Origin of the sequence: Psychrobacter sp. S1-30-MNA-CIBAN-0213, from assembly GCF_040309845.1 — a bacterium.
GTDB lineage: Bacteria > Pseudomonadota > Gammaproteobacteria > Pseudomonadales > Moraxellaceae > Psychrobacter.
In genome coordinates, this window is the sequence record NZ_JBEOPE010000008.1 from 1 (window position 1) to 115,343 (window position 115,343).

The 115,343-nt window shown below is 41.5% G+C and carries 100 protein-coding genes and 2 tRNA genes (1 of these 102 running past the window's edge); 65 read left to right on the forward strand and 37 right to left on the reverse strand.

Annotated elements, in window-relative coordinates; genetic code table 11:
- The first annotated feature begins 301 nt into the window (after window positions 1-301).
- The 3 genes from AAEY87_RS08950 to AAEY87_RS08960 all read left to right on the forward strand — a co-directional run bounded on the left by AAEY87_RS08950 (window position 302) and on the right by AAEY87_RS08960 (window position 2,984).
- Complete coding sequence (locus AAEY87_RS08950) at window positions 302-1,012, forward strand: hypothetical protein (protein ID WP_350656876.1); 711 nt, start codon at window positions 302-304, stop codon at window positions 1,010-1,012.
- Window positions 1,013-1,509: 497 nt separating this feature from the next.
- Window positions 1,510-2,088 carry a tetratricopeptide repeat protein gene (locus AAEY87_RS08955; RefSeq protein ID WP_350656877.1) on the forward strand — a complete coding sequence of 193 codons (579 nt, stop codon included), beginning with the start codon at window positions 1,510-1,512 and terminating at the stop codon, window positions 2,086-2,088.
- A 26-nt stretch (window positions 2,089-2,114) separates the two neighbouring features.
- On the forward strand, window positions 2,115-2,984 hold the full coding sequence (locus AAEY87_RS08960) for a hypothetical protein (RefSeq protein WP_350656879.1): 870 nt from the start codon (window positions 2,115-2,117) through the stop codon (window positions 2,982-2,984).
- Window positions 2,985-3,333: 349 nt separating this feature from the next.
- Here AAEY87_RS08960 and AAEY87_RS08965 read toward each other — a convergent pair.
- The 5 genes from AAEY87_RS08965 to AAEY87_RS08985 form a co-directional block, all read right to left on the reverse strand.
- A protein-coding gene (locus AAEY87_RS08965) for an IS3 family transposase (RefSeq protein ID WP_502945466.1) occupies window positions 3,334-4,541 on the reverse strand; the annotation gives its coding sequence in 2 pieces (ribosomal slippage) (window positions 3,334-4,202 and window positions 4,202-4,541; 1,209 coding nt in all).
- 46 nt (window positions 4,542-4,587) lie between these two features.
- Window positions 4,588-4,899, reverse strand: coding sequence for a hypothetical protein (locus AAEY87_RS08970; protein ID WP_350656882.1), 312 nt, complete (start codon window positions 4,897-4,899; stop codon window positions 4,588-4,590).
- 10 nt (window positions 4,900-4,909) lie between these two features.
- Window positions 4,910-5,203: a hypothetical protein gene (locus AAEY87_RS08975; protein WP_350656883.1), complete on the reverse strand. Its 294-nt coding sequence runs from the start codon at window positions 5,201-5,203 to the stop codon at window positions 4,910-4,912.
- Window positions 5,203-6,444, reverse strand: a complete 1,242-nt coding sequence (locus AAEY87_RS08980; RefSeq protein ID WP_350656885.1) for an Arm DNA-binding domain-containing protein — start codon at window positions 6,442-6,444, stop codon at window positions 5,203-5,205. The genes AAEY87_RS08975 and AAEY87_RS08980 overlap by 1 nt, the downstream gene beginning before the upstream one ends.
- A gap of 26 nt (window positions 6,445-6,470) precedes the next feature.
- The gene (locus AAEY87_RS08985) at window positions 6,471-6,686 is read right to left on the reverse strand and encodes a hypothetical protein (RefSeq protein ID WP_147222245.1); all 216 of its coding nucleotides are present in this window, start codon (window positions 6,684-6,686) and stop codon (window positions 6,471-6,473) included.
- Window positions 6,687-6,808: 122 nt separating this feature from the next.
- Between AAEY87_RS08985 and AAEY87_RS08990 the strand changes: the two genes are divergently transcribed.
- Window positions 6,809-7,045: a helix-turn-helix domain-containing protein gene (locus AAEY87_RS08990; RefSeq protein ID WP_350656886.1), complete on the forward strand. Its 237-nt coding sequence runs from the start codon at window positions 6,809-6,811 to the stop codon at window positions 7,043-7,045.
- Window positions 7,046-7,522: 477 nt separating this feature from the next.
- Here the strand turns inward: AAEY87_RS08990 and AAEY87_RS08995 are convergent.
- Window positions 7,523-7,597, reverse strand: a tRNA-Gly gene (locus AAEY87_RS08995).
- A gap of 265 nt (window positions 7,598-7,862) precedes the next feature.
- On the opposite strand from AAEY87_RS08995, the gene AAEY87_RS09000 reads away from it, so the two are divergent.
- Window positions 7,863-9,533: an alpha-keto acid decarboxylase family protein gene (locus tag AAEY87_RS09000; RefSeq protein WP_350656887.1), complete on the forward strand. Its 1,671-nt coding sequence runs from the start codon at window positions 7,863-7,865 to the stop codon at window positions 9,531-9,533.
- A 121-nt stretch (window positions 9,534-9,654) separates the two neighbouring features.
- Here the strand turns inward: AAEY87_RS09000 and AAEY87_RS09005 are convergent, their stop codons facing one another.
- Window positions 9,655-10,452 carry a DUF5020 family protein gene (locus AAEY87_RS09005; protein ID WP_350656889.1) on the reverse strand — a complete coding sequence of 266 codons (798 nt, stop codon included), beginning with the start codon at window positions 10,450-10,452 and terminating at the stop codon, window positions 9,655-9,657.
- Window positions 10,453-11,046: 594 nt separating this feature from the next.
- On the reverse strand, window positions 11,047-11,835 hold the full coding sequence (locus AAEY87_RS09010; RefSeq protein ID WP_350656891.1) for an IclR family transcriptional regulator domain-containing protein: 789 nt from the start codon (window positions 11,833-11,835) through the stop codon (window positions 11,047-11,049).
- Between the two features lie 34 nt (window positions 11,836-11,869).
- Here AAEY87_RS09010 and AAEY87_RS09015 point away from each other — a divergent pair, with 34 nt between their 5' ends.
- From AAEY87_RS09015 to AAEY87_RS09110, 20 genes are all read left to right on the forward strand, one after another.
- Complete coding sequence (locus tag AAEY87_RS09015; protein WP_350656892.1) at window positions 11,870-13,258, forward strand: lyase family protein; 1,389 nt, start codon at window positions 11,870-11,872, stop codon at window positions 13,256-13,258.
- 121 nt (window positions 13,259-13,379) lie between these two features.
- A complete protein-coding gene (locus AAEY87_RS09020) occupies window positions 13,380-14,462 on the forward strand; it encodes a TRAP transporter substrate-binding protein (protein WP_502945467.1) in 1,083 nt (360 codons plus the stop codon).
- Between the two features lie 133 nt (window positions 14,463-14,595).
- Window positions 14,596-15,675: a TRAP transporter substrate-binding protein gene (locus AAEY87_RS09025; protein WP_350656894.1), complete on the forward strand. Its 1,080-nt coding sequence runs from the start codon at window positions 14,596-14,598 to the stop codon at window positions 15,673-15,675.
- A gap of 96 nt (window positions 15,676-15,771) precedes the next feature.
- Window positions 15,772-16,851 (forward strand): TRAP transporter substrate-binding protein, encoded by a 1,080-nt coding sequence (locus AAEY87_RS09030; protein WP_350656896.1) that lies wholly within the window; start codon window positions 15,772-15,774, stop codon window positions 16,849-16,851.
- A gap of 312 nt (window positions 16,852-17,163) precedes the next feature.
- Window positions 17,164-18,084, forward strand: coding sequence for a TauD/TfdA dioxygenase family protein (locus tag AAEY87_RS09035; protein WP_350656898.1), 921 nt, complete (start codon window positions 17,164-17,166; stop codon window positions 18,082-18,084).
- A gap of 26 nt (window positions 18,085-18,110) precedes the next feature.
- On the forward strand, window positions 18,111-18,890 hold the full coding sequence (locus AAEY87_RS09040) for a class II aldolase/adducin family protein (protein ID WP_350656899.1): 780 nt from the start codon (window positions 18,111-18,113) through the stop codon (window positions 18,888-18,890).
- A 36-nt stretch (window positions 18,891-18,926) separates the two neighbouring features.
- Entirely contained in the window at window positions 18,927-20,099 is a 1,173-nt protein-coding gene (pcaDC, locus tag AAEY87_RS09045; protein WP_350656900.1) for a bifunctional 3-oxoadipate enol-lactonase/4-carboxymuconolactone decarboxylase PcaDC, read from the forward strand.
- A gap of 72 nt (window positions 20,100-20,171) precedes the next feature.
- Complete coding sequence (gene pcaH / locus AAEY87_RS09050) at window positions 20,172-20,900, forward strand: protocatechuate 3,4-dioxygenase subunit beta (protein ID WP_350657006.1); 729 nt, start codon at window positions 20,172-20,174, stop codon at window positions 20,898-20,900.
- 3 nt (window positions 20,901-20,903) lie between these two features.
- Window positions 20,904-21,527 (forward strand): protocatechuate 3,4-dioxygenase subunit alpha, encoded by a 624-nt coding sequence (pcaG, locus tag AAEY87_RS09055; RefSeq protein WP_350656901.1) that lies wholly within the window; start codon window positions 20,904-20,906, stop codon window positions 21,525-21,527.
- A gap of 79 nt (window positions 21,528-21,606) precedes the next feature.
- Window positions 21,607-22,830 (forward strand): 4-hydroxybenzoate 3-monooxygenase, encoded by a 1,224-nt coding sequence (gene pobA, locus AAEY87_RS09060; protein WP_350656902.1) that lies wholly within the window; start codon window positions 21,607-21,609, stop codon window positions 22,828-22,830.
- Window positions 22,831-23,056: 226 nt separating this feature from the next.
- Window positions 23,057-23,557: an acetyl-CoA carboxylase biotin carboxyl carrier protein gene (gene accB, locus AAEY87_RS09065; protein WP_350656904.1), complete on the forward strand. Its 501-nt coding sequence runs from the start codon at window positions 23,057-23,059 to the stop codon at window positions 23,555-23,557.
- Between the two features lie 56 nt (window positions 23,558-23,613).
- Window positions 23,614-24,960, forward strand: coding sequence for an acetyl-CoA carboxylase biotin carboxylase subunit (gene accC / locus AAEY87_RS09070; protein WP_350656905.1), 1,347 nt, complete (start codon window positions 23,614-23,616; stop codon window positions 24,958-24,960).
- A gap of 69 nt (window positions 24,961-25,029) precedes the next feature.
- The gene (pxpB, locus tag AAEY87_RS09075; protein ID WP_068035261.1) at window positions 25,030-25,683 is read left to right on the forward strand and encodes a 5-oxoprolinase subunit PxpB; all 654 of its coding nucleotides are present in this window, start codon (window positions 25,030-25,032) and stop codon (window positions 25,681-25,683) included.
- Between the two features lie 49 nt (window positions 25,684-25,732).
- Entirely contained in the window at window positions 25,733-26,653 is a 921-nt protein-coding gene (locus AAEY87_RS09080; RefSeq protein ID WP_350656907.1) for a 5-oxoprolinase subunit C family protein, read from the forward strand.
- Window positions 26,643-27,377: a 5-oxoprolinase subunit PxpA gene (pxpA, locus tag AAEY87_RS09085; protein ID WP_350656908.1), complete on the forward strand. Its 735-nt coding sequence runs from the start codon at window positions 26,643-26,645 to the stop codon at window positions 27,375-27,377. The genes AAEY87_RS09080 and pxpA overlap by 11 nt, the downstream gene beginning before the upstream one ends.
- 53 nt (window positions 27,378-27,430) lie before the next feature.
- The gene (locus AAEY87_RS09090) at window positions 27,431-28,618 is read left to right on the forward strand and encodes an NRAMP family divalent metal transporter (protein ID WP_350656910.1); all 1,188 of its coding nucleotides are present in this window, start codon (window positions 27,431-27,433) and stop codon (window positions 28,616-28,618) included.
- 10 nt (window positions 28,619-28,628) lie between these two features.
- Complete coding sequence (locus AAEY87_RS09095) at window positions 28,629-29,072, forward strand: acetyl-CoA carboxylase biotin carboxyl carrier protein (protein WP_350656911.1); 444 nt, start codon at window positions 28,629-28,631, stop codon at window positions 29,070-29,072.
- Window positions 29,073-29,318: 246 nt separating this feature from the next.
- Window positions 29,319-30,131 carry a class II aldolase/adducin family protein gene (locus AAEY87_RS09100; RefSeq protein WP_350656913.1) on the forward strand — a complete coding sequence of 271 codons (813 nt, stop codon included), beginning with the start codon at window positions 29,319-29,321 and terminating at the stop codon, window positions 30,129-30,131.
- A 6-nt stretch (window positions 30,132-30,137) separates the two neighbouring features.
- On the forward strand, window positions 30,138-31,025 hold the full coding sequence (locus AAEY87_RS09105; protein ID WP_350656915.1) for an alpha/beta fold hydrolase: 888 nt from the start codon (window positions 30,138-30,140) through the stop codon (window positions 31,023-31,025).
- Window positions 31,026-31,526: 501 nt separating this feature from the next.
- On the forward strand, window positions 31,527-32,465 hold the full coding sequence (locus tag AAEY87_RS09110) for an energy transducer TonB (RefSeq protein WP_350656916.1): 939 nt from the start codon (window positions 31,527-31,529) through the stop codon (window positions 32,463-32,465).
- Window positions 32,466-32,603: 138 nt separating this feature from the next.
- Here the strand turns inward: AAEY87_RS09110 and AAEY87_RS09115 are convergent, their stop codons facing one another.
- From AAEY87_RS09115 to AAEY87_RS09130, 4 genes are all read right to left on the reverse strand, one after another.
- Entirely contained in the window at window positions 32,604-33,749 is a 1,146-nt protein-coding gene (locus AAEY87_RS09115; protein WP_350656918.1) for a HupE/UreJ family protein, read from the reverse strand.
- Window positions 33,746-34,945 carry a tetratricopeptide repeat protein gene (locus tag AAEY87_RS09120; protein ID WP_350656920.1) on the reverse strand — a complete coding sequence of 400 codons (1,200 nt, stop codon included), beginning with the start codon at window positions 34,943-34,945 and terminating at the stop codon, window positions 33,746-33,748. Before AAEY87_RS09120 ends, AAEY87_RS09115 begins: the two co-directional genes overlap by 4 nt.
- A gap of 76 nt (window positions 34,946-35,021) precedes the next feature.
- Window positions 35,022-35,297, reverse strand: coding sequence for a hypothetical protein (locus AAEY87_RS09125; RefSeq protein ID WP_350656922.1), 276 nt, complete (start codon window positions 35,295-35,297; stop codon window positions 35,022-35,024).
- A gap of 27 nt (window positions 35,298-35,324) precedes the next feature.
- Window positions 35,325-36,818: a DUF4331 domain-containing protein gene (locus AAEY87_RS09130; protein WP_350656924.1), complete on the reverse strand. Its 1,494-nt coding sequence runs from the start codon at window positions 36,816-36,818 to the stop codon at window positions 35,325-35,327.
- 1,138 nt (window positions 36,819-37,956) lie between these two features.
- Here AAEY87_RS09130 and AAEY87_RS09135 point away from each other — a divergent pair.
- A complete protein-coding gene (locus AAEY87_RS09135) occupies window positions 37,957-39,639 on the forward strand; it encodes an NAD-dependent malic enzyme (RefSeq protein ID WP_350656926.1) in 1,683 nt (560 codons plus the stop codon).
- Window positions 39,640-39,796: 157 nt separating this feature from the next.
- Here AAEY87_RS09135 and AAEY87_RS09140 read toward each other — a convergent pair.
- The 7 genes from AAEY87_RS09140 to AAEY87_RS09170 all read right to left on the reverse strand — a co-directional run bounded on the left by AAEY87_RS09140 (window position 39,797) and on the right by AAEY87_RS09170 (window position 49,483).
- A tRNA-Ile gene (locus AAEY87_RS09140) sits at window positions 39,797-39,873 on the reverse strand.
- Between the two features lie 93 nt (window positions 39,874-39,966).
- A complete protein-coding gene (locus tag AAEY87_RS09145) occupies window positions 39,967-40,767 on the reverse strand; it encodes a pteridine reductase (protein WP_350656928.1) in 801 nt (266 codons plus the stop codon).
- Between the two features lie 38 nt (window positions 40,768-40,805).
- Window positions 40,806-42,050: a tRNA nucleotidyltransferase/poly(A) polymerase-related protein gene (locus AAEY87_RS09150; protein WP_350656930.1), complete on the reverse strand. Its 1,245-nt coding sequence runs from the start codon at window positions 42,048-42,050 to the stop codon at window positions 40,806-40,808.
- A 179-nt stretch (window positions 42,051-42,229) separates the two neighbouring features.
- Complete coding sequence (locus AAEY87_RS09155; RefSeq protein WP_350656932.1) at window positions 42,230-44,548, reverse strand: NADP-dependent malic enzyme; 2,319 nt, start codon at window positions 44,546-44,548, stop codon at window positions 42,230-42,232.
- 613 nt (window positions 44,549-45,161) lie between these two features.
- Complete coding sequence (locus tag AAEY87_RS09160) at window positions 45,162-46,628, reverse strand: protein adenylyltransferase SelO (protein ID WP_350656934.1); 1,467 nt, start codon at window positions 46,626-46,628, stop codon at window positions 45,162-45,164.
- Between the two features lie 367 nt (window positions 46,629-46,995).
- On the reverse strand, window positions 46,996-48,195 hold the full coding sequence (locus tag AAEY87_RS09165; protein ID WP_203226524.1) for an acyl-CoA desaturase: 1,200 nt from the start codon (window positions 48,193-48,195) through the stop codon (window positions 46,996-46,998).
- 472 nt (window positions 48,196-48,667) lie between these two features.
- A complete protein-coding gene (locus tag AAEY87_RS09170) occupies window positions 48,668-49,483 on the reverse strand; it encodes a glycerophosphodiester phosphodiesterase (protein WP_068327122.1) in 816 nt (271 codons plus the stop codon).
- A 403-nt stretch (window positions 49,484-49,886) separates the two neighbouring features.
- Here AAEY87_RS09170 and AAEY87_RS09175 point away from each other — a divergent pair, with 403 nt between their 5' ends.
- Complete coding sequence (locus AAEY87_RS09175) at window positions 49,887-50,858, forward strand: hypothetical protein (RefSeq protein ID WP_350656935.1); 972 nt, start codon at window positions 49,887-49,889, stop codon at window positions 50,856-50,858.
- Window positions 50,859-51,073: 215 nt separating this feature from the next.
- On the opposite strand, the gene AAEY87_RS09180 is transcribed toward AAEY87_RS09175, so the two are convergent.
- Window positions 51,074-51,715: a cob(I)yrinic acid a,c-diamide adenosyltransferase gene (locus tag AAEY87_RS09180; protein WP_350656937.1), complete on the reverse strand. Its 642-nt coding sequence runs from the start codon at window positions 51,713-51,715 to the stop codon at window positions 51,074-51,076.
- 220 nt (window positions 51,716-51,935) lie between these two features.
- On the opposite strand from AAEY87_RS09180, the gene cysS reads away from it, so the two are divergent.
- The 5 genes from cysS (at window position 51,936) to pdxH (ending at window position 59,680) form a co-directional block, all read left to right on the forward strand.
- Complete coding sequence (gene cysS / locus AAEY87_RS09185; protein WP_350656939.1) at window positions 51,936-53,396, forward strand: cysteine--tRNA ligase; 1,461 nt, start codon at window positions 51,936-51,938, stop codon at window positions 53,394-53,396.
- A gap of 150 nt (window positions 53,397-53,546) precedes the next feature.
- Window positions 53,547-55,550 (forward strand): mechanosensitive ion channel family protein, encoded by a 2,004-nt coding sequence (locus AAEY87_RS09190; RefSeq protein WP_350656941.1) that lies wholly within the window; start codon window positions 53,547-53,549, stop codon window positions 55,548-55,550.
- A gap of 386 nt (window positions 55,551-55,936) precedes the next feature.
- Window positions 55,937-57,409, forward strand: coding sequence for an IMP dehydrogenase (guaB, locus tag AAEY87_RS09195; protein ID WP_068327131.1), 1,473 nt, complete (start codon window positions 55,937-55,939; stop codon window positions 57,407-57,409).
- Window positions 57,410-57,599: 190 nt separating this feature from the next.
- Window positions 57,600-58,970, forward strand: a complete 1,371-nt coding sequence (gene glmM / locus AAEY87_RS09200; protein WP_068327134.1) for a phosphoglucosamine mutase — start codon at window positions 57,600-57,602, stop codon at window positions 58,968-58,970.
- Between the two features lie 47 nt (window positions 58,971-59,017).
- The gene (pdxH, locus tag AAEY87_RS09205) at window positions 59,018-59,680 is read left to right on the forward strand and encodes a pyridoxamine 5'-phosphate oxidase (protein WP_068039093.1); all 663 of its coding nucleotides are present in this window, start codon (window positions 59,018-59,020) and stop codon (window positions 59,678-59,680) included.
- A gap of 100 nt (window positions 59,681-59,780) precedes the next feature.
- Here the strand turns inward: pdxH and AAEY87_RS09210 are convergent, their stop codons facing one another.
- The 5 genes from AAEY87_RS09210 to AAEY87_RS09230 all read right to left on the reverse strand — a co-directional run bounded on the left by AAEY87_RS09210 (window position 59,781) and on the right by AAEY87_RS09230 (window position 64,825).
- A complete protein-coding gene (locus AAEY87_RS09210; RefSeq protein ID WP_350656944.1) occupies window positions 59,781-60,416 on the reverse strand; it encodes a glutathione S-transferase family protein in 636 nt (211 codons plus the stop codon).
- Window positions 60,417-60,468: 52 nt separating this feature from the next.
- A complete protein-coding gene (locus AAEY87_RS09215) occupies window positions 60,469-61,146 on the reverse strand; it encodes a type 1 glutamine amidotransferase domain-containing protein (RefSeq protein ID WP_068035309.1) in 678 nt (225 codons plus the stop codon).
- A 218-nt stretch (window positions 61,147-61,364) separates the two neighbouring features.
- Window positions 61,365-62,414, reverse strand: coding sequence for an NADPH-dependent curcumin/dihydrocurcumin reductase (curA, locus tag AAEY87_RS09220; protein WP_350656945.1), 1,050 nt, complete (start codon window positions 62,412-62,414; stop codon window positions 61,365-61,367).
- Between the two features lie 178 nt (window positions 62,415-62,592).
- Entirely contained in the window at window positions 62,593-63,810 is a 1,218-nt protein-coding gene (locus AAEY87_RS09225; protein ID WP_350656947.1) for an iron-containing alcohol dehydrogenase, read from the reverse strand.
- A 397-nt stretch (window positions 63,811-64,207) separates the two neighbouring features.
- Entirely contained in the window at window positions 64,208-64,825 is a 618-nt protein-coding gene (locus AAEY87_RS09230) for a TetR/AcrR family transcriptional regulator (protein WP_350656949.1), read from the reverse strand.
- 388 nt (window positions 64,826-65,213) lie between these two features.
- Here AAEY87_RS09230 and AAEY87_RS09235 point away from each other — a divergent pair, with 388 nt between their 5' ends.
- A complete protein-coding gene (locus AAEY87_RS09235) occupies window positions 65,214-66,704 on the forward strand; it encodes an aldehyde dehydrogenase family protein (protein ID WP_350656951.1) in 1,491 nt (496 codons plus the stop codon).
- Between the two features lie 102 nt (window positions 66,705-66,806).
- On the opposite strand, the gene AAEY87_RS09240 is transcribed toward AAEY87_RS09235, so the two are convergent.
- Window positions 66,807-67,037 (reverse strand): hypothetical protein, encoded by a 231-nt coding sequence (locus AAEY87_RS09240; RefSeq protein WP_068035319.1) that lies wholly within the window; start codon window positions 67,035-67,037, stop codon window positions 66,807-66,809.
- A 177-nt stretch (window positions 67,038-67,214) separates the two neighbouring features.
- Here AAEY87_RS09240 and AAEY87_RS09245 point away from each other — a divergent pair, with 177 nt between their 5' ends.
- Both AAEY87_RS09245 and AAEY87_RS09250 read left to right on the forward strand, forming a co-directional pair.
- A complete protein-coding gene (locus tag AAEY87_RS09245; RefSeq protein ID WP_350656953.1) occupies window positions 67,215-68,468 on the forward strand; it encodes an NnrS family protein in 1,254 nt (417 codons plus the stop codon).
- Between the two features lie 62 nt (window positions 68,469-68,530).
- Entirely contained in the window at window positions 68,531-69,040 is a 510-nt protein-coding gene (locus tag AAEY87_RS09250; protein ID WP_350656955.1) for an Rrf2 family transcriptional regulator, read from the forward strand.
- A gap of 138 nt (window positions 69,041-69,178) precedes the next feature.
- Here the strand turns inward: AAEY87_RS09250 and AAEY87_RS09255 are convergent, their stop codons facing one another.
- Together AAEY87_RS09255 and AAEY87_RS09260 are read right to left on the reverse strand one after the other, a co-directional pair.
- Window positions 69,179-70,009 (reverse strand): carbonic anhydrase, encoded by an 831-nt coding sequence (locus AAEY87_RS09255; RefSeq protein WP_350656957.1) that lies wholly within the window; start codon window positions 70,007-70,009, stop codon window positions 69,179-69,181.
- A 451-nt stretch (window positions 70,010-70,460) separates the two neighbouring features.
- Window positions 70,461-71,207, reverse strand: coding sequence for a hypothetical protein (locus tag AAEY87_RS09260; protein ID WP_350656959.1), 747 nt, complete (start codon window positions 71,205-71,207; stop codon window positions 70,461-70,463).
- Window positions 71,208-71,548: 341 nt separating this feature from the next.
- Here AAEY87_RS09260 and AAEY87_RS09265 point away from each other — a divergent pair, with 341 nt between their 5' ends.
- The 9 genes from AAEY87_RS09265 to mmsB all read left to right on the forward strand — a co-directional run bounded on the left by AAEY87_RS09265 (window position 71,549) and on the right by mmsB (window position 85,023).
- The gene (locus AAEY87_RS09265; protein ID WP_350656961.1) at window positions 71,549-72,664 is read left to right on the forward strand and encodes a right-handed parallel beta-helix repeat-containing protein; all 1,116 of its coding nucleotides are present in this window, start codon (window positions 71,549-71,551) and stop codon (window positions 72,662-72,664) included.
- A gap of 405 nt (window positions 72,665-73,069) precedes the next feature.
- Window positions 73,070-74,263, forward strand: coding sequence for an MFS transporter (locus AAEY87_RS09270; RefSeq protein WP_350657007.1), 1,194 nt, complete (start codon window positions 73,070-73,072; stop codon window positions 74,261-74,263).
- Window positions 74,264-74,614: 351 nt separating this feature from the next.
- Complete coding sequence (locus AAEY87_RS09275; RefSeq protein WP_350656963.1) at window positions 74,615-76,285, forward strand: fatty acid--CoA ligase; 1,671 nt, start codon at window positions 74,615-74,617, stop codon at window positions 76,283-76,285.
- A gap of 268 nt (window positions 76,286-76,553) precedes the next feature.
- Complete coding sequence (locus tag AAEY87_RS09280) at window positions 76,554-78,596, forward strand: propionate--CoA ligase (RefSeq protein ID WP_350656965.1); 2,043 nt, start codon at window positions 76,554-76,556, stop codon at window positions 78,594-78,596.
- Between the two features lie 308 nt (window positions 78,597-78,904).
- Window positions 78,905-80,389, forward strand: coding sequence for a CoA-acylating methylmalonate-semialdehyde dehydrogenase (locus AAEY87_RS09285; RefSeq protein ID WP_068035338.1), 1,485 nt, complete (start codon window positions 78,905-78,907; stop codon window positions 80,387-80,389).
- A 176-nt stretch (window positions 80,390-80,565) separates the two neighbouring features.
- Entirely contained in the window at window positions 80,566-81,726 is a 1,161-nt protein-coding gene (locus AAEY87_RS09290; RefSeq protein ID WP_350656968.1) for an acyl-CoA dehydrogenase family protein, read from the forward strand.
- Window positions 81,727-81,844: 118 nt separating this feature from the next.
- Window positions 81,845-82,627 carry an enoyl-CoA hydratase gene (locus AAEY87_RS09295; protein ID WP_350656970.1) on the forward strand — a complete coding sequence of 261 codons (783 nt, stop codon included), beginning with the start codon at window positions 81,845-81,847 and terminating at the stop codon, window positions 82,625-82,627.
- A 58-nt stretch (window positions 82,628-82,685) separates the two neighbouring features.
- On the forward strand, window positions 82,686-83,954 hold the full coding sequence (locus tag AAEY87_RS09300) for an enoyl-CoA hydratase/isomerase family protein (protein WP_350656972.1): 1,269 nt from the start codon (window positions 82,686-82,688) through the stop codon (window positions 83,952-83,954).
- 109 nt (window positions 83,955-84,063) lie between these two features.
- Window positions 84,064-85,023, forward strand: a complete 960-nt coding sequence (mmsB, locus tag AAEY87_RS09305; protein WP_350656974.1) for a 3-hydroxyisobutyrate dehydrogenase — start codon at window positions 84,064-84,066, stop codon at window positions 85,021-85,023.
- Window positions 85,024-85,212: 189 nt separating this feature from the next.
- Here mmsB and AAEY87_RS09310 read toward each other — a convergent pair whose 3' ends face one another.
- On the reverse strand, window positions 85,213-85,971 hold the full coding sequence (locus tag AAEY87_RS09310; protein ID WP_068035348.1) for an IclR family transcriptional regulator: 759 nt from the start codon (window positions 85,969-85,971) through the stop codon (window positions 85,213-85,215).
- Window positions 85,972-86,532: 561 nt separating this feature from the next.
- Between AAEY87_RS09310 and AAEY87_RS09315 the strand changes: the two genes are divergently transcribed.
- A complete protein-coding gene (locus AAEY87_RS09315; RefSeq protein WP_350656976.1) occupies window positions 86,533-87,432 on the forward strand; it encodes a hypothetical protein in 900 nt (299 codons plus the stop codon).
- A gap of 131 nt (window positions 87,433-87,563) precedes the next feature.
- Here the strand turns inward: AAEY87_RS09315 and AAEY87_RS09320 are convergent, their stop codons facing one another.
- The 3 genes from AAEY87_RS09320 to AAEY87_RS09330 all read right to left on the reverse strand — a co-directional run bounded on the left by AAEY87_RS09320 (window position 87,564) and on the right by AAEY87_RS09330 (window position 89,954).
- Complete coding sequence (locus AAEY87_RS09320; RefSeq protein ID WP_350656977.1) at window positions 87,564-88,307, reverse strand: 4'-phosphopantetheinyl transferase family protein; 744 nt, start codon at window positions 88,305-88,307, stop codon at window positions 87,564-87,566.
- 202 nt (window positions 88,308-88,509) lie between these two features.
- The gene (gene pal / locus AAEY87_RS09325) at window positions 88,510-89,061 is read right to left on the reverse strand and encodes a peptidoglycan-associated lipoprotein Pal (protein ID WP_068035354.1); all 552 of its coding nucleotides are present in this window, start codon (window positions 89,059-89,061) and stop codon (window positions 88,510-88,512) included.
- 200 nt (window positions 89,062-89,261) lie between these two features.
- Entirely contained in the window at window positions 89,262-89,954 is a 693-nt protein-coding gene (locus tag AAEY87_RS09330) for a DUF6231 family protein (protein ID WP_350656978.1), read from the reverse strand.
- A gap of 315 nt (window positions 89,955-90,269) precedes the next feature.
- Between AAEY87_RS09330 and pepN the strand changes: the two genes are divergently transcribed.
- Window positions 90,270-92,870, forward strand: coding sequence for an aminopeptidase N (gene pepN, locus AAEY87_RS09335; protein ID WP_350657008.1), 2,601 nt, complete (start codon window positions 90,270-90,272; stop codon window positions 92,868-92,870).
- Window positions 92,871-92,955: 85 nt separating this feature from the next.
- Here the strand turns inward: pepN and AAEY87_RS09340 are convergent, their stop codons facing one another.
- Both AAEY87_RS09340 and AAEY87_RS09345 read right to left on the reverse strand, forming a co-directional pair.
- On the reverse strand, window positions 92,956-93,279 hold the full coding sequence (locus AAEY87_RS09340; RefSeq protein ID WP_350656979.1) for a cupin domain-containing protein: 324 nt from the start codon (window positions 93,277-93,279) through the stop codon (window positions 92,956-92,958).
- Between the two features lie 168 nt (window positions 93,280-93,447).
- Entirely contained in the window at window positions 93,448-94,530 is a 1,083-nt protein-coding gene (locus tag AAEY87_RS09345) for a 3-deoxy-7-phosphoheptulonate synthase (RefSeq protein ID WP_068035360.1), read from the reverse strand.
- 466 nt (window positions 94,531-94,996) lie between these two features.
- On the opposite strand from AAEY87_RS09345, the gene lpxB reads away from it, so the two are divergent.
- The 3 genes from lpxB to AAEY87_RS09360 all read left to right on the forward strand — a co-directional run bounded on the left by lpxB (window position 94,997) and on the right by AAEY87_RS09360 (window position 98,793).
- Window positions 94,997-96,244 carry a lipid-A-disaccharide synthase gene (gene lpxB / locus AAEY87_RS09350; RefSeq protein ID WP_350657009.1) on the forward strand — a complete coding sequence of 416 codons (1,248 nt, stop codon included), beginning with the start codon at window positions 94,997-94,999 and terminating at the stop codon, window positions 96,242-96,244.
- A gap of 101 nt (window positions 96,245-96,345) precedes the next feature.
- Window positions 96,346-97,215, forward strand: a complete 870-nt coding sequence (rnhB, locus tag AAEY87_RS09355) for a ribonuclease HII (protein WP_350656980.1) — start codon at window positions 96,346-96,348, stop codon at window positions 97,213-97,215.
- A gap of 285 nt (window positions 97,216-97,500) precedes the next feature.
- Window positions 97,501-98,793 (forward strand): CAP domain-containing protein, encoded by a 1,293-nt coding sequence (locus AAEY87_RS09360; RefSeq protein ID WP_350656981.1) that lies wholly within the window; start codon window positions 97,501-97,503, stop codon window positions 98,791-98,793.
- A 51-nt stretch (window positions 98,794-98,844) separates the two neighbouring features.
- Here the strand turns inward: AAEY87_RS09360 and AAEY87_RS09365 are convergent, their stop codons facing one another.
- Window positions 98,845-99,435 carry a DUF924 family protein gene (locus tag AAEY87_RS09365; protein ID WP_350657010.1) on the reverse strand — a complete coding sequence of 197 codons (591 nt, stop codon included), beginning with the start codon at window positions 99,433-99,435 and terminating at the stop codon, window positions 98,845-98,847.
- A 165-nt stretch (window positions 99,436-99,600) separates the two neighbouring features.
- Here AAEY87_RS09365 and nspC point away from each other — a divergent pair, with 165 nt between their 5' ends.
- The 3 genes from nspC to AAEY87_RS09380 all read left to right on the forward strand — a co-directional run bounded on the left by nspC (window position 99,601) and on the right by AAEY87_RS09380 (window position 103,348).
- Window positions 99,601-100,812, forward strand: coding sequence for a carboxynorspermidine decarboxylase (gene nspC, locus AAEY87_RS09370; protein ID WP_350656982.1), 1,212 nt, complete (start codon window positions 99,601-99,603; stop codon window positions 100,810-100,812).
- A gap of 267 nt (window positions 100,813-101,079) precedes the next feature.
- Complete coding sequence (locus tag AAEY87_RS09375) at window positions 101,080-102,354, forward strand: saccharopine dehydrogenase family protein (protein ID WP_350656983.1); 1,275 nt, start codon at window positions 101,080-101,082, stop codon at window positions 102,352-102,354.
- A 490-nt stretch (window positions 102,355-102,844) separates the two neighbouring features.
- Window positions 102,845-103,348 carry a hypothetical protein gene (locus AAEY87_RS09380; protein ID WP_068035373.1) on the forward strand — a complete coding sequence of 168 codons (504 nt, stop codon included), beginning with the start codon at window positions 102,845-102,847 and terminating at the stop codon, window positions 103,346-103,348.
- Window positions 103,349-103,493: 145 nt separating this feature from the next.
- Here AAEY87_RS09380 and htpX read toward each other — a convergent pair whose 3' ends face one another.
- Window positions 103,494-104,402, reverse strand: a complete 909-nt coding sequence (htpX, locus tag AAEY87_RS09385; RefSeq protein WP_350656984.1) for a protease HtpX — start codon at window positions 104,400-104,402, stop codon at window positions 103,494-103,496.
- A 259-nt stretch (window positions 104,403-104,661) separates the two neighbouring features.
- On the opposite strand from htpX, the gene AAEY87_RS09390 reads away from it, so the two are divergent.
- The 3 genes from AAEY87_RS09390 to AAEY87_RS09400 all read left to right on the forward strand — a co-directional run bounded on the left by AAEY87_RS09390 (window position 104,662) and on the right by AAEY87_RS09400 (window position 105,994).
- The gene (locus AAEY87_RS09390) at window positions 104,662-105,123 is read left to right on the forward strand and encodes a methyltransferase family protein (RefSeq protein ID WP_350656985.1); all 462 of its coding nucleotides are present in this window, start codon (window positions 104,662-104,664) and stop codon (window positions 105,121-105,123) included.
- Window positions 105,124-105,181: 58 nt separating this feature from the next.
- Entirely contained in the window at window positions 105,182-105,511 is a 330-nt protein-coding gene (locus AAEY87_RS09395) for a DHCW motif cupin fold protein (protein ID WP_068327217.1), read from the forward strand.
- A 150-nt stretch (window positions 105,512-105,661) separates the two neighbouring features.
- The gene (locus tag AAEY87_RS09400; protein WP_350656987.1) at window positions 105,662-105,994 is read left to right on the forward strand and encodes a YnfA family protein; all 333 of its coding nucleotides are present in this window, start codon (window positions 105,662-105,664) and stop codon (window positions 105,992-105,994) included.
- 118 nt (window positions 105,995-106,112) lie between these two features.
- On the opposite strand, the gene AAEY87_RS09405 is transcribed toward AAEY87_RS09400, so the two are convergent.
- The gene (locus tag AAEY87_RS09405; RefSeq protein ID WP_264753646.1) at window positions 106,113-106,235 is read right to left on the reverse strand and encodes a hypothetical protein; all 123 of its coding nucleotides are present in this window, start codon (window positions 106,233-106,235) and stop codon (window positions 106,113-106,115) included.
- A gap of 412 nt (window positions 106,236-106,647) precedes the next feature.
- Between AAEY87_RS09405 and AAEY87_RS09410 the strand changes: the two genes are divergently transcribed.
- The 10 genes from AAEY87_RS09410 to lptB all read left to right on the forward strand — a co-directional run.
- Window positions 106,648-107,262: a 6-pyruvoyl trahydropterin synthase family protein gene (locus tag AAEY87_RS09410; protein WP_068035383.1), complete on the forward strand. Its 615-nt coding sequence runs from the start codon at window positions 106,648-106,650 to the stop codon at window positions 107,260-107,262.
- Window positions 107,262-107,780: a tRNA (adenosine(37)-N6)-threonylcarbamoyltransferase complex ATPase subunit type 1 TsaE gene (gene tsaE, locus AAEY87_RS09415; protein WP_068035385.1), complete on the forward strand. Its 519-nt coding sequence runs from the start codon at window positions 107,262-107,264 to the stop codon at window positions 107,778-107,780. The genes AAEY87_RS09410 and tsaE overlap by 1 nt, the downstream gene beginning before the upstream one ends.
- Window positions 107,781-107,821: 41 nt before the next feature.
- Entirely contained in the window at window positions 107,822-109,630 is a 1,809-nt protein-coding gene (gene mutL / locus AAEY87_RS09420) for a DNA mismatch repair endonuclease MutL (RefSeq protein WP_350656988.1), read from the forward strand.
- A gap of 84 nt (window positions 109,631-109,714) precedes the next feature.
- Window positions 109,715-110,878: a tRNA (adenosine(37)-N6)-dimethylallyltransferase MiaA gene (gene miaA / locus AAEY87_RS09425; RefSeq protein WP_350656989.1), complete on the forward strand. Its 1,164-nt coding sequence runs from the start codon at window positions 109,715-109,717 to the stop codon at window positions 110,876-110,878.
- Window positions 110,879-111,310: 432 nt separating this feature from the next.
- Window positions 111,311-111,859, forward strand: a complete 549-nt coding sequence (gene hfq / locus AAEY87_RS09430) for an RNA chaperone Hfq (RefSeq protein WP_068327226.1) — start codon at window positions 111,311-111,313, stop codon at window positions 111,857-111,859.
- A gap of 245 nt (window positions 111,860-112,104) precedes the next feature.
- Complete coding sequence (locus tag AAEY87_RS09435; RefSeq protein WP_350656990.1) at window positions 112,105-113,097, forward strand: KpsF/GutQ family sugar-phosphate isomerase; 993 nt, start codon at window positions 112,105-112,107, stop codon at window positions 113,095-113,097.
- Window positions 113,098-113,153: 56 nt separating this feature from the next.
- On the forward strand, window positions 113,154-113,720 hold the full coding sequence (locus tag AAEY87_RS09440; RefSeq protein ID WP_350656991.1) for a KdsC family phosphatase: 567 nt from the start codon (window positions 113,154-113,156) through the stop codon (window positions 113,718-113,720).
- A complete protein-coding gene (gene lptC, locus AAEY87_RS09445) occupies window positions 113,717-114,304 on the forward strand; it encodes an LPS export ABC transporter periplasmic protein LptC (protein WP_350656992.1) in 588 nt (195 codons plus the stop codon). The genes AAEY87_RS09440 and lptC overlap by 4 nt, the downstream gene beginning before the upstream one ends.
- 190 nt (window positions 114,305-114,494) lie before the next feature.
- Window positions 114,495-115,049, forward strand: a complete 555-nt coding sequence (gene lptA / locus AAEY87_RS09450) for a lipopolysaccharide transport periplasmic protein LptA (RefSeq protein ID WP_350656993.1) — start codon at window positions 114,495-114,497, stop codon at window positions 115,047-115,049.
- A 148-nt stretch (window positions 115,050-115,197) separates the two neighbouring features.
- A protein-coding gene (gene lptB, locus AAEY87_RS09455) for an LPS export ABC transporter ATP-binding protein (protein ID WP_350657011.1) crosses the window boundary here: on the forward strand, window positions 115,198-115,343 show its 5' end (the start). 565 nt of this gene lie beyond the right edge of the window; 146 of the gene's 711 nt are visible here — the first part of the coding sequence; the start codon lies at window positions 115,198-115,200; its stop codon lies beyond the right edge, outside the window.

Genomic DNA, 115,343 nt, shown 5'->3' on the forward strand with positions numbered 1-115,343 from the left:
TGAGTAAGTCATGGTCTTTATGATAACAATTAGGTTTAATAATTAGTTTATAACACTTTTAAATGGGTTTGGCTATATAACGAAATTAGCTTTGTAGTAGGGTTATAAAACGATACTAAAATATAGTGAGACGAGATTAGAGTAGATAAGATATTGAACGTTATATTTAAGGATATTATTATGAATGGATGCAGTTTTAGCAAAAAATTTAAAGCTCAATCGATAGCTATAGCACTAGCCCTTTCTTATAGCGTTACAACAACAGCACTTGCCGATATTAATATTGCCTATAGTTGATTATATGACTCCACGCTATTACGTTATGGAAGGAGAGGGGTATTTTAAACCTAAATTATTTAAGAGAGACTTAGAAAAAGCTTTTAAAAATTACAGTTTAGCCATGAAACATCAAGCTTCAGAAGAACGAATACCATTAAATTATGATGAGCCTATTAATACGCTTGTAGCTAATAATAAATTTAAAGCTATGGGTATAGGTGAAGCTACCAAGTATCGTGAGCAGGTAAAATCATGGTTCCATAAAGCATGTATGGATTATAAAGATGATGTTAGTTGTAGCCTTCTCAAAATTATGGATATGTCAGATCGGTATATTGAAACGAAGAACTTTAGACATATCGAAGACAGCAGTAACTTGGAATTAAGTAATGATTTTGTAAGAGGCTCTGAATCTGTGAAAGAGTTGCCTTATGTTATTGAGTTTACAGTTCAACCAGGAGTTGAAACGGTTAAAAGTTTATATTCAGAAGTATTTACTAGATTGGTCAATAACGGTAATGCTGGTAGCTACGACTCTAGAGCTCTATATAATCACGCTGATAATAACCTGAAAAATGCAATATTTATAGCACAAAACCCCAGTGATAGTAGTGATATAAATAAATGTCAGCAGGCAGAACAAAGATTATATTTGCTTGAGGGTGATGATTTTATGTTTGTAACGCTTAATCATGGCCATATTAGGGTGGTAGCTGAAAACAAAAAGAAATAGGGGTTCAAGGACTACTCGTTACAGTGTAATGATAATAGTTGCGTAATAACAGATGTTTTCGATAAGTATGAAGCTTCTGCTGTTGAAGATATCTTGAAAGTCTTTCGATAAAGGAGCTGATATAGTCTATCCCCTATAAAATAAATACAGTGCTACTGGGATGAATTTTATGCAGCCTCTGGAGTAACGCAGTTGCACAGCAAGCAAAGAAAGTTTATACCAGTAGCACGTTGTAAAAGCTGCACTCTTTTTATTTAGGACTCACTAAACATCAGCTAATATAAAATTGTTAAAGTAAGCTCTAATACTCCTGAGTATGTCAGTTTCATGTTACTTTTAAGAGTAGTGCGAAAACTTCTATTATTATTTTGAGCAATGAAGTATGTGAAATAAAATTTTTCACTTTAGTTTGAATGTTAAGGTATAGATTATTGATTGCATGTTTTATGTGTTCTATAGGTTTGTGGTATAAAAATATTCTATGGAGGAAGTTTGATATGGAACTGGCAAATAAGTTGTTGGGATTCAAGTTAGTATGTGCTTTATTGTTATCAGCTGTATTACCTGTATCAGCTATGGCGGCGGGACTAGATGAAAGAGAGTATTTAGATAATCAAGAGTGTAAGACTGCTGAGTATGGTCCAGAGATGGTATTTTATATAGAGGATTGCAAATTGCTCGAAGCAACTAAAAAAGCAGCTAAACAAGGAGATGCTATTGCCCAACTTGATCTTGGGGTTATGTATGAGGAAGGGGATATAGTAGATCAGAATTATGAAAAGGCAATTGAGTGGTATAAGAAATCAGCTGAGCAAGGAAACTCTCATGCTCAATTTAACTTGGGGTTCATATATTCCAGTGTCGGCGGAGCATACGAGAACATCCCAAAGGGAGTTGAGTGGTACACAAAAGCTGCTAAACAAGGTGAATTTGGTGCTTATTACAACCTTGCAGTAATATATGGCGAAGATGAAGTAAACACTTGGAATAACAAAGAACTTAAAGAGTGGTTTGAAAAAACCTGTAATAGTGGGATGCTGATAGGCTGTGAGTCTAAAGCAGAACTTGATTGGTGATTTAACCCGTATTTAATGGACTTATCATGAAGAAACTACTTATGAGCGCCGCACTGGCTTTAAGCTGTATACCGTTAGCTGTTGGTTGTAGTATAGCTAACCCTGAGGTACTCGAGAAGCCAGCGTCTACGATCAACAGCATTGAGCAGGTCACGATTGACGACTTAAGTTTTAACATGATGATCAAAGCCTTCTACAATAGCCAGATGAAGAGTATTAGCGTCAATGATGAGGATATGAAGTCTTTACCTCATGCTGGTATAGGTCCAGAAGTAGATGGTGAGAAAACAGTTGCGTTAATGCACCCTGTTATTTCCTATTCAAACCTTAATGGCGATACTCGCTATTTAGTCATGATAGAGAAGGTCAAGGTTGATGCTGAATATGGAGCACTGAGTGATTGCCATGCCTGTAATGTGACAGCAGATTTTTATAGCTTTAAACGCTTACCTGATGGACGCTATCAGCTGGTTAGCAAAACATTGCCAGAGTCTAATATCGCAAGTAGTTATGGCAGGGCCAGGTTTGACGTGGACAAGTTCCAAGCAGGATTACAACCTTTAGGTGAAGGTTTGATAGGTAGCCTGTATAAGACCAGTGGTTTTATATATGGTAGTTCATATGAGAACTGGACTGCGCTTTATTTACCTGAAGACGACTATATTAGATTTCACTATGTGGGAGACGCTGGTGGGTATAACGATTATGGAAAAGACTCACCTTTAGATTTTATGTATAAATCGACTTATGAGGTAATTTCTGATAACTCTAAATACTATCCCATCAAATTGCGCTTTAAGGGAAATAAGCCAATTAACGGTGACCCTAGACGTCTTAGACCTGTTAATCATACTGTTATTAAAAAGTTCGACCCTTTAGAGGAAGAGTTTAAGTAGAAAGTTGGAATGAATTATATAGTGAGGTATTAGGATGGAGTATCTACAGTTCACTTTTACTTATTAAAAGACTATCTTTCCCAACGTTCCTGCTTCAAAGGCATCTGATTTAATAAGTCACGTTGAGCCTTCCTTAAAAATTGTGTAACTGCTGATTATCAGCATGAACAGCTTTGATAACATCAGAGATTTTCAGCTGATGAAGTAGGGCATATAAGTTAGGTTAGAAACCAAAGTAAGTAGTGATATAATGCTCTAATAATTAATTGTCCCGTCCTAAAATAGATTAATAGTTTTTTTGCTAAGCCAGATACCCTGAGTATCTGGCTTTTTCACATTAAGCAGGACATTAATAACTGTCATGAACCTCAGCAGGTGTTCTCATATTCAAACTTAAATGCGGTCTGATATGGTTATAGACATAAACAGACTCATCGATCAGCTGTTTAAGCTCACTCATCGTATTGCACTCATACAACAAGAACTCATTCTTTAAAATACCATTAACGCGCTCAGCCAACGCATTCTGATAACAATCATAGCCATCGGTCATAGACGGTGAGATGTTATTTGCTCTAAGCACCTCTTGATACTCTGATGCACAGTACTGTAAATCTCTATCAGAGTGATGAATGGCTTTATGAGTATAACGCCGCCTTTGAGCTGCCATCTTAAGCGCTTTTACAACCTCACTTGCTGGCATACTCTCACTTAAATGATAGCCCATAATCTGTCTTGAATACGCATCCGTTACTAACGATAGATAGTGCGTTCCTTGCTTGGAGGTAACATAATTAATATCAGCGACCAAGGTTTGTTCAGGCCTGATAGGTGCAGAGGCATCTTTCGTTAAATTAGGATGCTTTTTCATCCAATGCTTGCTAAAGGTCGTCTTTGTATAGCTACGTTTGGGCTGAACCAGTAGCCCGTGTGCTCTTAGATAATCAAAGAAGCCATCACGGCCAATATTGATACCATGAGCAATCAGTTTCGGTTTAATGAGCCAATATAACTTCCGACCTCCTATGCGAGGCATCAGCATTCGATACGCTTGTACCCAGTCTTTGATGACAGCAAACCTGCTTGCTTTGTCATGTACCCGGATACGATGTTGATAAACCGCTTGCGGGCTAACACCAAGCAACCGGCATCCTTGAGCTAAACTTATTTGTTTGTCTGTTTTGAGTTGCCAGAGGATGCCGTAGAAGACTTTTTTCTAGTATTTGCTCCATAGTCATTTTCAAAGACTTCGACTACTTTACTTAAAATAAGATTGTGCGCTTTGGCATCAGCCAGCTCACGCTCTAGACGTTTGATGGTTTGGGCCGGGGTTTCTTTATGCGGCATAGTCTGATTCTTAGGTGGCTGTGTCCAGTCTAATTTACCATGCTTACGCAGCCATACCAATACGGTACTGCGTCCTTGTATGCCATAAGTTGCTTGTGCTTGTTTGTAGGTCAGGTCGCCTTTTTCTATACTGTCAACAACGGCTAATTTAAAGCCTAAAGTATAATCTTTTTGAGTGCGTTTAACCTTTGCTACTGCTAACTTGTCCATGAATAAGCTCCTTTTTCGTAAACTTATTTTAGGACGGAACACTCTTTTATTTACCTGTGCGCCACAAAGAATGCTCACATACCTCACAGCACCAACTCTCTTTTTCGCGCATATAAGGAATATCAGCAGGTACTTCAATTGGACAAGTATAGCCGCAGTAATCACATACAACATCATCCAAGTAGGCATAACACTGAGCTACTGTCCCAAACAGTACTTGAGGGCTAACCTCATACTTCTCGCAAATTACCTTCACGTGCTCAACAAAGCCGCTTTTATTATCGTATGCCCAGTAATCCTCGCATATTTTGATATCGTATGCGTTCTGCATCATATTAGGCTGAAGTTTTACGCTCATCATATTCTCCTTAGTAGCCGCCATAATCAGACTGCGGTAGTAGCTCATAAAGCTCGCTCTGAAGCCTGCTGCTCATATCTTCCAAAAAGTACCCATTCTGAGCATTTAAGCGCTTCTGTACCCACACACGCATTGCCATATCATTACCAAAGCAGCGCTTCACTCCCAAGAAGCGTGCTAGGTTATGACCAGATGAAATATACAGCTCGCGCATCAATGAATTAGCAATAAGGTTGGCATCCTCACTAATCGCACCGTCAGGTTTAAACTCACCAAACAGCTCCTCATAATTGATAATTTTCATTATGACGTCTCCTTGTCAGTTTGTGCACTTGTAATGACTTCTTTAGTCTCAGAGCTATTTGATGCGCTGGTTAGCTTCTCCTTGCTCGCTAGTAGCAAGTTATCCATTGCTGAACCATCTTGACGGGTAATATCAGGCACATAGCGGCTATACACCCGAAACAGCATCTCCGTACTGCTGTGACCCATCTGCCGTGCTATCCACTCAGGATTCTCCCCAGCAGCTAGCCAAAGCGTCGCTGCTGTGTGCCGAGTCTGATAAGCACGTCTGTGTTTAAGACCGAGTAGGGCAAGCATGGGTTTCCATACCCGTCTATTCACATTGCGGTACTCCATCGGATTGCCCTGTGAGTTGCAGAATACGAACTCTGATTTACCGTAGGTGCGTGCCTTCTGCTCTTGCAGTGCATCGTAGACTAACTGTGACATCGCAATATCGCGTTGTGAGCCTAATGTCTTCGTTGGACCCATCTCACCATTTACTAGTGCCCCTCTGATACTGATCTCACGACGATCAAAGTTAATGCAGTCCCACTTCAGCCCATCTATTTCACTGGTACGCATCCCTGTAAAGAAGCGAATAGTGTAGTAGGGCTTATAGTCAGCGCGTACATGCTTTAAAATCAGCCATACCTCGCTCAATGTAAACGGATTTACATCAGGACGAGCCTGCTTGAGATTCTTAATATTTTTATAAGGCATCTCAAACTCATGGCGATCTGATGCTTCTTCTAGTATCATACGAAGAAGTATCATGATCTGGTTGATCCGTGCTACTGACAGACTTGACTGACCATCTTTACCGTAACGAACTTTGGCGAGGGAGCTACGGAAGGTCAGCAAGTCTGGTTTTTTTATCGCATGTACCGCTTTACCACCAAACTCAGGTAATAAATACTTATTCAAAATAATCTGTGTCTTTTGTCGATAGCTCGGCCGCCATTCAATTTTCTTCTCCTCATACCAAATATCGACAAACTGCCTAAAGGTAGGATTGCGACTGATACAAGCTTCCGCTCTATCAGCCAGTGCTGTCATTTCCTGTGCCCGTTCGCTCTTTGGAAAGTAAGCGGCATAATCAAAAATGCCTAAAGTTATTTCTGCTTCCATTTTTTCGATAATCTTAGCCAGCTTCTTTTGATTGGCTGGAGTGTCTGTGAGATTAGTCGTCTCACGGCAACGCATATTCATATATCGAAAATCTACGAACAGCTTGCCACGTCTCGATCTTATTGAGGCCATTGTTTAGCTCCTTGTTTATGTAAAGTTTACTGTAAAGCCATACCGTTGATAGCACTCATAACTGGTTTACACATATCTTCTTCGATACGTTCCCATACATATAGGATCTTGCGACCACCAAACGGGCGTATGTAGTGGATATTCTCAATCAGGACAGTGTCTTTCATTTGATTGCGAATAGTGCGTGCGTCGTATTTGATACGATCGGCTAGTTCTTGAGTAGTAAGATAAGTCTGTGACATAATAGTTCCTCAGTCAGTATTAAATAGTTTTTAGTAAACACTTTGTTGTTGCCAACGAGTACTATATTAACAGAAAAGTAGTCATTGGCAAGTACTTTTTACTTACCAATAAGGAATTTATTGTGATTTCATGTAACTTACCTGTTCTTTTAGCAGAAAGAAGGTTGCGTGTAGCAGATTTAGTGAGAATGACAGATATAAGTAAATCGACGCTGCATAGAATCTATAATGATGATACAACTAGGATTGAGTTCGATACCTTGAGTAAGTTATGTAATGTATTAGAAGTTACGCCAGGGGATATTTTGAAGTATGTTCCAGATGAACTTAATGAAGATAGCTCTTCAGAAGAGGAGTAGATTAACTATCGTAATAACCTTTGATAGGGAATTTCTAGCTAAAGGTCTATTAGAGCTAAAAGGTACTTACGAGGTTTAATAATTTTCTATTATTAGGTTGTAGTCATCGCTTTTTAAGTGAAGATCAATATTAAATACTATAGGCTTGAAACGTATTTCCAAAAAACTAGGCATCTAAAAAACTCGTTTTTTGCTGAATTGAGGTTGGGTTCAAAAATCATCATAGTGCCAAATTTACTAGGTTAGGTGTCATGATGGTTTTTTAGCGAAAAATAGCTAGGTTGTGGTCAATTATGTATGTGAGGTTTTAGGGCAGGGCACAGTTTGGGCACCACATGGGCACCGCCATGAAAACGGGCTTTTTGTTTGAGTAGTTAGACTTAACTATATTCAAAAATATATTTAGATAAATCTTCTACAAACCCTGAAAATTGGACAAAAAAAAGCCTCACTGTTAAGTGAGGCTTTTTAAGTATTTGGAGCGGGAAAAGAGATTCGAACTCTCGACCCCAACCTTGGCAAGGTTATGCTCTACCACTGAGCTATTCCCGCTGAATCATCGTTTAAGTAACATCAGATGATGAAGGCGTATTATACGCAGTTTTTTTGGTCTGTCAATAACCATAATCAAAAAAATCAAAATTTAGCAAAATAGGCATGTCATCATGCTATGAATGTATGATATAACAGATTTTTATAATATGTATTCCAAAAGCTTTATGTTTTATAAATAAGCTAGATATACAACTTTATAATTATCTCCAACCATTTGAATAACCATTATGACTTACACAGATAATTCTTAAGGATAAGAGCTATGAGCCAACAATACACCATCGCTGACTATTTGTTTGATCGCATTGCTGAAGCAGGGGCGACCGAGATATTTGGCGTACCAGGTGATTTTAATTTAACCTTTTTAGACAATATTATCGATTCTGATAAATTGCGTTGGGTAGGCAATACTAACGAGCTCAATGCAGGCTACGCAGCCGACGGTTATGCACGTGAGCGTGGGTTTGCAGCGATGGTGACGACTTTCGGTGTAGGGGAGCTGTCGGCAATCAATGCCACCGCAGGCTCCTATGCTGAGTATGCGCCTGTATTGCATGTCGTCGGCGCGCCTAGTACCGCTCTGCAAGATTCCAAACGCCGCATCCACCATACGCTTGGTGATGGCGTGTTTAACCACTTTATTAAGATGGTAGAGCCAGTAACGGTAGCACGTGCGCAGCTTACCGCTGAAAATGCTGCTTCCGAGATTGATAGAGTCATTCGTGTGACCCTCAAAAAACATCGCCCAGGCTACTTGTTGTTATCGCCAGATGTCGCACGTCAGCCCATTTATCCGCCTTCTACTAAACTTGTCGATAGTGCAGAGAATATAACCAGCCAAGCAGCATTGGTCGATTTTAAGAAAGCGCTGATAGAGTTTTTACCGAATAAGACGACTACTTTAATGGCAGATTTGATGGTGCATCGTTTGGGACTACAAGACCAGCTCAAAGCCCTAATCGCTGATACTGAGATTCCTTATACGACGCTGTCATGGGGCAAAACCCTATTGGATGAGCAAAGCGAGCGCTGGGCAGGTACGTATGCTGGCGTGGCATCACGTCCAGTAGTGAAGGATGCAGTAGAAAACTGTGAATGCCTAATTAAAATTGGAGTGCAGTATACCGATACGACGACTGCAGGATTCAGCCAAGATATCGATGAAAAAGTCGTTGTTGACTTGCATTATGAGCGTGCGACTATTAGCGGTAAGAATTTTGCTCCTATCGCATTAGAAGATGCCTTGAAGGCGTTGCATGAAGTAATGACTTCGGGTATCAATATTGTACCTAAGCCTTTTTGTAAAGAGGTCAAGCCGCATGAGCAACATGGCACTGATGAAGAAGCTATCCGTCAAGATGACTTGTGGCATGTCATCGCAGATCATTTAGACCATAATAATCTGGTGTTTGCTGACCAAGGAACCGCTTACTTTGGTATCAGTGATGTGCGTCTGCCAGAGGGCGTGACCTGCTACGGTCAGCCAATGTGGGGTTCAATCGGCTATACCTTGCCAGCAAGTTTAGGTGCTGCCATTGCATCGCCTGATAAGCGTAGTGTCTTACTCATTGGTGATGGCTCAGCATTATTGACCATTCAAGAAATAGCAGTGATGATCCAAGAGCGTATCAATCCAGTTATTGTGTTGGTTAACAATGACGGCTATACCGTTGAGCGCGCAATTCATGGTGAAAATCAACGCTACAATGATATTCCTAAGTGCAACTGGCACTTAATGCCGCAGGCTTTTGGTGCTGATAAGCATAATAGCTTGGTACTCAAAGCAGAAACGATGGGAGAATTAAAATCTGCTCTCAAGACAGCCGCAGCAACGACAGATAAAATGGTGTTTTTAGAAGTGATGACTGACAAGCATGATATTCCGCCTTTGTTAGCAGATATCAGCGCGGCGCTTAAGCCAAAGGCAGATTAAGTTTAGAGTAATTAAATAGGAAATTATAAAATCCCAAGCTACAGAAAAGCCCTATTCAACCTATTAATGTTGAATAGGGCTTTTTTATAGTTAACCAGTCTCTATATGTCATAAAAATTATTTAAAAATGAACTTTTACTAGCGCGCTTGGAACGCTCTGATTCACTCCATCAACACCAAACTTGTTTTTCCAATAGCTGTATTCCATACCGACTTCGATGCGGTTATCAATACCAAGCAATTCTTGCAAGTTGTACTTAATCTGCGGGTTAATATGCAACTGATTTGCCTTATCATCGTTATTAAAAGAATAATCAACATAGCCGTCAACGACGAAGTTATTTTTCTCCCAACCATAAGTCAAAGTAATTTGTTGATCATCAGCGTCACTGAAAGTGTCATCGTTAAAAGCATGATATAAAGTAGCTGAAGCATACTTCATACCATCAATAGGTATATTTAAATCAGCACCAATACCTACTAAGAAGTTATCTTGCTCAAAACCGCTACTATTCGAGCCGAACTCATAAGTACCAGCTAAGTTTACCTGCTTAATAAAGCCATTATTGTAGTCTGAAATCTTGAACTTTGGAGACAGCTCGCCATAGATATCTTTGGCTCGACTACCTTCAGCATTACTGACGCCTTGCAAACGATCAACGAAGAAGAATATGCCACCCCAACTATGAGCGGACGCATGCTCTAAGGTAACTGTCGTCAGCTCTCCATCTTCTGCTAGTTCATAATCAGTACCGTAAAGTACAGAAACGCTCGTATCAGTAAAAAAAGTCTTAGCTTGAGCAGAGGTTAGACTGCCTAAAGCACCGATAGTAGCTGCTGCTATAAACAATGGTTTTAGATAGTAGAGCCTGTTTTTAGCTGAATGGATATGAGTTGTTGCTATTAAGTTTAAACGCACAGTATTACTCCCTTAAGTACAGTCGTTAATTTCCCTTAAAAGCGCAATTATAGGACCATGCAAAGTCCGGTTTTAACATCCTGTCCAAACGCGCTGTTATCTCTAAGGAAAGACAATTTTTAACATAGTTGACCATTTGGTCAGGATTTATATTACTATAAAGAAATTAAAATAAGTAGTATTAATTACTCAGGAATTAACGAGAGAGTTTTAAAGATGTTAAGTATTTATGAATGCCATCTTACTGTGGGAATGGTGGCTGACTCTTTTTTATTGCAGGGCTTATATATCTGACCATGATTTGTGGTATAACAATAATTTGTAATGTTCGAAACGTGAAGAACTCTGTGTCTGTTCTAAGTTATTTTGAAAACTGACTACTAAAAGTTGGATATAAAAAAAGGCTTACAATTTAATGTAAGCCTTTTATGCCTTAAAGAGTGCAATTTTACTATCGACTATATTTCATTTACACATACATAGTAGCTAGGCTTATTCTAGAATCAACTGGTTATATACCAATAATAAGCTTTAATAGTTCTTGTCGTCAGTTCTTATCGTCTTTAAATTAGATACTACAATTAAATCTCGCATCTAAATATAGTAGGTTTGGATTTTTGCAGCACAATCACGTAGTATTGGTAAAAACTGTTCGGTTAAGACGTCATGAGAGATACGAAGTGCATTGGTACTAATATTAATAGCGCCAATAAGTTCATTATTTGCTTTATAGACTGGCAGTGCTAGCGATAGAAGGCCTGTATCCAACTCTTGATTTACAACGACGTACTGCTGATCTTTAGCTTCTTTGAGCGCCTGACTAAGCTGATTACGATCAGTAATACTGTATGGCGTATGAGCGCATAGTTCAACGTTATTAATATAATCTTTAAGCTGTTCATCAGGAAGGCTGGCAAGAATCGCACGACCCATAGAGGTATAAGCTGCAGGTAGTCTCGTGCCAATCGCTAAGGTAATAGACATCAAGCGATGTTCAGCCGCAGAGCGGGCGATATATACCACTTCATCATCATCTAATACTGCAAACGAGCAAGATTCACCTGTTTTTTCAGTGACGCGTTCTAAATAAAACTGAATAATATCGTGATGGTGGACGCCACTTAAATAACTGGCGCCAAGGCTTAGCGTTTTCGGGGTCAAACTAAACTGACGCTTACTTTTATGAACGTAACCGAGGGCATGCAAGGTTAATAAATAACGTCTAGCCTTTGCTCTATCTATCTTGGCGCGCTCGGCTACTTCGCTCAACGTCATACTAGAGTGGTTTTCATCAAAAGTCAGTAATACGCTCATTCCTGCCGCAAGCGATGCAACGAAATCTGGACTATCAAAAGGTATTTTCTCATCTTGTTCTTTATACATGCTATTCAATGATTACCAAAATTAGAGATTTTAAATGAAAATTACTCAATTAATCAATCAGCCTTTTATCCATTCTGATATTGCAAAGAACTTTTCTGATCGTTTGTTTGTGCAGGCAATGTTGGATTTTGAACTGGCCATTATAGAGGTCAGAGAGCATCATAGCCTTATTCCTGCAGGCATTCTACAGCAAACTAAAGAAGCGTTAGCGATAGATTTGTTTGATATTGATAAGATTGGGACGCAAACCTACCTTGGCGGCAACGCGGCTATTCCTTTCATAGCACAAGCCAAAGCTTTATTACCTCAAGAAATAAAACCGTATTTTCATCAGACCGTCACCAGTCAGGATGTCATTGATACAGCGATGATGATGATGCTCAAGCCAGCGCTAAAACGTATCAATAATGACTTGCTGGATGTGCTTCAATCTTGCGCTATATTAATTGAGAATAATCGTGCGACACCAGTGGCAGGTAGAACATTGTTGCAACAAGCTTTACCGATTACTTTTGGAGTAAAGGCTTCGCAATGGGCTGCATCGCTAATCGCTGCTATGCAAAATTTAAAGCAATTAGAGCATTCTGGCTTTTATTTACAATGGGGTGGTCCTGTTGGGGTTAGTAATGAAGAGAATGAACGTCATGAGTTGCCTCAGCAGGTGGCGACATCACTCGGACTATCGTTGCCATTGCTGCCTTGGCATACGAATAGGCAACCTATTCATGCGCTCGCTTCTGGACTGGATGCTTGTGCCGGCGCTATGGAAAATATCGTTGAAGATATAGCCTTGATGTGTCAGTCTGAATTAGGTGAGTTGGCTGAACCTACTATTGAAGGCATGGGCGGCTCATCATCGATGCCGCATAAACGTAACCCTGTGTTGTGTGCTTTAATTAAGACCGCTACGTTAAGAATGCACGGGCATCTAAGTGTGATTAGCAACACAACCGCTCAGCCTTTTGAGCGTGCGTTGGGCCAGTGGCATGCGAGCTGGATGCCTTTAATGGAAGGCGTCGCTTTGGTCGCTGGTGCCGCAGATTATCTAAAGACTTTATTACAAGGGTTGCAAGTGTATCCCGAGCGCATGGCGGCCAATCTTGATTTAAATAGTGATGCGTATCTCGTTGAACCTTTAAAACGTCATTTTCTAGACCGTCAAGAGCGAATCTATCCTTTAATAGAACAAGCTAGCCAGCAAGCACATAGAGAGCATAAAGGCTTTGTGCAAACTTTCTTTGAGATAACAACAGAGTTTGAGTTCACAACAGAGTTATTGGTAGATGATAGCGATAATGACTCAAATGAGCTTGCAATACTTCTATCTCCTTTGACTTATTGCGGTGCAGCAGATAGACAATGTCAACTGACGCTACAAGCAATTAAAGCAACGATTTCAAATTCATTAAGCATAAACAGATAACCAGATTGACAGAAGCCTAGAAAAGGGTTACGTTAATTCACTATACGAACAAGAATTCTTATATAGAACAAATTATAAAGATTTTATTAGGATTATTTTTGACCATCAAAAAAAGGAATTTATGATGAAGAAAACCCTCCCTACTAGTATGGCGTTTAGTATGGCATTGGCAGCCTTAATTGGTTTTACTGGCTGCTCACAATCGAACGATACCGCTAATGATGCGGCTAACGGCGATGCTGCAAGTTCTAAAGAGACGACGACATTACGTTTCGCGCATTTTTGGCCAGCGACTTCAGCGACGCATACCGATGTTTTTGAGCCTTGGGCAAAAAAGGTTGAAGAAGAGTCAAATGGGCGATTGAAAGTTGAAATCTTTCCTTCTGCAACACTCACCAAGGCCGATGCTGCCTATGACGCAGCTGCTAAAGGCACTGTCGATATCGGATCTCAACTTCAAGGTTATACCAACGGCCGCTTCCCATTAACTCAAATCACAGAGCTTCCCGGTCTCTCCAATTCAGCCACTCAAATGAATTGCATGCTACAGACATTGTATGATGATGGGGTAATTTCGAGCGAATATGAAGATACGCATTTGCTATTTATGATGGGTACCGGTCCTGGAGGCATTCATACTATTGATAAGCCTATTCGTAAACCAGAGGATTTGAAAGGTTTACGTATTCGTCGTCCTTCTGCCATCGCTGGTGACATTATCGAAGCGGCAGGGGGAACGCCTGTCGGCCTACCGGCTCCTGATCTTTATACTTCGCTGCAACGCGGTGTACTGGACGGCTTAAGTCTGCCATGGGATGCGACTGGCTCATTTAAACTTATCGAGCTTGTAAACACCCATACCAATATGCCTTTTTATAGTTCCGCTATTATGGTTACTATGAATAAAGACAAGTATGAAAGCCTGCCTGATGATCTCAAAAAAATCATCGATGACAATTCTGGTAAGGCGATGGCTGCTATTGCCGGTGAAGTGTTTGACGGTGAGGACGCCAAATTTATGGCTGAGGCAAAAGCCAAAGGCGACATTATGATAGACATTCCTGATCCATTAAATGATCCTGCATGGAAAGCACCGTTAGAAGCAGGGACGCAAAAGTACTTAAAAGACACTGAAGCGCTGGGATTGGATGCTCAAACAGTCTATCAAAAAGCAAAAGAAGCCAGTGCGGCTTGTCAGTCTTAATTTGTACGCTAACATTGCCTCTTACAGATGATATGTTTTGTGATTTATAAATATTGTGATTTCAATTTTGAACTATGCTAATTATATAGTTAATGGTAATGATTTCTAATTTATCTACAAGGAAGAGATAAAGATGTTTATTAAAATTAAAAGAAGCGCCATCCCTTTATCTGTAGTAATGGCATTGAGTATGTCAGGTTGCTCCAATCAATCTGAGCAGGATGTCGATACTAATTCAGCCGCAAAAGATGTAACGACGCAGGAAGTTACGACACTAAGGTTCTCACACTTTTGGCCATCTACAGCAGCTTTGCATACCGATGTGTTTGAGCCTTGGGCAAAAAAGATTGAAGCTGACTCAGACGGCAGAATTAAAGTTGAGATTTACCCCTCAGCCACTCTAAGTAAACCTGATATCACTTATGATTCGACTGCTAAGGGTACTGTTGATATAGGGGCGCAAGTTCAGGGCTATATCAGTGGCCGTTTTCCATTGACTGAGATTACCCAGCTACCCGGTCTTTCAAGCTCAGGTGCTCAATTAAGCTGTATGCTACAAACCTTGTATAACGATGATGTGATAGCAAGTGAGTATGAGGATACCCATCCGCTATTTATGATGGCTTCAGGACCTGGCGTTTTTCATACTATCGATAAGCCTATTAGCAAGCCAGAAGATCTCAAAGGCATGCGTATTCGCCGCCCGTTAGAGATAGCGGCTAATATTATCGAAGCGGCAGGAGGTACCCCTGTTGGTATGCCAGCATCTGATCAATATACTTCCTTGCAACGCGGTGTAATAGATGGAGTGAGCACGCCTTGGGATGCGGCAGGCGCCTTTAAGTTAGCGGAATTGACTAATACGCATACGACCATGCCTTTATACAGCTCAGCATTATTAGTGACCATGAATAAAGATAAGTATGAGAGCTTGCCTGATGATCTCAAAAAAGTCATCGATGACAATTCAGGTATGGATATGGCAAAGATTGCTGGCGGTTTATTCGATAGTGAAGATGTTAGAGTTAAAGCTGAGTCCAAAGCTCGCGGCGATACGATGATAGAGATTCCTGACCCATTAAATGACCCTGCTTGGAGCGGTATACTTAAGACAGAAATTGAAAAATATCTTAATGATGTGGAAGCGCTTGGATTAGATGCACAAGGCGTTTATAAAAAAGCCCAAGAAGCTGGCGTTGCTTGTAAATCTTAGCTTATAGATAGATGTTGCACCAGAGTAAACTGTGCATATTAGATAATAAGTGCTAAGTAATCATACTTTTAATTTATCTACAAGGAAGAGATAAATATGTCTATCAGAGTTAAAGCGAGTGTTCTGCCATTATTAATAACAGTAGCAATGGGCATGTCAGCTTGTTCCCAGTCTGGACAAACTGAGCAACCTGAACAAATTACGAATACGAAATCTTCAGCAGCGGATGCTACGATTTTACGATTCTCACATTTTTGGCCGGCAACTTCTGCCATGCAGACTGAAGTGTTTGAGCCATGGGCTAAAAAGCTTGAGACAGAGTCAAATGGTCTGCTAAAAGTTGAGATTTATCCTTCAGCCACCTTAAGTAAGCCCGATGTGACTTACGATTCTGCTGCTAAAGGTACTATTGATATCGGAGCACAAGCTCACGGATATACTGCTGGACGTTTTCCATTAACTCAAATCGCAGAATTACCAGGCTTATCCAATTCAGCTGTGCAAATGAGCTGTATGCTACAAACTCTGTATGATAATGGCACTATTGCTAGCGAATACGAAGATACTCATCTATTGTTTTTGATGGGTGCAGGCCCTTCGGCTCTACATACCGTTGATAAAGTTATTCGCGTGCCAGAAGATATGAAAGGGATGCGTATACGCCGTCCTTCAGCAATTGCAGGGGATATTATTGAAGCTTCCGGCGGCTCTCCAGTAGGCTTGCCTGCTCCTGATATTTATACATCGTTGCAGCGAGGAGTGATTGATGGGCTAAGCTTCCCTTGGCAGCCTACTGGTGATTTTAGAATTACAGAATTAACCAATGCCCATACTAATATCCCATTTTACAACTCAGCATTATTAGTCACGATGAATAAAGATAGGTATGAAGCTTTGTCTGATGATTTGAAGAAAATAATCGACGACAATTCAGGTAGAGTGATGGCCGACATCGCAGGCGAGATGACTGATAGAGAAGACTCCAAGTTTATGGAAGAGGCTCGTGCAAAAGGAGATGTGATGGTCGATATACCTGATCCACTTAACGATCCTGATTGGAAAGGCCCTTTGACAGAGGGTACACAGAAGTATCTTAGTGACGTTAGAGCTTTAGGTTTAGATGCTGATAGTGTCTATGAAAAAGTTAAAGTCGCCAGTGCTGCCTGTAAAGTGTAGTTTTTATAAAGAATAGGTTTTTACAAATGCATACGTTTTACAAATGCGTAGGTCATTTAGAAAAACCTGCTCTAAAGATATATAGTCGATACTAAATAAATTGGATACGTTATTTGATAACGCGAAACTGGCATAAATTTTCCTTGCTTGCTGTGCCTACGCAGACAGAGGCTGCGCAAAATTTTTCTCATTAGCGTTGTATTTGTTTATCGCGAATCAACTATGTTAATTTTAGAATTGGTAAATTTATTAAATTAACGTTTTCAGTTGATGTAGTAAAACTCAATCTTAATAATTTTTAAGGGATTAAAAATGGTTAATAGCGTTCACCCCACAGGACTTTTTGATAATAGTGCAAAAGATTATCAGCATATTACTGCTCATCCTTTAGCATCAGCTATGGGAGCAGAAATCAGAGGCGTAGATTTAAGCAATGTCAGTGATGATGTCATGGCTGAAATCGAAGATGCTCTCTATCGACATAAAATGATTTTTTTTAGAGATCAGGAAATATCTTTTACTGATCATGAAAACTTAATCCTTCAGCTTGGTGAGTTCGGAACGGATGCTTATACGACTGGAGTTCCTGGTCATCCAAATATTCAACCACTCATTAAAGAAGCGAGTGTCGCCACCAAAAGCGTGTTTGGCAGTGGCTGGCACGTGGATTCAGCTTTTTTAGAATGCCCACCTTCTATTGCTATTAATTATGGTGTAGATATACCGCCATATGGTGGCGATACGATGTTCGCCAATGCTGTATTGGCTTATAACTCTTTAAGCCCAGCGATGCAGGAGATGATAGCGCCGCTAAAAGTATGGATGAGTGGTAAAAACGTCCTTGCCAATATGCAAGCAGAAAAGCAATCTCAAGAATCAGGAAAAGTAGGGGCTATCGGCAATATCGAGCTTGATTTGAATACCCAGCAGATGCTAGAAGGCTTTTATCATCCAATGGTCAGAACCCATCCTGTCTCAGGTGAGAAGTCACTGTATGTCGACAAGATTTATGCCTGCGGTATAGAAGGCATGACAGAAGATGAGTCGCGTCCTTTACTTGATTTTTTATCGAGCTTTGCCACTCAAGAGTCTTTTACTTGCCGATTAAGATGGGAAAACAACACGGTTATTATGTGGGATAACAGGATTTGCTTGCATCAAGCGTTTAACGACTATGATGGTTATAGACGTGAGATGTATCGTGCGATTGTCATGGGCGAGAGACCAGTATAATAGAATTATAGTAATAGGATTGTATTATGGAAGATATTTTTGCATCTACAGTAACCCCGCCAGGCTATAGTGACGTTGAGTGGCAAGCTCGAGTCGACTTGGCGCTGTGTTATAGAATGGTTGATTACTACGGCTGGACGACTCAAGTCTATAATCATATCTCCTATAGGATACCCGGCACCGAGCATTTACTCATCAATGCTTTTGGACTCTTATATAGTGAAATAAAACCTTCAAATTTAGTAAAAATAGACTTTGATGGTAATAAGGTCGACGACTCGCCTTATCCTATCAATCAAGCAGGCAATGTGATTCATACTGCTCTTCATAAGGGTAGGCCAGATGTACACTGCGTCATGCATACTCATAATACTGATATCCAAGCGGTCAGCGCTTTAAAGTGCGGATTTATTCCTTTATACCAAGAAGCGTTTATGTTCTACGATCGAATTGGATATCATAATTTTGAAGGTATTGTATTAGATGAGAGCGAACAGCAACGATTGATAGCTTCACTTGGACCGACCAATCATACTTTAATGCTGAACAATCATGGGGTTATCACGACTGGCCCTGACGTATCTTGGGCTTTTATGAGGATGTATCAAATCATCCAAGGCTGTCAAGTGCAGCTCAAGGCTATGGCGTCAGGAGGAGAGTTGATTAAAGTAAGTGATGATGCGATGAGAAAAACAAGAGAGCAATTTGAAGGTGGTGATGCTCAAGCTGGTGCTGCAGTGAGACTGCCTGAATGGCCCGCTTACTATCGCTTAATGAATAGATTGGATCCAAACTGGGATAAGTAATCGCTCTTTGAAAGTATCACTCGCAGGAGAACAAGCATGGCATTTTTTGCAACCGACGTACATCTTATTGCTTATCAAGATAGTGGTGAGGCTTATCTACCAGCATTATTCATGGCGCATCCACTAGGGATGAGTCGTGACGTTTGGGATAAGATCTGTGACCAATTACATGGGTATTATCGTTGTATCCGCTGGGACTTACCGGGGCACGGTAGTAGTGGGGTCGCAGCAGATGGTGTCTTAGCAGAAATGCTGGCTCACGATGTACTTGCCTTAGCCGATACTCTAGAAATTGAGAGCTTTAATTTTATTGGTACGTCGATTGGCGGTGTCATCGGTCAAAGCTTATGTCAGATAGCGCCTGAGCGTTTAGAGCAAGTGTGGCTTACCAATACTGGAGCTGTAATCGGTACCAAAGCAGCATGGGCAGAACGCGCTGAAAATGTCCGTCATTTAGGCTTGGCTGAGATGGCTGAAGGCATTGTGGAGCGTTGGTTTTCACCGAATTTTGTTAAACAGAACCCTGAGACATTACAAGGCTGGCAAGTACAATTGTCACGCAGCGATGATGAGAGCTATGCCAAGCTATGCGAAGCATTAGCACAAGTCGATAACCGCGACAAACTAGCAAGCTATGCTAGAAACGTTGCCTTACTTGCTGGATCGGACGATGTGTCTACACCTCCTGCTACTTTAGAAGCATTGCAGTCAGCTTTTTCTGATGCACACTTGACCGTATTTGCGGGAGTAGGTCATGTCCCATCGATTGAAACACCGAATCAGTTGGTGGACTATATTCAAACGAATGCTGCTCGTGCGACTGTCGGTCAAACAGGTATCAGCTATGAGCAAGGGCTTGTACAGCGTAAGCGGATTCTTGGTGACGCGCATGTTGAAAAAGCGTCTAAAAACGCGACAACATTAGACAGTCCGTTCCAGCAGTTTATTACTCGTAATGCTTGGGGCGAGCTATGGGGAGATCCCAGTTTGACTTTCCAGCAGCGCAGTATGATTACGACTGCTATATTGGCAGCACTGGGGCGTGATGGGGAGTTAGGATTGCATTTACGCACTGCGCAGCGTTTGGGTATTAATGAAGCTCAGCTGCGTCAAGTACTGATGCATGTGTCTATCTATGCTGGTGTGCCAGCGGCCAATCATGCGTTTTCTTTAGCCAAGGAGAACGGCTGGGGTGATGCAATTTCTTGATATTAAAGTATTGAATGTTCTAAGCCTTTTATAAAAATGGAGATACTCCTAATGAATCAGAACACCAGCAAAATGAGTCAAAATTATCCTTATTTTGTCGCTCGTGATCGTGCGTGGCAACCTGCCCAATATACACCGGGTTATAAAACCTCAGTTTCTCGTTCACCGCGTCAAGCATTAGTCAGTATTCAAAATGCTAGCCCTTCAGAGCGCAGTGGCCCTGTCTTTAATAATTTAGACATGGGTCAACATGATAATGATTTATTGATGAACTTCCGCACTGAAGGCTCGCAGGCAGGTTTACCTATTGGTGAGCGCATTGTGGTGCATGGCCGTGTGATTGATCAGTTTGGCAAACCAGTCCCCAATACACTAGTTGAGATGTGGCAAGCCAATGCTGGGGGCCGTTATCGTCATAAAAAAGATAGCTATCTTGCGCCTCTTGATCCAAACTTCGGTGGGGTCGGTCGCTGTATGACGGATGCTGATGGTCGTTATCGTTTTCGCACCGTGCGCCCAGGTCCTTATCCTTGGCCAAATGGTATTAATACGTGGCGTCCTGCGCATATTCACGTCTCAGTCATGGGCCCCTCGATCTCAACACGTTTAATCACCCAGATGTACTTTGAAGGTGATCCATTGGTTCCATTGTGTCCAATCGTACAGGTATTAAAAGATCCAGAAGCGGTTGAAACGATGATTGCACGCTTAGATATGTCTATGAGCAAACCTATGGATTATTTAGCATATCGTTTTGATGTGGTCGTTCGCGGCGCATTACAAACCTATTTTGAGGAGTAAAACATGTATAGCCAATACAAATTACAAGACGAGACAGGTATATTACGCGAAACAGCCTCACAAACGGCAGGGCCTTTTGTTCATATTGGGTTAGCACTAGAAATAGCTGGCTTTGAGTCACGATCAGATGAGATATGGCAGGATTTGGCTAAGGAAAATGCCGAAGGTGAGCACATCGAACTGGTTGGCTCTGTATATGACGGCAATGGCGATTTAGTACATGACGCCTTAATTGAGGTTTGGCAAGCCGATAGTCTCGGTAACTATATTGCTGATTTTGATAATAAAAAACCCTTTAGCGGTTTTGGTCGTAGTGCCTGCGCAATGGATGGTGACTTTTATTTTAAGACGATTAAACCTGGGCAAGTAGATTTTGATGGTAAATCAATGGCGCCTCATATCAATATTGCCATCTTTGCACGTGGTATCAATCTTCATTTGCAAACTAGAGCGTACTTTGATGATGAGCAGGACGCCAATGAAAATTGCCCAGTCTTAAATAAAGTTCCGTCACCCGTGCGCCGTAAAACATTGATAGCAGTAAAAGAAGCAGGTGCTGGAAAACCGCGATATCGGTTTGATATACGCTTACAAGGTGACGATGAAACGGTCTTTTTTGACTTTTAATTTGACTTTTAATTTGACTCTTAACATTGGGGTGGCATAGAACTCTAAACGGACTTTATTAAATATAGAGAGGGATTTCATGACTAAGACTCAGGCAACTTCAAATGCACAAGTAACGACCAAAACCCAAGTTGCCATCATTGGTGCAGGTCCATCTGGCTTATTACTCGGACAGTTATTAACCAAAGCTGGTATCGACAATATTATTTTAGAACGCCAGACAGGTGAGTATGTGTTAGGCCGGATTCGTGCTGGTGTATTAGAGCAAGGCACGGCAGACTTAATCCGTGAAGCGGGTGCTGGCACGCGTATGGATGAAGAGGGCTTAATTCATACTCACACAGACTTTAGTTTTCAAGGTGAGCATTATCAGTTAGACCTCGAAAAATACAGCGGTGGCAAACATGTGATTGTGTATGGCCAAACAGAAGTTACTCGCGATTTGATGGCTGAACGTGAAAAAGCGGGCGCTATTACAGTGTATCAAGCGGATAACGTCAAGCTACACGATATTGAATCAGACAGCCCTTATGTGACTTACCAGCATAAAGATGAAATATTTCGTATAGATTGTGATTATATTGCTGGGTGTGATGGCTTTCACGGAGTTTCACGCAAATCTATTCCTGCTAATAAATTAGAGGAATACGAAAAAACTTATCCATTTGGTTGGTTGGGTTTGATGAGTGATACGCCGCCAGTCAATGACGAATTGGTTTATTGCGCCCATGAGCGCGGCTTTGCACTGTGTTCAATGCGCTCCCCAACCAGAAGTCGTTATTATATTCAAGTACCTGATACGGATAAAATAGAGAACTGGAATGAAGAAAAATTCTGGGATGAGTTAAAGCGCCGTATTCCACCAGAAATGGCTGAGCGCTTAGTTACTGGTCCAGCATTAGAGATGAGTATTGCTCCATTGCGCTCTTATGTATGTGAAACCATGCAATATGGCAAAGTGTTTCTGTTGGGAGATGCCGCGCACATCGTACCTCCGACCGGTGCGAAAGGCTTGAACCTCGCTGCCAGTGATGTAGAAACCGCGTTCCGTCTGTTTGTAAAAATCTACGAAGAGGGGCGTACTGATCTGATTCCACGCTATCAAGAGATATGCTTGGCACGGGTCTGGAAAGCAGTGCGTTTCTCATGGTGGATGACTATGTTATTGCATCGCTTTCAAAGTGCAGGCCGTTTTGATTTCCGTGTACAGCAGGCTGAGTTTGACTACTTTATTAACTCAGAAGCTGGCAAGACGACCATTGCGGAGAATTATGTGGGCTTGCCATGTGAGGCATTGGAATAGTAGATAAATACTGAATTATAATTAAAACAAAAAGGCCTTTAATGCTATGTTTATTATAGCATTAAAGGCCTTTTTGTTATTTAAAAACCCATATGTTTTCTCAAGATCTTATAAAACATAACTGCTACGATTGAGTACAGCAGTTGTGCTACGGTTAAACGTAATCATTCAATATATTCAAATAAAGTAATGGTGTTCTTTTCACTCTAATGGACTAGATAATAATATGAATATTAATTTCCCTGACCTCGAAAAGCTGATAAAGATAGCTGAACGCTCTAACATAAATTCCTTAGAAGTAACGGATGGTGACGCGCGTATCTCTATAATATGCCGATCTGATGGCAACGAGGGTATCAGTGATAACAACAATAACAACAAGCGCGATCTTGCTAGCACCTCCGGCTCAAAACAGCGAGCGAATATAAGCGCTGTTGATGATAGCGATGCAGTTCTCAATAAAAAAGAGGCAAATGAAGACGCCCAAAATCGAGTAACAGCACCTATGCTAGGGACTTTCTATCGACGCTCAGAGCCTACTGCTGATGAGTTTGTTAAAGTAGGGGATAAGGTAGACAGAGGACAGACGCTATGTATTATTGAGGCTATGAAAATGATGCACGAGGTCAAAGCTGATTTTGCTTGTACTATCAAAGACGTACTAGTTGATGAAGGTGAGGTCGTAGAATATGGACAACCCTTGTTTGTCATTGAACCTGCCAGCTAAAATTGGTTCATCTTACTTACTGTATTTTCTATGAAGACCAGCTTAGGAAAACCGACATGTTCTCAAAAATCTTAATTGCTAACCGTGGCGAGATTGCCCTGCGCATTGTTCGAGCTTGTAAACAGTTGGGTATACAATCAGTCATAGCCCATTCGGATTCGGATAAAGATTCGATACCAGTACGTTTAGCCGATGAGAGCATATGTATTGGCCCTGCTAATGCGACACACAGCTATCTTAACCAAAGAGCGATTGTCTCCGCGGCAAAAATGACCAACGCTGACGCCATTCACCCAGGCTATGGGTTTTTGTCCGAAAATGCAGAATTTGCGGAATTGATTGAAAAGTCTGGTCTCGTTTTCATCGGGCCGACCGCAGATAATATCAGACAAATGGGAGACAAGGTCGCGGCCAAAAAGCAAATGATTGCCGCGAGTGTGCCTTGTGTACCTGGCTCTGAAGGTTCTTTGCCCGCAGATAGCGATCAGATAATCAAGATTGCAAGTGATGTTGGCTATCCTGTCATTATCAAAGCTGCGAGTGGTGGCGGTGGACGCGGTATGCGAGTCGTGGAACAAGAGGTTGATTTATTATCCGCTATTTCTATGACGCAGACAGAAGCTAAAGCCAATTTTGGTAGTGCTATCGTTTATCTTGAAAAATATCTACAAGCCCCGCGCCATATCGAAATCCAAGTGCTGTCTGATACCCACGGCAATGCTATCTATCTAGGTGAGCGCGATTGCTCTATGCAGCGCCGCCACCAAAAAGTAATAGAGGAAGCGCCAGCACCAGGTATTACTGATGAACAAAGACAGCGGATAGGTCAAGCTTGCGCGACTGCCTGCCAGCAAATGAAGTATAGAGGGGCGGGCACGTTTGAGTTTTTATATGAAAATGGTGAGTTCTTTTTTATCGAGATGAATACTCGTATTCAGGTTGAGCATCCTATTACCGAGATAGTCACTGGGGTCGACATCGTTCAAGAACAAATACGAGTAGCCGCAGGGTTAGAGCTAGCGCATAAACAAAGTGATATTGTTATCACTGGACACGCTTTTGAGTGCCGTATTAATGCTGAAAATCCGGATACCTTTTTGCCCAATGCTGGCCGTATAGATTACTGTCATATGCCAGCAGGGCTCGGTATTCGAGTTGATAGCCATATCGAATCAAACTATACCGTTCCACCCTCTTATGACAGTTTGATAGCGAAAATATGCGTGCATGATCATTCAAGGGAGACGGCGATTAAGAAGATGCAAGCGGCCTTATCAGAAGCGCAAATTATAGGCATTGATACCAATATTAGCCTTCACGAGCGACTGTTTAAAGATGAAGCATTTTGTCAGGGTCAAGTCAGTATTCATTATCTGACCGAATGGATAAAAGAGAATATCTAAGTTAAGTTTTAATATCTAAAAATAGATCTGAAGCCGACATGAAAGACAAAGATAACGGAGCGTGTGGTAATGGAATTACAATGGCAGCTATGCAGTGAGACCAATCTAACTTTGTTTTTCCCTAAACCTATAACGTTAGAGAAGCAGCAACAGTGCTGGGCGCTCGCCGATAGCATACAGCAGATGCCAGAAGTATTAGAAGTCGTCATCGGCATGAATACCCTAAGTGTATTTACCGTCTCCTTAACATGGGTCGAGCTTGAAACGCTTAAAGATAACCTATCAGCTCTGCTTGATGACATTCCTTCAAAAACCATAAACGGTAAGCATGTTGAAATCCCCGTACATTATGGCGGCAAATATGGCCCTGATTTAAAAACACTGGCCACTGAATTGGGTCTCTCTGTTGAAACGGTTGTTAATTTACACACCGAGGCGACTTATACGGTTTATTTCATTGGTTTTCAGCCCGGATTTCCTTATCTTGGCGGCTTATCTGAATCCTTATACTTTCCAAGACATGCGACCCCAAGAACGAAAGTGCCTGCAGGTTCGGTCGGCATCGGTGGTGAACAAACCGGTGTCTATCCCTTTGAATCCCCAGGTGGTTGGCAGCTGTTAGGCCAAACTGATATACCTTTATTTGATTTAACAAAAGCGTCTCCTACTTTGCTTAACGCAGGCGATACCCTGAAATTTACAGCTATTGATATTTATGAATAAAACACCTTTAAATCAGGTATCTGCTAATACCAATAAATAGGGGCTATCAATGAAGATTTTAACCACTAGTGCGCTGGCTAGCATCCAAGACTCGGGACGATTCGGCTACCGAAGCATGGGCGTGGATAGAAGCGGGGTGATGGACAGCTGGGCTTTGCAAGCGGGAAATGCGTTGCTAAAGAATGATCTTAACGAGCCTGCTATTGAAATAGCTGTCGGTAGTCTCACGATACAGTTTGAAGAGGACGTCAGTTTTTGCTTAACGGGTGCGCTCTACGAGGCATATATAGATGATAAGCGCATTCCTTGCTATTGGCGTATTAATGCGCAGGCAGGGCAAACGCTTAAACTGCTGCGCCCATTACAAGGTATGTATAGCTATCTGTGTGTACATGGCGGTTTTGATATCGAACCGGTACTGCAATCGTCCAGCACCAATCTAAAAGCCAGTTTTGGCGGCTTCAAAGGTAGATACCTTAAAGCAGATGATGTTTTGAAAGTTAGTATAGCCTCAAGCTTGCCTGTTATAGGGGTGGCTCGCCTTGAGCCGACCAATATGATTAGAGTGATAAAAAACAGTGAATATGAGTATTTTACGTCTGCCTCAAAAACAGCGTTTGAATCACAGCAATGGCAACTGCAAAGCAGTAGCAACCGTATGGGCTATCGCTTGGATGGTACCCCACTTGAATTTAATGAACCTACGCAAATGACCTCGCACGGTGTCGATATCGGCATGATTCAAGTACCGCCACAAGGACAGCCGATTGTTCTGATGGCTGATGCGCAAACGACGGGTGGCTATCCTAAGATTGCGACGGTGATTAACGCTGATATAGGGCTCATGGCGCAAATTCGGTTTGGTAAAACTTGTCAATTTGTCGTCGTAGAGGTAGAGCAAGCATTGCGTGAGCAGCAAAAAAGACAACACTATATCGAGCAAATTAAGGAGTACGCTCATGAAAATTGATTTAAATGCCGACGTTGCTGAAGGCTGCGGACAAGACGATAAACTATTGACCATAGTAAGCTCGGCTAACGTGTGCTGTGGTTTACACGCCGGTTCTTATGCCGAGATGCTAACCACCTTACAGTTGGCAAAGAAAAATAACGTCAGGGTAGGGGCTCATCCTAGTCTAGACGATAGAGAGAACTTTGGTCGTACCGATCAAGTTTTGGACGAAGAGGGCTATCGTGCCTTAATGCGGTATCAGTTGGGAGCGACCAAAGCGCTTTGTGACTTGGTTGGTGTGCCTTTAGAGTATGTGAAACCGCATGGAGCTTTATACAACCAAGCCGCTGCCAACGAAGCATTAGCTGATATTCTGGTCAGTGAAATTAAGAATTTTGATTCCAATCTAAAAGTGATGGGTTTGTCAGGTGGCTATCTGATCAAGTCAGCAAAAAATCATGGTCTAGAGGCGATATCTGAAGTATTCGCTGATAGAAACTATGAGAAAGATGGTTCTCTGGTCTCGCGTAGCAAAGACAATGCCCTAATAACGGACACGGATGAAGCGACCAATCATGTCATGCAAATGATTACTGAAGGCTCTGTTACCAGCGTATGCGGTGAAAAGGTGCCGGTAGATGCCCAAAGCGTCTGCTTACATGGCGACGGCGAACATGCCATTCTTTTTGCTCGTGAAATAAAAAAGCAGTTAGAACTGAAAGGTATTGAGATATCAGCTTAATATTAGATTAATAATAGTTTGAACGACCTACTCTGTATAAAACAAGGATGTTTATGAGTACCTTAAAAAAACACAATACAGCTATTTTAGGTGCCGCTTTTTTGATGGCAACCTCAGCAGTAGGGCCAGGGTTTTTGACACAAACCGCCACTTTTACCGAAAGCTTGATGGCAAGTTTCGGTTTTGTTATTTTAATCTCTATCGTCATGGATATTGGCGTCCAGCTTAACGTTTGGCGAGTAGTAGCCGTATCCAAAAAGCGCGCGCAGGAAATTGCTAATTTAGTGTTTCCTGGAGTGGGCTATTTGCTCGCTTTCCTGATTATTGCTGGAGGCTTAGCATTTAATATCGGTAATATTGGCGGCGCTGGTCTTGGTATGCAGTCGATGTTCAATATCTCTCCTATTACTGGCGCACTGATCAGCGGTGTTATTGCTGTAGCTATATTTTTAGGCCGCGAAACTGGGCCTATTATGGATAAATTTGCCCAGCTCATGGGCTTTATTCTCATTGTTTTAATTATTTATGTGGTATTTAAATCAGACCCACCATTAGCAGAAGCTGTCACCAAAACTATTATGCCTGATAAGATTGATGCCGTCGCTATCGTTACTTTAGTGGGCGGTACGGTTGGTGGTTATATTACTTTTTCCGGTGCTCATCGATTGTTAGAAGCAGGCGTAAGCGGGGAAGAAAACCTAGACTCGGTGACCAGAAGCTCGGTCTCTGGTATTTTGATTGCCTCTGTTATTCGCGTCTTTTTATTCCTTGCCGTCTTGGGCGTGGTCTCCAAAGGTATTGCGTTAGACCCATCAAATCCAGCAATGTCGCCTTTTCAGTATATCCTAGGCAATACTGGTAAAGTTGTTTTTGGTATGGTGATTTGGGCGGCCTCAGTGACCTCTGTTATTGGCGCTGCGTATACTTCCGTATCTTTTATGACCAATTTTCATCCATTTATCGAGACCCATAAACGCTACTTTATTATTGGTTTTATTGTCATCTCGACATTCGTCTTTGCCACTATCGGCAAGCCAGCTCAGGTACTCGTATTAGTCGGAACGTTAAATGGCTTAGTATTACCTATTGCTATGGTGATTATCCTTATAGCCGCCTATAGAAAAAATATCGTTGGCAATTACAGGCACCCTATTTGGATCGCTGTCTTTGGTTGGATAATTGCCATTGCGATGAGTATCCTAAGTGTGATGACTATCGCTCAATATCTCGGCATCAGTTAAGGGGTTTATTATGGATATAGAACAAGTGGCACGGGTGGTTAAACTCGTTGAAAGCAGCCAATTATATAAAGTAACGATTGAAAATAACGGGCAGTCAGTTACAGTAGTGAATAACGTAAACCAGCATGAGATTGCCAGCCCTGTAAAGACAAAGGCTGTTCAAGATAGTACGTATAAAAACAGTGCAGATCAAAATGCTGCAAACCTTGATAGTGCTCTATCACAGGTGCGCGCGACGCATGTTGGACGGGTTTATTTAAGTGAAGATGGGGCAACAGATCATTTAGTGAGCAAAGGTGACCACATCGAAAAAGGTCAAACGATTTGCTTTATTGAGGAATTGACTCGTTTGCTACCTGTGGTCAGTGACAAAGCAGGGGTTGTGAGCGATATATTGGTTGAGAATGGGCAAATTGTTGAATATGGGCAGCCTGTTTTTAATCTAAAAATATAAAAAAATTAAAGTGAGAGAATAGTCCTTATTAAGGCTATTTTTTATATTTGGTTTAACTCTTTTTGTTAGGCTGCTTGATAGGAAGTATTCTAAGTTATGTAGTACATTTTGAGCTAGGTGATTAAAATCTCTTAAGTTTAAATGTGTGGATTTGACAGTAAGGATCCATCACGGAGGCAGGTAGTATTATGTATAGTTGATATACATAAGTGTCATAGTTTTTACCCTGTTAGTTTTATAAGGTGGATGACGGATTTATCAATAGTATCTAAAACAGGGATGTATGACATCATGGAAAACGAAACGATATCAGATGTAAAAGGAGTGGTAACCCAACAAGAATGGGATATGCGAGTCAACCTTGCCGCTTGCTATCGACTGATTGCCTTATATGGTTGGGATGATTTGGTCTTCACACACATCTCAGCGCGAGTGCCAGATACCGAGGATGAGTTTTTAATCAACCCTTATGGTTTATTATTTGAAGAGATTACTGCCTCAAACCTTGTCAAAGTGAATCAAGCTGGCGAAAAGATATTATCATCAGCCTACGATATCAATCCAGCAGGATTCACCATTCATAGTGCGGTACATGATGCTCGCGCCGATGCTCACTGTGTCATTCATCTACATACCAGTGATGGGGTCGCCGTCTCTACTCAAGTGCAGGGCTTACTGCCTATTTCTCAGCAATCATTATTTCCGTTATCTAACTTGGCCTATCATGATTATGAAGGGATAGCACTAAACCCTGCAGAAAAAGTGCGACTAGTCGATGACCTTGGCGATGCCAACTTTATGATTTTGCGTAATCATGGCCTGCTAACTTGTGCGAGCACCGTTGCCGATGCGTTTTTATTCATGTACATCATGCAAAGAGCGTGCGAAGTACAAATCAAAGCCCAGAGCGGCGGCAGCGAGTTGACACATATACCACCGCAAATACTAGCTGGTATTCAAGCGGCATCAAAAGCAGTCACTAAAGAGGCTAATGGTGATATCGCTTGGCCTGCGTTATTAAGGAAACTACGCCGTACCGATCCATCATTTGAGGAGTAATGATTGATGATCACTCTGAATGAATGGCAGCAGCAGGGACAGCTTGAATCTATCAATGGTCAGCAAATCTTTACTCGACAGGGTGGGGATAAAAGTGCGCCGGTATTATTATTGATTCACGGCTATCCTAGTGCGAGCTGGGATTGGGAAGGGATGTGGGAGGCTCTGACTGATTGTTATTATGTTATCACCCTCGATATGTTAGGCTTTGGTTTATCGGCTAAGCCCAAAAATGCACGCTATCTTATTACTGAGCAAGCAGATATTTTTCAGAGTTATTTAAATAAGCTAAAGGTCAGTAACTATCATATTTTGGCTCATGATTATGGCGATACAGTCGCTCAAGAGCTGCTGGCAAGACAGGTCGACAGCAATGACGGTAGTGGTAGTCACGAGCCGCGTATTGCTAGTGTCTGCTTTCTAAATGGTGGCTTATTTCCTGAAACTCATAAACCCATATTAATCCAAAAATTATTACTATCACCACTAGGGTCTTTAGTAGCTAAACTCATTAATAAGCAGAAGTTCGCGGACAATTTACAGCGAATCTTTGGGCCAGCAACCCCGCCAACTCAAGAGGTGATTGATACGCTATGGCAGCTATTAAACCATAATAATGGTCTAGCAGTGATGCATAAATTGATAGATTATATCCCTCAGCGCAAGCAGCATCGTGAACGCTGGGTAGGAGCTATTATCAATAGTGATGTTCCGGTAAAATTAATCGACGGCGCTAAAGATCCCATCTCAGGTCAGCATATGATCGATCGTTATCGTGAATTAATTCCCAATGCCAATGTGACTGAAATGCCAGATCTAGGCCACTATCCACAGATTGAGGATGCTGATGCTATTACTGCTGCGTATCTACAATTTAGAGAGCATATTAGCTAAAGAGTTATATAAAAAAAGGGTGCAGAATATAATGAGATGGTATGTAAGACTAGGTTTTGAAGAGAGGTATAATGGCGTCAAATTATAAAGATAATATTGGATATTTTTTATAGTATATTTTCTAGAATTTAAGCAATAAAAACAATAATAGTCTTCAATAGATTGGCTCAGATTAGGCTTGTTATGCATGTTGATTTGGCGCAATATACAATTTGACTTGTATCATTATTCATTATTCATTATTCATTATTCATTATTCATTAAGGTATGGGCTATAGACCCCACCTCTGTTTTTAGTGTCAATCAGGGCGACAAGGCATTACTTATATTTTGTAGCTATTACTCGATTTATCACTCTAATCAAACTATAAACATAGTTACTTCTAATGGGTTATCTTATAAATTATTATGATATCGAATCCATTTACTCGCCTTATCAATGTTTGGATTGCTATTCTTGTTATAGTATTACATGGTGTCACTGTATGGGCTATGATATCTATGGATAGTCCTGAACGTCCTATGATAAATGCTCCCGAGCCTAAGACAATTCAATTAGAGTTAATAACATTATCAGCACTATCCAACGAAAAACCTGACGTAAGACCAAAACTCAAGTCCGTTTCTCAACCTCAAAAATCATTGCCACCAGTACAAGAAGTAACTGAGCAAACTGAAAACATCAAACTTACCAAATCTGCCAAGCTAGCACCAGTATTAGAATCTGAACCAAAAGCAAAACCTATAGAACCTAAACCAAAAGCAGAACTATCAAATTCAGTAGAAGACTCTGTAATAGCTACAGAAGAACCTCAGTTAAATCAAGAGACCAAGGATTCTTCATCAGAGCAAAAACTAGTAATAACAGAATCAAGAAAAACATCGAATGCCACAGATGAGGCAGAGTCAGATCTATCCGCGATGATTCTGGCCGTGACAAAACAGTTCAATCGCGAACAAGCTATGCAGCAGCAATCCGTTCAAAGTCAGTCTAATAGGAAACGTATCGAACAAGATAAATTACAGCTGCAAGCTGTTAATGATGCCGTCGCCAAAGTATTAGCAGCAGACCAAGCGAACGAAAAAAAACCTGAACAACCAGCTCTAGAGGATAAGATTGATGAGAGTAGTGAAGTAGTACCGTTTTTGGAAGAGCAAGCCAATTGGCTTGACGAATACCAACCTAATACAAGCCTTCCGCTGCTAGTATGGCGCAATACTACTGCCCGATCGGGTGATATCTTTAATGTATTATTGGAGCTATATGTCGATAAAAATGGTCACATTACTGAGGTGCAACTGCTCCAGTCATCCGGTAATGTAATCATCGATGCGGTAGCAATGATCCAAATAAGAGAAGGACAGTTCAATCCATTTCAAAAAAACGGTGTGCCAGTAAATGCTACTGTACCTATGCAATTAAGTTATGAGATGCCTTAGCAATAAAGAATATTCTGCTTTAGACATTTTTATAAATGGCTCTTTTTAGTTGAGATAATTAAGCTCTAATACTTGAGCGCTACACTGATAAGTTGGTAGCGCCAATAACTAGTAGCGCCTATAAGTTTTAGAACCCGATTAAAATGCCCGCTGAAAAAACCACCATAATGCAATTAAAATACTAGCTAGCGAACCTGCATAAAATATGACTGTTTTATAAAAACGCGTATGCCGTAGTAATAGCGCTATCGGAAATACTAAGGCGATAAATACAAGTTGGCCTAGCTCTATCCCTATATTGAAACTCAATAATGCTAGTACGCGCTCGCTAGTGGCTAGTGGCAAATCTACGAGTACATTAGCAAAACCAAAACCGTGAATCAGTCCAAAAACGAATGCCAGATAGACGGCGCGTACGCGTAGCAGGGGCACTAAATTGTTTAATGCTGCGAACGCTATGGATAGAGCGATTAAGGATTCAATAAAGCGGGCAGGTATACTGACGATCTGAAGCGCCGCTAAACTTAAGGTAATTGAATGCGCTAACGTGAATGAGGTTGCAATCCAAAAGACTTCAAGTAATGCCGCTTGCGGTTTAGTGACGGCAATCAAGGCTTTTTGCTTACGTAAGTATACTGCAGGGATCAGCAGTACAAATAAGAATAATAGATGATCCCAACCAATCAACAAGTGATGTATGCCACTTTTCAAAAAATTCGTTGCCGTGAACAGCCAGCCAGATTCAGTCCCCGAACCTAAAGGGGTTTCTCCTACAGCCAGCACTTGAAGAGGTGTTTCATCACTAGCCCCCGTTAGGATTAAGCGATGATTGGCATCGATACCTGCTAAGATCTGATAGTTAAGATTATCGATTGGGGTCGCACAGTTTATCTCAAAGTTTGTGTATAGGTAGTTAAACCCGCCGCGTGTATTAATCGCCAATGGTGCAAAGCTTGTTATATCACAGGTTTGAGTACCAGCTTCTAACTTTACTTGGGATTCGATTAGCTGCTTTATGAGTGGCGTTTGCGATTTTACCTCTAGCCAACTTACTTTATGATCTTGGTTTGAATCTATATCTACTAGCAAAGCAAGGTCGCGTAGTGACAACTCATATTTAGCATTATAATTAATATTTGCTGCGGCTTTGGAATTGCTCGTTTGAAGGTTCAAGTAAGCTGTACTAGATTCGTGCGCCTGTAGTGCCGTGCAAGTCATCGCTAGTAAAAGCAGCGTCAAGTAACGATAGCTATGACTCCAAATGCGTCTGCTAAGTGCGCTCATAAAGGCTTATCCTTGCTTGAAGTTTGCATGCCTGAGGGTGGGCAGTTCAAACAGTCACTAATTTTACCCAAACGTAGATCGCGCTCAAGTGCTGGATATTCAAACTGAGTGTCTTTTATGAATTGGCGTATAACTTCAATGTCTTTTTGGCTGCCAGCTTGGATAGCTGCTTTTGTATAAATCTCAATATCAGCCGTTTCGCGTTGCTGTTGCCAGTTGTTTCGAGCCAACTGTAGTGCCGAGTCGATTTGATTAGCAAGCATGGCGTAAGTAGCTTGTTCACGCATATGTGCATTTTCTTTGCGTATTTGCCATACCTCAATACGTTCTTCCATGAGCGCTAAGTTTTGTTTAGATTTAGGGTCACGCAGTTTGATTTGAGCCGTGATGAGTCGCAACAACAACGCATCTTTATCAGTATGAGTTTTAAGCAGTTGAATTACTTCTTGATACTCTCCGTTACTCAATAACCAGTCAGCGCGAGCCATGAGTGCAGGTACAGTTTGAGCATCCATAACGCTAAAAACTTCATCAGCAAGAGAGGTATCTTGGCTTCTTAATGCCGCGTCCGCTTGAATGAGATATATCCAGCGTGCTGTAGATGCATCAAGTTGAGGTGCAATAGAAGCTAGATTATTTAGAGTTTGTTTTGCCTGTGTGATCTGACCAGTCATGCTCTGTATTTGAGCCTCGCATGCTGCACGGTAGACACTGAGTGATGAATCATTAAGCTTTTTGCAGTAACCCATGGCTTCCTCAAACTGACCTTGAACAACTAACAGAGAGGAGAGAGTCAAAAGGGCATCTGGATTAGCAGTATCTTTACTTAGTATCTGTTTTAACAATTCTTTTGCTTCAGAGAACTTATGATCTGATTGTAAAGCCCGCGCTCGTAGCATGAGTGTCTCTATGCTTTGATCTGTTGTTTGATCAAGTTGCGCTCTTGCTTGGCCTAGTGCGCGTGGATCGCCTTGCAAGTAAGCACGTTCTAATAGCTGGCTAGTCTGTTCAGGATCATTTGTATTTTTGCTAGACGAAAAATCGTCTGAGCTGAGATAGCGTGCAGGCGGTGAATCTGAAGGTAAGGTTTCAAGAATCTGTTGGTCATCTTTAGGAATAAAAGGGGTGGCATAAAGTAATTGACTGCTTATGATTAATAAACATAGTAATCCGATAAGTTGCTTAATCCATTGCATAAATTCTGTCCGTTCAAAACATAAAGAAACACCTGAACAGTAGCCTGATCAGGTGCTCGATTTACCTCATATCAGACTACAATGAGGCGTTGGCGTCCGTCACAGCGACAGGTTCTGCCAAGTTGGCTTCGGGAAGTATAATCCGATCGATGTCTTGCGGCTCATCGGTGTTTACATCTCTACTGACGTCAATCACGGTAGATGTCCTGCTAACCGCCAATTTCGCCTTAGCTTGATCTATCGCTACTTTGCTATCAGTCCGATCCTGTGAGTTAGAGTTGTTATTATCGTTAAAGCAACCAGAAAGAGCGGCCGATCCGGTGACTAATACTGCTAAAAGTACATAGCGCATCGTATTTCTCCTTGAGTTAGATTCAACTTATCGGCTACCTGGATTAGGGGTGGTTAGATAAGGAAAGACTGAGTCAAACTCGGTAGCGGGTTTAAGTGCACCATCAGTAAATAGAGCTTTTCCGGCCTTGGCATCAGCAGGGACACAGGTAACATCTGCTGGTAAGCCCGCGTGACATAATGCACCCATAGATACTCTTAAGGCAATATCGGTTACATCATCTCCAGGTCTTCTGCCATTCGGAAACCCTGCAACATCTTTGCTATTGGCACTAGGTCGACCATCGTTTTGACCAGGAATGATACTAATGACACCTAAGTCGTTTTGATTAGCAGCTGCTACTGCAGGTGTGCTGGTATTCAAACGCAACATATCCGCTGGTACAACTTTGGCAGGTTTATTGATAGTCGGAACACCTGTCAAAAAGGCAGTGACTAAATCTTGACGTGGAAAATTAGTTGGCGCTGGTGCTTGTGGGTACAAAGTCTGAATCAACGCAGGAAGCGTAGGATAAAAGACATAAGGCGCAAATTTAGCCACATCATCTTTTGGTTCTGAGGCATTAAATTTGTCTTTGTCCTTAAGACCGATTACAACTTCGTTGACCAGTGGCATACCGAGTCTTGAAACCTGAGTCCATGCACCGCCTTTTTTTGCTGTGGTACTAATACCAGATTCAGGAGAAGGATTTACTAAAGTCGCCTGACGGACACTAGCGGTCGTCCAAGCTCCAATTACTGGATCGTTACCAGCTGAGTTGACTAAGCACGCTTTAGGAACTTCCAACGCAATTGAGGTAATGTTTTTACCTGCCAACACGTTCGTACCGGCATTACGTGCACCCAATGGGTTTAGGTTAATCAGATCAAACACCTTACCTAAATCGATAGCAAAGCTTTCAGCACGTTGACCGACGAACACTTTACCTTGCCCACAGCTACCCATGTTCAAAGTTTTGATAAAGCCTTTTGCATACGTTGGGTAGTCTGCAAAAGATTTAGTACCGATATAGTCAAACGGCTTGTTAAAATTCCCCAGCGAAGTACGCGAGCCGCTGCGGCGATCGCCTTTAACCATCGTCACTTCGTAACTCTCGCTAGTTTGTACATTAGCGGGGTTTGAAGCATCACCAGCATTAGACAAAGGAATCGCAACGTTTGGCGTTGATGGGTTACCGTCTGAGTCAATTTCAATGCTATTTAACTTTTGGTTAAAGTCAAACTGGAATGTGAGATCTTCGACCGCATCGCCATTGTTGTCGATATGAATCTCATACAGTGCATCGGCGTCTAGGGCGAAGTAATTGGGTCCGCCGTAAGCGTCTTGAAGTGGTAAGTAGTTAGCAATAATCGTGACATAATCTGCACGATTATTCTCATAACTATTAAACATATAAAAGTCAGTGGCATCGACTTTAGGAGTTTTAGTGATAGAAGGGGCTTCACGGTGGCTAGATGCCACAGCGCTTGCGCTAATGCACAATGCCATCGCTGCTATTAGAGCCTTAGTAGTATGTTTCATACGAAATCCTTGTAGAGAAACTTGAGGGGTACTGGCTGCTAAAATAACTTAGTATTACGTATAATTTATAAGTAACTTAAACTAAACTATTCTTACGACAAATTAAACTAAACTATACGTATAAGCAAGATTTTAGTTAGGAGGGTGTGTACAAGATAATTAAGAATAACAGCCGAAAAAACACTCGTTACATTGTAATTTGTTCATCATAATCTAAAAATATATGCTCTTTACGATCTATAGATTTCTCAGAAGTTAATAATAAAAAATTTTCTGATCCTATAAAAATTAGGGGATGGTAGATTTTTACAGATAGTAGAGTTTAATCAACACTTTAATTTTAATAATAAGTCCAATATAAATAATTCGTTATTAATGAAACGTTTAGCACCTTCTATATTGTTGTCTAAAGTGAATTTTATTCAATTATTTTTATATAACATGAAAAATTAAACCGATGATAAGCGCTAATTTATCATCAATTTGTTCTCAGTTTTGGTTGAAAGCGGTAAGGATGTACACAAGTACTATCATTAACCGTCTAGTAGATTAATAACAGTATGGAATAATAGGGATCGTTCTTTTATTAGATCTTAACAAGTTGATAAGTAGAAATTACTGAAGGATTGATCTTTCAAAAGTATCACATGTGAATTGATGAGCTGTGCTGTCAAATCCGTAAATATTAACTTAGGAGATTTTGATTATGCAGCCTGACGATAGGAGTCAAACCACATTTGTCTTGGCACTTTATAGCTTAGAACCTTTTGGACCCTAGTACCACTGCGAGCACAGCCCTCATTTTGCGTTGGGGCAAAGCAATGCCTCGCTTTATCCATCCTCATTTAATATCTCTCGTTCCTCTTCAGATATTTTTAATTGCCGTTTAAGTTACTTGATTCCTTCAAGAGCTGCCATAACTTCAGTATAATGTGGTTCTATACTATATCTCTGGATTTTCTTAGTCATGGTAAACTACTCGTCGAGTGGTCAGTTTACCAGGTTCATCTTTACGATTTTTTCAGCATGGCTCAATCTCTAAGTGATTAAAAATTACTTATTTAATTAAGCAAACACAATAAAGCAGCCATTTCATTAACTTTGTACCACCATACGCCTTTAATAAGAAGAGTTTATTATGCCAAACCAACGTCCGTTGTATATTCCCTTTGCAGGTCCTGCACTGTTAGAAACCCCTTTACTAAATAAGGGTAGCGCTTTTTCATCAGAAGAACGTGACAGCTTTAATTTAACAGGTTTATTACCTCACAACATTGAGATGATTGAAGAACAATCATTACGTGCTTATCATCAACTTCGCTCATTTACTAGTGATATGGATAAGCATATTTACTTGCGTAATATACAAGATACCAATGAAACCTTATTTCATCATTTGATTGAGCAGCATATTGAGGAAGTTATGCCGCTCATATATACACCAACGGTTGGGCAAGCTTGCGAAAAATTCTCACAAATTTATCGCCGTAAACGTGGTTTGTTTATCTCTTATCCTGAGCGCCATAAAATCGATGACATGCTGCAAAATGCCACCAAACAAAAAGTAAAAGTGATTGTTGTCACTGATGGTGAACGTATCTTGGGCTTGGGAGATCAAGGCATTGGAGGAATGGGCATTCCAATTGGCAAACTGTCGTTATATACGGCCTGTGGTGGTATTAGCCCGGCATATTGTCTACCAATTTTGTTAGACGTAGGCACCAATAATCAACAGTTACTTGACGACCCTATGTACATGGGTTGGAGAAATCCACGCATCTCTGGTGATGAATATAATGAATTTGTAGACTTATTTATTCAAGCGGTTAAACGTCGTTGGCCAGAGGTATTATTACAATTTGAAGATTTTGCTCAGGAAAATGCGACACCATTATTGAATAAATATCGTGATCAGCTATGTTGCTTCAATGATGATATTCAAGGGACCGCTGCTGTTTCAGTCGGTACATTGATTGCAGCGTGCTTGAATAAAGGTCAGAAACTTAGTCAACAAAAAATAGCATTCTTAGGTGCAGGATCTGCGGGTTGTGGTATCGCCGAACACATTATTCGCCAAATGCAGCGTGAAGGATTAACGGAAGAACAAGCCCGCAGCCAAGTATTTATGGTTGACCGTTATGGCCTGCTCACTGATAGCATGACAGAGCTACAAAAATTCCAAGAACCGTTGGTACAAAAAGAATCAGATATTGAAAGTTGGGATAAAAGTAAGAAACTCGGTTTAGCGCAAGTGGTTAAACAAGCAAAAATAACGGTATTATTCGGCGTAAGTGGACAAAAAGGTTTGTTTACCCAAGAGGTGATCGAAACGTTATGTACTAATACTGAACATCCAATTGTATTACCGCTTTCAAACCCAACGTCTCGTGTTGAAGCAACACCGCAAGAAGTCACTAATTGGAGCAAAGGTAAGGCAATTGTTGCAACCGGTAGTCCTTTTCCTCATACAACTTTTGAAGGTCAGACTTTCGAGGTCTCACAGTGTAATAACAGCTATATTTTCCCCGGTATTGGCCTAGGTGTTTTGGCATCGCGTGCGACAGGCATCAGCGATAATATGTTAATGGCTGCAAGCCAAGCACTTGCAGATATATCGATGGAATATGAAAAAGCACCAGGTGCAGTATTACCTCCAATTAAAGTCATTAGAGAGATCAGTGAAAAAATAGCCTATGCAGTCGCACGACAAGCGATTGAAGATAAGTTAGCATTACCTGTCACGGCAGAAAACCTAGAGCGTCGATTAAAAGCTAATTTTTGGTTACCTAAATACCGTAACTATCGTCGTACCTCTTTCTAGCGGTTAAAAAGTAACTGCTAGAAAGCACATAAAAGAAGTACCTATAAAAAAGCCGAATGTTATTGAAAATAGCATTCGGTTTTTTAGTACTTATATTAGTATTAATCTTTAGATAATAAAAAACCCTTACAAGCCAATGACTGTAAGGGTTTGAATTTGGTGGGCCCAGTAGGACTTGAACCTACGACCAAAGGATTATGAGTCCTCTGCTCTAACCAACTGAGCTATGGGCCCTAACGTTAGACGCACAATGATACCTGATTTTTTTAATTTTTCAAGTAAAAGATAACAACTAAACGATATTATTTAGCTATCGTCACTTGCTTACTAAATATTACCACCAGCTAGGGTCAAACTACGACCACCATCTACGTTAATAATCTCTCCTGTGACATAGCTGGCCTTTGCCAAATACAACACGCTTTGGGCAATATCATCTGGCGTACCAATCCGCTGCATAGGAATAGAGTCGATGATACTGTGCTGCTGTGTGTCATCAAGTGCTTGGTCGCTATCGGCATCAGGCAATACGTTTACCCCAGGTGCAACGCCATTAACGCGAACATAAGGCGCCATATCTAGCGCAAGAGACTGTACCATCATCCGGTGTGCTGCCTTTGCCATATTATAGACAGTGTAGTGCTTAAACGGTTTATTATGAGCGTGAATATCAAGTAAGCTAATGATGCATCCATGCTGCTTTTGTAAGTAAGGTAAAAAAGCTTGGCTAAGTAATAATGGCGCCTTGGCATTGGTCAAAAACAGCTCATCCCATTGGTTATTGTTAATATCACTGAGCGGAGTAGGATAAAACCTTGATGCGTTATGTACTAGCACATCAAGCTGTCCAAAATTATCTATAACGGATTGGACGAACTGAGTTAATAAACTGCCATCGTTGACAACTGCTAAATCTGCAACGATAACCGTAGCGCTATTATTACGGATTTCATTAAGCTGAGCTGCTAGGGTCTTTGCTTCTTGTTTACTACGATGACAATGGATAATGACACGATAGCCTTGATGATGCGCTGCCCGAATAATAGCTGCGCCAATACGCTTGGCGCTACCAGTAACGAGCATTACAGGGCTACCATTATTAGGTCTTACTGTAAATTCAACTGTCATAAAATAAGGTTTCCATCATCTAATCGTATTTCGTTTAATCAAAACGGTTGTGAGCTATGATTATTAGATTGCTCCATAGTAACCAAATGCGCAACACGTGCCTCATTTAACGCTCTGCCAATTGCAGCGCCTTTAATATCTGGAGCAATGGCTTCCATACCGATGGCATGAAAGCTGTTTAATGCGAGCATCATTTGGCGGTGCTGACAGGCTAACTGCAATACGTGACTGGTTACCAATAGCTGTGAGAGCTTATTAGGTTCTTTGTGGGCGCTACAGGCTTGGATAAGGTCGATTTTCTCAGCTGCAGTCAAGCCATCTATGGTGTTCAGTTTGCTGGCTTGTTGAATGAATAGGGTTGCAAACTGAGTGGGTGCTTTAGGTACTTTGGCGCTGTTACCTATAGAAGTAATGGCTTTTAGAGCAGCTTTTTTCTCATCATCCGTAACACTAATATTTAGATGAGATGATGGAGTTTTAGGGTCAGGTTTGGAATCGAATAACGATAGATTAAGGCTAGCCATCAATAGCGCCCAACGCTGGGATAAGTTCAATTGCATTTGACCAGCAAAGTACAGCGCCGTCTGCACTGTTTCTCGTATATGTACATTGCTCCAAGCATGATGCAATGGCACAAAGTACTCAGCTAAAGCACCGATTGCATACAGCTGCTCCCAATAAACCTGAGGAGAGCTCTGCATCGTTGCACGGCTTGATTCTTGCCAAATGCGTTCAGCACTTAAATGCGCAAGCTCACCTGAATCGACCAATTGGCGCATGAGTGTGATGGTTTCCTCAGCAACCTGAAAGCCTAAGCTGTAATAACGTCCATAAAAGCGCGCGACTCGCAGCACCCGTAGTGGATCTTCGCTAAAAGCCTCCGATATATGACGTAAGGTCTTGCTTTGGATATCATCGAGTCCTCCGTGATAATCGATCACTGCACCTGTGAGAGGCGTGTCGTCGGTTAAACTGGTGACTTCAATTGCCATCGCATTGATAGTTAAGTCGCGGCGCTGCAAGTCTTCCTCTAAGCTGACATCAGGGCTGGCATGCACACTAAAACCTTGATAGCCATGACCAAGTTTGCGCTCAGTACGTGCTAATGCATACTCTTCCTGAGTAGTTGGATGCAGAAATACCGGAAAGTCTGCACCTACTTGCTGAAAGCCCGCTGCTAGCATCTCATCGACAGTTGTGCCAACCACCACAAAGTCTTTATCTATAATAGGACGACCTAACAGCTGATCACGAACTGCACCACCGACGAGATAGACTTGCATTGGAGCCTCTTTTATTTGCTAGATAAATTTTAATAACATAAATTTTGACAATGTTTTTATTGGATCAAAAAAAACCAGTCAATACCATTTATTACAACGGCATTGACTGGTTTTAGTATAGCAGACTGCTACTAATGATGATTAATAGTAGTAAGCCGGCTTTAGCGATATCATTATAATTATCGACCGTTTTCTAAGTCTTGAGCTTCGGTTACAGCAAGGGCTGTCATATTTACCACACGGCGAGCAGTCACTGATGGAGTCAGGATATGTACAGGCTTGTTAGCACCTAACAAGATAGGACCAATAGAAGCACTGCTTGTTGCTGTTTTGAGCAAGTTAAAGGCAATATTTGCTGCATCAAGCGTTGGCAAGATGAGCAAGTTGGCAGCGCCTTTTAGAGGGCTTGATGGCATATCTTCTAAGCGGATATGCTCGTTAAGAGCGGCATCACCTTGCATCTCACCATCAAAGTCAAAGTCTACATTCATCTCACTCAGTAGCTCATAAACTTTGCGCATTTTAACAGCACTGGCACGATTAGAGGTACCGAAGTTTGAATGTGAAACTAAAGCAACACGAGGTGTAATACCGAAACGGCGTAATTGATCAGCAGCCAACACTGTCATTTCAGCTAATTGATCGGCAGTAGGATCTTCATGGATATAAGTATCAGCAATAAAGATATTGCGGTCTTGCATTAAGACAGCATTCATCGCATAAAAGTCTTTAACGCCTTCTTTTTTACCGATAACGTTTTGAACATACTCTAAATGCAGTTGATAGTGGCTAAACGTACCACAAATCATACCTTCAGCATCACCATTTTCAACTAACAATGAGCCAATTAAAGTGGTTTTGCGACGGACATCGCGACGTGCAAGCTCGATACTAACACCGCGACGTTTGTTCTTCTCGTAATAGCCCTGCCAGTAGTCTTTATAGCGCGGATCATCATCTTGGTTAATAATAGTCATGTTTACGCCATCTTGTAGACGTAAGCCAAGCCTTTTGATATTGGCTTCGATCACTGAAGGACGTCCGACCAAGATAGGTTTTGCCAGCTTCTCATCAACGACGACCTGTACGGCAAGAAGGACATTATTGTCTTCACCTTCACAGTAAACGATACGTTTTGGATCTGATTTGGCGCGAGAGAAGATAGGCTTCATTACAAACGCTGAGTTATAAACAAACTCAGATAAGCGCTGACGGTAAGCATCAAGATCATCAATCGGTAGAGTCGCAACACCTGAGTCCATAGCAGCTTTGGCTACTGCAGAGGCAATCTCAATGATTAAGTTTGGCTCTAGCGGTCCTGGAATGAGGTATTCACGACCGAAGCTTCTCATGCTTTCGATGTCTCTGACGTTTTTAGTTGGTGTCGCTTCGACATGTGCCATCGCTGCAATCGCACGTACGCAAGCGATTTTCATCTCTTCGTTGACGGTCGTTGCACCTACATCTAGTGCACCGCGGAAGATATAAGGAAAGCATAATGCGTTGTTAACTTGGTTTGGGTAGTCTGAGCGTCCGGTTGCCATGATGACATCTGGACGTACTGAATGCGCCAATTCTGGCATAATTTCAGGTGTTGGGTTGGCTAGGGCAAAGATGATAGGGTCTTTTGCCATACGGCGAACCATATCGGTGCTCAAGATGCCAGGCATTGACAAGCCTATGAACATGTCCACATTGTCCATCACATCATCAATGCTACTGGCATCAGTGTCACGAGCATAACGTTGTTTTGACTCGTCAAGGTTTTCGCGACTAGTAGTGATAATTCCACGTGAGTCAGAGACAAAGATATTATTCTGATCCACACCAAGTGCACAGATAATGTCTAAGCAAGAGATGGCAGCAGCACCAGCGCCTGAACAGACAATTTTAATCTCTTCAATCTTTTTGCCAGTTAGAATCAATGCGTTAAGCATGGCAGCCGCAACAATAATTGAAGTACCGTGTTGATCATCATGGAAGACCGGAATTTTCATACGCTTGCGCAATTCGCGCTCGATTTTAAAACATTCAGGCGCTTTAATGTCTTCTAGGTTGATACCACCAAACGTTGGCTCAAGAGAGGCCACTGCTTCGATAAATTTATCAGGATCATTTTGATCAATTTCAATATCGAAAACATCAATACCAGCGAATTTTTTGAATAATACCCCTTTACCTTCCATCACTGGTTTTGAAGCCAATGGACCGATATTACCTAAACCCAGTACAGCAGTACCGTTGGTAATAACACCAACCAAATTGCTACGTGCAGTATATCTAGCGGCTGCTGTTGGGTCTTTTTGAATTTCAAGGCAAGGAACTGCAACACCTGGCGAATAGGCCAAAGCTAGGTCGCGCTGATTAGCGAGCTGCTTGATAGGAGTTACCGAAATTTTACCAGGTCTTGGAAATTCATGATAATGCAAAGCAGCTTGTTCGAACTGCTCTTGATCTGTATTGGGATTATCCATATTCAAATTGGTATCGTCATTCATAATAATGGCCATTGTTGGAATAAATTGAAATAAAACAAAGTGTGATAAACAAAATAAGTTAACGCTTGACCCTAAAAAAATCGTTGAATATGAGCTCCAGCAATTACTAGATTGAGGAACTACTAACAAATTATTAAAAGGCAATGCACAGTTGAAAGAGCGTTAATCTGTGATTAGATGGCATCGTAAAATAGAAAGCTAGTAAACATAGCTATTCTAGCATTATTGACAATTAGCTGCCTAGAGCGTGCCCTCAATCTGAACGAACGAACTTTTAATGGGCTAAAAATGGCTATATTTTCGTCAATCTTTGAAAATTTCTAGACAATATGTTCATATTCTCTGCAAAACTTCCTTTGATTGACAAAAATCTATCTCATTTTTATCACCATTATCAAAATGAGGACACGCCCTAGTCAACCATAGCGAAATGCATAACTTATATAATAAATTGATAACGAACATTTAGCCAGTTGATAGTGATAAATAAAGTAAAATTTACAATATATATGCAAGATTGTGACTATTGTTTTTCAAAACCAGTTTGGTTGTTGATTATTAACCAAACTGGCTATGATTATTGGTTTTAAATTTATCAAAAAAATATGGTTATTTATGACGAACAGCTAATTGGCATTTGCGGCGCATGAGGCGCAGGGGGACTGCTATCAAGTGCTGTCGCGATATCCTGTACAGTATAAGGGCTGGCGAGCAGGTCATATAACCGCGCTACCTCCTCAAACTGGCCTTGTTCAGCAGCAGTAATAGCCCGCTGAGCCATACTATTACGTAATACATAAACTGGATTAGTCGTTTGCATCTCATTAACAACTTGTTCAGTAGACAGTGCTTGCGATTGCTCTAAATAGCGCGCAGACCAGTCTTGCCAAACTTGTAATGCTTCACCTTGCAATTCATGCGTCAAGGTAGCTAATAATTGCTTCTCATAAGGGTGATTCTCTGGAGATACTAAACCTAAGAGTGCACGGAAGCTATTGGTATAATCAAGTAAGTTGTCCTCTAACAAGGTTAGCCACTCAAAAGCTAAGCTTAAACTTTCTTTTTGATGCGCTAAGCCCAACTTGCGGCATAATCCTTGTTGATAGTGCTGCATAAAGGTGGCTTCATAAGGTGCTAAGCAATCTGATAAGGCCTCACGCGTCACTCCTTCTAATCGCATAAAGTGTGGCAACCAGATGTTGAGGTTCCAATGTCCAATAGCGGGCTGGTTTTGATAGGCGTAGCGTCCGGTATGGTCAGAGTGATTGTTAATCCAAGCAGGATCAAAACGTTCCATAAAGCCAAATGGACCAAAGTCTAAGGTGCTACCAGTGATGGATAAGTTATCAGTATTCATCACCCCGTGAGCAAAACCAATCAGCTGCCAGTCAGCTATCATACGTGCGGTACGCTCAACGACGGCTTGCAAAAATGCTAGCACTGGCGTTTCGCTATCACGGCATTTTGGATAATAAGTATCAATCATATAATCGGTAAATTCACCGAGCAAATCAGGGGCAAAGCTTGCAATCCATTCTATGTGACCTAAGCGAATATGACTATCCGCTACCCGCATCAAGGCAGCACCTGCTTCCATACGTTCGCGGCGTACAGGCGTATCGGATACGACAAAGCCCAGCGCATTAGAGGAGGGGATACTGAGCTGGTTGAGGGCATGACCACATAAATACTCACGAATAGTACTGCGTAAGACTGCACGTCCATCACCCATCCGTGAATAAGGTGTCAGACCAGAGCCTTTAAGGTGCAAGTCTTGCAATTGGTTATCATTGTCTAGTACTTGTGCCACGAGCAAGCCGCGTCCATCACCCAATTGACCTGCCCATTGTCCAAACTGATGACCTGCGTAGGCCATTGCTAAAGGCTGAAACTGAGCAGGTACATACCGACCCCCGAGAATCTCAACCCAGCGTGCCATTAAATCTTTGTCATCTATCCAACCAAGCTGCTCTGCCACTTGGGTATTAAAATGCCCAGCACGCGGATTTTCTAGCGCTGTTGGTGGCTGCTTGTGATATAAACGTGGGTCTAAATTGACATAGGTATTTTGATAGCGCATACGTGCTTTTCCTATTGAGACTGACTAAATATGAATAATAATGGTGATATAAAAAAACAATAAATCTACTATAACATAGCCCTAGTGCTACACCTGTGCACTCTGTCCATGTCTTGTAATTTATCTTGAATTAATCACTGTGATAGAATGGCAAATTACTTTGATGATTTGCAATTGTAGCTTTTGCTTAAAATCCAATTTCCAATAAAATATTTGACTCGCTGTACTCATATTGAATAAGTCTATATTGGCTGAGCTTATATCAAATTTTGATAAAAATTCACAAAAAAATCCCCCTATCTTTTGCAGAGAGGGGGATGAGGTAGCATTATCATGAATACGCTAATTAATAATTAGCTAGCCCATTTTAGGCGGCTTTTTTATTATATCCAATCGAGCGAAAGGCAATCTTCAAGTTGTCATTATGCTCATGGATTTTCTGTTCAATCTTAGCATACTCAAGTTTGAGCTTGTCATCGACTTCATGCAAGCGATCTGCAAATTCAGTCTTTTTCATCTCAACGGCTTTGGCCTTTAGTGCCTGCCATTCTTCTACAGTTTGCGTAAAGGCATCGTATTCAAACTTGATGCGATCTTGGAAGCTTTGCATGACATGCGGAATATCAATGCCGCTTGCACTTACTGTATCGATCTGCTGTTGAGCTTGTTTAAACTGCATTTGAACTTCAGCGTGCTTAATCGTCGTATCATCAACTGTACGAAGCTCAGTCGTCAGACCAAATTTAGATAAGCCAGCAATCAACCATTTAGTAGGGTCATACTGCCACCATTTCACACCGTTACGATAATCGTATTGGAAGAAGTGATGATAGTTGTGATAACCCTCACCCCACGTAAAGATAGCTAAAATGAAGTTATCACGAGCAGTGTTGGTATCAGTATAAGGACGCGAACCAAACATATGGCATAACGAGTTGATAAAGAAAGTAAAGTGATGAGTCAATACTAAGCGTAGCAAACCTGCTAGTACTAAAGTACCCCAAACATCACCCAATAACCAACCAACAGCTGCTACTAAACCGACGTTCGTCGCTAGCACCCAAAGACCATAATATTTATGCTGAATCTGAAGTACTTTATCTTTGGTCAAATCTGGAATGTTTTTGTAGTCAAACTTACCGCTTGGATAGTTACGTAGCATCCAACCGATATGACTAAACCAAAAACCACGCTTAGGTGAGTACGGATCTTCCATACGGTCATCGACATGACGGTGATGGCTACGGTGACCAGAAACCCAATCAAATGCAGAACCCTGTACTGCTAATGTTGAACCAAGCAATAAGAAGTTTTTGACTACTGGATGTGCTTTATAGGCACGATGCGAGAGTAGACGATGGTAGCCTGCGGTGATGCTGATACCTGTCCATACCATAAAGGCACCAAACACACCCCAAACAGGTGCACTGACTTGATGGGTGAACAAGTACCATGGAGTAATGATAGCAGCAGCAATAGGCGTTGCTACTAGTATGGTCGCCGGTATCCAGTTGATTGGCGCCTTTTTAAACTCAAGTTCACGTAAATCGATGGTTTGGTCATTCATGGAGACATCGCTTTGCTCAGCAACGTTTGAATAGTTGCGTTTAGCGGTAGGCTGCTCATCGAGCGCAGCTTTTGCTTTAGCATTATCAAACCAAGTCTTAAAACGCGTCACCTGCGTGGTTGCGTTATCCAAAATGCTGTCACCAGATTTGATAGCGAAACGTAAGCCTTTAAGCGGTAAGCCCATTGCTTTTTTTGCAATCATATAATATTCCTAGCGGTATTAGTTTCAGCCCCTATATTAACCTAAAAAGAGACGAAAGTGAACGGTTATGCACTAGAAAAATCTTAATAAATAACAATAACTTGTATGAGTTATTAGATATTATATTGTAAATACCCTGCTAACTATCAGGAATTAGGTGAAAGTGTAAGTTCTGCTAAGATTATGTTAAGTCGCTATATGGCATAGAGTTATATCAGTAAGTGTGAAGAGTGGTTTTTGATGGCTTTATATCAATTATGTTGGCATGTCATAGCAATTGTGTTGGAATATCTGTGATAATCACATCAACCTGCCATTTTACAAGTTGCTTCGCTACTTCAATGTCATTTACTGTCCATGCACTCACTGGTAAACCGTGCCGATGAGAGTTTTGGATAACCGACTGCGTAATGAGCGGATAATATATACCAAGCCGGGTACAGCCCAATTGCAAGGCAGTATTAGGTGCTGATGCAAGTAATTGTGGCATACGTACTAATAAGCCCCGCGGGATATGTGCGAGTGATTTATTACGTTGAAGCTGGGCGAGAAGTTGGACATCAAAGGTGGTTAGAACGATAGGTAAACTGGCAAGTGGCGTATCTACTAGATAACGTGTCAGTGCCTGTATTAATTTGGAATAATTTGTGCGGTCATGGGTTTTAATCTCTAGCTCAATATGAGTAAATTGAGTCAAAGTAGGGATGAGTATTTTGGGCTTTTGAGTAACAGGTATTAAATACTTAGATAAACTTGATTGAAAAAGAACAGCTTTAGAGGGATAAATCATTGATTGAGCTAACATATCTAAAGTAATGATTTTATGCCCTGATTGTAGTTGGCGTTGAATCTCAACCAAACTGAGCTGATCTACTCGTGACTGCAAGCCACATAATCGTTGTAACGTTTCATCATGAAATATTATCAAATGACCATCTGCAGTCAGCTGTACGTCAAACTCTACCCCTGCCAAGCCACGTGGCTGTAAACCATACGCATGCTCAAAACCATATAGTGTATTTTCTAACGCTTCACTACGTGCGCCTCGATGACCTAAAAGCAGCGTATTATCAAGTTTTATCATAAATGCCTGTTATCAATTGTTTCTTAGCTCAATAGTATGATGCCTCGTAAAATTTTGCCAAAAAATATAAAAACTGTGTGGTACGAATTTAAACAGTTTAATTTTAGAGGGCTTAGCAAAAATAGCAATTATCATCAACTCAGTTAAGATAATAAGCCAGTTAAGCTATGAATATCTTAATGAATGTTTGTTGCGTTTTTGCAACTAAAAACGTCTTTTATGGTCCTTGATAGATTTTATTTGTATATCAATGGTCTACATTACTGACCAACAGCTGTAAACCTCGTATAATGGCCTGATTTTAATATTGGTCTTACATAGCTATCATGGCTGTATGATAATCTAGATAGCAATACTGTCCATCGTTGACGGTGCAAATGAGTAAATCGGGAGCAAAATAGATATGAGCGTAGCGAATAAAAAATGGATGAAATGGCAGAAAGCTGCTGGTATTAGTGTGATATGTGGTTTAGCTATTGCTGGGTGTGATCGTTCGGATAAAGAAGACGATACTGCCGAGACAGCAGAGGTGACAACTGAGCAACCGGCAGCCAATGATGGCACAGTTGTTCCTGCTATTAGCTGTGATAACCCAATGGTACAAGATCGTTTGAAAATCTCCCTAAAAAATATGCTCAATCAGCAGGCACAGACATTGGCTGCTAATTATGCAAACGATGCAGAAGTAAGTGTAAACACTGGTGCTATCAGTGATAAGGTTAACAGTATTTTAATTGATGTACAAAATGCTGCAATTTTACAAGAAGCCAATGCTAATGGTATGACGACCTGTCAAGCAAGTGTCAGCATGACGTTGCCAAGTGAGGATTTATATCAAGCTAGCCAAATGCGTGCTGCTAATAACCAGCCAAGTTTGCAGACTAGTCTCGCGCAAGACAATATTCGCATTAATAATAATATGCTAGTCGATGATACGTTTACTTATGTCGTTGGTGCTCAAAGTGGTCAGATACAAGTACGTATCGCCGGACAGCCAGCCTTAATTACCGTAGTATCTGATGTGATGGCAGGCTCTGTCTTAAAATCAGTTGTGGATGAGCAAATAGCTAAGCGTCAAGCACAAGAAGCTGCTCGTCGCCGTGAAGCTGCGCGCAAAAACAGTGAAAACCAAGTAAATCGCCAGCCAAAAGCTGTAACCCCAGTTGAGCCAGTGCGTCCAGCTAAACCTGCTACGCCGTCTAAACCTGCTACGCCGCCTACTATTAATCAAGGTAATAGCCAAAGTGGTGCTCAAGCAGTAGAGCTACCTAGTGTTGACGCTAAAGCACCAGTAACGCCAGAAGTACCAAAGATCGTTCCTAAAGATGAAAGCATTGATATGGTTATCGTTGAAGATGAAAACGCTACTTATTAACAGTTAGCACTACTTTTGAGCTAGATGATAATTATTTCAAAGTTAGTTATTTAAAAGCTTAGATAAGAAAACGCCCGCAACCATAATAAGTTGCGGGCGTTTTACGTATTGAAGAGTGGTGATGAAACGAAATGAAGTTAGATGATTAAACAAATTATATGCTAGCCATCATTATTCTAGCTGTTTTGTTTCTAGTTATCGTTCTATCCATTAGTTTACTTATTGTTAGTTGTAAAAGCCTCTAGTACCTTACTATTCCATAGTACCTCAGAGACTTGTTCGGGGTCAGTACAGAAGCGTGCGGCGACAAACAGCCAATCAGATAAGCGATTGATAAAGCTCACCGCAGTACCACGAATTGCTTGTGGACGCTCTTGCTGTAATAGCACTGCTTGACGCTCAGCACGGCGACAAACCGTACGCGCTACATGCAGTTGGCTGACCAAAACCGAACCTGTCGGTAAAATAAAATCTTTTAACGGTGGCAGGGTGGTATTCATCGCATCAATCAGTTGTTCTAACCATTCAATATGGGTTGCACTCACACCTTCATATTCTGGCATGGCAAGCTCGCCACCGATATTGAATAATAAATGTTGAATAATGATTAAGGCTTGTGCAAAGTCCAACTCTTTTTGTTGCAAACGCTCAGGTAACTGTTGTTTATTTGGCGTCTCGTTATCAGTTATCGCTTGTGTGAGATGTGCCCGTACTAGGCCGATATGTGAGTTAAGCTCATCGATATCGCCCATTACGCTAAATAGGTTATCAGCTTTACTAACGCGACTACCATCTGCCATGCCAGTACTGCCGTCATCTCCAGTACGTGTATATATTTTGCTTAAGCGATTACCCATGTTTAAATCCTTAGATGTTTTTATCGTTGAATACGGTTAGTTATGCGCTCATTGTAGTATTTTACAGTCGTTTTCGCTAAGATAATGGGTTAAGTTTTATATTGTAGTAATTTTTGGAATGATAAGCGGAATTTCAGGCTTGCTAATAAGCTTAATACTGCCAATATGTTCCTTTTATCTCAATTTATCTATCTTGTTTTAATTAAAAGGCTTTTATACCATGAACACACCACTTGCCGACGCTATGTCTCAGCTTGCCATTTATGATTCACTGACTGGCGGTAAACGTCAGTTTGAACCGCTTAAAGCCGGGCAGGTAGGCATGTATGTGTGCGGTATGACTGTCTATGATTATTGTCATATTGGTCACGCCCGCGTGATGGTTGGGTTTGATATGGCGGTACGCTGGCTTAAGCAATTGGGTTATGACGTTAATTATGTACGCAATATTACCGATATTGATGACAAAATCATCGCTCGCGCTAACGAGAACGGCGAAGATATTAGTGTACTGACTCAGCGCTTTATCGAAGCGATGCACGAAGATGCGACCGCACTTGGCTGCCAAATGCCGGACGCTGAACCACGTGCCACTGATCATATTGATGAGATGCAGCAAATGATTGAGACGCTGGTCACCGGCGACTATGCGTATGCAGGCGACAATGGTGACGTTTATTATGCAGTAGATAGCTTCGCAGATTATGGCAAATTGTCAAAGCGTAATCTTGATGATATGCAGGCAGGCTCGCGAGTCGATGTCGAAAATGATAAGCGGAATCCGTTTGACTTTGTACTCTGGAAATCGGCAAAACCTGATGAGCCGCAATGGGCATCACCATGGGGACAAGGGCGTCCAGGCTGGCATATTGAGTGCTCGGCCATGTCGACTAAGTGCCTAGGCAATACCTTTGATATTCATGGCGGTGGTCATGACTTACAGTTTCCGCATCACGAAAACGAGATAGCCCAATCTGAAGCAGCGACTGGCTGTGAGTACGCGCGTAACTGGATGCACGTTGGTTTTATCAATGTCGATGGCGAAAAAATGTCTAAGTCATTGGGCAACTTCTTTACCATTCGTGATGTAACTGCGAAATATTTGCCTGAAACGGTGCGCTTCTTTTTATTATCGAGCCATTATCGTAGCCAAGTGAACTTCTCTGATAGTGCCTTAGATGAGTCGCACAATAGCCTAAGCAGATTATACAATGCGTTAAAGCTAGCCGAGCAGCAAAAAGGGCAGGCTTTGACAGTCACTGACGAGTTGATAAATGATGCTTACAGGAGCACTGCTGGGCAAGATTTCATTAAAGCGATGAATGATGACTTTAATAGCTCAACGGCGATTAGTGTATTATTTGGGCTGGCACGTGATATTAATAAAGCTGTCAAGGCTGAAGAGGTAGATACTGCATGGCAGTTGGCGCAGCAGCTAAAAGCGTTGGCACAGGTGCTGAACATTCTACAGCAGCCAGTCCAACAGTTTCTGCAAGCAGTGATTGGCGAACAAGCGGATGACGGATTAACCGATGCTGCTATTGATGGCTTAATCATTGAACGTGCAGATGCCAAAACCAACAAAGATTTTGCACGTGCTGATAAGATACGTGAACAACTAAAAGAGGCAGGTGTTGAGCTTGAAGATAGCCGTGCTGGTACGACATGGCGTCGTGCTTAACGTAAAATCTAGCTTTCGTATATACGTATACTAACAAATTAAGTCAGCTTTACGCTGGCTTTTTTTTGCTGACTGCATTAGCTTATTATCAATCTAAAGCTAAAATTTTTTTGTATGCAAACTCCTTATAACCAACGATTTTTTAAAAATATGAATACTTTTAGAAGTGATGATGTTAAAGGTAATAAAATTGCAAATCGTCCTAAGTGCTCTTACTCTTACGAAGCTACGTGGTGCACTGTGCTTCAATCGATATTTGGTTTTATAGTCATTGCACTGGGTACTATTTACACTCCTGTTTATGCTGCAACCAGTGATAATGAAGCTAGCACTAGTGAACAGAGCGCTGGTATTCAAGATAATTCAAAATCACAGGTGGCGACCAAAGCAGAGAACTTGGTCGATTATGCTGCCCAAAAGATTGAAACAATCAAGAAGGAAGGTGTCAGCGTCTCCGGTGTAGCAGAAGAGATTTTTGATCCTACTGAACGCAATGCAGTACAACAAGCTGGAAACTTACAAGGCGATACGGGACTTAAGGGAGAGTATAACGAAGGCTACTATCTTTTAGACAAAATCAATACTGGTCTACCTCCATTGTTTGAGCCACCAAACCTATCAACACCGTTGGCTACTTTAGAGTTTTTCCAATCAGCAGTGATGAAGCAGCAATTTGACTTGGCAGCCTATGCGCTTAATATGAACCTGATTGATAGTGAGGTTCAGCGTAGTCGTTCACTTGAATTGGCCAAACGTCTTGATTTTTTGTTATCTGAAAGAGAGCTCTACTTATTTGATGACCTGCCAGATCGTCCTGATGGTTTAATCGAGCCTCCACTTGGTAATACCAGTAGTATAATGGGTATTCCGCGACGCTCTATTCAACTCGGTTACATCGAGTACCGTGAACGCCGTGTACCTGTCTATCTGGAGCGAGTACAAGTTGATGACAAGGCCCCAATTTGGGTGTTCTCAGCGCAAACGGTTGGCAATATTGACAATCTTTATGAGCAATATCATCCAGCAGAGTTTGAACGCTATCTACCTACATGGATGAAAATACAGTTTTTTAACATTGCCTTATGGGAGTTTTTAGCATTATTTTCATTTTTCTTAATGACTATGGGAGTAGGTTGGCTACTTAGTAAGGGTACTGAAAAAATTATCAGCCATTATATTGATGATGATCAAAAGTACAGCTCTTACGTCGGCAGTACTAACGGTATGGCAGACTTGGTTAGCAAGCTAACCGTACCGCTAACCTTTAGCATTAGCTTTTTATTAGTCTTTACTTTAGTGTCAGGAGGTTTCCCTTATTTGGATGCAGTAGCATCATCGACTCGTCCAATCATTTGGATTGGGTTAGTGTTTAGTACCATGTGGTTGGGTATACGCGTTATTAACTTTTTTGCCAATCGCTATCAAGACATGCAAATTGAGAATTTGGCTGAAGAGCACTTTGATAAGGAGCGTCGCCGCCGCACTTATGTGTCGGTATTTCGTCGCGTTTTTATCTTTGCCATGATTCTCGGCAGTATTTGGATTGGTCTTAGTGAATTCACTAATATGGAAGGCCTTGGCACGACGTTATTAACATCGGCTGGTATTGCTGGTGTGGTCATTGGTATTGCCGCCCAACCTATACTAGGTAATATTATTGCTGGTGTACAGGTGGCCGTCACTCAGCCAGTACGTATCGGCGATACAGTGATGATGGAAGGTGATTGGACAACGATTGAGGATTTACGTTATACCTATGCGGTGCTAAAAACATGGGATGAACGCCGCTTGATTGTACCGATGCGTAGACTAATTACTGAAATTGTAGAAAACTGGTCACATACGGAAGTTCATCAAACTTGTGTGGTTTACCTATATGTTGACTACGGCGCAGATATTAAAGCTATTAGAGAGAAATTTGTGGAACTAGTGAAAGCGAATGAGTTGTGGGACGGCGAAACTGAACCTGAGCTGCTCACTGTATCACTAAGCGAAAACACGATTAAATTACGTGGAAGTTTGGCTTCTGACGGTCCTATGAGTGCTTTCGACTTGGAATGTCAGGTACGTGAACAGATGCTCAATTATCTGTACCATGAACAAAAAGAACATCTACCAGCTGAACGCTTGATATTCAAGGATAGAGATGAATAAGTAGTCATAGGTTAAGTTTTTTGCCCATAAAAAAGTGATGAACATAATTAGACAGATATCAGTAAAATAATCTGATAAATATAGCATGCGATTTGCACGCTTATTTGTTATAATATGGCGTTATTTTTAAGGGATAACTGAGCTATTAAGAGTAAGACTGCGCTATATTTGCGCTAACTTACAACTGATAAATCAATTGCAATTTTCGAGTGTCTCCATTTGTTTAATGACAAATAACTACTGGTTTATTGCTAATTATCTAAAGCTCTATGATTGTAAGTCTTTGCCACATAAGACTTAAATATCGTAAGGTCATACCGGTATCTTGGTTCATTGTCTTAATATGAAAATCCCACCCATCAAAATAACCACCACTAGGGGTCTGTATGTTGCGAATTGTCGATGAAGCCTTAACCTTTGATGACGTCTTGTTGTTACCAGCCTATTCTGAAGTCCTGCCAAAAACTGCCAATCTGTCTACTCGTTTGACCAAAAATATCACTCTGAATCTGCCGCTAATTTCTGCTGCTATGGATACTGTGACTGAGTCAGAGATGGCTATTACTATGGCACAGCTGGGCGGCATGGGTATTTTGCATAAGAGTATGGATATCGTTAAACAAGCCATGCAAGTACGCCGCGTCAAAAAGTTCGAAGCAGGTACGGTCGTTGATCCTATTACGGTACATCCAGAGATGACGATCGGTAACTTATTACAGCTAACTCAAGATAATAATATTTCAGGTGTGCCTGTAGTAGAGAAGGGTACAGATAAAGTCGTTGGTATCGTTACCCATCGTGATTGGCGCTTTGAGACCAATTTATCGTTACCAGTTAGCCATATCATGACGCCAAAAGAGCAGTTAGTCACCGTTCATGAAGGTGAAAGTAACGAAAATATCAAAAAATTGCTGCATGAGCACCGTATTGAAAAAGTCATCGTCATTGATGATAATTTCCGTCTGCGCGGCCTGATTACAGTTAATGACTTTGCCAAAGCTGAAAACAACCCTAATGCTTGTAAAGATGAGCATGGTCGTCTGCGTGTTGGCGCTGCTGTTGGTACGGGTGCAGATACACAAGCGCGCGTTGAGGCTTTGATTGAGGCTGACGTGGATATTATTGTAGTCGATACAGCTCATGGTCACTCAAAGGGTGTCATTGATAAAGTCTCTTGGATTAAGAAAAACTACCCAAATGTGCAAGTTATCGGTGGTAATATTGCGACAGGCGACGCTGCTAAAGCCTTACGCGATGCGGGTGCTGATGCGGTAAAAGTCGGTATTGGTCCTGGGTCTATTTGTACCACGCGTATTGTCGCTGGTATTGGTGTACCCCAAATCTCCGCTATCGATAATGTTGCTAGTGCATTGCAAGACAGCATTCCATTGATTGCAGATGGTGGTATTCGCTATTCAGGCGATATAGCAAAAGCAATCGCTGCTGGTGCGTCGTGCATCATGGTAGGTTCGCTCATGGCTGGTACTGAAGAAGCACCGGGCGAAGTTGAGTTGTTCCAAGGTCGTTACTATAAAGCCTACCGCGGTATGGGTAGCTTAGGCGCGATGTCAGGTTCGAACGGTTCATCAGACCGCTACTTCCAAGATGCCAAAGATGGTGTAGAAAAACTCGTACCAGAAGGTATCGAAGGTCGCGTTCCTTATAAAGGACCAGTTGCTGGTATTGTTAATCAATTGGTTGGCGGTTTGCGCTCATCAATGGGCTATACCGGTTGTGCTACTATCGAAGATATGCGTAGCAAACCACAGTTTATCAAAGTCACATCAGCAGGCATGAAAGAATCTCATGTCCATGATGTGCAAATTACCAAAGAAGCACCGAACTATCGTGTGGACTAAACGAAAGCGTTAACTAAATTATCGCTTTAAATATTCATTCTTTGATATATAATGTCTTTAAGATACAAACAGTCAACAATGCTCGTGTATTGTTGGCTTTTTTTATAAACGATGCAGTAGATAGACTGTGATGTCTGATGGCATTATCTAGTCTTTTACTTTTAGCACCTAGCATAAGGATATAATCATAATGAGCTATTTTGGCACCGATGGTATACGTGGAAAATTTGGTCAACTACCTATTACCCCCGATTTTATTTTAAAACTAGGTTATGTAACGGGGCGAGTGCTCATAGAAAATAATGATAATCCTAATCGCAAACCGAGTGTCGTAATTGGTAAAGATACACGCCTATCAGGCTATGTCATTGAAGGAGCGTTGCAGGCAGGTTTTAATGCCGCAGGGGTAGATGTTCATATGCTTGGCCCATTACCGACACCAGCTATTGCACATATTACTCGTAGTTTCCATGCAGATGCTGGCGTTGTTATTTCAGCTTCGCATAACCCTTATTATGATAACGGTATCAAATTATTCTCAGGTAATGGCAAAAAGCTGACCGATGAGATGCAAAATGCCATTAATGATAAGTTACAAGCGATGATGAATGCATCTCATAGTGATAATGATTTACTCATGCCTATTGTAGATCCAGCGCAGTTGGGTAAGCATACTAGAATTGATGATGCTATAGGTCGATATATTGAATTCTGTAAAGGTAGCTTTCCTTATCAGTATGATTTAGGCCATCTGACGGTAGTAGTAGATTGCGCGAATGGTGCAGGCTATAGTGTAGCGCCGAGAGTCATGCGTGAGCTTGGTGCTACGGTGATTGCTATTAATAATAAACCTGATGGCATTAATATTAATGCTAACTGTGGCTCGACGCATCCCGAAGGTCTGCAAAAGGCTGTATTAGAGCACAATGCAGATGTTGGTATTGCTTTAGATGGTGATGGCGACCGTATCGTGATGGTTGATGAGAAAGGCGAGCTGGTCGATGGTGATGGCATCTTATATGTACTTGCTACCCAAGGTCAGACGCGTGCTGAAGGGGTGGTTGGTACGCTCATGAGTAATATGGGTTTAGAGCTGGCACTACAAAACGAAGGCATTGAATTTACCCGTGCCAAAGTTGGCGATCGTTATGTGATGCAAGAGCTTGAAGCCAATGACTGGATACTAGGCGGAGAGCCATCGGGACATATTTTATGTTTAGATAAGAGTCGTACTGGGGATGCTATTATTGCAAGCTTACAAGTGCTTGCCGTTATGCAATCACAAGGTAAAGCATTAAGTGAGTTGACGGAAGGCTTTGAGATCTTACCGCAAAAACTTGTCAATGTCCGTTTGAATCAAATGCAGGACCCTTACGAGTATGAGGAATTGGTGACAGCTTTTGATAAAGCACAGACTACTTTGGAAGGTCGTGGTCGTTTGCTTATCCGTCAATCAGGCACAGAACCGATGATTCGAGTTATGGTCGAGTCAGATGACGAAATTGAATGTGATGTAATGGCCAATGATTTAGCCAACCACATTAAAACCGTATTGGGCTAATGGTGTTTGATATGATAATAATATTAAAATAAGGAAGCACAATGAGCATGGACTTTACTGATCAGCGTTTATCATATGAAAAAGGTAGTCTTGATCAGCAGTCGGTACCAGCATCACCGTTTGAGCTGTTAAAAGGCTGGATGAGTGAGGCGATAGAGCAGCAAGTGCAAGAGCCGTATGCTATGAGCTTAGCGACTTGCGGCGCGGACAATAAGCCTAGTGTCCGTATCGTTCTTATGCGCGAAATCACTGAGAATGGCGTAGTATTTTATACTAACTACGAAAGCGCTAAAGGTCAGGATATCGCAGAAAATCCAAATGCTGAGGTACTGTTCTTTTGGCATGAGCTTGAGCGTCAAATTCGCATTAGTGGCAGCATTGCTAAAATAAATGCTGATAAATCTGCAGCTTATTTTCAAAAGCGTCCCCATGATAGTCAAGTAGGCGCGTGGGTCAGTCAACCACAAAGCGGTGAAGTGGCTAATCGCGAAGTAATGGAGCAAACCTTTACCGAGCTGCAAGCTGATTACCCAGAGAATTCACAAGTACCAACGCCGGAGTTTTGGGGTGGTTATGAGATTACCATTAATGAGATTGAGTTTTGGCAAGGGCGCGCTAGTCGCATGCATGATCGTATTGTCTATACTCGTGATAGCAGTAATGTGAATAAAGATGATGCTAGCTGGTCTACCAAGCGCTTATTGCCATAAGCTTCTCATTCTTTATTGCAAATAAAAAGGAGCCCAATTTAATTGGACTCCTTTTTTTAGTTATCATTATTTATAGTGGCTAAAATGACAAACAAGACATTTATGTTTGTCTAGATTCATCATACTCGGCTTCAAGGCGCATAGCGTTTTGATAGCTCTCAATGCCAGCAAGCTGCAATGCATATTGCTTAATGTTAGGATAATCTTCAAGCTTTTGACGCTTAGCAAGAATAATTAAATCAAACGATAGCATAAAGTCGGCACCACTCAGTTTATCACCTACAATAAACGACTTATTTTCGACTGATTTATCCAGATATTTGAACAATCTGGTTTTTTCTGTCTCGATATAACCGTTTAAAAACGCATTGTCATCAATGCCTGCTTTACTAGTAAACAGTTCAAGCATTAATGGCAACATGAGTGAGCTTTCTGCAAAATCAATCCATTGCAGATAATAGCCATAATCTGAGCTATCTGTTGCAGGACGCAGACGATCTGGCGCAAATCGTTCAATCAACAACTCAGTAATAGCACCTGACTCAGCATAGATTTGTCCATCCATCTCGATAACCGGAGACTTACCGAGTAGATGTACCGCCTTTAGTGAATCTGGTGCTAAATGAGTCTTGGCATCGCGTTGATGACTGACAACTTCATAAGGCACACCCAGCTCTTCTAATAGCCAAAGCGTACGTAGCGAGCGCGATTGATTAAGATGATGTAAGCGAATCATAGTATTGGCCTTTTTTGATTAGTCTGTTGTGTTAGTCATCGATCGAATGCTATTAGCCTTTAAGCTTAGCAATCAAACGTTTAGCAGCTTCTTCTGATGAGGCTGGATTCTGACCAGTAATCAACAAACCGTCTTCGACCACAAACGACTCCCAATCAGCGGCTTTTTCATAGTTACCGCCATTAGCTATCAGCGCATCTTCTACCAAGAATGGCACCACATCGGTAAGGCCAACTGCTTCTTCTTCTGTGTTAGTAAAGCCAGTAACGGTCTTACCTTTTACTAAGTATTCACCGTCAATCTTAACGTTTTTGAGTGCTGCAGGAGAATGACAAACAAAGGCAACAGGCTTGTCTTGCTTCACAAAAGTCTCAATCAAATTGATAGAGTTTTCATCGACTGCCAAATCCCACAATGGACCATGACCACCAGGATAGAATACTGAATCAAAATCTTCCGCTTTCATATCAGCAAGTTTTTTGGTATTGGCAAGATGCTTTTGAGCATCGCTGTCTTCTTTAAAACGCTTGGTATCTTTCGTTTGCGCATCTTCAGTATCGCTACTAGGATCAAGTGGTGGCTGACCACCAGCAGGAGAGGCGAGGGTCACATTGACGCCAGCATCAAGAAAAGCATAGTAAGGGGCTGCAAATTCTTCTAGCCAAAAGCCAGTTTTTTTACCAGTATCGCCTAATTTGTCGTGTGAAGTTAGTACCATTAAAATATTCATATTTGTCCTTTTTTATTAAAGTGATTTTTAAATTATTGATTGTTAGCAGTCATGCTTAATTCATAATACCTAGTAAATATTGGCATTAGCGATGACTGCTAGCCGTATTCATGTAACAGTATTCATGGTAAAGATGTCATTTTCAGTAGTTGTCTTAACAAATTATGTTGTTAAGTCGTTATTTAACTGTCCAGTGAGCATCGGTTATTTAACAAGAATTATTTAACGTCAGCTACTTTAACGACTGTTTTACCGAAGTTATCGCCATTTAGCATACGAACAAAGGCATTTGGTGCATCGTCTAAACCTTCAGCGATGGATTCTTTAGTTTTCACGTCACCTGACTCTACCCATTTGCTCATGGTTTTTAGGAATTCTGGGAAATGATCGCCATACTCTTCAAAGATGATGAAGCCTTTAATAGTGAGACGACGGCTTAGAATATTGCCCATTAATACACCCAAACGATCCTTACCATCAGGTAGTTCAGTCGCGTTGTATTGAGAGACCAGACCACATACTGGAATACGTGCATGAGCATTTAATAATGGCATGACCGCGTCAAACACTTTACCGCCGACGTTTTCATAATAGATATCAATACCATCTGGGCAAGCAGCTTGTAACTGCTCAGCGAAGTCGTCCGCTTTATGGTCAATACAAACATCAAAGCCTAGCTCATTAACAGCGAAGTCGCATTTTTCTTTACCGCCTGCAATACCAACGGTGCGTACGCCATATTGATTACCAACTTGACCAACCGTTGCGCCAACGGGACCTGTTGCGGCAGCGACGACCAGCGTCTCACCTTTTTGTGGTTTACCGATATCAGTCAAACCCATGTAACCGGTAAATCCGGGCATACCCAATACGCCTAAACCATATGAAGGGTTTGGCATATCTTTATCTAATTTCAGTACGCCTTCGCCATCACTGACGCTATAATCCTGCCAGCCTGAATTTGAAACCACCAAATCGCCGACGGCAAATTTATCAAGGTTAGATTCAACGACTTGAGCAACCGTTGCGCCCATCATTACATCGCCAACTTCTAGTGGATCAGCATAGCTTTTAGCATCGCTCATACGTCCGCGCATATACGGGTCTAATGATAAATAGACGGTACGTAGCAGCATCTCATTTTCATTTGGCGTTGGGATATCGCTGGTTGTCATGTCAAAGTTTTCAGCTTTTGGTTCACCAGTAGGGCGACTCGCCAATTTAATTTGACGGTTTATTTCTTGGTTTTGCTGCTTATCAAAGCTCATGTTAAAGCTCCTTATTGTAGTTATTCATTTTTGTTTTAAGATTTTAAAGTTAGCAGCCACTCAAAGGTGAATGGCTGTTAATAGTGAAAACAATATGCAAAGCTGCTGTTTTATATAAAGTTATTATTTTTATTGGCTTATATTCTCAGATTACAGCTTCTAAAAGACTCTACTACTATTAAGCCACACTGGTTAACGAACGTTCTAAGATACGACGTGATACTTCTAAGTCATTGTTACCGTGTTCGCCCAGTTTTACCATGTTATGCGCTTCAAGCTGCTTGATAATCGGGTCAATCGCTGACTCATCTAATTCAGCATCTGCTAAGCTAACTGGTAGGCCAAGGCTACGGAAGAAGTTCTCGGTATATACGATAGCAGTCTCGATGATGCTGTCGTCGTCTTGTTTTGTATCAGTATTGCTATCGATAGCCCAAACGTTACGGGCATATTGAAGTAACTTGTCTTTTTTGCTTTCTTTTAGCTCACGCATTACCGATGGCAACAAGATGGTAAGAGTACGAGCATGGTCAATGCTATGTAATGATGTTAATTCATGACCAACCATGTGTGTCGTCCAATCTTGTGGTACACCAGTGCCAATCAAGCCGTTAAGCGCCATAGTTGCCGTCCACATAATATTCTTACGTGTCTCTAAGTTTTCTGGATCTGCTTTAACCGCTGCGCCTTCTTCAATCAAAATCTTAAGTAAGCTCTCAGCAAAGGCATCTTGCACTTTCGCATTGACTGGATAAGTCAGGTATTGTTCCATCACATGGACAAAGGCATCAGCAACACCGTTCATTACTTGACGTTCAGGTAATGTCATCGTCTTGGTTGGGTCTAGAATTGAGAATTTAGGGAAGACAAGTGGACTACGGAAAGGTAGTTTTGCTTGACGTTCACTATGGTTAACCACACCGCCGTTATTCATCTCAGAACCAGTCGCTGGAATAGTCAATACGGCACCCAAATCGATAGCAGTATCTATGTTTGCACAACCATTAAGAAGTGCATCCCATGCTTTTTCATGTGAGACAGTGCTGTCATCTTCGTTAAGTGAAGACACGAGCGCGACAAACTTACTACCATCAATGACTGAACCACCGCCAACTGCTAATAGAAAGTCAATGTTATGTTCATTAACCATATCAGCTGCTTTAAGCAGAGTATTGAATTCTGGGTTTGGCTCGATGCCGCCAAACTCAAAGACTTCGCGATTTCCGCTCGCTGATAACGCTTTTCTGACTTCGTCTAGAGTACCTGTGCGTTCAGCCGAGCCGCCACCATAAGTGATAAGTACTTTTGCATCATTAGGTACTAGATCTGATAGTTGTTCGATTTGGCCTTCGCCGAAGACGATACGTACTGGGTTGTAATATTGAAAGTTATTCATAAGGTTCCTGAAATCCATTTAGTATTGGTTGAGTGTATGGTTTGCAAAAACAGACTAGAAAATTATCTAATCCGTTTTTGCGTATGTGGGCATTGTACAGTAATTAGACCGGTCGTCTATAGGTTTTTACAAAACTCTCGTATATCTATCATTTATAAGAAACTGGATATGAAAATGAGAATGCAAAATCTTTGAGCAGAACTTAAAGTGCAAGCTTAGTAACCCATATGCTGTTAAGCGCTGCTTAGATCATCTTGAGAGTAAAGTAGTTAGGATGAAACTGATAGATAAAGAGGCTTGTCTAATATAGCTCATAGGCTAGACGTAATAGGTCTTGGAAATAGTTTTTACAAACTTAAAGCTAAATATAAAAGGGATACAGAGCAAAGAGCCGCTATTAGCGGCCCATCTCTGTAGTGGTCATCTGCCATACTTCGGCAAGTGGTGTATTGGTTTGACTAATTTTAGCAATCAAGCTAGCACCAAGCCATGCAAAGTACCAACGCTTCGCCACACTTTCTGCAGCGATATTATCGAGTTGTGGTACAGAGTTATCTGCCCAGCCAGCTTTGATTTGTTCGGCAAGCCAACTGATGGTTTGCTGGTAACCGGCGTAAAGTACTTTACGCATGGGCTCTGACATATCGGCAACCTCGGCGCTAAGCTTAACGACCAAACATTTTTCGTGATCACAGCCGTTTTGCTGAGTGTCATACCAGCTTTGAAAATAGTCATAAAGCTTTTGCTGCGCGCTAATATCTTGGGCGCCAATAGTCTCAAGGCGATTCTTATACTTGGTAAAGTAATGATTGATAATAGCTTCACCAAACGCTTCTTTCGAAGCAAAGTAATGATAGAAAGAACCTTTAGGGACGCCTGCCGTGTCTAGTATCTGCTTGATACCGACAGCAGTGAAGCCCTTCTGCGCAATCAGTTGGTAACCTATCGCTAGTAGGTGGGCCCTTGTATCTGAAGGTGCAATATTTGATGTTGTAGCAGTTTTAATAATAGACATAAGAGCTCTGTTCTCCTTAGAACAATGTTTTTTAGTTTTATAATTATATTAGTGTAAGAGTTTCAAACTAAGGCATCAGGTTATAACGCTTAAAAACATTGCGTAGTGCTGTGTAGTGCTATATTACATAAGTATAATTTTATAGAAGTTACGTTTTATCAACAATGTTTAACGCCGAAGCAGTCTTGTTTTATCTACCGTCTATGTTACCATTAGACCAGTCGTCTAGCAAGCTTGGTTTTTGACTTAATAGCTTTATCGTCTATATAAGGTATATAGTCTAGAATCTTGCTAGCGCTTTTTTATGATTTTCGCAAAATATTTTATAAAGAATAATTTTAATTAACATCACACTAATAATCATCACAACTAATTAAGGGTAGTAGTTATGACAACCAATAATACTGATAGCAATAACAACGCCTATAGCGACTTTCATTTGCAGTATATTGCAGGTGAGTGGCAGAGCGGACAAGATGACAGCATCAATACTAATGTCAATCCATATAATGGCGACACGCTGGTCGAGATTAAACAGGCTACCAGTAAGCAGCTTGATGAAGCCTATCAAGCGGCAAATGCGGCACAAAAAGAATGGGCGCAAAAGACGCCAGCTGAACGCGCCAGTTTAATGTATAACGTCGTCAATGTCTTAGATCAGCGTCAAGACGAGATTGTCGATTGGCTCATCAAAGAGTCGGGCAGTACGCGTATCAAAGCAATGGTAGAATTCGGTAGTGCGCGTGCGATTACGCTTGAGGCCGCAAGCTTTCCTAACCGCGTCCATGGTGAGATTCGCGCGTCAAACACGCCTGGCAAAGAAAACTTCGTCTACCGTGAGCCAATCGGTGTCGTAGCCGTCATTAGCCCATGGAACTTTCCGCTACATCTTACCCAGCGTTCTATCGCGCCTGCATTAGCACTCGGTAACGCGGTCGTACTCAAACCTGCAAGTGACACACCTATTACGGGTGGTTTACTGTTAGCAAAAGTATTCGAAGAAGCCGGTTTGCCAAAAGGATTACTCAACGTTGTCGTCGGTGCTGGTAGTGAGATTGGTGATGCCATTGTTACTCATGACATTCCAAGCTTTGTATCCTTTACTGGTTCAACTTCAGTGGGCAAACACATTGGCGAGCTGGCTAATGGAGGCGACTACATTAAACAAGTCGCGCTTGAGCTAGGTGGTAATAGCCCATTTGTCGTATTAAAAGATGCGGATATTGAGCAAGCGGTTAAGGCAGCAGCCTTCGGTAAGTTCCTTCATCAAGGTCAAATCTGTCTCGCTATCAACCGTATTATAATTGAAGACGAGATTTATGATGACTTTGTTGAGCGCTTCTTAGCTCATGTTAAAACCTTAAACGTCGGTGATCCGAACAAGCAAGATACGGCAGTCGGTCCAATCATTAATGAAAAACAAGTCAAATCACTGAAAGAAAAAATCGCTAAAGCACAGGAAGAAGGTGCCAAAATGATTTTGAGTGGTGAGATAAAAGGTCAGGTAGTACCACCGCATATCTTTACTGAAGTGACGCGCGATATGGATTTGTCACGTAATGAGGTGTTCGGACCATTGGTCGGTATCATCCGTGCCAAAGATGAGGAGGATGCATTATCGATAGCCAATGACTCAATGTATGGTCTATCTAGTGCGGTATTTACAGCAGATATGCAAAAAGGTCTGCGCTTTGCTCGCGGTATCAGAGCTGGCATGACCCATATTAATGATATCTCAGTCAACGATGAGAGCAATATGCCATTTGGCGGCGAGAAAAACTCAGGTATTGGTCGCTTTAATGGTGAATGGATACTGGAAGAATTTACCAGAACGCATTGGATATCAATGCAAAATGAACCGCGTCAATATCCGTTCTAATAACGTTAAACTTAATTAAGACGTATGAAAAAGACCGCTTTTATAGCGGTCTTTTTTTGTGAGTGTCACATGTCATTGTGAATCGCTTTATATAAAAACGTACTATCGAGAATGAAAACCTAGCAAGGCTTCAATTTCTTCAATACTCATATTTCTAACAAGCGCTTGCTCTTCTACCGACAGGCGATTGGTATGTTCTTTTATCATCGTATGAATGCTACGAGAGATCTCAGATGTCGTTGCATAATACATTTGTGGCTGTTCTTTGGTAAGCGTCATCAAAAATTTATTGACGATTTTGCGTTTTTCTTCCGGTGCATTTTCTTCAGTCATAGTATTCTCCTAGAAGTGAACCATTTAAGCAGCGAAGGTCTTAACAGTCAATGAGGCGAGTGTAATGTAAAAGATGAAGGAGCGATAATGTTTACGGCTATCCATTGTATAGTTTATAACATTCATTTAAAATGAACTTTAATATCTATTTTCTAAAATTACCCTAAGAAGACGGTCATGCAATCTATTAACTTACCTAGCAAGCCACCAAGCTCTCCGCATCCTATTCTTAATTTGAGCTTTCGCATATTTTTTAGTGCAGCGGCAGTATTTGCGGTAGTGATGATGGTGCTGTGGTCATTTGTATTTACTGGACATACTGATATCGATGCGCAGGTTTTAAATCCGTTGTACTGGCACGGCCATGAAATGATTTATGGTTACGCCTTGGCGGTGGTCGCAGGGTTTTTACTGACAGCGGTAAAGACTTGGACAGGAGTGATGATGCCGCATGGTTACAAGCTGCTAGGCATTTTTAGCTGCTGGTTGCTGGCACGTCTTAGCTGGCTCGCTTTTGGGCTGGGTATGACGATTGCGGGTAGCAGTATATCGTTGTTATATGCTGCCGCAGTTTTTGATTTATTGTTCATCGGCTCGATGGCTTTTGTGATATTTCGAGCAGTATTGCAAGTAAAGCAATACAAGCAGATGGGTATTTTAGCGAAGCTGGCACTATTAACTTTAGGCAATGGATTGTGTTACTGGGGTATTATCAACGCAGACATGAGTACGACCAGAGTAGGTATTTACTTGGGTTTTTACTTAATTATCGGTTTGGTATTGACCATTGGTAGACGCGTGGTGCCATTCTTTATTGAACGGGGTCTTAGCGTGAGCAATGCTGAAGGCGTCAAAGAAACCGTCACCTTACGTAATAGCAAAGTGCAAGATATCGCCAGCCTAGTGTTCTTTTTAGCCTTTTTTATCGTGGATTTGTTTTACCCTAATAAGTACTTACTTACCGTTACCGCGCTTGGCGTGGCAGTGGTCAATATCGTGCGCCTAAAAGGTTGGTATCACCGCGGTATTTGGCAAAAACCATTGTTATGGTCACTATATATCGCGTTTTTAGGTATGTGTTTGAGCTTCTTGTTGTATGCGCTACAGCCATGGTTAGGGTACGCGCATAGTATTGCTATGCATGGGCTAGCGATTGCAGGTGTTGGGATGATGACGGTGGCGATGATGACGCGGGTATCGCTCGGGCATACGGGACGCAGTATTCATCAACCACCCAAGAGCGTGAATATAATGTATGGACTAATGGTGCTGGTGTTTGTTAGTCGGGTATTATTACCGCTCGTTGATGTGAGTCATTATCTATTATGGATTATGATCGCTCAAGGTGCGTGGATTGCTTGCTTTGTGCTATTTTGCATGAGTTATCTGCCGATGCTCGCACGTCCTAGACCCGATGGTTTATTTGGGTGATATAATTAAGGTTTAGAGAGATAAGTCTTTAAATAATTTGAATGAAACAGGAGCGCAAATTTATGCGACTGACCAATTATAGTGATTATGCACTGCGCTCATTAATTTATCTAGCAGTGAAGCCAGAGCCAGAAACACTGGCAAATATCAGTGATATCGCCAGCAGCTATAATATTTCTAAAAGTCATTTGACCAAGATTATTCATCAATTAGGTCAGCTTGGTTATATAGAAAGTGTGCGCGGTAAGAATGGTGGTATTCGGCTGGCTTATGCGCCTAAAGACATCAATTTGGGTGTATTGATTAAACAGATAGAGCCTGATTTTGACTTGGTCGAGTGCTTTGCCACGCCAGTCAGCAGTGATGATAGAAAGCCACGCTCGACAGGTTTGCCAATCACGCTTATCAATGAAGATGTCAATAAAACTGTAGGCTGTGTAATTACGCCAGTATGTCAACTTAAAGGCGTGTTTTTTGAAGCGTTAACGGCGTTTATTACCGTCCTTGAAAAATATACTTTGGCAGATATTATTGATAATAAGGACGAGCTAGGTAAGTTTTTGTTCTGCTAAAAAGTGTAAAAAGGCTCAAAACCAGCGATATAGTAAATCCACTATATTGCTGGTTTTGAGCCTAGATTTTTATCATTCAAGTTTAGTAGTACTCAAACAATAGACTTTCTGAATACTACTAATACTTGTTATTGGCTATTAGTTGCTAAGCTGCTCTACCTTACGCGAGCCTTGTGGCTGAATAGGGCGGTTATTACCTTCGTACAGATCAGACATAATAGCAAACTGATCGCTAGCAAGGGTCAGAGGTTGCTTACTGACATACCATTGGACTTGTTCTGAACAAGGTGGTGTCGTTAGCGAGCCACTATAATGATAGAAAGTAGGCATTACAGGTGCTAAAGCAGACAAATCAACTTTATTGGCTGTGAATTCATCATCGTTTAAGGTAGTGATTTTAGTGCCGTTTAGCAATACGCGTAGCACATCATTGGCTTCACCAATTTGCAGCATAATACCCATTACAGCAAGATTGCCTTCACTATTGGCATGAACAAAATGAATTTCGCCTGGATAGTTCTGACTACCGAATTGATGCTCGCTTGGGGTATGGTAATGGAATTGCTTGAGCACATAGCGCTCATTGTCTAACTGAATTGTATTGTCTTCGGTCGTTGGTGTGTAGACGACAGTATGACCATTATCATGAATGCGGACATCGGTAGATTGGTTATAGTTAATGACAGGAGCGGCTGCACTACTGGCGGTAACGTTTGTAATATTGATAGGCGATTGCTGTTTGCCAATTTTGCAAGCGTTAGCACCTTCGACGTCACCCCAATATTCGGGGCCTGTATTGCCTACATATGACCATTTAGGATGATGGACGCTATTATTATCTTGCGCTGCCACTACGGTCGCATTGGCATCAGTAGGCTGATCTTTCAAAGCTTGCTGATTAGAGGTACAGGCAGAAAAACCTAGGGTGCTTACTGCCAAGATAGCAGTCGCTAAATAATGACGATTCATATTACAGTCCTTAATATGGTTAAAACGATAGTGTTATAGTTCGTTCAAAATAAAATCGATACGGCTTCTGTCAGCCTCGCGCGCAGATAAAACACATCACACTTTTATTTGATATGGGCTATAGCTTGCACTTAGTTTATTTATATCAACATTATTATCAATTGGCTATAAAACAGATTTATTAAAATATGGTTAAATGAATAATTAATAAATTTAACACTATTCGTTAATAAGAATATATTTGTAAGAAGGGTTTATAACAGAACGGTATTTATTTAGCAAATTACGATTACAGAAAAATATTAATGTGTAATAAACAGTTTTTGGAAAATTTTAAGAGATTTTCTCTTTAAAAGATGAACTTACGCAGTTATTTCTCAGAGTAGTAAAATCAAAGAAGCCACCAAGATGGCAGCTTCTTTTCTAGCTTTATCTTTTAACTTTTAAAGAATTACGCTTTTTCAAGCTTAGGGCGCGCTTTTTCAATAGCTTTTAATAGTGCTTTTTCAAATCCACCAATTTCAAACTTAATCAAGCTTGAATGGGCAGCACAGAAGTTATGAGTTTCGCGCCATTGATGCGCAAGCTCGGTTGCCCAGTTGCAATACTGTTTACCTGCATCTTGCTCATCTTTAAGCGCTTGCTTGGTAGTAGGATGTAATAGTAGCTCAGGTAAGACTGCTTCAAGAAGCTTTGCCGGTGGACTCATAAAAGTATCGTCAACGTGTAAGCTTCTGCTAGCAGGATGATAAGCCAATAGCGAACCTGCATGAATTTTTTCATTAGGCGAGATATAGTAGACCCCCTGAGATAAGGAGAATTCAAGCTCCGGATAACGCTTGGCGACTGCATCGCTTTCGACCAAATCATCTGCCCATGGTATCTCAGGTATTTGTTCATGATGACGGCTACTGCCGTAAAATTCGGCTTGCGGAAAGTCTTTTGCCATTTGGACGCAATGCACCGTATGGAAAGGATGAAGATTTAACACGGCCTCTACATCTTGACCGTCATTGGTCAATGCCATGACTTTATCTCGGACATCATCCGTCAGCTTATAGCTATCTAAAAAAATAAACTTGCCTGACTTTAATTGCACGAGCGAGCATTGAGTGCCTATATCAAGCACCCCTCCCAATCGGAATGACCCGCGTATATTCCAAAATCCTGCCCCTAAATCATAAATTTTATCTGCCATCTTTATTATCCTTTGTTAATCAATGATTGGTCTAATAGTTTTTAAGATCAGATCCTACGAGATTTGTCGAACTTGTTCCTGATAATTTTTCTTAGCAACTACTTTAAATAATTATGAACTTTAGGTGGATAAAAGTCTGTTATAAAAGCGATGTGGAATGTATAGATAATTTAGACTGATGCTGATTGGGCAACTAAAACAGAACATAATACGCTTCTAACAATGGATAAGTGATTTCAATGAAAGGGCAATAATGTATCAAAACATTTAATAGGCAATGCTTGACAGTATGCATCTGTAATTGTTATAAAGCATCTACCTAAACGAATATAGTTAAACAAATGCCTATATCATCAGATTCAAATCTTAGAAAGATATATATTAGAGATTATAAGTCACCTCAAGCTGCTGTAGACTATGCTAAGTCTATCGGCGGCGCTCGGATTATATTCCCAAATGGAGATTATCCATGTAGTTTGGTGATTAATAGTCCCAATATCGAGCTGTTTAGTGACGGTAATACCATACTACGTGCTGCAGGCTCCTCTACTGTCGTTGATGTAAAGGCAGGTGGAATCAACTTTGTGTTGGACGGATTCGACGTACGTGGTCAAACATCACGTAATGAATCTAAATCTAACGTTAATGGTAACAAAAGCAATACTGATGCCTTGCACTGCATTCGTATTCAAGAACGTGGTGCTCGTCTACGCAATTTTAAAACAAGAGGGGCACGTTACGATGGAATCTATCTTAAATATAATGGACAGATAGATTTTGAGGCAGAGGACTTCTTATGCGATTCTACTGCCCGTAATCCGGTATCTATTATTGCAGGACAAGGTTTTAAATTTACACGTGGTAGAGTACGTTTAGATAATAACTTTACTGCGGGACAAGGTAAATTAAGAAGCGGTATATATTTATTTGATTGTGAGCCAAATAATATCAACGATAAATATCGCGACATTAAGTTTAAAGATGTGGTTTTTGAAAATGCTGGTAAACGTTACGGCAATAATCAAGTTATATTTCAAGATACCAACATAGGTAATTCAAATGATTTAGGCGTTTACTTTGAAGACTGTGAATTTATTAAGTCCGGTACAGCTACTGGATCTGCCTATGTACGCCTAAAAGCTAATACAAAATTAAAAGAGTTCAGTAATATTCACTTTAAGAGAACTCGTCATCAATTTAGAGCAATGGCAATTGCTAGCGGTCGCGAGATATTACTCAAAAACTCCACTTTTAACGACGTTGTTATCGATGAGCAAAGCTTAACCTTTGCTATTAGGTTATCGACTGGGACTGTTGTATCGAATGTGAGAACAACCGCAGATAAAACGGCGGCTAAATCTAAAGCCACGAGTTTCCGCACCTCATTGAATAAGCCCGTAAATTTGCTTTTAGATAAGAAAAGTAATGTAAAAGTTATCGATGTTCCTGGGTACTAAAATTATAGTTCTAATCAATATAAGCCGCCTTAAGCGGCTTTTTTTGTGTCTCAAGATTATAAATCGTGTTGGTCAAAAAGTTGCAGCTTTGATTAAAAGTATTATGATTACTCTATGATTCAGCTCTCATAATTATTCTTAACGTTTAAGCTTGATAACCAATACCAAACTTACATAACATTTTGCATCTTAAGCCCAACTTTTAGTGTGCTACCATGATGCGCTTGTCATTATGACTATAAATTTAGGCCTTTATATTTATATATTTACAGCCTGTTCCTACCACCCACGCCGATATCAATCGCGTATAACATAGTCAGTAACTTTGTGAATCACACACCAGATAACGCCTCAATTAATAACACACCGCAAGATAGCGCGAATTCAACTGTCTCTGCAAAATCATTGACTACCTATGCTCCTCAATCTAATTCACCTTCATGGGTTTTAAAACTAACCATTGGCTTGATTGGCATGTTTGCTTTTTTGCAGGTGTATTCCATCCAAGCAGTGTTACCTGTACTGATGGTAGACTTTGCTGCGACTGAGGTCCAAGCAGGCATGGTCGTTGGCGCGACAGTGATGGCGATTGCTATCATGTCACCATTTTTAGGAATGTTGTCCGATGCAGTAGGGCGCAAATCATTTATCGTCGGAGCGTTATTATTTTTAGCGATACCGACAGCGCTCATTGCGCAAAGTCCGAGTATTGGCTGGATGGGTCTGTGGCGCTTTATGCAGGGCTTGTCCGTGCCCGGTATTACCGTAGTGACAATTGCTTATATTGGTGAAGAGTTTGAGGGACGGGCAGTTACTGAACTGATGTCATTTTACGTTTCAGGTTCAGTACTTGGTGGCTTTTTAGGACGCTTTCTGCTTGGGCATTTGCATGAGCTTATCGGCTGGCGTTATGGTTATTATGTGATGGCTGCAATGACGCTGATAGGTGCAGTATGGGTAGGTAAAATGCTACCAACCTCACGTTGTTTTGAAGCCAATCCAAACTTTCGATCCGCTATGCAGACGTTGGGCGAGCATCTGACGAACCGTTATGTGGTTACGGCTTGCTTGCTCGGTGCTTGCGTACTGTTCTCTTTGGTGGGCTGCTTTACCTTTATCAATTTACATCTGGCCAAGACTCCATATGAGCTAGGTACTGGACAACTTGCCAATATCTTTGCTGTGTATTTAATAGGCGTAGTCATTACCCCATTATCGACGACACTATTGCGCCGATTTGGCGCAGCGCGTACGGTACGAGTGGCCGTAATGGTATCGATGGTAGGGGTAATATTGACCCTAGTGACGCCATTATGGGGTGTGATTGTTGGGCTAGCGATCATGTCATCTGGCGTCTTTATCACCCAAGCTGCGACCATTAGTTATATTGCAGTCAACGTCAAAAAGGGACGCTCATTGGCCTCTGGTTTATACTATATGGGCTATTACGCAGGCGGGACAATGGGTGCATGGCTATGCGGAATTGCCTATGCACGTGGGGCGTGGACGCTGACAGTATGGCTGTTGTTAATTGTGCAGGTTTTAGCGTTATTGGTAGCAAGCTTTGGCATGATTAAAACCAAAGCTCGTACTGCTTAAGTTAAGTCTCGTACTATTCAAGATAAATATCAGCTAACACAATGTGGTAAGTAGTGGAATCATTATCCTCGAATGCTGAGTGTTGTCACGCTTACGTGCGCGCGCTTTACATAGGACTGGTTTTTTCTTACTATCAATAAGCACCCTGTTAAAAGGCAACTTATAGTCAAGCCATTATTAGTCAAGCTACTATAAAATAGTGACAGCGTTAACCTCGCTTATTAAAATAATAGCTTGCTTCTAAGTAAAAACAAAATTATTAAAAATTTAATTGCCTATGCCTTATTTATATTTATTCATAATTTACAAAAATGAGAATTCACAAAAACGACAAACAAGGAAGTCCGATACATGTCAAATATTTATAACAGCGCCCCGTCAGCCTACGAGTTTCCACTACTGATCAAACAACTATTAAACCGCGCCAAAACAGTATCATTAGATCAAGAAATTATTTATGCGGACAAAAAACGCTTTACTTATAAGGATTTATTTACCCGCATTAACCGTTTAGCCAATGTCTTAGCAGGCTTAAATCTCGATGCTGGGGATGTGGTAGCAGTGATGGATTGGGATAGTCATCGTTACCTCGAATCGTACTTTGCTGTGCCTATGTCGCAGTATATTTTGCAGACGGTCAATATTCGCCTGTCGCCTGAAAAGGTGCTCTACACTATTAATCATGCTAAGCCAAAAGTGTTAATGCTGAACTCTGAGTTTGCACCATTGGTCAAAGACTATCAGTTTGAAAACTCAAGTATTGAGCATATTATTTGGCTAGATGACAATGGAGTGTCGCATGAAGGCGTCTTTGGTGGTAACCAAAGTCGCGTAGCAGGTGAATATGAGGCATTATTAGAAGCAGCTGACACCACCTTTGATTTTCCAGATTTTGATGAAAATACTATTGCCACAACCTTTTATACTTCAGGAACGACAGGTGATCCAAAAGGCGTGTTCTTTAGCCATCGGCAATTGGTGTTACATAGCTTAGCAGAAGCAGCATCATTAGGTATGCTACCCAATAAACAAGGCGTTAGCTACGGTGATGTTTATATGCCGATGACCCCTATGTTCCATGTTCATGCATGGGGCTTTCCGTTTACGGCTACTATGATTGGCTTAAAACAAGTCTACCCAGGTCGCTATGCCCCTGATACTTTGTTAGATTTAATCGTCAATGAAAAGGTAAGTATCACCCACTGCGTGCCAACGATATTACAAATGGTGCTCAAAGAAGCACAAGATCGTGATGTCAGCTTTAATGGTTTAAAAATGATCATTGGTGGTTCAAGATTGACGGAAGGCTTGGCTAAATCGGCATTGGCACAAGATATTGAGGTGTATACAGGTTACGGAATGTCAGAAACCGCGCCATTGATTAGCTTAACTGACTTTAGTGTTGATGAGCCTGAGATGACTGAAGATGAAGATATTAGCCGTCGCTGTATGACAGGTAAGCCAGTATTGATGGTCGATGCGCAAGTCTGGGGTACAAACAATGAGTCGGTAGGCGTCGGTAAAGAAAACACTGGTGAGCTAGTGCTGCGTGCGCCATGGTTAACCCAAAGCTACCTAAAAAATGACGATGCGGGTAAAGAGCTGTGGGAAAACGGCTATATGCATACTCAGGATATTGCCTATATTAGACCTGACGGTTATATCAAAATTACCGATCGTCTCAAAGACGTTATCAAGTCTGGCGGCGAATGGATCTCATCATTAGAGATTGAGACTATTTTATCGTTGCATCCAGCGGTAGCGGACGTGTCAGTAATTGGTGTCCATGATAAACAGTGGGGTGAGCGCCCATTAGCACTAGTGGTACTAAAGCCAAATAAACAAGACACCAGCGCTGAAGATATTATTGCCATTGCAGAGCAGGCAGTCAGTAAAGGTATTATCCCCAAATATGGTGTACCAAGTGATTTTAAGTTTGTTGATGAGCTGCCTAAAACCTCTGTTGGCAAGCATGATAAAAAGGTAATGCGAGAGATGTATGCCAATCAGACGCAAGTGTAATTAATCTTCACTGTAATCATATTGCAGTTTATGTGCTAAACGGTTGACCTTTATTACTAGCTCTGCTACATTTTAAACCGATACATAACGTATCGGTTTTTTTGGTTCTAGCAGGGAAAGCCAGAGCAACAATACTTAAGCTGTTATATAAATTTGCTATATTGTACTTATAATATATAAAGCGACTATTCAAACTTCATTTGCTATTTCATATAGTATATATATAGTCGTATTGCATCACATTTCGTTTACGCTAAGGATAGCCATTATGAGCGAGCAAGCCACCAATTTAGCTTCTAACCAAGCCTCCAAAGACACCGTCACCTCTACACAGAATGCCAATTTTGCTGATATCTATAACGCTTCAATCAATGATCGAGAGCAGTTTTGGGCAGAGCAAGCCAAGCGTATCTACTGGCATAAAGAGCCTGAGCAAATCCTTGACGATAGTAATCTGCCTTTTGCTAAGTGGTTCGTGGGTGGTGAAACTAACCTTTGCTATAACTGTGTAGATCGTCATCTTCCCGAACGTGCTGAGCAAGATGCTTTTATTTGGCTCTCATCAGAGATTAATCAAGAGTTAACAGAGACTTATCCAGCAGTGATTGACGCGTTTAAAGACTTGGGTAATAACGTTGAGTTCTATACTGACTATACCAAACGTCGCCTAACCTATAACGACTTATATAAAGAAGTTAATTACTTTGCAGATGTCTTGCAGCGTCATGGTATCGAGAAGGGCGATCGCGTTATCATTTATATGCCGATGATTTTAGAAGCCGCTTATGCCATGCTGGCCTGCGCTCGTATCGGTGCGGTACATTCAGTCGTATTTGGTGGTTTTGCTGCGCATAACTTAGCCATTCGTATGGATGATGCTGAGGCAAAAATGGTTATTACCGTGGATGCTGGTCTGCGCGGTGGCAAGGTAGTCAATTATAAAAACCTTGTGAATCAAGGAGTTGAGCAGGCAAGCGTAAAACCTGAGCATGTGCTAGTAGTCAATCGCGGCGTGTTGCCATTTGAACCGCAAGATATCGATGTGGATTATGCGACTCAGCGCCGCATCAGCTGCGAGGCCAATGCTGTGGTAGAGCCAGTTTGGCTTGAGTCAAACACGCCATCATATCTGCTCTATACTTCTGGTACTACGGGTACGCCAAAGGGTGTGCAACGTGATACGGGCGGTCATGCAGTAGCACTCACTACCTCGATGGATTATATCTACGATGGCAAGGCAGGCGAGACCTTTTGGGCGATATCGGATATTGGCTGGGCGGTCGGACACTCTTATACTATTTATGCGCCATTACTGGCTGGCATGACGAGCGTGATGTATGAAGGCTTACCACATCGACCAAATCCAGGTATCTGGTGGCGTATCGTAGAAGCCAACAAAGTTAATATTTTATTTACTGCGCCGACCGGTGTGCGTATGCTCAAAAAGCAAGATGAGACTTGGATGACCCGCTACGATGTATCAAGCGTTAAGTCGTTCTTTTTAGCAGGCGAACCACTTGATGAATCAACGGCCAATTGGCTTACTCAGCATTTAGGTGTGCCAATTTTAGATCATTACTGGCAAACAGAATCTGGCTGGCCGATTCTAAGCAACACGCCAAAGTTCAATCATAAACCACATAAGCAAGGCTCGCCCGGTTATCCAATGTATGGCTATGATGCACGCGTCATCAATGAAGAAACAGGAGAGCCTTGCGCTGCTGGTGAAAAAGGGCTATTAGCCATTAGTGCGCCATTACCACCGGGTTGTCTCACGACGGTATGGCGTAATGATGAGCGCTTTATCAGCAGCTATTTTGGGCTGTTTGATGGTAAGCAATATTCAACTTCAGACTATGCTGTGACCGATGAAGATGGGTATTTCTATATTCTTGGTCGTACCGATGATGTGATTAACGTGGCTGGGCACAGACTTGGTACTCAAGAGATCGAAGAAGCTATTAGCACCCATCCAGAGATGGCAGAGTGTGCCGTTGTGGGTATTCAGGATGAATTAAAAGGCGAATTGCCCATCGCTTTTTGTGTGCTAAAAGATCATGAGCAAGTAGCGACGACCGAAAACCGCTTCCGTCTTGAGCAGCAAGTAATAGGTGCCGTTGTGAAGTCCCTTGGTGGTATCGCCAGACCAGCAGCGATTTATTTTCCGCAAGCACTACCAAAGACTCGCTCTGGCAAAATTCTACGCCGTGCTATTCGCGCATTAGCAGAGAACAAGCCTACCGGTGATATGTCAACGCTTGACAATCCAACTGCGATTGATGCCATTAAACAATCCATGAAAGATTATTGATTAATACAAAATGTTAATCTGTATTCGCTAGTTGTGAATAATTATCTGAATATTGCACAAAAGCTCATGAATCGTCATGGGCTTTTTTGTTTACTCAACTGTTCTATATATCAACGCTGATAGCTAACGTTACCAAAATTTCAACAAAGCACTTGACCCTAAAATTGATTTATTGTTATAGTCAATAACGATACGAAATAAATCATTTTAAAATAAAGTTTCATTAATAGTAAAACATCGATTTTGACACTCTTAATAAATACAGACGCTGCTTAACGGCAGTCTCGCAAACAAGATAAGGATATCTTATGCACCACGTCCAGCAGCTCATCAATGGTCAATTTACCAAATCAACGACTAGCGAATGGCTCGATATCACTGATCCAGCCACGCAAGAAGTCATCGCTAAAGTCCCGCAAACCACTGACGATGAGATCAATCAAGCCGTCGCTGCCGCCCAGACGGCTTTTCAAACATGGCGCAAGACCCCAATTACCACGCGTGCGCGAATCTTTTTAAGATATCAAGCGCTCATACGTGAGCATATGGATGAGCTAGCAGGAATCTTAACTGCTGAACAAGGAAAAACCATTGCTGATGCTCGCGGGGATGTATTCCGTGGTTTAGAAGTGGTCGAGCATGCAGCGGGTATTGCTAACTTACAGATTGGTGATTTTGTTGAAAATGTCGCCTCAGGCGTTGATACGTATAGTATCTGGCAGCCACTAGGTGTCTGTGCTGGTATCACCCCGTTTAACTTCCCAGCGATGATTCCGCTATGGATGTTTCCAATGGCGATTGCTACGGGTAATACTTTTATCTTAAAGCCTTCTGAACAAGACCCAATGGTTACCATGCGTTTGGTTGAGTTGGCAGTCGAAGCGGGCGTGCCTGAAGGTGTGCTCAACGTGGTGCATGGTGGCAAGGCCACCGTTGATGCCATTTGTGATCACCCAGATATCAAAGCGGTTTCATTTGTTGGTTCTACCGCTGTTGGTAAGCATGTCTACGAGCGCGCTAGTAAATCTGGCAAACGTGCCCAGTGCATGATGGGCGCCAAAAACCATGGTGTTATCTTGCCTGATGCCAATAAAGAACAAACGCTCAATCAGCTAGCAGGTGCTGCATTTGGTGCTGCCGGTCAACGTTGTATGGCGCTGTCAGTCGTGGTGCTAGTCGGTGCAGCAGGGGAATGGATTGATGATATTAAAGCTAAAGCAACAGGCTTAGTCGTATCAGCAGGTAAGCATGATAAAGACTTAGGCCCACTGATTTCTCCGGCTGCAAAAGCCCGTGTTGAGCATTTGATTGATACTGGTGTAGAAGAAGGGGCTAGCTTGATTCTTGATGGTCGTGGCATTACTGTCGAAGGCTATGAGAAAGGCAATTTTGTAGGACCGACTATCTTTGATAATGTCACAAGTGATATGCAAATTTATCAGCAAGAAATCTTCGGGCCAGTACTTTGTATTATGCGTGCAGCTAGCCTTGATGAGGCAATTGAAATGCTTAATGCCAATCCACATGGTAATGGCACGGCTATCTTTACTCAGTCGGGAGCGGCCGCGCATAAATTCCAACAAGATATTCAGGTCGGTCAAATCGGTATTAACTTGCCAATTCCTGTGCCACTACCGATGTTCTCATTCTCAGGTTCACGTGCTAGTAAGCTTGGCGATCTCGGTCCTTATGGTAAGCAGGCAGTACAGTTCTATACTCAGACTAAGACGGTGACTGCACGCTGGTTTGATGATGAAGCAAGTCGCGGAGTCAACACCACTATTTCAATTTAATCGTTAATTCACTATATATGCGATATTGCGTCAATCTTACTTAATATGTGCTTTACTAGTAGAGCATAATTTTGTGAATGTCGTTATGTCGCTGCTATACTGTATAAACGATATTGAACTGATGACTTACCAAACTTTCTTCACCATATTTGCTTTGCAAGCACAAGGATGATCTTATGGATTTCTCATTAACGGAAGACCAAATTGCTTTTCGCCAAACCGCTCGGCAATTTGCGCAAAAAGAGCTAAAGCCGAACGCGGCTGAGTGGGATCGTACCTCACATTTCCCAATCGATGTCATCAAAAAATCAGGCGAGCTTGGATTTTTAGGGTTATATACCAATCCAGAATATGATGGCTTAGGGCTACCGCGCTTAGACTCTGCAATGGTATTTGAGGAGCTGGCATGGGGTGATACGGCAGTCGCTGCTTATATGAGTATTCATAATATGGCGGGCTGGATGATCGGTGAGTATGGTAGTGATGCCTTATGTAAAAAGTATTTGCCCAATATGGTCAGTGGTGAATGGCTTGGTAGTTATTGCTTAACTGAGCCGAATGCCGGTTCTGATGCGGCTTCATTACGTACCAAAGCCGACAAGCAAGGCGACTATTACGTGCTCAATGGAGAGAAAACCTTTATCTCGGGTGCAGGCTCGACCGATGTGTTAGTAGTTATGGCGCGTACAGGCGGTGCAGGCCCAAAAGGGGTCTCAGCATTTGTGGTAGACGCTGACAGCGATGGTATTGAGTATGGTAAAAACGAGCATAAAATGGGTTGGAAAGCGCAACCAACTCGTGCTATTAGCTTTAAAGACGTTAAAGTGCCAGCAGAAAATTTAATCGGCGAGGAAGGTCAAGGCTTTCGTATTGCGATGAAAGGCTTAGATGGCGGTCGTATCAATATCGGTATCTGTGCGGTAGGTACAGCGCAGTCAGCGCTAGAGACAGCGACTAATTACGTGCAAGAGCGTAGCCAATTTGGTAGTCCGATTGCCAGCTTACAGTCAGTACAGTTTAAGCTTGCTGATATGCTCACCCAAACGATTACTGCACGGCAAATGCTGTATTTAGCAGCCAATAAAGTCGATAACAATGATGGGCAAGCTTCTACCTACTGCGCGATGGCAAAGCGTCTTTCCACTGATCTTTGTTTTGATGTTGCCAATGAGGCCTTGCAGCTGCATGGCGGTTATGGTTATCTAAATGAATATCCGCTAGAGCGCCATGTACGAGACTTACGTGTCCATCAGATTTTGGAAGGCACCAACGAGATCATGCGTGTGATTGTCTCGCGTCAGCTCATGCAAGATGATGCGTTGAGTCAATTGCGTTAATTGTAGTACGCAGCTATTTTATGGCAATATTTTAAGTTTGCTATGGTTTTCTATGGCTCTTTTACCTAGCGTCTCACCAATAAATCGTACCAAATTCAGATAAAATAAAGGATTATTTATGACGGATTATACCAATCTCAAGTTATCAATTGACGGTCATATTGCTACCGTAACACTGAATAACCCACCAGCTCATACGTGGACGATGGACAGTCTGCCAGCGCTAAAGCAGCTGGTCACGGACCTGAATGCGAATGATGATGTTTATGCCTTAATCATTCATGGCGATGGCGAGAAGTTCTTTTCAGCAGGTGCGGATTTAAATAATTTCTCAGACGGTGATAAAGGCCAAGCAATCAGCATGGCCATCGCTTTTGGTGAAGCGTTTGAAGCGCTATCAGCGTATCGTGGTGTCAGTATCGCTGTCATCAACGGTTATGCGATGGGTGGTGGACTTGAGTGCGCGCTGGCCTGTGATATCCGTATCGCAGAAGCGCATGCACAAATGGCCTTACCAGAGACCGGCGTGGGCTTATTACCGTGTGCAGGCGGTACGCAAAATCTGCCTTTACTGGTTGGTGAAGGCTGGGCGAAACGTATGATATTGTGCGGTGAGCGCGTCGATGCCGAGACAGCATTACGCATTGGCTTAGTCGAAGAAGTCACGGCAAAAGGTGGCGGTTTGTTAGCGGCGCAAGCATTAGCGCAAAAAGTCGCTAAGCAATCTCCTGTTGCCGTCACTTATTCTAAACAGCTTATCCAAGCCGCAAGAAATACCCCACCTGCACAAAACCTTATCCATGAGCGCGAAGCTTTTGTTAAGTTATTCGACACCAAAGATCAGCGTGAAGGTGTGCAAGCATTCTTAGAAAAGCGCAAACCCACTTGGCAAAATAAATAGGCCAAATTAAATCAGACTTAGCGCTAATATTTTTCCTTTTAATTTTTAGGTTACTTTTATGACAGCAGCTACGACAGCGACGGACGATACTAATAATCAAAATTCCGTAGAAAAAATCACACAAGAAGCGCCAGTATTGTTCGATACCGAGCCGACAGAGTGTGGCCATCTTATCGGAATAATGACGTTAAATACGCCCAAATCTCTCAATGCACTCAGTGTTGAGATGTGTCAATTATTAGCCCAGCAGCTAGAGCAGTGGCAAAATGACGATCAGATAGTGGCATTGGTATTAAAAGGGGCAGGTGGTAAGGCGTTTTGTGCTGGCGGCGATATTCGTAAGCTGTATGACAGTATGTCTACTAGTGCACCGCTACCGAACCCTTATGCGACAGAGTTTTTTGGTCATGAGTATCGCCTTTATCGGCAGATGCATTTTTACCCAAAGCCGTTAATCCTCTGGGGCGATGGCATTATTATGGGTGGCGGCATGGGTTTGATGGCTGGCTGTAGTCATCGTTTGGTCACTGAGCGCACCCGCTTTGCCATGCCAGAAGTGACTATTGGACTGTTCCCTGATGCCTCTGGCAGTTGGTTCTTACAGCGCATGCCAGCTAAAACAGGTTTATTTTTAGGGCTAACAGGTGCGATGTGTAACGGCAATGACGCTTTATTATCTAATCTTGCAGAGTATGCCGTTGCCAGTAGTGATTACGAGGCCATCATACAAAGTTTAAAACAGAGCGATTGGCAAGTGGCAGCAAGTAGCACCGATAAATGTCACAACAATAGCGCCCATAGTATCGTTAGCCGTACACTGGCAGCACAACCTGTTGCTGAGTTGCCTGCTAGCAAATTAGCGACATATTGGAAACCTATCCAGCAGTTGATGAACAGCGGTGGACTGGGTGATATCGATGCGCTCCTACAAAACGATGAAGCGCTAGCAAAGCTAGATACAGACTTTGCTGAAGATAGCTGGACGCAGCGGGCAGTAGACACTTATCGTCAAGGCTGCCCAGTTACCGTCGCTTTAACCTACGCGCTTTATCATAAAGTCACGGACTTATCGTTAGAGCAGGTTCTGTATTTAGAAGCCAACGTAGCGGTGCATTGTGCGGCCAATCCTGACTTTAAAGAAGGCGTACGTGCGCTACTGATTGACAAAGATCGTAATCCACAATGGTCACGTTCATTAGCAGACTGTCTCAGTACCGAAGGGCAGGCATACATAAATCAGCACTTTGTGAATCCTTATGCTAAAGGCGAGCATCCCTTAGGCGATTGGTTGGGTGATGAAGCGTTAGGCAGTCAGTTTGTGCGCTAAGAGCTTGTAAGCTCATTATAAGAATCAGGTATAAATTAAAAAACGTAAAACCATATTTAGCATTGTCTGCATATATGTAAATAATAAGCAATCATCAAGGAGCGATGAGATGGGTACAAAGGATTCAGGTTTAAGCAATACAGCTACGATCGATAACAATACTGCTAAGCCAAATATAGCCTTCATTGGGCTTGGCAATATGGGCGCACCTATGGCAGAGAATTTATTAAAGGCAGGTTATACGCTCTCTGTCTATGACTTGTCTGAGGAGGCGACCCAGCGCTTGCAGCAAGCAGGTGCCAGTGTAGCTAATAGCCCTATAGATGCTGCGAGCAATGCACAAGTCATTATTAGCATGTTGCCTGCGGGCAAGCACGTTCATTCTGTCTATCTAGGTGAAAATGAGGGTGATGGCTTACTAGCAGAATTACCCAAAGGTACATTGGTCATTGATAGCAGTACTATCGCGGCAGCTGATGCTAGGACGGTGGCAGAGGCTGCAAGTAAGCTTGGTATAGACTTCTTAGATGCGCCAGTCTCTGGCGGTACGGGCGGTGCTATCGCTGGTAGTTTAACCTTTATCGTCGGTGGCAGCGCTAATGCGTTCGCCAAAGCCGAGCCGATACTAGCCGTTATGGGCAAAAACATCTTTCATGCAGGCGACCATGGTGCCGGACAAGTCGCGAAAATCTGTAATAACATGCTGTTAGGTATTCTAATGGCGGGAACGGCAGAGGCGATTAACTTGGGTGTCAAAAATGGTCTCGACCCTAAAGTGCTATCAGATATTATGCTACAAAGCTCAGGTCGTAATTGGACATTAGAAGTCTATAACCCTTATCCGCAAGTGATGGAGAACGTCCCATCTAGTAATGGCTATAAAGGCGGCTTTATGAGTAAGCTGATGCAAAAAGATTTAAATCTTGCGATGCAAACCGCTAAAGATACGGATGTTGAAACTCCAATGGGAGCCAAAGCGACAGAGCTTTATGAAGCACATACAGTAGAAAATGGCGATAAAGACTTTTCTAGTATTATGGCGCGTCATGATAGTTCGGTATTGTCTTAAGGCTCCAAGTGCTTAAAATTCATGATGCTCAAAGTTCTTAACACTTAAGGTTCTGAATCAGTTTTAAATAGAGTACTTTTGCTAGTTGTCATAGCACTAGCAAAAATAAAGTATAAAAAAGGTCTGCGCTATAAAAATAACGCAGACCTTTTTTGTATTCGGTCATATTTTTTCTTAATGATACAGACTCTAGTTTTGTAGCTCATATACCAACGCTTGAATGTCCTGCGCTGCTGCTTGCAATCTTGGTACATGTGTCAGTAGATCATCTAAAGATACGCGTATGGTAGGTGCATGCAAATACAAAGATGCTAGATAGCGCGATTTCTTGTCCAATATTGGCACCGATACCGCGACCATTTCAGAGATGAATTCTTCATTATCTACGCCAACCCCTGTCTTGGCAATATGGTCAAGTTCAGCATTTAGGGCATCAATGTCTACAATGGTGTTTTTAGTAAATTTATTTAAAGGCAAGTTACTTAGCATTTTACGGCGACTTGCGGGTGAGAGCTGACTTAGATACAGTTTGCCAGTTGCCGTACACCACATAGGAGATTTAGCCCCAACAGGTAAGTATATCTGTAGTGGCAATGATGTTGTGACGCGATTGGTATAGATCATATCCATATGATAAGGGATACCAATACCGCAAGTTTCTTGAATATCATCTACTAGCTTTTGCAAAATAACTTGGCGTTCATTAAAGAACTGCCGCTGTTGCCATAAAGCCACACTTAGATTGCGTACGCGCTTACCAGGGATAATACCACCACCAATATCAATCGCTACAAATCCTTCATCGACTAAATTTTGAATCAAACGATGAATGGTTGGTTTTGGAATATCAAGCTCTTGTGAAAGCTCAAGCGGAGAGATAGGTTTAGGCGCATAGGATATCGTTTCGATAATCTCTAGTACACGGGTAATCGAAGAAACTTTCGGCATATAGATAGCTCAGTAATGATGAATGATAAGTAACGTCGGGCGTTATAGTATTAGTCACATTGACAAATTAAAGAGACTAAAGTTAAAGAGACTATAGCCAAATAAACACTATATATAGATTATAAAATAAAATAAGACTGAAAGGTGAGCAGTATCATAAACTTTTTTTGAGAGCAACTATTGATACATCATCTGACAAATCACAACAAACAGTAGTAATAAACTATATAACCCTTATTGAGTTATTTTAGAGGATACGACATCATAGTTACATACTTTGCAGTACTGTTGCGCAAGCTTTTACTATTTAAGGTATATATATTTATACTGATTAGTTACTTTGAGAGTATCGTGTAACGGCAGGGCGATTTTTTACAGGTTCGTGTAGTAATTATTACAATTTCTATGCAATCTTTACATAATGGCAAATAAAAAGCTCCTTTGTAGGGGTGACTTTTGAAGCCAAAATTGTTTTAATCTGCTCAACAAAACGATTGTTTAAAATAGAACAGAAATAATCGTTTTTTTGGGCTAGTTATTTCATACTTTAGGAGAACAACCATGAAACTTATTAAATTAACTGCAATCTCTGCTGCTGTTTTAGCATCAACTGCTGCTTTAGCAGCTGAGCCTGTAATCGTTGTTGATAACAATGATGCAGTAGTATACGAAGCTGAGCCTGTAGCTGTTGCGTATGAAGCTGAGCCTGTAGCCGTTGCATATGAAGCTGAAGTAGCTCCTGCTGCTTATAATAATGATGCAGGTGTTATTCGTAACACTACTGGTGCTATTTTCGGTGGTACTAAGACTTTATTTAACACAGCTATTAACCCTGCATCTGTTAGTGCTGAAGTTGGTACCTTAGGTTATGGTGCTAACATCGGTTGGTCACTAAATGAGAAAACTGAATTACAAGCTGGTTGGGCTGGTGGCGATGTTGCTGACCTTTTTGGCGGTGATTTCGATGCAAACGACGTAAACTATGACGTTGATACTGATTTTAGCAACCCGTACCTAGGTGTACAGTTACGCCCTATGTCTAATTGGTTCACTGTTGGTGCTGGTATCATCGTTCCTGACAACGATATCGATGTCCGTGCTAACGCTGAAGGTCCAAACTTTAGAATTGATAATGTTGATTATAACGCTGCTGAAACTGGTACTTTAGAAGGTACTATGGAACATCGTAACAAACTAGCTCCATACGGTACTATTGGTTTCCGTCCTAACATCGGTAACAACTGGGGTGTGTTTGGTGAAATTGGTGCAGCATACATGGGCAGTACAGATGCTACTGTTGTTTCAAGCAATTCAGGTCAACAAGTTACAGCTACTACTGTAAATGGAACTACGCAAGTTGCAGCTGATGATGTTGCTAAAGCCGCTGAGCGTGAGTTAGAAGATAAAGATTGGTTAGAGTGGATGCCAATTGTTAAGCTTGGTGCAACTTACCGCTTCTAATCTAATCACAGTTTAAGTACTGTCATTAGAAGAAGAGTAAAAGCATAAAAAACGACCCTTTTTAGGGTCGTTTTTTATGCCTGCTCCAAAGTACTAAATAGTCGTAAAGAGATAAGGTTGACAAAATTATGCTAAAAAATAACTACTGTCTGGTGAGAAAGTAACAATGTAATCTGATAGCCTGACTCATTATCTTCAATAATAGTTAGAAGCGAATTATTTTGTTCAAAGTTGATGACAATATTAGGAATCAAGTGTTCATAGTTCATTCCTAATCCTTGCGCCAACTTATAATGGTGAATCTTAATAAAGCTCTCTTTTATCTGCCAAAGTAACTTAGCAGTGGTTTCACGTTGAGTAATGGGCAATGTTTGTAGCAGAGCAATCTCGTTACAGTGATAAAAACGCTGTGCCACATGCCAATCAACTTTATTGGTTTCTATATCAATACCCACAGTGCGCTGACGACTGATAATTACAGCAACCTTATTATTTGCATAACTATCACTTGAATGACTAAAGCACACGTAGTATCTGCTATTAATGAGTCGATAAGGGTATTGGGTTTCGTCTAACGTATCCTCTATTTCTAACTTGGTCAGTAACTCTTGCAGCAATAACCGAACGCCTAGACGTTGTTGTTGACGTTGATTCAGAGCGTTTTTGCGTGCTGATAAATATGTTTCAGCAGTACAGTATTGCCAGTTAAAATCAGTAAAATTAATAGGATGAGCGCGTAAAGTATTAGACACTAATGATAGAGGTGGCTTATTCCATAATCTTAGATGTAAAGGTGCGTCCACATCGGCAACTGCGCACCATGTCATAGGATCAAGTTGAGTATATTCGATGTTAAAAAGATGTGGGATTGGCATAATTTGTTTATATCAAAAGTTAAAAACGATTATAAAGAAATATAAAAAGTTAATTAATAAATAGCAACTATATATAAACCTTGAGAAGGTAACCATTATTTTAATCCAACATCATCTTGGCTGAACTAAAAAGCCCAGCAATATTAATATTGCTGGGCTTTTTTGATGCTAAATAAAATCTATCAACTGTATATAATAGCTCTTAGTAAGAAAGTTCAGCACGACGGTTTTGTGCATAAGCTTCTTCAGTAGTACCAGCTGCAGCAGGACGCTCTTCGCCATAACTGATGACGCGGATGTTATTTACAGAAACACCTTGAGCAGCAAGATAATCACGTGCTGCCTGTGCACGGCGCTCGCCTAGAGCAACGTTGTATTCACGGCTACCGCGTTCATCAGTGTGACCTGCAATCACGACACCAGCTGCTGGATTTGAGCTTAATAGGTTAGCATGTTGGTTCAAGATGCTAGCAGATTGTGAAGTAATTTCACTACTGTCAAAGGCGAAATATACAACGGCTTGAAGATTTTCAGCACCAGTAAGAATAGCATTTGAATTGTCTACAACCACAGCACCAGTGTAACCGACTTGACCACCTGGGATACCTAGAGGAGCAACGACGACTTCAGAAGTAGCGCGCTTAGTAGCACAACCAGTTGTGATTGCGACAGCACCTGATAATAGGGCAAGCGCAGCGATTTTAGCAAAACGGCTATTGGATATAGGGTTAGACAACGTAGAGTTAATTGACATGATGAGCTCCTAAATTTTTAATAAAATTTGTTTTTTTTGAACTGCTTATAGTAAAACCTAGGCAATTACTGCCCATAGTAGAATCAATGTTACGTTATGTAAATAACATTACTGTAAATCATGTCAAAATTTGTCAGCTATTACAATATACATTTGGCAACTTTTAGTGAGAATCAGTGGTCTGATAAGTCATAAAGCTATTACCAGCGATGTTTGTTCCAGTTTTCAGGGTTGGCCCAATAATCAGCATTCAGCCAATTTGGTAGCTTTTTATAATCATATAAATTAAATTGCCATAACGTTAATGATGCTGACAAGTTTGATGATGATTGAGGCAATGGAGTTTTACCTAAAAGATCAAGAGGTGTAAAGCCATAAGCTCGCAGATCTAAAGTACTATCAAGAGCAATAACTAAATGTGCAGCATAGATGTCACGGTAGCGCATTAGCAATGGAATGTAGGGTTGCAGCATGTCTAATGATAAGTTGGGTAGCCAAAAGCACGCAAGTTGGTAGCGCTGCGGTATGGATTGCGTCGTAAGCTCTGATAATGTGGAGAAGTCTGCTATTTTTTTCGTAGCGGCATTTATACTAGCAGGAGTGTTGACAGTTTTTTCATCATTAGCCCCTTCATTTTTGAGACCCAACTGCGATCTTAACTCAGCAAGCATTTTCTGATTTTCAACTGTCCATAATAGCTGAGGGATATTATTCGACTTTATATTATTCGATGTTTTATTGACGGTGTTTTTATTATCTGAAATCGCTGCATTATCCTCAATATTAGATGGTGATATTGAATCGTCGAGGGTGGGTAGTAGTGCCTCTATATAATCATCCAATATATTTAGGGTAATCGTACTATTCGTTGTATTTGCCGATGAGTCAGTCATAGAGTATTGCCAGCTGATTAAAAAATGAGTCATATTTTATTATAGAGGATAAATAAGAAGTTTGGTGGCTGAGCACAAAACTTGCTCGCCCTTGAAATTTAGCAAATTGAGCCAATGTAGCAATAGAAATGAGTATCATATAGCCTATCGCTTATATGCAAAAATACTGTAGAAAAATATATAGCTCTGTTTTACCTCACAACTATGCTCATTTGCTCATTATAATGATAATTATTGGCTCAAGCATATTCATCTTAAATAATAGGAATTTCTATGTCTATCTCTGAAACTGATGCTCAAATCATTAACCCTGATATGCCTGACGTGCCACCACATGCACCTAGAAAAATTCATCTGACCGATTATCAGCTGCCAAGTTTTGATGTGGATACCGTAGATTTAGATATCAAGATTTTCGATGATTATGCAACGGTTGATAGCAAGCTAGTCATGAACCGCCAAGCGGTAGGTGATTTGGTGCTATACGGTGAAGATGTTGAGCTCGTTACTATTAAGGTTGATGGTGAGTCTCTTAGCTCTGAGCAGTATAGCCAAGCAGATGGCAAACTCACGATTGCTGATGCTCCTGATAATTTAACGTTAGAGTTGCAGGTTCGCATTCATCCGCAGACCAACACTGCGCTAGAAGGTTTGTATATGGCAGGCACTGGTAGCGATACCATGTTTGTCACCCAGTGTGAGCCAGAAGGCTTTCGCAAGATTACTTTTTATCCAGACCGTCCCGATGTACTGGCGATATTTACCACGCGCGTTGAAGCAGATAAGCGTTATCCGACACTGCTCGCCAATGGTAATTTGGTGGAGCAAGGTGAAGTTGCAGATGCGCCAGACCGTCATTATGCTATTTGGCATGATCCGACCAATAAGCCAAGTTATCTGTTTGCCTGTGTTGCTGCTGATTTAGATGTGCTTACCGATCATTATACAACCAGTGAAGGTCGCGAAGTCACGCTTGAAGTGTATGCTAAATCTACGGATATTGATAAATGCCATGTCGGTATGCAAGCATTGAAAGACGCGATGGAGTGGGATGAAGTTAATTACGGCCGTGCGTATGATTTGGATCGCTACATGATAGTCGCGGTCAGTCAATTTAATATGGGCGCAATGGAAAATAAAGGCCTAAACATCTTTAATACCGCTTGCGTATTGTCTAGTCCTGAGACCACGACCGATGCGCGTAGCTTTAATGTCAAAGCAGTCATTGCTCATGAATACTTCCATAACTGGACGGGTAACCGTATTACCTGCCGTGACTGGTTCCAATTGTGCCTAAAAGAAGGGTTGACGGTTTATCGTGATCAATCCTTTTCAGCGGATCAGCAGTCGAGTGCGGTGCAGCGTATCGATGATGTAGCGACATTACGTGCACATCAGTTTGCGGAAGATGCAGGACCACTTGCGCATCCAGTACGTCCTGAAAGCTTCGTTGAGATTAATAATTTTTATACCACCACTATTTATGAAAAAGGCGCTGAAATCGTGCGCATGCTGGCCAATACATTGGGGCCGGATAATTTCCGTAAAGGCACTGACGAATATTTTCGTCGTTACGATGGTCAAGCAGTCACAGTTGAGGACTTTTTATCAGCACTAAGCATTACTGACGATAAAATCGAGGACTTCATCGATTGGTACCGTCAACCAGGTACGCCAATGCTGTCTGGTCATCAAGACTATGATAGCGAGACGCAAACGTTGACCATTATTCTGAGTCAGCAAACGCGCCATGTGAGCGGATTTGAAGCTCCTAAACCTTTACCGATTCCAGTAGCGACAGCGCTATTCGATAAAGCGTCTGGTGATATAGTCGGCGAGCGTATGTTGTTGTTAGATCAGGCTGAGCAAACCTTTAGCTTCGATAATATTACCAGTGAACCTGTGGTGTCATTACTCCGTGATTTTAGTGCGCCGGTACAGCTCAACTATGACTATCAAGATGAAGACTTGGCATTTTTACTCAAACATGAGACCAATGGTTTTAACCGCTGGCAAGTGACGCAGATGCTAGTAAATCGTATTTTACTGCAAGGTCAGGGCTCTAAAAGCAGTCCTGAGGTATATCTGCAAGCATTGGCACAGACCTTACCAACCTTGGCTACTGACGATGCTATGTTGGCTGCACGCTTGCTTGATATTCCATCAGCGCAAGAGTTGGCCTCTGCTATTCACAAAAACTACGATCCGATATTGATTAAAGAGCAGCGTGAAGGCTTGTATCGTCAAGTGGCAGAGTCACTATCGGGGCAGTGGACAACGCTCTATGAACAACTGCCGTTACAGGCTTATGAGGATAGCTCTGAGGCTCGCGGGAAGCGTGCCTTGCGTAACGTAGTATTGGATATGGCATTGACTGCCAAAGTTGCAGGCACGGCTGAATGGGCACAGCAGCAGTACGATAATGCCAGCTGTATGACCGAACGCTTTGGTGCATTGAAGGCGATGGTCAACCATCAGGTCGCAAATGCTGATGAGTATTTGGCAGATTTTTATAATCGCTTTCAAGCCGATGACTTAGTAATTGACTTATGGTTTAGTGTGCAAGCCGCTGCTGACAATGTGAGTACTAATAAAATTAAAGATCTGCTGAATCATGCAGATTTCGATTGGAACACGCCCAATCGTGTACGCTCAGTAATCAGCGCTTTTACCTCGCAGCCGACTATACTTTGGACGACAGAAGGATTGGACATCTATACCGATGTGATTCAAAGGTTGGATGATGCCAATCCTGTCTTGGCCTCGCGCTTACTGCAAGTGCTGGCACGCTGGTACACATTGGTTGAACCACGTCGTCAAATGGCGCATGAGCAGCTTATCAGTTTGCAGGAAAAAGCATCTTCTAAGCATGTACTTGAGAGCTTAGATAGTGTGCTAGGCGCGGCAGCGGATTAATAATTTGCTTTAACAAGTAAAATAAAAGGCTAAACTAAAATATCAGTTTAGCCTTTTGACGTTATGAGTTAGGCTATCTGAAGATCTAAATTATCGGCTTGGGCGCAGGTTCTCTATCTGAATCACCAGAATTTGGCTCGCCTTTTGGTTCGATTAGTAAAACCTTCACTTCATGCTCTGCGCGTGGTCGATGGCTCACACCTTTGGGTACGATAAACAATTCCCCAGCTTTGACAAGACGAGAATATTCACCTTCTATATCCATAAACATCTCGCCCTCTAACACATAGAAAAAGTCGTCCGTTTCTTCATGTTTGTGAAAGGGGTACTCTCCTTGAAATTTTACTACCATCACTTCGTTTTGATTATAATCAGCAACGACATGTGGATCCCAGTAGCTTGAAAACATGCTTAGTTTATCCGAGAGTTTAATGGTATTCATGGTTTTCCCTTTTCATATAAAGATCATTTATCCCATAATAAACTAAAAGCTTATTGTTTTAATTTGATTAGGCAATAAAAAGCCCACCTACGCATAGATGGGCTTTTTCTCAATTAATATTTAGGTAGTTAGCTATTATCGATTAGGTAAAATGTCTTTCACCGTATCACGTAGATTATGTATAGCAGTCACGGTACTATCCCAATCGAGACAACCATCGGTGATAGATTTACCATACTCGAGCTGGCTCAAATCTTCAGTAAGCTTTTGGCTGCCACCTTTTAAATGGCTTTCAATCATCATGCCGATAATTGATTTATTACCGTTTTGAATCTGCTCAGCGACGTTTTGGATGACCATCGGTTGTAAGTAAGGATCTTTACCTGAGTTTGCATGACTTGAGTCAATCATAATCTTACTACTGGTTTTTCCTTTAGCCAGCTCGTTTTCAACTTGGGCGACAGCGGTTTCGTCATAGTTAGGTTTGCCATTACCACCGCGCAGTACGACGTGTGCGTAAGGGTTGCCTTTAGACTTGATGATAGATACTTTGCCATCTTCTGATAGACCTAAGAAGCTATGACCAGCTTTTACTGCTTGCATAGCGTTGACTGCGACAGTCATGCCACCGTCAGTACCATTTTTGAAGCCTACTGGGCACGATAAGCCTGAACTCATCTCACGGTGTGTTTGGCTCTCAGTGGTACGTGCGCCAATCGCTGACCAGCTGATCAAGTCCTGCATGTACTGCGGGGTATTTGGATCTAAAGCTTCAGTCGCACAAGGCAAACCCTTCTCATTTAAATCAAGCAGTAGCTTACGAGCGGTACGTAGACCTTTTTCGATATCGAAGCTGTCATTCATATCAGGGTCGTTAATCATGCCCTTCCAACCAACAGTAGTACGTGGCTTTTCAAAATAGACACGCATAACGACAAAGATAGTGTCTTCGACTTCTTTTGCCAATACGGCTAAGCGGTCAGCATATTCGTGCGCCGCCTTGATATCATGGATAGAGCAAGGACCGATGACTATAAACAGGCGCTTATCTTTACCATCCAAAATATCTTGAATAGTATGGCGACCTTTTAGAACGGTTTTATAAGCTTCGTTCGAAAGGGGCAGCTCAGCTTTTAGCTCAGCGGGAGTGATCAAAGGAATGAATTTTTCAATGTTCACGTCATCAATATCTGCATTATGGGTAGCTGGTGTTGTCATGATTACACTTCGTCTAGCTAATTTATAGGGATATTCATTATGCGGTCAAAATTGCATGTTGACAAGGGCAGTCGTTCAGTTAATTGACTGATAACTGGAATGTTAAAACCAAAATTTTGTTATACTTGCCCATTATCGGGATGCGCAGGGTGCATTTTTACTATATGTAGCTCATTTATGGTCTACAGTTTTACGCATTAATGTACTTAATATGTTTAATAAAAAATCAAAATCATAGGTTAAGGCACATAGTTTCATACTTTACTATATAGACAAGCCCTGATTATTTTGTTTGTACTAATTGTTTTAGACGTCTGATTTTAGGCGCTTCCCCATCTGATTCTTATGGCATACGCTTTGCTGTATTTTTTAATTGTTCATTATTGCATTGTTAATGTTGAGACCTGTCATGACTGATTCTGCCACGCCCTTTCAAACTACTGAAGAATCTGCCGATTCATTTGGTATGACGAATGATAATTACCAGTTGCCAAACAAACCGCTGGTGATTGGTATTGTTGCAGGTGAAGTATCTGGTGATAGTTTGGGTGCAGATTTTATGCAGCAAATGAATAACCTGCGTGATGATATCATTTGGGTAGGGGTTGGCGGGTCAAAAATGCAGGCGCAAGGGTTACACAGTATTTTCCCATTAGCACGCCTAGCGGTGATGGGTTTGGTGGAAGTGTTATCGCAGTTGCCTGATTTGCTCAAAGCACGACGTGAGCTATTAGCAGCTTTTCAGGTTGCTCATATAGACTGGTTTGTCGGTATTGATGCGCCTGATTTTAATCTACGGGTTGCAAAGAAGCTCAAACCAAAAGGGGTGTTCTGTGTGCAGTATGTTAGCCCGTCAATTTGGGCTTGGCGTGAATCGCGTATTCACGGCATCAAGGCAGCGACCGATTTAGTACTATGCTTATTTCCATTTGAGCTGCCAGTATATGAGCGTCATAACCATCCTGCGATATGTGTCGGCCACCCGCTACTACGAACCCTAAATCAAGACTTGGTAGATACCCCGACCAATCAGCTACGTAGTGAGCTGGTCTGGCATAATGACGGCTTGCAACAGTTTTTTATTGAGCGTTTCGATGATGTTAGTCAGTTGATTTGTGTAATGCCGGGATCAAGACGTGGTGAGATAACCGCTATCTTGCCACTCATGCTAGACGGTATTCAGAAGCTATTATTAGTAGATCCTAAACTGTGCTTTATCATACCAACTGTTGATCAAAACCATCAATACATCGTACAAGATGTGATTGATCAACGCTCAGAGCAATTGCGTGCTGCTATTGTTGTAGTCTATGACGAAAGCCAGCCAGCCTTTAGCCAACAGGCTATGGCAGCCTCTGATATTATTATGCTGGCATCGGGTACGGCAACGCTTGAAGCCATGCTCCTTGAACGCCCGATGGTCGTTATTTATCAATTAAATCAGCTTACTTATCAGATTGCTAAGCGTCTGGTAAAAGTACCCTATGTCGCATTACCTAATATATTAGCAGGAAGAACTATTGTAACTGAGCTTATACAAGAGCAGGCGAGTGGGGAAAATATCTGCCGAACGGTCACAAAGTTATTGCAGCCTCGCGCCTATGCTGAGCAGTTACAAGCTTTGATCGAGACCAAGCAGACATTGCAACAGCAAAGCAATCATGAGCCAGCTAATAGTGTGATTGCGCAGTGGTTTGCTCAAGGTAATCGTTAAATTATTAATTGATTGGTTTAATTGTTATTGATCGAAGCATTATTGATTGAAATATTATTAATTAAAACATTGTTAAAAAATAAATAAAAAGTCTGATAATTATGGATATTGAAACCTGTTTAGATAGTCGTATTATTCATATTAAAAGCGATATTGAGCTCATAGATGTTAAAGGACAGTTTATTAGTTTAGCTGCTCCGATTCGCTTAACTGGTCAATTACGGCTTACTGACGATTTACGTCAGATACTTGCGTGTATAGACAATGAAGTAGAAAAATTAACGCTACAGATTGGGGTTGATGAAGCAGGGCGCGGCCCTTTGCTAGGCAGTGTGAACGTGGCTGCCGCCATACTACCAAGCGCGTGGTCAGGTTTGATTGAGATGCAAACATTAGTGAATACGCCGTTATCTATACTGACGGACTCCAAGCAATTAAGCGAAAAAAAACGCGATAGGCTTTATCCATTGGTGCAACAAAACGCTTTAGGTTATGTGGTTGCAGAGATTCCAGCAGCGGTCATTGATCAGATAAATATTCTGCAAGCAACGATGCTTGGTATGCGCTTATGTACAGAGGCGCTATTAGTTGCGGTAGCAGAACAAATTGCAAATGATACAAGTAGCACGTCATACAATCTGCAGGCTCAGGTATTGTTCGATGGAAATCGCTGTCCAGAGTTAGATTATCTGAAACTCTCATCTTTTGGTATATCTGAGTCAAGCATTGATTGCCAAGCTTGGGTAAAGGGTGATGCACGTCACACTAGTATTGCAGCTGCTAGTATCTTAGCAAAAGTCAGCCGCGACCAGACTATGTATCATTTAGATTCGTTGCATCCACAGTATAGTATCGCTAAGCACAAAGGTTATCCCACTCGTGTTCATATGGAAGCCATTGAGATGTATGGCGTATTGCCTGAACATCGTCGTAGTTTTGCGCCAGTAAGGCGAGTACTTGAGAATAAATGACGGATTAAATCTAGAAGAACTACTTATTCTACAAGGTGATTGAAGGCTAAATAGCCTAAGCAAATAATCTTACAGCTTTCACATTAATCCTAAATTTGTTATTCAAACTCCTCTCCAAATTACCTTTCAAATCAACTCCTAAAATTCACGTTATATCAAACCGTCTCCTACAGACGGTTTTTTTATTGTCATAGACGGTTCTATTTACTATGAATTGGCATGCTTATTGCTCATTTTGACTATGGTCACTCAATATGCTCACTTCATGCTTTTATAGGATAAACGATGAATTTTATTACCTCAGAAAAAAGTCTCGTCATTGCTCTTTCTTCAGCTCTGCTTTTAACTGCTTGTGGCGGTGGTGGCAGTGAGAGTTCCGATAATAGTACTAGTACTAATTCAAGCAACTCGAACTCACCTGAAGCGATTAGTCCGTCAAGCCCTATTGATACTTCTAAGCCATCAGAGCCTAACACTCCTCCTGAACCGTTAAAACCGACTACTTCTCCTGAAACATCAGCGCCTGAGGCTACATCGCCAGTATTAAAAATTGAAGTCGATATGAAAGATGTGGAGAGTAAGAGCTATGATGGGGCTGCGCAGGTTGGCTCAAAGCTATTAAACTCACAAAGACAAGCTTGTGCGCTTGGTGGGTTAGCACAGAATAACGAGCTAACCAAAATAGCAACCCAGCACGCGCAGTACATCCAGCATGTTTTCGCAAATAGTAGCCCAACGATGTTTAATGCGCACGATGAAAGAGAGATCGAAGATATAAAGACATGGACAGGAAAGAACAATCCATTCTTTACAGGTATTAGCTTCAAAGATCGTCTACTTAAAGCTGGATATTCAAACTTGGCTCATGGTGTTGTAGAAAACATATCGAGAATAACGTATTACAGCTCAGCTGGTAGAGTCGCATCACCGGAGTATGCTGCGCATTCAATGACTAAGTCTCTACTAGCTGCACCTTATCATATGCGTCTATTAGTAACTCCTAACCTTAGTCAAACAGGCTCAGGTATGATAGCTTACAAGCCTTATGGTAAGGCTACTGATAAAAGTCAGGGCTATGTTTTTGTCAACGCATCATCAGCTGATCGAAATACAGAAAATCGTTCGGTTGAGGGACTGTTTACTTATCCTTGTAATGATGTAGCAGATACAAATACTGCGCTTTACAATGAGTTTCCAAGCCCAGTGGCAGGGACAGGACGTGACCTAGGTACTGATCCTATCGGCCAGCCTATCTATATCAACATGCCATCGGCTAAAAACATTAAAATTAGTAATATTAAGTTTCGTGATATCCAGCGTAATATAGACGTGCCTGTAGACCTGCTAGATTATAGCAATGACCCTCATAAGAGAACCGCCTACGAATTACCGCAAAACGAAGCTTTTATTCTGCCGATTACTGATAGTTTGCAAAGCTGTGAAACTGGTCGTAGAGTAGGTAAAAACTGTGGTCTTTATGGCAATAGTAAATACCAAGTCAGCTTTGATGTTCTAGTAGATAATAAGACGCTAGAAACTAAGCAGTTTACCTTTACAACAGGTGAAGTTAACTATTAAACCTGTATGCACGTTAGCGTATAAGTCTTGCGCTAACGTGCACACAGTTAATCAAAATGACGAGTCCGGCTGCTTTAGAAATGCTTTTTCTTCAGCAGTCGACTCTCTATCTAAAACCTCATTACGAGGCGGATAACGGCCAAACTGACCAATGATGTCTTTGTGGCGATGTTCAAAGTCCAAGGTGTTCGCATGATCTAATTGCTCAAACAGTGGTAAATAGCGCTCATGGATCATCGCTGACTCAGAGTGCATAAATGGCATAATAATAAATTTGCGCCATTCCATCGGCAAACTATTAAAATGTGGCTGCCCAATAGCTTCTTGAGCCAATACCAGTGCCATGCCATCCTGCGCAAAAGCACAAGCCTGTCCGCGACATAGATTGCGTGAAAACTGATCTAAAACAATAATTTCTGCTAAGCGTCCCGCCAAAGCCGTGGTTGAGCTGTTACTATCTGTTGATGTTTCTGCGGTTCGCCAAATCACGCATTCACCTTGTTTTGCGGCTTGCCAAATTTTGCCAAACTTATCATTTATTTGCTTATCAAAACCATCGTTTTGGTCAAACCAGTATTGCTCATTATCTTTGTCGAACCAAAAATCTAACACTGCACGCGCATCAGGATTAAGATGGGTCATATCGATATTCTTTGGATCGAGTTGAGATAAGTTAGCTTGGCTGGTAGAAGTGGAATAATCGGTCGAAAGCGACATAAGATATTCTAATTATGATGAATTTAGTCTACTATAGCGCAAATATTTATATCTGTCATAACCCTATCAAAAGCCATTAGGTTATCTCTTATGAACTCGATAAAAACTTTAAAACCAGTTGCCGTACCAACACCTTATTATTTGCTTGATGAAGCTGCAATAGTCGCTAATATGCAGATTATTGCACGTCTGTGCGAGCTGTCTGGTGCTAAGGCATTACTGGCACTCAAATGCTTTGCCACATGGGGTGTCTTTGACGTCATGCAGCCTTATTTACATGGCACAACCTCGTCTTCACTAAATGAAGTGCGTTTAGGCTATGAAACCTTCGGCAATAATAGCAATGGCAATAGCGAAGATAAAAAAGAGACTCATGCCTATAGCGTGGCCTATAGTAGCGATGAGATATCTGAAGTACTTAGCTATGCGGATAAGATTATCTTTAACTCTATCTCGCAATTGAATGCTTTTAAAGACCAAGCCCGTGCACAAAATATTCCAGTAGGGCTGCGCTTGAATCCAAAGACCAGCAATTCATCATTTATCATTGCAGATCCCGCACGGCCTTTTAGTCGTCTTGGTGAGCATGATAAAGATAAGATTGCAGCGGTACTCAGTGATATAACTGGGGTGATGATTCATAACAACTGTGAGAACGACAGCTTTGAAGCCTTTAGTGCTAGCTTGGCTGATATCGAAGATAGGTTTGGTGACGTTTTAGCACAGCTCGAATGGGTCAGCTTGGGCGGTGGCATTCATTTTATCGCCCCTGATTATCCACTAGAAAAACTCGCTGAAAGGTTAAAAGGCTTTAGCGAAAAGTATGACGTACAAGTCTATCTAGAACCTGGCGAGGCAAGTATCCATGGCGCAGGGTCATTGGTTACGACGGTATTAGATACCATGCATAATGAAAAAAACTTAGCCGTCGTCGATGCTTCTATCGAAGCACACATGCTTGATTTGCTGATCTATCAGGAGTCAGCGTCTATTGCCTCTATTAATGATGAGTCGGTTGATGTTGTGCCCGCTAGCACTGATCAAAAATATGATGCGCCTGACAATACGATTATCTATGGTCGTTCTTGCTTAGCAGGCGATATCTTTGGCGAGTATGCATTACCTAACCATTTAAAAGTAGGTGATAAGATTGCATTTGGTAATGCCGCAGGTTATACCATGGTGAAGAAAAACTGGTTTAATGGGGTCAACATGCCAGCGATTGTTATTCGTCGTTTGGATGGCAGTATTGACGTACAGCGTGAATTTGACTATCAAGACTATAAATCGAGTTTGTCCTAACTTCATTGAGCTAATGATTGGCATAACCTTTAAACAATGGTTCAAGAATCATTATGCATTCTGAAGTTTTTAAGTTATGTTGTAATTTTTGCCGAAAAGCGAATAAAAATTGTTATAATTGCCGCTGGCAAAGGCAGCAATATTTGTCTAACGGGTGCGTGGGTTTTCCTCGGTCTTCCTTTTTAATTCACGCATATCATTCACTCGTTTCTGTTTTGCATAGCCAATATCAATGGTATCGACAGGGACACAAAGGAGGATTGTTCATTGAACACAAATCAACAAGCTAAGTCCAACAAAAAAGATGTACTCATCATCGGAGCAGGCGGCGTCGCTCAAGTAGTTGCTCATAAATGTGCAATGCATAATGACGTACTCGGCGACATTCACATTGCCTCGCGTACTCAGGATAAATGTGATGCGATTGCCCAGAGTGTGAAAGATAAAGGTAGCTTTAAGCAAGCTGCCGTTTTACATACCCATCAAATCGATGCGATGGATGGTCAAGCGCTTGTAAAGCTGATACATGATACGGGCATCCAGATCGTCATTAATGTCGGGTCGCCTTTTCTTAATATGAGCGTGCTTGAAGCCTGTATCGAGACAGGTGTCGCTTACATTGATACTGCTATTCACGAAGATCCACGCAAGATTTGTGAGACGCCACCATGGTATGAAAACTATGAATGGAAACGTCGTCAGCGTTGTGAAGACAATAACATCACTGCTATTTTAGGTGCAGGATTTGATCCTGGCATGGTTAACGCCTACGCGCGTCTTGGCTATGACATGATGGACGCAGGTTCGGTCACTGACATCGATATCATCGATATCAACGCAGGTAGCCACGGCAAATACTTTGCGACCAACTTTGATCCTGAGATTAATTTCCGTGAATTCACAGGTACGGTTTATTCTTGGCAAGATAGCAAATGGCAATCTAACAAGATGTTCGAAGTGAAGCGCACCGATGATCTGCCAGTCGTTGGCGTGCAAAATAGCTATTTAAGTGGTCATGATGAGATTCACTCTTTATCAGCCAATTTAGATGTGCCGAATATTCGTTTTTGGATGGGTTTTGGTGAGCACTATATTAATGTTTTCACCGTGCTACAAAATCTAGGTCTATTGTCGGAGCAGCCAGTGATGACTGCTGAAGGACAAGAAGTTATTCCGCTAAAAGTCGTTAAAGCTGTGCTACCAGATCCAAGCTCACTAGCACCCAATTATACGGGTAAAACTTGTATCGGCGATAAGGTTAAGGGCAAAGTTGACGGGGTTGATACTGAGGTGTTTATCTATAACGTCTCAGATCACAAAGAAGCTTATGAGGCCATGGGCAGTCAAGGTATCTCTTATACCGCAGGCGTGCCACCTGTTGCTGCTGCTATGCTAGTCGCTACTGGTGAATGGGATGCTGGCAAGATGGTCAACGTCGAAGAACTTGATGCCAAGCCATACATTAATCTGTTAAACAAGATTGGCTTACCAACTCGTATTCAAGACAGTAAAGGTGATAGAGCGTTAGAGTTTGATATCTAGTTAGAGATTTTGATTTAATAAAAAAGCTTATCTTTTATAGATAAGCTTTTTTTATGTTTGATTGTAGTGTGACTTTACGGAGAAGTAGGGAAGCCAATCCTGCCATCCGCTATTATCTACTCAAATGGGGCGGGGCTTTGGCATGGTTTGGCGCATTCCTGCTAAACACGAGACTACGCTAAAACCTAGCCACCGCAACCTACTGAATTGAGTAGGATAACCGTTCCAGTCAGGTCTAGCGGTGACATCAAGTTCTTGCTACTATCTATTGTGGTTTGAGCGTTTTTTTTGTTATAAACAAGGTATGCGCACCTTACGGCGCTAATATGTAAAACATAGACTATCAAATATTAAGGAGAATCATCTAGAGACTTTATACATTATCTTAGGCTGGTTTCTAGGGTTACTAAGTCCTACAATAATTAATATTATTAAAGATCGCTATGATAATAAAAAATTCCTTATCGCTGCAAAGTCTGAGCTATTACATTTGCAGTTTCATGTCTGCTTAGCAGGATATCTTATAGCTCAGAGATACGGAAGTTTTAACCGAGAATATCTTAGCGAGGCAAAAAGTTTTCTCATTCAATATGAAGGTGAAGATGCATCGGATAATATTATCAATAGTATAGAATCATTGCTTCAAGCCAATGATACAGACTTTAATGAAATAGTTACTTATTTTAGAAACCAAAGTTCAAGTCTTAATTTGAAGGGGCATTCAACTATATTACTTGATAGCAATTCAGTACAAATTTCTCGTCTACCAATAGAGCTACAAAGTAAGATTTATGAATTTAAAACTGCTTTAAATATTTATAACCAAGAAGTGTCAAATGCTAGAGAGGGTTCAAAACTTACATTTGACTCAAGCTTATCTGATATTAATCATCAGCGTATAACTGAAAATCTCTTAAATACTTATTCGAATTTACAAGAGGTTTGCTCAAGAGTTTGTCGAAAGGCGCAAGTAATTATAGATTTTAAATTATAAAAAATCATGACTATGCTAAATGCTATGTTTAATTATCAGTTAATTAACAATCCGCCACACTTACTCAAATACAAAGCGACAACAAGTAGGGCAATTGCCGCAATTAAAATTCCAGTAAGGTGCACTCATCAAAAACTCATCAAACCTAACTAGGATTATACTTCCTCAACGCCACAATACGATCATCAAGCGTTGGATGTGAGCGGAAAAGGTTAGCGATACTAAAGCCTGTGGACTGCCCTGATGAAATAGCAAATGCTTTCATGCTCTTTGGCATTTGATCTGGACGTTGTGCAGAAGGGCGCAAGGCATCAAGCGCACTTATCATTTTGTCTTTGCTGGCAAGCTTTGCACCCATCTCATCAGCGCGGAATTCACGCAGACGTGAGAACCACATGACGATGGCAGATGCCAAGAAACCAAGCAGAATATCCATCACGATACTAGTGACAAAATAACCAATACCAGGGCTATTACTCGTATTCTTAAAGACAGTCCGGTCGACAAAGCTACCAATGATACGTGCAAAGAACATCACAAAGGCGTTCACCACGCCTTGGATAAGAGCAAGGGTTACCATATCACCATTTGCCACGTGACCAATCTCATGCGCCAACACCGCTTCTACTTCATCTTGATTCATATTTTGCAACAGACCAGATGAAACGGCGACCAAAGCTTTGTTTTTATTCCAGCCAGTTGCAAACGCGTTTGGCTGTGAATTATTAAAAATACCTACTTCTGGCATCCCAATATTTACCGCTCGAGCTTGTTTAGCGACGGTATCCACCAGCCATTGTTCAGTAGCATTGCTTGGCGACTCAATAACAACCGTCCCTGTCGATCTTTTCGCCATCCATTTTGAGATAAATAGTGATACCATCGAACCAACCATGCCATATATACCGCACATAATGGCAAGGCTGGTGTAATTTAATCCACCTGCAGTGTGTACACCACCAATCCCAAAAAATCTGGATAAGATACCAAACACGATGCTAAATACCACAATCACCGCTAAGTTGGTCAATAAAAACAATCCAATACGCATCATTACGTTAACTTCCCAATTAAAATTTAAATGCAACTTTAAGACCTAATCTCATAATTGAGATATTATTGCTTTATATATGTTTTTATATATTATAGCTCTTCATAAATGGCATTGTCTTGATAAATAACAATCTCAGTTAACCGTCCACACACACCGAAATCGCCAAAAGAACGAAAGCATAAGAATTAAAAACAGTCAGCTCATCTAATAGACAGTCAACTGTTCAGATATATCATTTAATCATGCATAAGGTCTAATAATGAACGCTCTAGAGCTAAAAGTACCACCTGTAGCGCAGGTCACCATTACCGCAGCTGCCATGTATGGCGTAGCTAAAATCATGCCAAGCTTGCAGTTCTCTTTTAATGGCTCAACTGCACTAGCGATTGGTTTGGGTGTTATAGGATTGGGCAGTGGTATTATGGGAGTGGCTCAATTCAAAAAAGCACAAACCACCGTTAATCCGCATACTCCCGAAAAATCTACGAATCTAGTGACACGCGGTATTTATCAATACACTCGCAATCCTATGTATGTGGGATTGGTACTTATCTTATTAGGCTGGGCATTATATTTGTCTCACTTTCTTGCGTTTGTGTTAGTGCCAGTTTTTATGCTTTATATGACTCGTTTTCAGATTCAGCCAGAAGAGCGGATGATGGAACAAAAATTTGGCAAGCGTTATCAAACGTATCTAAAGAAGGTGCGGCGTTGGATTTGAGGTATAGTAGGTAAAATGTTTTATTATTAATTAACGATTAAATCAGGGAGATAATGTTATGGAAATGAAAAATATACCTTTTGGGATTACTGACTGGACGGAAGTAGAAGCAGTAGAAATCAAAGGTGAGACTGGCACAGGGTATTGGAAGACTTGCGAATTTAACAATATCAATGTGCATATGGTTGAGTATTCTGCAGGCTACCTTGCGGATCACTGGTGCTATAAAGGGCACATTTTGTTCTGTGTTGAAGGAGAATTAAACACGGAATTAAAGGACGGTCGTACTTTTACCTTGACACCGGGTATGACTTATCAAGTAGCGGACGATACAATCGCGCATCGCTCGTCAACGAAGATAGGCGCTAAGCTGTTTATTGTGGATTAATGATGCTCGTAAAAGTATTATAAATGTGACTAAAAATGAGAATATAAAAGGCGGGATTCTGGATTGTGTAGTTACGGGCGATAGAGTGTTTATTTCTGGCAATGCCGTGCAGTATTTGACCGGATTTATCACCGTTTAGGAGTAGTGGTTTTGACTGAATTGAAAACCGTTGGGCTGTTTGCGCTGACAGCATTGGCTGAAATTGTGGGTTGCTATCTGCCTTATCTATGGCTGCGAGAAAGTAAGTCGATTTGGCTACTTATCCCCGGTGTGCTTAGTTTGGCAGCCTTTGTATGGTTGCTGACCTTACATCCAACCGCTGTAGGTCGAGTTTATGCGGCTTACGGTGGGGTGTATGTTGCAATGGCAATTATTTGGCTATGGACTATCAACGGCATTCGACCAACCACATGGGATATATTAGGTTCTGCGGTCGCGCTGCTGGGAATGGCGATTATTATGTTTGCGCCACGCAGCACCTAATATAAAAGCAGCGCCTAGCATAAAAAATGCCAATCAAACCGTGAGATTCAAGTGGCACAGCTTTAATATTATAGTTCAGATTAATATAGGTTCAATTAGCATATTGATGTACTTAATATTAATGTTTGCCTAAGATACTACCATTATCTTCTTTTTTAGATTTTTTGGCGGCTTTTTTCTCTTTTGCTGTTAACAGCGGTTTCTTTTTTACATTCTTCTTACTATCTTGACCTTTACTCATGATTCTTTCCTTTTTAAGGTAACTTATACTGCCTTCTGATTGAGTCAAATGGGGCTGACTATCGGGCGGTATTGATACAATTGTCGCAGACGCTGCGTTCTGAATTAAGTATAGCCCTAAGCCTCCGCAATAGATAGCGACAGCACAATTTCGCTACGCTCCACTCAATTCATCCTTTTAAGCTCGGTTATATTTAACTCTGCTTTTATATTGAAATTAAGCGTATTCAAATTGAGTTTTTGGCTAGAGTCGCGCTCGAATAATGTATAAAACAATAATAGTATTAATAAGTGCTTACTTACGGATACATGCCGATTTGCTATAATAAGCGTTAAGCCAATGATTAGGTTTGGCAAACTCTTACTTATTAATATCTAGCACAATAGTGCTTACTGTTTTGGTCAAAATTATTATGCGTATTCGTAAACTATTTAAATTTGAAAATGCTCATATTGTTCGTAACTGTAGCTCTGAGCGCTGCAAACACTCTATCCATGGTCATAGTTATCAGATTGAGCTTATCTTAGAGGCCACTCGTCTAGATCATGGGCAAATGGTCTATGATTTTGGCTTATTAAAGTCTTCGATCAAAGACATCATCGATAGCTTTGATCATGCGATTTGTTTTTGGAATAAAGACGATCCTGAGTATATCGCTGCCTGTAAGAAGTTCAGTGCACGCTGGATTAGTTTGCCAGTGTCACCTTCAGCAGAGCAGTTCTCACGAGTTATCTTCTTTTGGGCACAAGAAATCCTAAAACAAACCCAAATGCAAAATGGTGAGTCTGATGTCAGCGTCTACTCGGTGATTGCACACGAAACCGCAACTGGTTATGCCCAGTGTTTTGCTGATGATGTGGCTAATGAGCAAATGGGCAAGCTGGTATTAGAGGATTTTGAATTTAGCGAGCAAGTCTGTAGTGAGTGGCATGATCCTGAATTATATGCCAAGCTGATACGCGGTGAGAATTTTGTAAATCCTTCGGTAACGATGCAGGTTCACGAACAACAAGCAGGTACAGTCTGATGTCTAATCATAATGATACGCCTTTTACTGATAAACAGTTGCGAATATTAACTCTATATTCAGAAGCAGATACCGAAAGCTTAGCCGAGCAGCTTGCCGCCTTGTTAGTGTCAGGTAGCGTTTGGCTGGCAGGTGATTTGGGCGCAGGTAAAACCACGCTGACACGCTATTGGTTGCAAGCACTTGGGCATAAAGGTGCGGTAAAAAGCCCGACTTATACTTTGGTCGAGCCTTATAGTATTGAGCAAGGCAATGGCGTAACTAAGCTGGTTTATCATACTGATTTATATCGTATACAAGACCCTGAAGAGTTGTCTCTTATTGGTTTTGATGAGTACCTTGATGATAAAGATGCGCTGGTTATTATCGAATGGCCAAGCCGTGCTGATAATTATCTACCACCGCCGACACTGTTCATTGATATGACTCAAAGCGTTGATGAGTCACGTCAGGTGGAGATACGATTATCAAAGATAGGGGAAGCGCAAGGCTTAGACTTATCAGTTTTGAAAATTTAGCTCAAAAAATGCCTGCAATCCAAAATATATGACCCTCACTAATGCTAGATAATCACTCTAATACACGAATCAAAAAACTATCACCGCTACTAATCAATCAATTAGCAGCAGGTGAGGTTGTGACGCGTCCATCAGCTGTGGTTAAAGAGTTGCTTGAAAATGCCATCGATGCTGGTGCCAGTAATATTGAAGTGCATATTACTCAAGGCGGCATGGGTATGATTGAAGTAGTGGACAATGGTGTTGGTATTCATCCCGATGATATGGTCATGGCGATTACTCGTCACGCGACCAGCAAAGTCGCTGATGTCGCAAATTTACATGGTATTACTACTTTGGGTTTTCGCGGGGAGGCATTGGCAGCAACGGCGGCAGTTTCACGATTGACGCTAACCAGTAGTCATGATGATAGTGGTATCGGCCGCCAGTTGCAGGTCACTGGTATCTTAGATGATTTGCCGAAACTGATACCTGTTGTGCACAATCGCGGTACGACAATCACGGTAAAGGACTTATACTTTAACGTGCCAGCACGCCGCGGTAATTTGAAATCTATTTCGACCGAGTTTAGTCATATCGAAACGATTGTGCGTGAAGTAGCTTTGGCACGCGCTGATGTGGCGCTTAGTCTCTTTCATGACAATAAAAAACGGCTGTCGCTGTCAAGTGCATTGTCTTCAAGTGCTAACGGAAAAAACAATAACGCTAGTCGTCTGCCGTTATCACGTCTTGAACAAGCGATGGGTAGGCCATTGACGGATAACGCGCTAGAAGTAGCAATTGATTTATCGAGTCTAATGCAGCAGCCTATAGGGCATACTGATAATCATTACTCAGGTAATCAGGTAAGTATCAGTGGTTGGTTATGGCCTAGCACTGATTCACAGGACGCCTTGCCAAAGCTGCTATATGTGAATGGTCGTTTGGTAAAAGAGCCGATCGTTAGCAATCAGTTGCGCCAACTTGCTCACAGTGCTGGACTTAGTAGCATCGGTTACGTCCTTTATTTTGATCTACCAACCGAGTGGCTCAATATCAATGTGCATCCATCCAAACAGCGGATCAAAATCAGCCCGTTAAATAATATCATGGCACATTTAAGCCATGCAGTTCGTTTGAAACTTAAAACGGTTAGTACAACGGAGACGGTAGCAACTACCGATTACGATAAACAGACGCTAGACAGAAATACCTCTCCAAGCACATCTTTTAATGCGTCATTGCCTAAGACATTTGCTACTAGTAACTTAGCGCAAAACAATCAAGTACATACTCCTAAATATCCGTATCAACTGTCAGCAAGCAAACAGTTCTCTAAAAACGTAGCGGAATTCTGTTCAGCAAAATCTTATGTTGACGAATCGTCTGATAAGAATGTTAAACCTTCAAGTGCAACTTCCGCTGATAGCCTTAATATTTTGAATAGCTCATTTATAAAGACAGGGCGTTTACCAGTTTGCTTGGATGTTATTAATAGCTTAAATGGTTTAGTAAGTGAATCTTCTAACCCTAAAGACATCGATGATAAATCGCTGCCTTGGTTATTGTTTTACAACCAAGGACAGCTTTCACTTATTAGTGCAGCAGATTGGCACTCAAAGCTTCGTCTATTATTTGAGTCACATGTACTTAGCAGTAATATATTTAAAAAAGATGAAATGCTAAATAGCGCAGCATGTGTCAATCAGCAACTTGCTATTGTAAGCGCGCAAATGACTGCGCAAGATTTGACGATTTTTATAGTAGATGTTGAAGAGTTGCTAACTAACAATGCAATAAAAGTCATAGATCGCAATCAATTAGTTTCGTTGATGCTATTATCTGCCTCCGAACAAACTACATTCAGTTAATCTGAGCCTGAACAATAAATACTAGCTTTTATATAGCTATCCTCTGTTCTATCTATTCAAACTACAACCAGTAAAGGCATCCCTATGCGATATTCGTCTGATAGCTCATCCCGTAGCTTGAGTCCCAATTTAGCGGATAATAGCGTGGTTTGCTTGATGGCACCAACCGCGAGCGGTAAGACTGCACTGGCTTATGAGTTGTACGATACAGGTCGTTATGAGCTAATCTCAGTAGATTCGGCTCTAATATATCGTGATATGAATATCGGTACAGCCAAACCAACGACTGCTGAGCTGGCGCGCTATCCACATCATTTAGTGGATGTTATTGATCCTATGCAGAGCTATAGTGTCGCTGAGTTCGTCAGCGATGTCGCCCGTTTGATTGATAGCTGTCACGAGAACGGTAAGATACCCTTACTAGTCGGCGGCACCATGATGTATTACATGGCGCTACTGGATGGGCTATCTCCAGTACCTGATAGCGATGATAGTGTTCGCGTACGCGTAGAGCAGTGGCGACAGGAAGAGGGCATTAGTGAGCTATATGACTATCTGGGTGAGGTTGATCCGATAAGTTATCAGCGTCTTAATGCCACTGATACTCAACGTATTACTCGCGCTATTGAGGTATATCTGCAAACAGACATTCCTATCAGTGAGTGGCAGCATAAGCCTAAGCAAGCATTGGCGCACAATCCCAATCAGCAGTGGCATGCATTAGCAGTGATGCCTGATCGCCCATGGTTACATGAGCGCATCGCACAGCGTTTAGATATCATGTGGAATGAGGGGCTAGTAACTGAAGTAGTTAGCTTGCTTGAGCAGTATCCACTGACACCAAATCTGCCTTCTATGCGCTGCGTTGGCTATCGTCAAGTATTAGAATACCTAGTACATACTAATCATCCAATATTTGAGCAACCGCATTTGGATAAAGCTCAGTTCAATGATGCCTTTGGTGAACCCGAAGAATTAGCCAATCAAAACATGAAACAGAATATCGCGTTTCAGTCGCAAGCACAGTCATCAATGCTTAATAGTCAGGCTGAGGCGCTTGCTTGTTATCAAATGCAAAATAAGGCATTATATGCTACAAGGCAACTGGCAAAGCGTCAATACACTTGGCTTCGTAAGTTAACTCAATTACCGATTATTAATACTGATTCAACAGGTGATGATAAAAATAACAAAATCGTCATACCATCATTTACGACCATGGCGCAAGCTGGTGAATATCTACGTTGATTATTAATTAATACTAATCGTTGATACTATCTGAAAAACGGTACATGACATTAAGTACATATGCTATCAGTAGTAAACAACATTCTTTATAAGTTGATATCGACAATAAAAATAAATCACAATAAGTTTCAAAGTGTAGTCTAGATAGCTGTTATAATTTGGTAACCTACCATTTATAGGCAGGTTATGTTGACTATTGCTAATTGGTTGTTACATTAAAGTGTTTTTTTCTAATAAAAACTACCATAGAAACAACTGGTTACTTAATTATTTACAATAATGTGGCATTCAAGATAAAGTAGAATTACTCAAGAAAAATTAGTGCTTATTTAGATACGTTTTATTAGTAAAACTTATTATTGTATCTTCCTCTAACCATTATAATTAAACAAGCACTTATAATATAATTATATAATATTTAGGAGAGTTTTTATGTCAAAAGGACAAACATTACAAGATCCGTTCTTAAACTCACTACGTAAAGACCGCATTCCGGTGTCTATTTTTTTGGTCAACGGCATTAAATTGCAAGGCCAGATTGAATCATTTGACCAATATGTTGTTTTACTTAAGAATACTGTCAGTCAAATGGTTTATAAGCATGCTATCTCAACTGTAGTGCCAGCTCGTAATCCACGAGGCACGAGTACAACGGCGACTACAGGTAGTAGCATGCAGACTCAAGGTGCCGCTGGATATCAAGGTGGTAGTACCAGTAGCGGATTTGAGCGTGGTAGCACTGCAGGTGCAGCTAGCGGTTTTGAAGAACGCGGTTTTGCTTCTAATCGTAGCGGTTTTAATCGTGGTGGCTTTAGCCAAGGTCAAGATCGTGGGTTTGAACGTGGCGGTTTAGGTCAAGGTCAGGATCGCGGGTTTGAGCGTGGTGGTTTTGGTCAAGATCGTGGATTTGAAAACCCAGCAGAAAGCACTGATCCTGAAGATAAGCCAAATGATGATATTGATAACAATAACAACAATTAATCGAAGATACATATGAAGGCGTATAGTATCGTTAGTATTCGCCTTTATTAATAAAAAAGACCTGCTATTGAGTGGGTCTTTTTTGTATAAATCAGATGAGTATTATACAAACCATAGCGATACTACTGCCACTATCGCTATTCTGTTATTAATCTGGCGCACTATTAAACTTTTCTAGGCTGTATTATTAATATTACTCTCAATATAGTAAAATACGGTATCCATTATAAGTATCGAGTCAAATCATGAGCAATTGCGCAAAAAACCTTACCCATGCCCAATTTATAACCACTGCTATTGATGCCATCAATACTGAAATGGCAGCACTGGCATTGTTAACGGAGCAAATAGACGATCGGTTTGCGCAAGCTTGTGATATTATTTTGGCTTGTAAGGGTCGGGTAGTCGTAACTGGGATGGGTAAATCGGGGTTGATTGGGCGCAAAATAGCAGCGACTTTCGCCTCGACTGGAACGCCAGCATTTTTTATGCATCCTGGCGAAGCAGGTCATGGCGATTTAGGAATGCTTGTAAAAGGCGATGTGCTACTGGCCATCTCTAACTCTGGTGAATCTGACGAGATTAAGACGTTATTGCCAGTCGTCAAAAGGCTGGGTATTCCGCTGATAAGTATTAGCCGAGATAAACGCGGTATGCTACCGCGCGCAGCTGACATTGTATTAACGCTTGGTAAATCACAAGAAGCTTGTCCGCTTAATCTAGCACCTACCTCTAGTACTACCGCCACTTTAGCGTTGGGAGATGCCTTAGCTGTCGCTTTAGTACATGCACGCAACTTTACCTCAGAAGATTTTGCGTTGTCACATCCAGCAGGCGCACTTGGTCGACAGCTCTTAACACGGGTGGAGGACTTAATGCATAGTAACGTAGAAAGTTTGCCTCTCATCAATCAAAAAGCCCCATTGCAAGATGCGCTATTCATCATGTCTGCTGGTCGTTTGGGTATGACAGTGGTAGTTGATGATGAGAAAAAAGTCGTTGGTGTATTTACAGATGGGGATTTGCGCCGTGGTTTAGAAAAAGGTATCGATCTTGCTATCCCAATACATGATGTGATGAGTACTAATCCACGTCAAGTGAGCAAAACAATGCGCGCATCAGATGCGTTAAGCGTAATGAACGAAAATGCGATTAGCCAGTTATTGGTGATAGATGAGCAAGAGCGTTTAGAGGCTATTATTACCGTACATGACTTGCTACAAGCAGGTGTAAAGTAATAACTTAAACTGAATAGATTTTACAATTGAATAAAATACTTCATAAGAGATAAATTATGCAAGACTTAATCAAAAAAGCCGGACAAGTTAAAATGCTTGTAATGGATGTTGACGGTATCTTATCTAATGGTCAGATAATCTATGATGCTAATGGCATTGAGACCAAAGCATTCTCAGTGCAAGATGGCGTTGGGATTAAGTCTTTAGCACGTTATGGTATTTTAACCGCTATTATTACTGGTCGTAGTAGCCCTATGGTCAATAAGCGCGCCGCTGAGACGGGTGTTGACTATGTGGTACAAGGCCGTGACGATAAGCTTATCGCCTTAACAGAGCTGCTTTCGACATTAGATCCAGCATTAAACATTACCGCTGCCGATTGCGCTTATATGGGTGATGATTTACCTGATATTAAAGCTATGCAAACGGTTGGCTTTGCTGCGACAGTGCCTAATGCACATGCCGAAGTGATTAACCGCAGTGATATGGTGACTACGCGCGCAGGTGGTACAGGAGCAGTACGTGAAGTATGTGATCTTATTTTAAAAGGTCATGGACACTATCAAGACTTTATCGCGCACTATACGCTTGATAAAGTACAGGCGCAGGATAACTTGTCGTGAATACTCGTGTTTTAATTATCTTAGCGTTAATCATTGCTGGTATCGCTGGTTGGTTTTTTCAGCAACAAGGTAAGATTACGCCACCAGTAAATATAGAAGCTTCTGAAGTTGATTATGAGGCGACTGATATCAAAGCGGTACAAACCAATGAACAAGGCGAGACGGAGTACGAGCTCAATGCTGACTCACTGACACATAATCCAGTGACCAATCAAGATGAGATGTCAGGTATTACCATGAATTGGGAGCCATCTGATGAGCAGCGTTATAAGATTCAAGCGGGCAGTGCTACTATTAATCAACAAACAGGAGAGCTGCGTTTATCTGGTGGCTTTACCTTGGTTAGTGAAGACAAAGCTGGTGTGGCATCAGATATTGAACCGATTAAAGTCACAGGTCAGACGCTCAAAGGTAATACTAAATCACGCCAAGTCTATAGCGATGAGTCAGTCAAGGTTGAGCAGGGTATGAATCGTTTTGAGGCTTCCAGTATGAAAGCCAATCTTGAGACTGGTGAATATGAATTTGGGCAAGTGGCTGTGACCTTTACGCCAGCTGAGCGTCAAGATAAAGCATTATTTTAATATCTTGTATAGTACGTATGATAGCCTCAGATAGTTTAAAATAGAGGGTAAAGGTACTCGCAATAAATTGTCTAACAAGTGACTCACTTATTACTACTCGATATTCAACTTTATTAATTTAGTTTAGTTACCTAACGGCTTTTGCTTTTCTACTACTCATTACCTCCTAATTATAAAAGAGTAACTGCTTATGAAACCTAAATTTTTGCCTGCCATTCGTTGCAATCAAGTGCCACAATTTTTACGTATTTTACCGATAACCATGATATTAGCATTACCGCTATATAGTCATGCGTTGCCATCAGATGCCAATCAATCCATCAAGTTATTGGCAGATAAAGCGACTTATAGCGAGCGTACTGGTGTCACCAGTTACTCTGGTAATGTCATTATTACTCAGGGTACACTAAAGCTTACTGCTGATGATATCACCGTAAATTTATCGCAGCAGCGCAGCATTAATTCGGCAGTGGCAACTGGACGTCCAGCGACGATGCAACAAGTCATTACTCAAGAAAAAGGACTGGCAAAAGGCCAAGCAAACAAGATTGATTACAATGCAGTGAGCGGTATTATTACCTTAACGGGTAATGCAAGACTGGTTCAAAATGGAGCTAGCTTTGCGGGTAATGTGATTCGTTATAGCCTAAAAGCTGGAGATGTTGAGGCCACAGCTGGTAATAGCCAGCGTGTTGAACTGGTACTTCCACCCAATAATAATACCAACCAAAGCGGTATACGCTAGAATGATTTTGTCAGTTTTTATAAGCGTCTAAATTTTGCATTAGTATGAGTATCGTATGAGTGATAGTAGCAGTTTTAATAGCAGTCTTGACAGTCAGAATACGTCTGTAAAAAACAGTACGACTACGCCTGTAGTCGAGCGTCTGACGATGCAAAATTTAGGTAAGCGTTACGGCAAGCGCTGGGTAGTTAAAGATGTCTCATTCTCTGTCGAGCAAGGACAAGTCGTTGGCTTGCTAGGACCTAACGGTGCAGGTAAGACAACCAGCTTTTATATGGTAGTCGGTTTAGTCAA

Excerpts from the sequence above, each read along its gene's own strand:
- AAEY87_RS09025 (WP_350656894.1), top strand. The coding sequence starts at position 14,596 with ATGTTTATTAAAATTAAAAGAAGCGCCATCCCTTTATCTGTAGTAATG.
- hfq (WP_068327226.1), top strand. The coding sequence starts at position 111,311 with ATGTCAAAAGGACAAACATTACAAGATCCGTTCTTAAACTCACTACGT.
- AAEY87_RS09275 (WP_350656963.1), top strand. The coding sequence starts at position 74,615 with ATGTCAAATATTTATAACAGCGCCCCGTCAGCCTACGAGTTTCCACTA.
- AAEY87_RS09020 (WP_502945467.1), top strand. The coding sequence starts at position 13,380 with ATGATGAAGAAAACCCTCCCTACTAGTATGGCGTTTAGTATGGCATTG.
- AAEY87_RS09190 (WP_350656941.1), top strand. The coding sequence starts at position 53,547 with ATGAATACTTTTAGAAGTGATGATGTTAAAGGTAATAAAATTGCAAAT.
- cysS (WP_350656939.1), top strand. The coding sequence starts at position 51,936 with ATGAACACACCACTTGCCGACGCTATGTCTCAGCTTGCCATTTATGAT.
- AAEY87_RS09440 (WP_350656991.1), top strand. The coding sequence starts at position 113,154 with ATGCAAGACTTAATCAAAAAAGCCGGACAAGTTAAAATGCTTGTAATG.
- pxpA (WP_350656908.1), top strand. The coding sequence starts at position 26,643 with ATGAAAATTGATTTAAATGCCGACGTTGCTGAAGGCTGCGGACAAGAC.
- curA (WP_350656945.1), bottom strand. The coding sequence starts at position 62,414 with ATGAGCTTTGATAAGCAGCAAAACCAAGAAATAAACCGTCAAATTAAA.
- pepN (WP_350657008.1), top strand. The coding sequence starts at position 90,270 with ATGCCTGACGTGCCACCACATGCACCTAGAAAAATTCATCTGACCGAT.
- AAEY87_RS09300 (WP_350656972.1), top strand. The coding sequence starts at position 82,686 with ATGACAGCAGCTACGACAGCGACGGACGATACTAATAATCAAAATTCC.
- pxpB (WP_068035261.1), top strand. The coding sequence starts at position 25,030 with ATGGAATTACAATGGCAGCTATGCAGTGAGACCAATCTAACTTTGTTT.
- AAEY87_RS09405 (WP_264753646.1), bottom strand. The coding sequence starts at position 106,235 with ATGAGTAAAGGTCAAGATAGTAAGAAGAATGTAAAAAAGAAACCGCTG.
- AAEY87_RS09230 (WP_350656949.1), bottom strand. The coding sequence starts at position 64,825 with ATGTCTATTATTAAAACTGCTACAACATCAAATATTGCACCTTCAGAT.
- AAEY87_RS09150 (WP_350656930.1), bottom strand. The coding sequence starts at position 42,050 with ATGCAAGTCTATCTCGTCGGTGGTGCAGTTCGTGATCAGCTGTTAGGT.
- AAEY87_RS09110 (WP_350656916.1), top strand. The coding sequence starts at position 31,527 with ATGGATAGTCCTGAACGTCCTATGATAAATGCTCCCGAGCCTAAGACA.
- AAEY87_RS08985 (WP_147222245.1), bottom strand. The coding sequence starts at position 6,686 with ATGTCACAGACTTATCTTACTACTCAAGAACTAGCCGATCGTATCAAA.
- rnhB (WP_350656980.1), top strand. The coding sequence starts at position 96,346 with ATGGATATTGAAACCTGTTTAGATAGTCGTATTATTCATATTAAAAGC.
- AAEY87_RS09175 (WP_350656935.1), top strand. The coding sequence starts at position 49,887 with ATGAGCGTAGCGAATAAAAAATGGATGAAATGGCAGAAAGCTGCTGGT.
- AAEY87_RS09170 (WP_068327122.1), bottom strand. The coding sequence starts at position 49,483 with ATGATAAAACTTGATAATACGCTGCTTTTAGGTCATCGAGGCGCACGT.
- AAEY87_RS09265 (WP_350656961.1), top strand. The coding sequence starts at position 71,549 with ATGCCTATATCATCAGATTCAAATCTTAGAAAGATATATATTAGAGAT.
- AAEY87_RS09395 (WP_068327217.1), top strand. The coding sequence starts at position 105,182 with ATGGAAATGAAAAATATACCTTTTGGGATTACTGACTGGACGGAAGTA.
- AAEY87_RS09010 (WP_350656891.1), bottom strand. The coding sequence starts at position 11,835 with ATGTATAAAGAACAAGATGAGAAAATACCTTTTGATAGTCCAGATTTC.
- AAEY87_RS09130 (WP_350656924.1), bottom strand. The coding sequence starts at position 36,818 with ATGAAACATACTACTAAGGCTCTAATAGCAGCGATGGCATTGTGCATT.
- AAEY87_RS09315 (WP_350656976.1), top strand. The coding sequence starts at position 86,533 with ATGAAACTTATTAAATTAACTGCAATCTCTGCTGCTGTTTTAGCATCA.
- AAEY87_RS09340 (WP_350656979.1), bottom strand. The coding sequence starts at position 93,279 with ATGTTTTCAAGCTACTGGGATCCACATGTCGTTGCTGATTATAATCAA.
- AAEY87_RS09330 (WP_350656978.1), bottom strand. The coding sequence starts at position 89,954 with ATGACTGACTCATCGGCAAATACAACGAATAGTACGATTACCCTAAAT.
- AAEY87_RS09135 (WP_350656926.1), top strand. The coding sequence starts at position 37,957 with ATGCCAAACCAACGTCCGTTGTATATTCCCTTTGCAGGTCCTGCACTG.
- AAEY87_RS09145 (WP_350656928.1), bottom strand. The coding sequence starts at position 40,767 with ATGACAGTTGAATTTACAGTAAGACCTAATAATGGTAGCCCTGTAATG.
- AAEY87_RS09225 (WP_350656947.1), bottom strand. The coding sequence starts at position 63,810 with ATGAATAACTTTCAATATTACAACCCAGTACGTATCGTCTTCGGCGAA.
- AAEY87_RS08950 (WP_350656876.1), top strand. The coding sequence starts at position 302 with ATGACTCCACGCTATTACGTTATGGAAGGAGAGGGGTATTTTAAACCT.
- pobA (WP_350656902.1), top strand. The coding sequence starts at position 21,607 with ATGACTAAGACTCAGGCAACTTCAAATGCACAAGTAACGACCAAAACC.
- AAEY87_RS09310 (WP_068035348.1), bottom strand. The coding sequence starts at position 85,971 with ATGCCGAAAGTTTCTTCGATTACCCGTGTACTAGAGATTATCGAAACG.
- pal (WP_068035354.1), bottom strand. The coding sequence starts at position 89,061 with ATGTCAATTAACTCTACGTTGTCTAACCCTATATCCAATAGCCGTTTT.
- AAEY87_RS09015 (WP_350656892.1), top strand. The coding sequence starts at position 11,870 with ATGAAAATTACTCAATTAATCAATCAGCCTTTTATCCATTCTGATATT.
- AAEY87_RS09030 (WP_350656896.1), top strand. The coding sequence starts at position 15,772 with ATGTCTATCAGAGTTAAAGCGAGTGTTCTGCCATTATTAATAACAGTA.
- AAEY87_RS09040 (WP_350656899.1), top strand. The coding sequence starts at position 18,111 with ATGGAAGATATTTTTGCATCTACAGTAACCCCGCCAGGCTATAGTGAC.
- AAEY87_RS09360 (WP_350656981.1), top strand. The coding sequence starts at position 97,501 with ATGAATTTTATTACCTCAGAAAAAAGTCTCGTCATTGCTCTTTCTTCA.
- AAEY87_RS09120 (WP_350656920.1), bottom strand. The coding sequence starts at position 34,945 with ATGCAATGGATTAAGCAACTTATCGGATTACTATGTTTATTAATCATA.
- lptA (WP_350656993.1), top strand. The coding sequence starts at position 114,495 with ATGAAACCTAAATTTTTGCCTGCCATTCGTTGCAATCAAGTGCCACAA.
- AAEY87_RS09320 (WP_350656977.1), bottom strand. The coding sequence starts at position 88,307 with ATGCCAATCCCACATCTTTTTAACATCGAATATACTCAACTTGATCCT.
- pcaG (WP_350656901.1), top strand. The coding sequence starts at position 20,904 with ATGTATAGCCAATACAAATTACAAGACGAGACAGGTATATTACGCGAA.
- mmsB (WP_350656974.1), top strand. The coding sequence starts at position 84,064 with ATGGGTACAAAGGATTCAGGTTTAAGCAATACAGCTACGATCGATAAC.
- AAEY87_RS09365 (WP_350657010.1), bottom strand. The coding sequence starts at position 99,435 with ATGACCCATCTTAATCCTGATGCGCGTGCAGTGTTAGATTTTTGGTTC.
- AAEY87_RS08980 (WP_350656885.1), bottom strand. The coding sequence starts at position 6,444 with ATGGCCTCAATAAGATCGAGACGTGGCAAGCTGTTCGTAGATTTTCGA.
- AAEY87_RS09090 (WP_350656910.1), top strand. The coding sequence starts at position 27,431 with ATGAGTACCTTAAAAAAACACAATACAGCTATTTTAGGTGCCGCTTTT.
- AAEY87_RS09155 (WP_350656932.1), bottom strand. The coding sequence starts at position 44,548 with ATGAATGACGATACCAATTTGAATATGGATAATCCCAATACAGATCAA.
- mutL (WP_350656988.1), top strand. The coding sequence starts at position 107,822 with ATGCTAGATAATCACTCTAATACACGAATCAAAAAACTATCACCGCTA.
- guaB (WP_068327131.1), top strand. The coding sequence starts at position 55,937 with ATGTTGCGAATTGTCGATGAAGCCTTAACCTTTGATGACGTCTTGTTG.
- AAEY87_RS09280 (WP_350656965.1), top strand. The coding sequence starts at position 76,554 with ATGAGCGAGCAAGCCACCAATTTAGCTTCTAACCAAGCCTCCAAAGAC.
- AAEY87_RS09105 (WP_350656915.1), top strand. The coding sequence starts at position 30,138 with ATGATCACTCTGAATGAATGGCAGCAGCAGGGACAGCTTGAATCTATC.
- AAEY87_RS09410 (WP_068035383.1), top strand. The coding sequence starts at position 106,648 with ATGCGTATTCGTAAACTATTTAAATTTGAAAATGCTCATATTGTTCGT.
- AAEY87_RS09115 (WP_350656918.1), bottom strand. The coding sequence starts at position 33,749 with ATGAGCGCACTTAGCAGACGCATTTGGAGTCATAGCTATCGTTACTTG.
- AAEY87_RS08975 (WP_350656883.1), bottom strand. The coding sequence starts at position 5,203 with ATGAAAATTATCAATTATGAGGAGCTGTTTGGTGAGTTTAAACCTGAC.
- AAEY87_RS09250 (WP_350656955.1), top strand. The coding sequence starts at position 68,531 with ATGCGACTGACCAATTATAGTGATTATGCACTGCGCTCATTAATTTAT.
- AAEY87_RS09125 (WP_350656922.1), bottom strand. The coding sequence starts at position 35,297 with ATGCGCTATGTACTTTTAGCAGTATTAGTCACCGGATCGGCCGCTCTT.
- accC (WP_350656905.1), top strand. The coding sequence starts at position 23,614 with ATGTTCTCAAAAATCTTAATTGCTAACCGTGGCGAGATTGCCCTGCGC.
- AAEY87_RS09080 (WP_350656907.1), top strand. The coding sequence starts at position 25,733 with ATGAAGATTTTAACCACTAGTGCGCTGGCTAGCATCCAAGACTCGGGA.
- pcaDC (WP_350656900.1), top strand. The coding sequence starts at position 18,927 with ATGGCATTTTTTGCAACCGACGTACATCTTATTGCTTATCAAGATAGT.
- AAEY87_RS08960 (WP_350656879.1), top strand. The coding sequence starts at position 2,115 with ATGAAGAAACTACTTATGAGCGCCGCACTGGCTTTAAGCTGTATACCG.
- AAEY87_RS09245 (WP_350656953.1), top strand. The coding sequence starts at position 67,215 with ATGCAATCTATTAACTTACCTAGCAAGCCACCAAGCTCTCCGCATCCT.
- AAEY87_RS08970 (WP_350656882.1), bottom strand. The coding sequence starts at position 4,899 with ATGAGCGTAAAACTTCAGCCTAATATGATGCAGAACGCATACGATATC.
- AAEY87_RS09295 (WP_350656970.1), top strand. The coding sequence starts at position 81,845 with ATGACGGATTATACCAATCTCAAGTTATCAATTGACGGTCATATTGCT.
- AAEY87_RS09285 (WP_068035338.1), top strand. The coding sequence starts at position 78,905 with ATGCACCACGTCCAGCAGCTCATCAATGGTCAATTTACCAAATCAACG.
- AAEY87_RS09235 (WP_350656951.1), top strand. The coding sequence starts at position 65,214 with ATGACAACCAATAATACTGATAGCAATAACAACGCCTATAGCGACTTT.
- AAEY87_RS09095 (WP_350656911.1), top strand. The coding sequence starts at position 28,629 with ATGGATATAGAACAAGTGGCACGGGTGGTTAAACTCGTTGAAAGCAGC.
- AAEY87_RS09165 (WP_203226524.1), bottom strand. The coding sequence starts at position 48,195 with ATGAATGACCAAACCATCGATTTACGTGAACTTGAGTTTAAAAAGGCG.
- AAEY87_RS09255 (WP_350656957.1), bottom strand. The coding sequence starts at position 70,009 with ATGAATCGTCATTATTTAGCGACTGCTATCTTGGCAGTAAGCACCCTA.
- AAEY87_RS09260 (WP_350656959.1), bottom strand. The coding sequence starts at position 71,207 with ATGGCAGATAAAATTTATGATTTAGGGGCAGGATTTTGGAATATACGC.
- nspC (WP_350656982.1), top strand. The coding sequence starts at position 99,601 with ATGAACTCGATAAAAACTTTAAAACCAGTTGCCGTACCAACACCTTAT.
- accB (WP_350656904.1), top strand. The coding sequence starts at position 23,057 with ATGAATATTAATTTCCCTGACCTCGAAAAGCTGATAAAGATAGCTGAA.
- glmM (WP_068327134.1), top strand. The coding sequence starts at position 57,600 with ATGAGCTATTTTGGCACCGATGGTATACGTGGAAAATTTGGTCAACTA.
- AAEY87_RS09180 (WP_350656937.1), bottom strand. The coding sequence starts at position 51,715 with ATGGGTAATCGCTTAAGCAAAATATATACACGTACTGGAGATGACGGC.
- AAEY87_RS09100 (WP_350656913.1), top strand. The coding sequence starts at position 29,319 with ATGACGGATTTATCAATAGTATCTAAAACAGGGATGTATGACATCATG.
- AAEY87_RS09160 (WP_350656934.1), bottom strand. The coding sequence starts at position 46,628 with ATGCGCTATCAAAATACCTATGTCAATTTAGACCCACGTTTATATCAC.
- AAEY87_RS09215 (WP_068035309.1), bottom strand. The coding sequence starts at position 61,146 with ATGAATATTTTAATGGTACTAACTTCACACGACAAATTAGGCGATACT.
- lpxB (WP_350657009.1), top strand. The coding sequence starts at position 94,997 with ATGACGAATGATAATTACCAGTTGCCAAACAAACCGCTGGTGATTGGT.
- htpX (WP_350656984.1), bottom strand. The coding sequence starts at position 104,402 with ATGATGCGTATTGGATTGTTTTTATTGACCAACTTAGCGGTGATTGTG.
- AAEY87_RS09210 (WP_350656944.1), bottom strand. The coding sequence starts at position 60,416 with ATGATTCGCTTACATCATCTTAATCAATCGCGCTCGCTACGTACGCTT.
- AAEY87_RS08955 (WP_350656877.1), top strand. The coding sequence starts at position 1,510 with ATGGAACTGGCAAATAAGTTGTTGGGATTCAAGTTAGTATGTGCTTTA.
- AAEY87_RS09035 (WP_350656898.1), top strand. The coding sequence starts at position 17,164 with ATGGTTAATAGCGTTCACCCCACAGGACTTTTTGATAATAGTGCAAAA.
- tsaE (WP_068035385.1), top strand. The coding sequence starts at position 107,262 with ATGTCTAATCATAATGATACGCCTTTTACTGATAAACAGTTGCGAATA.
- AAEY87_RS09435 (WP_350656990.1), top strand. The coding sequence starts at position 112,105 with ATGAGCAATTGCGCAAAAAACCTTACCCATGCCCAATTTATAACCACT.
- pdxH (WP_068039093.1), top strand. The coding sequence starts at position 59,018 with ATGGACTTTACTGATCAGCGTTTATCATATGAAAAAGGTAGTCTTGAT.
- pcaH (WP_350657006.1), top strand. The coding sequence starts at position 20,172 with ATGAGTCAAAATTATCCTTATTTTGTCGCTCGTGATCGTGCGTGGCAA.
- AAEY87_RS09240 (WP_068035319.1), bottom strand. The coding sequence starts at position 67,037 with ATGACTGAAGAAAATGCACCGGAAGAAAAACGCAAAATCGTCAATAAA.
- AAEY87_RS09290 (WP_350656968.1), top strand. The coding sequence starts at position 80,566 with ATGGATTTCTCATTAACGGAAGACCAAATTGCTTTTCGCCAAACCGCT.
- AAEY87_RS09390 (WP_350656985.1), top strand. The coding sequence starts at position 104,662 with ATGAACGCTCTAGAGCTAAAAGTACCACCTGTAGCGCAGGTCACCATT.
- AAEY87_RS09345 (WP_068035360.1), bottom strand. The coding sequence starts at position 94,530 with ATGACAACACCAGCTACCCATAATGCAGATATTGATGACGTGAACATT.
- miaA (WP_350656989.1), top strand. The coding sequence starts at position 109,715 with ATGCGATATTCGTCTGATAGCTCATCCCGTAGCTTGAGTCCCAATTTA.
- AAEY87_RS09000 (WP_350656887.1), top strand. The coding sequence starts at position 7,863 with ATGAGCCAACAATACACCATCGCTGACTATTTGTTTGATCGCATTGCT.